The organism is Peribacillus frigoritolerans (genome assembly GCF_030676415.1).
GTDB classification, from domain to species: Bacteria; Bacillota; Bacilli; order Bacillales; family DSM-1321; genus Peribacillus; species Peribacillus frigoritolerans_A.
In genome coordinates this window covers 1-110,472 of record NZ_JAUUTW010000019.1, presented here as the reverse complement: position 1 = coordinate 110,472, position 110,472 = coordinate 1, and the positions used below count along the sequence as shown (strand labels likewise).

The 110,472-nt window shown below is 37.8% G+C and carries 98 protein-coding genes, 1 tRNA gene, 7 pseudogenes and 3 riboswitches; of the genes and pseudogenes, 33 read left to right on the top strand and 73 right to left on the bottom strand.

Features of this window, described 5'->3' with window-relative positions:
• On the top strand, positions 1 to 153 hold a 153-nt coding region (locus tag Q8G36_RS18070; RefSeq protein WP_305162046.1), incomplete at its 5' end, for a transposase.
• Positions 154 to 351: 198 nt separating this feature from the next.
• On the opposite strand, the gene Q8G36_RS18065 is transcribed toward Q8G36_RS18070, so the two are convergent.
• From Q8G36_RS18065 to Q8G36_RS18050, 4 genes are all read right to left on the bottom strand, one after another.
• Positions 352 to 2,178, bottom strand: coding sequence for an APC family permease (locus tag Q8G36_RS18065; RefSeq protein ID WP_305162040.1), 1,827 nt, complete (start codon positions 2,176 to 2,178; stop codon positions 352 to 354).
• Positions 2,179 to 2,316: 138 nt separating this feature from the next.
• Positions 2,317 to 2,462: riboswitch (cyclic di-AMP (ydaO/yuaA leader) on the bottom strand.
• A gap of 364 nt (positions 2,463 to 2,826) precedes the next feature.
• Positions 2,827 to 3,282: a GtrA family protein gene (locus tag Q8G36_RS18060; RefSeq protein ID WP_305162039.1), complete on the bottom strand. Its 456-nt coding sequence runs from the start codon at positions 3,280 to 3,282 to the stop codon at positions 2,827 to 2,829.
• Positions 3,242 to 4,264 carry a glycosyltransferase family 2 protein gene (locus tag Q8G36_RS18055; RefSeq protein ID WP_305162038.1) on the bottom strand — a complete coding sequence of 341 codons (1,023 nt, stop codon included), beginning with the start codon at positions 4,262 to 4,264 and terminating at the stop codon, positions 3,242 to 3,244. The genes Q8G36_RS18060 and Q8G36_RS18055 overlap by 41 nt, the downstream gene beginning before the upstream one ends.
• Before the next feature lie 15 nt (positions 4,265 to 4,279).
• Positions 4,280 to 5,944: a DUF6044 family protein gene (locus Q8G36_RS18050; protein ID WP_305162045.1), complete on the bottom strand. Its 1,665-nt coding sequence runs from the start codon at positions 5,942 to 5,944 to the stop codon at positions 4,280 to 4,282.
• Between the two features lie 178 nt (positions 5,945 to 6,122).
• Here Q8G36_RS18050 and galU point away from each other — a divergent pair, with 178 nt between their 5' ends.
• The 4 genes from galU to Q8G36_RS18030 all read left to right on the top strand — a co-directional run bounded on the left by galU (position 6,123) and on the right by Q8G36_RS18030 (position 9,225).
• Entirely contained in the window at positions 6,123 to 6,983 is an 861-nt protein-coding gene (gene galU / locus Q8G36_RS18045; protein ID WP_305162037.1) for a UTP--glucose-1-phosphate uridylyltransferase GalU, read from the top strand.
• Positions 6,984 to 7,215: 232 nt separating this feature from the next.
• Positions 7,216 to 7,356: a bacitracin ABC transporter ATP-binding protein gene (locus Q8G36_RS18040; RefSeq protein ID WP_305162036.1), complete on the top strand. Its 141-nt coding sequence runs from the start codon at positions 7,216 to 7,218 to the stop codon at positions 7,354 to 7,356.
• A 204-nt stretch (positions 7,357 to 7,560) separates the two neighbouring features.
• Entirely contained in the window at positions 7,561 to 8,955 is a 1,395-nt protein-coding gene (locus tag Q8G36_RS18035) for a cytochrome P450 (RefSeq protein WP_305162035.1), read from the top strand.
• A gap of 96 nt (positions 8,956 to 9,051) precedes the next feature.
• Positions 9,052 to 9,225, top strand: coding sequence for a hypothetical protein (locus Q8G36_RS18030; RefSeq protein WP_305162034.1), 174 nt, complete (start codon positions 9,052 to 9,054; stop codon positions 9,223 to 9,225).
• A gap of 72 nt (positions 9,226 to 9,297) precedes the next feature.
• On the opposite strand, the gene Q8G36_RS18025 is transcribed toward Q8G36_RS18030, so the two are convergent.
• A complete protein-coding gene (locus Q8G36_RS18025) occupies positions 9,298 to 9,426 on the bottom strand; it encodes a sporulation protein YjcZ (RefSeq protein WP_305162033.1) in 129 nt (42 codons plus the stop codon).
• 439 nt (positions 9,427 to 9,865) lie between these two features.
• Between Q8G36_RS18025 and Q8G36_RS18020 the strand changes: the two genes are divergently transcribed.
• The 3 genes from Q8G36_RS18020 to Q8G36_RS18010 all read left to right on the top strand — a co-directional run bounded on the left by Q8G36_RS18020 (position 9,866) and on the right by Q8G36_RS18010 (position 13,725).
• Complete coding sequence (locus Q8G36_RS18020) at positions 9,866 to 11,206, top strand: amino acid permease (protein ID WP_305162032.1); 1,341 nt, start codon at positions 9,866 to 9,868, stop codon at positions 11,204 to 11,206.
• 588 nt (positions 11,207 to 11,794) lie between these two features.
• Positions 11,795 to 12,472 carry a FadR/GntR family transcriptional regulator gene (locus Q8G36_RS18015; RefSeq protein WP_305162031.1) on the top strand — a complete coding sequence of 226 codons (678 nt, stop codon included), beginning with the start codon at positions 11,795 to 11,797 and terminating at the stop codon, positions 12,470 to 12,472.
• Positions 12,473 to 12,486: 14 nt separating this feature from the next.
• Complete coding sequence (locus tag Q8G36_RS18010; protein WP_305162030.1) at positions 12,487 to 13,725, top strand: CynX/NimT family MFS transporter; 1,239 nt, start codon at positions 12,487 to 12,489, stop codon at positions 13,723 to 13,725.
• A gap of 299 nt (positions 13,726 to 14,024) precedes the next feature.
• Here Q8G36_RS18010 and yhbH read toward each other — a convergent pair whose 3' ends face one another.
• Positions 14,025 to 15,194, bottom strand: a complete 1,170-nt coding sequence (gene yhbH / locus Q8G36_RS18005; RefSeq protein ID WP_305162029.1) for a sporulation protein YhbH — start codon at positions 15,192 to 15,194, stop codon at positions 14,025 to 14,027.
• Between the two features lie 515 nt (positions 15,195 to 15,709).
• Complete coding sequence (locus tag Q8G36_RS18000; protein ID WP_063235975.1) at positions 15,710 to 15,889, bottom strand: hypothetical protein; 180 nt, start codon at positions 15,887 to 15,889, stop codon at positions 15,710 to 15,712.
• 118 nt (positions 15,890 to 16,007) lie between these two features.
• On the opposite strand from Q8G36_RS18000, the gene Q8G36_RS17995 reads away from it, so the two are divergent.
• Complete coding sequence (locus Q8G36_RS17995) at positions 16,008 to 16,217, top strand: hypothetical protein (RefSeq protein WP_305162028.1); 210 nt, start codon at positions 16,008 to 16,010, stop codon at positions 16,215 to 16,217.
• Positions 16,218 to 16,454: 237 nt separating this feature from the next.
• Here Q8G36_RS17995 and Q8G36_RS17990 read toward each other — a convergent pair whose 3' ends face one another.
• The 3 genes from Q8G36_RS17990 to Q8G36_RS17980 form a co-directional block, all read right to left on the bottom strand.
• Entirely contained in the window at positions 16,455 to 18,350 is a 1,896-nt protein-coding gene (locus Q8G36_RS17990; RefSeq protein ID WP_305162027.1) for a PrkA family serine protein kinase, read from the bottom strand.
• 507 nt (positions 18,351 to 18,857) lie between these two features.
• Positions 18,858 to 20,492, bottom strand: coding sequence for an APC family permease (locus Q8G36_RS17985; protein WP_305162026.1), 1,635 nt, complete (start codon positions 20,490 to 20,492; stop codon positions 18,858 to 18,860).
• Positions 20,493 to 20,697: 205 nt separating this feature from the next.
• Entirely contained in the window at positions 20,698 to 21,687 is a 990-nt protein-coding gene (locus Q8G36_RS17980; protein ID WP_305162044.1) for a glutaminase, read from the bottom strand.
• A 435-nt stretch (positions 21,688 to 22,122) separates the two neighbouring features.
• On the opposite strand from Q8G36_RS17980, the gene Q8G36_RS17975 reads away from it, so the two are divergent.
• Together Q8G36_RS17975 and Q8G36_RS17970 are read left to right on the top strand one after the other, a co-directional pair.
• The gene (locus Q8G36_RS17975; RefSeq protein WP_305162043.1) at positions 22,123 to 23,385 is read left to right on the top strand and encodes a sensor histidine kinase; all 1,263 of its coding nucleotides are present in this window, start codon (positions 22,123 to 22,125) and stop codon (positions 23,383 to 23,385) included.
• A 4-nt stretch (positions 23,386 to 23,389) separates the two neighbouring features.
• Positions 23,390 to 24,340 carry a response regulator gene (locus Q8G36_RS17970; RefSeq protein ID WP_305162025.1) on the top strand — a complete coding sequence of 317 codons (951 nt, stop codon included), beginning with the start codon at positions 23,390 to 23,392 and terminating at the stop codon, positions 24,338 to 24,340.
• An 82-nt stretch (positions 24,341 to 24,422) separates the two neighbouring features.
• Here the strand turns inward: Q8G36_RS17970 and Q8G36_RS17965 are convergent, their stop codons facing one another.
• From Q8G36_RS17965 to queG, 8 genes are all read right to left on the bottom strand, one after another.
• A complete protein-coding gene (locus Q8G36_RS17965) occupies positions 24,423 to 25,430 on the bottom strand; it encodes a FecCD family ABC transporter permease (protein ID WP_305162024.1) in 1,008 nt (335 codons plus the stop codon).
• Positions 25,427 to 26,437: a FecCD family ABC transporter permease gene (locus Q8G36_RS17960; RefSeq protein ID WP_305162023.1), complete on the bottom strand. Its 1,011-nt coding sequence runs from the start codon at positions 26,435 to 26,437 to the stop codon at positions 25,427 to 25,429. Before Q8G36_RS17960 ends, Q8G36_RS17965 begins: the two co-directional genes overlap by 4 nt.
• A gap of 66 nt (positions 26,438 to 26,503) precedes the next feature.
• Positions 26,504 to 27,424 (bottom strand): iron-hydroxamate ABC transporter substrate-binding protein, encoded by a 921-nt coding sequence (locus tag Q8G36_RS17955; protein ID WP_305162022.1) that lies wholly within the window; start codon positions 27,422 to 27,424, stop codon positions 26,504 to 26,506.
• On the bottom strand, positions 27,375 to 28,223 hold the full coding sequence (locus tag Q8G36_RS17950; RefSeq protein WP_305162021.1) for an ABC transporter ATP-binding protein: 849 nt from the start codon (positions 28,221 to 28,223) through the stop codon (positions 27,375 to 27,377). The genes Q8G36_RS17955 and Q8G36_RS17950 overlap by 50 nt, the downstream gene beginning before the upstream one ends.
• 301 nt (positions 28,224 to 28,524) lie before the next feature.
• The gene (gene nfsA / locus Q8G36_RS17945; RefSeq protein ID WP_305162020.1) at positions 28,525 to 29,274 is read right to left on the bottom strand and encodes an oxygen-insensitive NADPH nitroreductase; all 750 of its coding nucleotides are present in this window, start codon (positions 29,272 to 29,274) and stop codon (positions 28,525 to 28,527) included.
• An 86-nt stretch (positions 29,275 to 29,360) separates the two neighbouring features.
• A complete protein-coding gene (trmL, locus tag Q8G36_RS17940; RefSeq protein ID WP_098370923.1) occupies positions 29,361 to 29,849 on the bottom strand; it encodes a tRNA (uridine(34)/cytosine(34)/5-carboxymethylaminomethyluridine(34)-2'-O)-methyltransferase TrmL in 489 nt (162 codons plus the stop codon).
• Between the two features lie 67 nt (positions 29,850 to 29,916).
• Complete coding sequence (locus Q8G36_RS17935; RefSeq protein ID WP_305162019.1) at positions 29,917 to 30,774, bottom strand: amidase domain-containing protein; 858 nt, start codon at positions 30,772 to 30,774, stop codon at positions 29,917 to 29,919.
• A 197-nt stretch (positions 30,775 to 30,971) separates the two neighbouring features.
• Entirely contained in the window at positions 30,972 to 32,111 is a 1,140-nt protein-coding gene (gene queG / locus Q8G36_RS17930; RefSeq protein WP_305162018.1) for a tRNA epoxyqueuosine(34) reductase QueG, read from the bottom strand.
• 105 nt (positions 32,112 to 32,216) lie between these two features.
• On the opposite strand from queG, the gene Q8G36_RS17925 reads away from it, so the two are divergent.
• Complete coding sequence (locus Q8G36_RS17925) at positions 32,217 to 32,885, top strand: B3/B4 domain-containing protein (protein ID WP_305162017.1); 669 nt, start codon at positions 32,217 to 32,219, stop codon at positions 32,883 to 32,885.
• A 972-nt stretch (positions 32,886 to 33,857) separates the two neighbouring features.
• On the opposite strand, the gene Q8G36_RS17920 is transcribed toward Q8G36_RS17925, so the two are convergent.
• The 5 genes from Q8G36_RS17920 to mgtE all read right to left on the bottom strand — a co-directional run bounded on the left by Q8G36_RS17920 (position 33,858) and on the right by mgtE (position 38,206).
• A tRNA-Gly gene (locus Q8G36_RS17920) sits at positions 33,858 to 33,931 on the bottom strand.
• 189 nt (positions 33,932 to 34,120) lie between these two features.
• Positions 34,121 to 34,534, bottom strand: coding sequence for a YbjN domain-containing protein (locus Q8G36_RS17915; protein ID WP_063235961.1), 414 nt, complete (start codon positions 34,532 to 34,534; stop codon positions 34,121 to 34,123).
• A 166-nt stretch (positions 34,535 to 34,700) separates the two neighbouring features.
• A complete protein-coding gene (locus Q8G36_RS17910) occupies positions 34,701 to 34,856 on the bottom strand; it encodes a hypothetical protein (RefSeq protein ID WP_305162016.1) in 156 nt (51 codons plus the stop codon).
• Positions 34,857 to 35,416: 560 nt separating this feature from the next.
• A complete protein-coding gene (locus Q8G36_RS17905; RefSeq protein ID WP_305162015.1) occupies positions 35,417 to 36,445 on the bottom strand; it encodes an NADP-dependent oxidoreductase in 1,029 nt (342 codons plus the stop codon).
• Between the two features lie 402 nt (positions 36,446 to 36,847).
• Positions 36,848 to 38,206 carry a magnesium transporter gene (gene mgtE, locus Q8G36_RS17900; RefSeq protein WP_305162014.1) on the bottom strand — a complete coding sequence of 453 codons (1,359 nt, stop codon included), beginning with the start codon at positions 38,204 to 38,206 and terminating at the stop codon, positions 36,848 to 36,850.
• A gap of 290 nt (positions 38,207 to 38,496) precedes the next feature.
• A riboswitch (M-box (ykoK) riboswitch) is annotated at positions 38,497 to 38,662 on the bottom strand.
• Between the two features lie 355 nt (positions 38,663 to 39,017).
• Between mgtE and Q8G36_RS17895 the strand changes: the two genes are divergently transcribed.
• Positions 39,018 to 40,361 carry an alpha/beta hydrolase family protein gene (locus Q8G36_RS17895; RefSeq protein ID WP_305162013.1) on the top strand — a complete coding sequence of 448 codons (1,344 nt, stop codon included), beginning with the start codon at positions 39,018 to 39,020 and terminating at the stop codon, positions 40,359 to 40,361.
• Between the two features lie 1,280 nt (positions 40,362 to 41,641).
• Positions 41,642 to 41,770 carry a hypothetical protein gene (locus Q8G36_RS17890; RefSeq protein ID WP_255256698.1) on the top strand — a complete coding sequence of 43 codons (129 nt, stop codon included), beginning with the start codon at positions 41,642 to 41,644 and terminating at the stop codon, positions 41,768 to 41,770.
• Positions 41,771 to 42,265: 495 nt separating this feature from the next.
• Here Q8G36_RS17890 and Q8G36_RS17885 read toward each other — a convergent pair.
• From Q8G36_RS17885 to Q8G36_RS17870, 4 genes and pseudogenes are all read right to left on the bottom strand, one after another.
• Positions 42,266 to 43,195, bottom strand: a pseudogene (locus tag Q8G36_RS17885) (sodium:solute symporter family protein); the annotation flags it as partial.
• 55 nt (positions 43,196 to 43,250) lie between these two features.
• Entirely contained in the window at positions 43,251 to 43,991 is a 741-nt protein-coding gene (locus tag Q8G36_RS17880) for a class I SAM-dependent methyltransferase (RefSeq protein WP_305162012.1), read from the bottom strand.
• A gap of 669 nt (positions 43,992 to 44,660) precedes the next feature.
• Positions 44,661 to 45,242, bottom strand: a complete 582-nt coding sequence (locus Q8G36_RS17875; protein WP_305162011.1) for a TetR/AcrR family transcriptional regulator — start codon at positions 45,240 to 45,242, stop codon at positions 44,661 to 44,663.
• A 44-nt stretch (positions 45,243 to 45,286) separates the two neighbouring features.
• Positions 45,287 to 45,829 carry an ester cyclase gene (locus Q8G36_RS17870; RefSeq protein WP_370694103.1) on the bottom strand — a complete coding sequence of 181 codons (543 nt, stop codon included), beginning with the start codon at positions 45,827 to 45,829 and terminating at the stop codon, positions 45,287 to 45,289.
• Between the two features lie 308 nt (positions 45,830 to 46,137).
• Here Q8G36_RS17870 and Q8G36_RS17865 point away from each other — a divergent pair, with 308 nt between their 5' ends.
• A complete protein-coding gene (locus tag Q8G36_RS17865) occupies positions 46,138 to 47,310 on the top strand; it encodes an MFS transporter (RefSeq protein WP_305162041.1) in 1,173 nt (390 codons plus the stop codon).
• Positions 47,311 to 47,683: 373 nt separating this feature from the next.
• Here the strand turns inward: Q8G36_RS17865 and Q8G36_RS17860 are convergent, their stop codons facing one another.
• Together Q8G36_RS17860 and Q8G36_RS17855 are read right to left on the bottom strand one after the other, a co-directional pair.
• A complete protein-coding gene (locus Q8G36_RS17860) occupies positions 47,684 to 47,848 on the bottom strand; it encodes a hypothetical protein (RefSeq protein ID WP_305162010.1) in 165 nt (54 codons plus the stop codon).
• Positions 47,849 to 48,049: 201 nt separating this feature from the next.
• Entirely contained in the window at positions 48,050 to 48,904 is an 855-nt protein-coding gene (locus Q8G36_RS17855) for a helix-turn-helix transcriptional regulator (RefSeq protein WP_305162009.1), read from the bottom strand.
• A gap of 121 nt (positions 48,905 to 49,025) precedes the next feature.
• Here Q8G36_RS17855 and fabF point away from each other — a divergent pair, with 121 nt between their 5' ends.
• Positions 49,026 to 50,261, top strand: a complete 1,236-nt coding sequence (fabF, locus tag Q8G36_RS17850) for a beta-ketoacyl-ACP synthase II (protein WP_305162008.1) — start codon at positions 49,026 to 49,028, stop codon at positions 50,259 to 50,261.
• 366 nt (positions 50,262 to 50,627) lie between these two features.
• Here fabF and Q8G36_RS17845 read toward each other — a convergent pair.
• The 8 genes and pseudogenes from Q8G36_RS17845 to Q8G36_RS17810 all read right to left on the bottom strand — a co-directional run.
• A pseudogene (locus Q8G36_RS17845) lies at positions 50,628 to 50,825 on the bottom strand (DUF6366 family protein); the annotation flags it as partial.
• A 95-nt stretch (positions 50,826 to 50,920) separates the two neighbouring features.
• Positions 50,921 to 51,382, bottom strand: a complete 462-nt coding sequence (locus tag Q8G36_RS17840; RefSeq protein WP_305162007.1) for an SRPBCC family protein — start codon at positions 51,380 to 51,382, stop codon at positions 50,921 to 50,923.
• Positions 51,383 to 51,389: 7 nt separating this feature from the next.
• On the bottom strand, positions 51,390 to 51,818 hold the full coding sequence (locus Q8G36_RS17835) for an SRPBCC family protein (protein WP_305162006.1): 429 nt from the start codon (positions 51,816 to 51,818) through the stop codon (positions 51,390 to 51,392).
• A 326-nt stretch (positions 51,819 to 52,144) separates the two neighbouring features.
• The gene (locus Q8G36_RS17830; RefSeq protein WP_305162005.1) at positions 52,145 to 52,312 is read right to left on the bottom strand and encodes a hypothetical protein; all 168 of its coding nucleotides are present in this window, start codon (positions 52,310 to 52,312) and stop codon (positions 52,145 to 52,147) included.
• A 934-nt stretch (positions 52,313 to 53,246) separates the two neighbouring features.
• Complete coding sequence (locus tag Q8G36_RS17825; RefSeq protein ID WP_305162004.1) at positions 53,247 to 53,735, bottom strand: hypothetical protein; 489 nt, start codon at positions 53,733 to 53,735, stop codon at positions 53,247 to 53,249.
• A gap of 468 nt (positions 53,736 to 54,203) precedes the next feature.
• Positions 54,204 to 54,644, bottom strand: a complete 441-nt coding sequence (locus Q8G36_RS17820) for a CoxG family protein (protein WP_053347531.1) — start codon at positions 54,642 to 54,644, stop codon at positions 54,204 to 54,206.
• 364 nt (positions 54,645 to 55,008) lie between these two features.
• Complete coding sequence (locus tag Q8G36_RS17815; RefSeq protein WP_305162003.1) at positions 55,009 to 55,287, bottom strand: YesK family protein; 279 nt, start codon at positions 55,285 to 55,287, stop codon at positions 55,009 to 55,011.
• 425 nt (positions 55,288 to 55,712) lie between these two features.
• A complete protein-coding gene (locus tag Q8G36_RS17810; protein ID WP_305162002.1) occupies positions 55,713 to 56,201 on the bottom strand; it encodes a membrane lipoprotein lipid attachment site-containing protein in 489 nt (162 codons plus the stop codon).
• A gap of 210 nt (positions 56,202 to 56,411) precedes the next feature.
• Between Q8G36_RS17810 and Q8G36_RS17805 the strand changes: the two are divergent.
• The 3 genes and pseudogenes from Q8G36_RS17805 to Q8G36_RS17795 form a co-directional block, all read left to right on the top strand.
• Positions 56,412 to 56,540: pseudogene (locus tag Q8G36_RS17805) on the top strand (PLP-dependent transferase); the annotation flags it as partial.
• A gap of 107 nt (positions 56,541 to 56,647) precedes the next feature.
• Positions 56,648 to 56,758: riboswitch (SAM riboswitch) on the top strand.
• Positions 56,759 to 56,861: 103 nt separating this feature from the next.
• Positions 56,862 to 57,095, top strand: a pseudogene (locus tag Q8G36_RS17800) (ABC transporter permease); the annotation flags it as partial.
• A gap of 14 nt (positions 57,096 to 57,109) precedes the next feature.
• Entirely contained in the window at positions 57,110 to 57,949 is an 840-nt protein-coding gene (locus Q8G36_RS17795) for a MetQ/NlpA family ABC transporter substrate-binding protein (RefSeq protein WP_305162001.1), read from the top strand.
• A gap of 360 nt (positions 57,950 to 58,309) precedes the next feature.
• Here Q8G36_RS17795 and Q8G36_RS17790 read toward each other — a convergent pair.
• The 5 genes and pseudogenes from Q8G36_RS17790 to Q8G36_RS17770 form a co-directional block, all read right to left on the bottom strand.
• Positions 58,310 to 59,672: pseudogene (locus Q8G36_RS17790) on the bottom strand (IS3 family transposase).
• A gap of 335 nt (positions 59,673 to 60,007) precedes the next feature.
• The gene (locus Q8G36_RS17785) at positions 60,008 to 60,823 is read right to left on the bottom strand and encodes a lipid II flippase Amj family protein (RefSeq protein ID WP_252210157.1); all 816 of its coding nucleotides are present in this window, start codon (positions 60,821 to 60,823) and stop codon (positions 60,008 to 60,010) included.
• A gap of 187 nt (positions 60,824 to 61,010) precedes the next feature.
• The gene (locus Q8G36_RS17780; RefSeq protein WP_305162000.1) at positions 61,011 to 61,316 is read right to left on the bottom strand and encodes an NIPSNAP family protein; all 306 of its coding nucleotides are present in this window, start codon (positions 61,314 to 61,316) and stop codon (positions 61,011 to 61,013) included.
• A gap of 282 nt (positions 61,317 to 61,598) precedes the next feature.
• Positions 61,599 to 61,778: a hypothetical protein gene (locus tag Q8G36_RS17775; RefSeq protein WP_305161999.1), complete on the bottom strand. Its 180-nt coding sequence runs from the start codon at positions 61,776 to 61,778 to the stop codon at positions 61,599 to 61,601.
• On the bottom strand, positions 61,778 to 62,629 hold the full coding sequence (locus Q8G36_RS17770; RefSeq protein WP_305275134.1) for an SDR family NAD(P)-dependent oxidoreductase: 852 nt from the start codon (positions 62,627 to 62,629) through the stop codon (positions 61,778 to 61,780). The genes Q8G36_RS17775 and Q8G36_RS17770 overlap by 1 nt, the downstream gene beginning before the upstream one ends.
• Before the next feature lie 291 nt (positions 62,630 to 62,920).
• Between Q8G36_RS17770 and Q8G36_RS17765 the strand changes: the two genes are divergently transcribed.
• Together Q8G36_RS17765 and Q8G36_RS17760 are read left to right on the top strand one after the other, a co-directional pair.
• Positions 62,921 to 63,571 (top strand): TetR/AcrR family transcriptional regulator, encoded by a 651-nt coding sequence (locus Q8G36_RS17765; RefSeq protein ID WP_305275130.1) that lies wholly within the window; start codon positions 62,921 to 62,923, stop codon positions 63,569 to 63,571.
• A 1,846-nt stretch (positions 63,572 to 65,417) separates the two neighbouring features.
• A pseudogene (locus Q8G36_RS17760) lies at positions 65,418 to 66,521 on the top strand (ATP-binding protein); the annotation flags it as partial.
• 460 nt (positions 66,522 to 66,981) lie between these two features.
• Here the strand turns inward: Q8G36_RS17760 and Q8G36_RS17755 are convergent.
• Positions 66,982 to 68,172 carry a YhgE/Pip domain-containing protein gene (locus Q8G36_RS17755; protein WP_305162608.1) on the bottom strand — a complete coding sequence of 397 codons (1,191 nt, stop codon included), beginning with the start codon at positions 68,170 to 68,172 and terminating at the stop codon, positions 66,982 to 66,984.
• Between the two features lie 171 nt (positions 68,173 to 68,343).
• Here Q8G36_RS17755 and Q8G36_RS17750 point away from each other — a divergent pair, with 171 nt between their 5' ends.
• Positions 68,344 to 68,961 carry a TetR/AcrR family transcriptional regulator gene (locus tag Q8G36_RS17750; RefSeq protein WP_305162607.1) on the top strand — a complete coding sequence of 206 codons (618 nt, stop codon included), beginning with the start codon at positions 68,344 to 68,346 and terminating at the stop codon, positions 68,959 to 68,961.
• A gap of 777 nt (positions 68,962 to 69,738) precedes the next feature.
• Here Q8G36_RS17750 and Q8G36_RS17745 read toward each other — a convergent pair.
• The 3 genes from Q8G36_RS17745 to Q8G36_RS17735 all read right to left on the bottom strand — a co-directional run bounded on the left by Q8G36_RS17745 (position 69,739) and on the right by Q8G36_RS17735 (position 71,290).
• On the bottom strand, positions 69,739 to 70,104 hold the full coding sequence (locus Q8G36_RS17745) for a cupin domain-containing protein (RefSeq protein ID WP_034304537.1): 366 nt from the start codon (positions 70,102 to 70,104) through the stop codon (positions 69,739 to 69,741).
• A gap of 220 nt (positions 70,105 to 70,324) precedes the next feature.
• On the bottom strand, positions 70,325 to 70,642 hold the full coding sequence (locus tag Q8G36_RS17740) for a hypothetical protein (protein ID WP_137020712.1): 318 nt from the start codon (positions 70,640 to 70,642) through the stop codon (positions 70,325 to 70,327).
• Positions 70,643 to 70,837: 195 nt separating this feature from the next.
• On the bottom strand, positions 70,838 to 71,290 hold the full coding sequence (locus Q8G36_RS17735; RefSeq protein WP_305162605.1) for a GNAT family N-acetyltransferase: 453 nt from the start codon (positions 71,288 to 71,290) through the stop codon (positions 70,838 to 70,840).
• A 367-nt stretch (positions 71,291 to 71,657) separates the two neighbouring features.
• Between Q8G36_RS17735 and Q8G36_RS17730 the strand changes: the two genes are divergently transcribed.
• Positions 71,658 to 72,065, top strand: a complete 408-nt coding sequence (locus Q8G36_RS17730; RefSeq protein ID WP_305162604.1) for a DUF4183 domain-containing protein — start codon at positions 71,658 to 71,660, stop codon at positions 72,063 to 72,065.
• A 94-nt stretch (positions 72,066 to 72,159) separates the two neighbouring features.
• Here Q8G36_RS17730 and Q8G36_RS17725 read toward each other — a convergent pair whose 3' ends face one another.
• Positions 72,160 to 72,444 carry a DUF4183 domain-containing protein gene (locus Q8G36_RS17725; RefSeq protein ID WP_305162603.1) on the bottom strand — a complete coding sequence of 95 codons (285 nt, stop codon included), beginning with the start codon at positions 72,442 to 72,444 and terminating at the stop codon, positions 72,160 to 72,162.
• 282 nt (positions 72,445 to 72,726) lie between these two features.
• Here Q8G36_RS17725 and Q8G36_RS17720 point away from each other — a divergent pair, with 282 nt between their 5' ends.
• Positions 72,727 to 73,098 (top strand): hypothetical protein, encoded by a 372-nt coding sequence (locus Q8G36_RS17720; protein WP_275731176.1) that lies wholly within the window; start codon positions 72,727 to 72,729, stop codon positions 73,096 to 73,098.
• 308 nt (positions 73,099 to 73,406) lie between these two features.
• On the opposite strand, the gene Q8G36_RS17715 is transcribed toward Q8G36_RS17720, so the two are convergent.
• Together Q8G36_RS17715 and Q8G36_RS17710 are read right to left on the bottom strand one after the other, a co-directional pair.
• Positions 73,407 to 73,946, bottom strand: a complete 540-nt coding sequence (locus tag Q8G36_RS17715) for a hypothetical protein (RefSeq protein ID WP_305162602.1) — start codon at positions 73,944 to 73,946, stop codon at positions 73,407 to 73,409.
• A 197-nt stretch (positions 73,947 to 74,143) separates the two neighbouring features.
• Positions 74,144 to 75,505 carry an erythromycin esterase family protein gene (locus Q8G36_RS17710; protein WP_305162601.1) on the bottom strand — a complete coding sequence of 454 codons (1,362 nt, stop codon included), beginning with the start codon at positions 75,503 to 75,505 and terminating at the stop codon, positions 74,144 to 74,146.
• Positions 75,506 to 75,992: 487 nt separating this feature from the next.
• Here Q8G36_RS17710 and Q8G36_RS17705 point away from each other — a divergent pair, with 487 nt between their 5' ends.
• Positions 75,993 to 76,571 carry a sensor domain-containing protein gene (locus tag Q8G36_RS17705; protein ID WP_305162609.1) on the top strand — a complete coding sequence of 193 codons (579 nt, stop codon included), beginning with the start codon at positions 75,993 to 75,995 and terminating at the stop codon, positions 76,569 to 76,571.
• Between the two features lie 162 nt (positions 76,572 to 76,733).
• Positions 76,734 to 78,485, top strand: coding sequence for a response regulator (locus Q8G36_RS17700; RefSeq protein WP_370694124.1), 1,752 nt, complete (start codon positions 76,734 to 76,736; stop codon positions 78,483 to 78,485).
• A 1,010-nt stretch (positions 78,486 to 79,495) separates the two neighbouring features.
• On the opposite strand, the gene Q8G36_RS17695 is transcribed toward Q8G36_RS17700, so the two are convergent.
• The 3 genes from Q8G36_RS17695 to Q8G36_RS17685 all read right to left on the bottom strand — a co-directional run bounded on the left by Q8G36_RS17695 (position 79,496) and on the right by Q8G36_RS17685 (position 82,808).
• Positions 79,496 to 80,320 carry an MBL fold metallo-hydrolase gene (locus Q8G36_RS17695; protein ID WP_305162599.1) on the bottom strand — a complete coding sequence of 275 codons (825 nt, stop codon included), beginning with the start codon at positions 80,318 to 80,320 and terminating at the stop codon, positions 79,496 to 79,498.
• 163 nt (positions 80,321 to 80,483) lie between these two features.
• Complete coding sequence (locus Q8G36_RS17690) at positions 80,484 to 80,894, bottom strand: YjdF family protein (RefSeq protein ID WP_305162598.1); 411 nt, start codon at positions 80,892 to 80,894, stop codon at positions 80,484 to 80,486.
• Between the two features lie 744 nt (positions 80,895 to 81,638).
• Positions 81,639 to 82,808, bottom strand: coding sequence for a serine hydrolase domain-containing protein (locus tag Q8G36_RS17685; protein ID WP_305162597.1), 1,170 nt, complete (start codon positions 82,806 to 82,808; stop codon positions 81,639 to 81,641).
• Positions 82,809 to 83,402: 594 nt separating this feature from the next.
• Here Q8G36_RS17685 and Q8G36_RS17680 point away from each other — a divergent pair.
• Both Q8G36_RS17680 and Q8G36_RS17675 read left to right on the top strand, forming a co-directional pair.
• Entirely contained in the window at positions 83,403 to 84,350 is a 948-nt protein-coding gene (locus tag Q8G36_RS17680) for an IS110 family transposase (RefSeq protein WP_305162596.1), read from the top strand.
• Between the two features lie 5 nt (positions 84,351 to 84,355).
• Positions 84,356 to 84,634: a hypothetical protein gene (locus Q8G36_RS17675; protein ID WP_260287446.1), complete on the top strand. Its 279-nt coding sequence runs from the start codon at positions 84,356 to 84,358 to the stop codon at positions 84,632 to 84,634.
• Between the two features lie 443 nt (positions 84,635 to 85,077).
• Here Q8G36_RS17675 and Q8G36_RS17670 read toward each other — a convergent pair whose 3' ends face one another.
• From Q8G36_RS17670 to Q8G36_RS17645, 7 genes are all read right to left on the bottom strand, one after another.
• Complete coding sequence (locus Q8G36_RS17670) at positions 85,078 to 85,272, bottom strand: hypothetical protein (RefSeq protein ID WP_054399314.1); 195 nt, start codon at positions 85,270 to 85,272, stop codon at positions 85,078 to 85,080.
• Between the two features lie 68 nt (positions 85,273 to 85,340).
• A complete protein-coding gene (locus Q8G36_RS17665) occupies positions 85,341 to 85,547 on the bottom strand; it encodes a DUF5316 family protein (protein WP_034306256.1) in 207 nt (68 codons plus the stop codon).
• Positions 85,548 to 85,696: 149 nt separating this feature from the next.
• Positions 85,697 to 85,870, bottom strand: coding sequence for a hypothetical protein (locus Q8G36_RS17660; RefSeq protein ID WP_061461594.1), 174 nt, complete (start codon positions 85,868 to 85,870; stop codon positions 85,697 to 85,699).
• A gap of 157 nt (positions 85,871 to 86,027) precedes the next feature.
• Entirely contained in the window at positions 86,028 to 86,561 is a 534-nt protein-coding gene (locus Q8G36_RS17655) for a hypothetical protein (protein ID WP_305162595.1), read from the bottom strand.
• A gap of 250 nt (positions 86,562 to 86,811) precedes the next feature.
• Entirely contained in the window at positions 86,812 to 86,988 is a 177-nt protein-coding gene (locus tag Q8G36_RS29335) for a DUF3976 domain-containing protein (protein ID WP_370694123.1), read from the bottom strand.
• A 216-nt stretch (positions 86,989 to 87,204) separates the two neighbouring features.
• Entirely contained in the window at positions 87,205 to 88,113 is a 909-nt protein-coding gene (locus Q8G36_RS17650; RefSeq protein WP_305162594.1) for a PhzF family isomerase, read from the bottom strand.
• 1,076 nt (positions 88,114 to 89,189) lie between these two features.
• A complete protein-coding gene (locus Q8G36_RS17645) occupies positions 89,190 to 90,353 on the bottom strand; it encodes a serine hydrolase domain-containing protein (RefSeq protein WP_305162593.1) in 1,164 nt (387 codons plus the stop codon).
• A 575-nt stretch (positions 90,354 to 90,928) separates the two neighbouring features.
• Between Q8G36_RS17645 and Q8G36_RS17640 the strand changes: the two genes are divergently transcribed.
• Positions 90,929 to 92,962, top strand: coding sequence for a serine hydrolase (locus tag Q8G36_RS17640; protein ID WP_305162592.1), 2,034 nt, complete (start codon positions 90,929 to 90,931; stop codon positions 92,960 to 92,962).
• 432 nt (positions 92,963 to 93,394) lie between these two features.
• Here Q8G36_RS17640 and Q8G36_RS17635 read toward each other — a convergent pair whose 3' ends face one another.
• Both Q8G36_RS17635 and Q8G36_RS17630 read right to left on the bottom strand, forming a co-directional pair.
• Positions 93,395 to 95,575, bottom strand: coding sequence for a serine hydrolase domain-containing protein (locus Q8G36_RS17635; RefSeq protein ID WP_305162590.1), 2,181 nt, complete (start codon positions 95,573 to 95,575; stop codon positions 93,395 to 93,397).
• 18 nt (positions 95,576 to 95,593) lie between these two features.
• The gene (locus Q8G36_RS17630; protein WP_305162589.1) at positions 95,594 to 95,860 is read right to left on the bottom strand and encodes a hypothetical protein; all 267 of its coding nucleotides are present in this window, start codon (positions 95,858 to 95,860) and stop codon (positions 95,594 to 95,596) included.
• 261 nt (positions 95,861 to 96,121) lie between these two features.
• Between Q8G36_RS17630 and Q8G36_RS17625 the strand changes: the two genes are divergently transcribed.
• Together Q8G36_RS17625 and Q8G36_RS17620 are read left to right on the top strand one after the other, a co-directional pair.
• Positions 96,122 to 96,712 (top strand): sensor domain-containing protein, encoded by a 591-nt coding sequence (locus tag Q8G36_RS17625; RefSeq protein WP_305162588.1) that lies wholly within the window; start codon positions 96,122 to 96,124, stop codon positions 96,710 to 96,712.
• Between the two features lie 4 nt (positions 96,713 to 96,716).
• Positions 96,717 to 98,507 carry a hybrid sensor histidine kinase/response regulator transcription factor gene (locus Q8G36_RS17620; RefSeq protein WP_305162587.1) on the top strand — a complete coding sequence of 597 codons (1,791 nt, stop codon included), beginning with the start codon at positions 96,717 to 96,719 and terminating at the stop codon, positions 98,505 to 98,507.
• Positions 98,508 to 98,901: 394 nt separating this feature from the next.
• Here Q8G36_RS17620 and Q8G36_RS17615 read toward each other — a convergent pair whose 3' ends face one another.
• The 3 genes and pseudogenes from Q8G36_RS17615 to Q8G36_RS17605 form a co-directional block, all read right to left on the bottom strand.
• On the bottom strand, positions 98,902 to 99,159 hold the full coding sequence (locus Q8G36_RS17615; RefSeq protein ID WP_305162586.1) for a hypothetical protein: 258 nt from the start codon (positions 99,157 to 99,159) through the stop codon (positions 98,902 to 98,904).
• Positions 99,160 to 99,314: 155 nt separating this feature from the next.
• Positions 99,315 to 99,993: pseudogene (locus Q8G36_RS17610) on the bottom strand (tyrosine-type recombinase/integrase).
• 479 nt (positions 99,994 to 100,472) lie between these two features.
• A complete protein-coding gene (locus Q8G36_RS17605) occupies positions 100,473 to 101,012 on the bottom strand; it encodes a helicase (RefSeq protein WP_305163093.1) in 540 nt (179 codons plus the stop codon).
• A 290-nt stretch (positions 101,013 to 101,302) separates the two neighbouring features.
• Between Q8G36_RS17605 and Q8G36_RS17600 the strand changes: the two genes are divergently transcribed.
• A complete protein-coding gene (locus tag Q8G36_RS17600) occupies positions 101,303 to 101,740 on the top strand; it encodes a hypothetical protein (RefSeq protein WP_305163094.1) in 438 nt (145 codons plus the stop codon).
• Positions 101,741 to 102,005: 265 nt separating this feature from the next.
• On the opposite strand, the gene Q8G36_RS17595 is transcribed toward Q8G36_RS17600, so the two are convergent.
• From Q8G36_RS17595 to Q8G36_RS17570, 6 genes are all read right to left on the bottom strand, one after another.
• Positions 102,006 to 102,443, bottom strand: a complete 438-nt coding sequence (locus Q8G36_RS17595) for a GNAT family N-acetyltransferase (RefSeq protein WP_061466068.1) — start codon at positions 102,441 to 102,443, stop codon at positions 102,006 to 102,008.
• Between the two features lie 135 nt (positions 102,444 to 102,578).
• The gene (locus Q8G36_RS17590) at positions 102,579 to 102,734 is read right to left on the bottom strand and encodes a hypothetical protein (protein WP_305163095.1); all 156 of its coding nucleotides are present in this window, start codon (positions 102,732 to 102,734) and stop codon (positions 102,579 to 102,581) included.
• 158 nt (positions 102,735 to 102,892) lie between these two features.
• Positions 102,893 to 103,075: a hypothetical protein gene (locus tag Q8G36_RS17585; RefSeq protein ID WP_305163096.1), complete on the bottom strand. Its 183-nt coding sequence runs from the start codon at positions 103,073 to 103,075 to the stop codon at positions 102,893 to 102,895.
• Positions 103,076 to 103,544: 469 nt separating this feature from the next.
• Positions 103,545 to 104,819, bottom strand: a complete 1,275-nt coding sequence (locus Q8G36_RS17580; RefSeq protein ID WP_305163097.1) for an IS110 family transposase — start codon at positions 104,817 to 104,819, stop codon at positions 103,545 to 103,547.
• Positions 104,820 to 105,017: 198 nt separating this feature from the next.
• Positions 105,018 to 105,200: a hypothetical protein gene (locus Q8G36_RS17575; RefSeq protein ID WP_336622974.1), complete on the bottom strand. Its 183-nt coding sequence runs from the start codon at positions 105,198 to 105,200 to the stop codon at positions 105,018 to 105,020.
• A gap of 137 nt (positions 105,201 to 105,337) precedes the next feature.
• Positions 105,338 to 105,910, bottom strand: a complete 573-nt coding sequence (locus tag Q8G36_RS17570) for a recombinase family protein (RefSeq protein ID WP_284472129.1) — start codon at positions 105,908 to 105,910, stop codon at positions 105,338 to 105,340.
• 480 nt (positions 105,911 to 106,390) lie between these two features.
• Between Q8G36_RS17570 and Q8G36_RS17565 the strand changes: the two genes are divergently transcribed.
• The gene (locus tag Q8G36_RS17565; RefSeq protein ID WP_305163100.1) at positions 106,391 to 107,329 is read left to right on the top strand and encodes a DNA/RNA non-specific endonuclease; all 939 of its coding nucleotides are present in this window, start codon (positions 106,391 to 106,393) and stop codon (positions 107,327 to 107,329) included.
• Positions 107,330 to 108,085: 756 nt separating this feature from the next.
• Here the strand turns inward: Q8G36_RS17565 and Q8G36_RS17560 are convergent.
• From Q8G36_RS17560 to Q8G36_RS17550, 3 genes are all read right to left on the bottom strand, one after another.
• A complete protein-coding gene (locus Q8G36_RS17560; protein WP_305163101.1) occupies positions 108,086 to 109,255 on the bottom strand; it encodes a serine hydrolase domain-containing protein in 1,170 nt (389 codons plus the stop codon).
• A gap of 337 nt (positions 109,256 to 109,592) precedes the next feature.
• The gene (locus Q8G36_RS17555) at positions 109,593 to 109,922 is read right to left on the bottom strand and encodes a DeoR family transcriptional regulator (protein WP_305163102.1); all 330 of its coding nucleotides are present in this window, start codon (positions 109,920 to 109,922) and stop codon (positions 109,593 to 109,595) included.
• Between the two features lie 126 nt (positions 109,923 to 110,048).
• On the bottom strand, positions 110,049 to 110,472 hold a 424-nt coding region (locus Q8G36_RS17550; RefSeq protein ID WP_305275126.1), incomplete at its 5' end, for a hypothetical protein.

Here is a 110,472-nt window from a genome sequence, read left to right as displayed (position 1 = left end):
CGTGTATTCGCAGATGCAAAAGAAAAGCATGGTATGCGTTGGACTACTTTAAGGGGACTTAAAAAATTGTCGATGCAGGCGATGCTTACTTTCGCTGCCATTAATTTAAAGAAGATGGCCAATTGGAGATGGCGAGGTCCAAAAATGGCCTAACATAGTGGGCTCGTAGAGCCCCAAATCTCTTAACTTTAGGCGAAAATTCAAAGGGAATTTCAAAAGGGGTTCAGAATTTTTTAATTCCGAACCCCTTTTGTCTACAAACTGAAAAGACAGCTGTACTGATGTCTTTTTTTATTAGATTATAAAAAAAGCAAACCTTATGTAGGTTTGCTTCCAGTTATAGTTATGGAACTACTTCTTCAAATGATAGGGTACTGTCGTAATAACCACATTTCTTCTATAAAGCAAGTAGGCGCGAATCAGTAAACTTGATTGGTTATGAAGTATATTGTGCCAGCCCTTCTTCGGAATGAATTGGGGGATGATCACCGTAACTTTATAATTGGATTCACTAGCCTTATGTTCTACTGTATCGACAAATTTAGTTAGTGGCTGAATGATACTTCTGTAATAAGAATTCAATGTAACGAGTCTGACATCCGGCTGCCATTTTTTCCATTTTTCTTCGAATTTTTTTTCATCTTCTCTTTCAAAAGCAACATAAACGGCAATGACCTGATGTGCTGAAAGAGATTTAGCATAATTCAAGGAATTCTCAACTACGTGAGTGATACCAGCCACAGGTACAATGATGATATTCCCTTCTATTGGTAAGATTGGCTCACAAGTTGTAATCCTAAGTTGGTCACCAACTGCATCATAATGCTTTTTAATTCGATGGAAAATTAATATGATGATAGGTAAAAAAATCAATACAGGCCAAACCTGGGTAAATTTCGTTAAAAAGAATATCATCGTGACGATAAAGCTAATTATGGCACCAATTGAATTAATGGTTAATTTCATCATCCAGCCTTTTGGCTTTTCGCGAATCCATTTAACGATCATCCCGGTCTGGGACAACGTAAATGGAATGAATACCCCTACCGCATAAAGCGGAATAAGATTTTCTGTATGTCCTTCAAATGCGATTATTAAGATGATCGATGCAAGTCCCAGTATGATAATTCCATTGGAATACCCTAATCGGTCTCCTCTAATCGTAAACGCCCTTGGTATGAATTTATCTTTTGCAAGATTAACCGCAAGCAGAGGGAAAGCAGAATAGCCAGTGTTGGCAGCAAGGATCAAGATCAATGCAGTCGTACCTTGAATGAAGAAATACATGAAATTCCGTCCAAAGATCTCTTCGGCAATCTGGGAAACGACCGTTACCTCTGCGCTGGGAACAATGCTTAAATAATAGGCTAAGAATACGATTCCCGAAAATAATACAGCTAGTAAGGAACCCATCGCTATTAATGTTTTCGCAGCATTATTCGGTGCTGGATCTTTAAAGTTCGGGATTGCATTGGAAATTGCTTCGACTCCTGTCAATGCAGAGCTTCCTGATGCAAATGCCCTTAGCAGGATAAATAGACTGATACCCGCTACCGGAGTCCCGATTGACGTGTGCAATTCCGGTGAAACCCCACCCGTCAAAATCTTGTAAATTCCAACACCAATCAAGATGAACAAGGCTAAAACGAATAGGTAAACCGGATAGGCCAAAACAGAGGCCGACTCCGTAACCCCCCGAAGGTTCAGGATTGTAAGTAGAATGACGAAAATGATGGCTATGATGACATTATATGAATGCAGGCCGGGAAAAGCGGACGTGATGGCATCCGTACCTGCAGAAACACTTACAGCCACAGTTAATATATAATCGACCAATAAGGATCCTCCAGCTATCAACCCTGGATTGACTCCTAAATTGTTTTTTGAAACCACATAGGCCCCCCCGCCATGGGGATAAGCGAAAATGATTTGTCTATAGGACAAAATCAAAGCCGTTAACAGGATCAATACTCCGATCGCGATAGGGATGGAATACCAAAATGCTGCGGCACCGACCGTGATCAGGACGATCAATATTTGCTCCGGCCCATATGCAACCGAAGACAAAGCATCAGAAGATAATATCGCCAAAGCCTTTGTTTTGTTAAGCTTTTGTTCACCAAGTGCATTTGACTTTAAAGGTCTTCCAATCAAAAACCTCTTTATTGAGGATAACATCAAGAATTCACCACCATGTTTAATTTATAAGTTTATGTTTCCCAGCTGTCGCAAAAAACGAGACCAAATAGAAAAATGCCTACAAGTCATAGCTAAATAGACCTGTAGACATCAATTTTTTTGTCTAACAAGCTCCACCTTCCTTCTCATATAACGCTTACGAGGTTAGCTGTCGGATTCGGACCTAAGAGTAGCCCTACCTTTTAAAGGATTCACCCCTTGGATTGTAAAAACAATCCCAATAACGGGTCCCCCGCACCATAAGGTTTAAGCGATTTAGAAATATGAAACTGTTGATTATCATACTCCCGTGAAATGGAAAAGTAAATGAAAATTTTGCACAGAAATAGAATTATTATTTATAAGCGAGGTTTTATTCTTGACTTATATAACATAAGTCATGCAAACACATGATTCGAAGGTAGGAAAGGAGGCAATTAAACGTCAAAAAGAAGATATTCAAGAAGTCAATGAACAAAAGATAGATTTTCGAAAAGGAAAAATGATCGCCACATGGAAAACGTGAAGGATCAAGTAAAACAGATCTGCCCCAGCTTGGATAGTCATTAATCGGCATTGAATTTCGCTTTCCGAATCCACTTTAATTCCCGTCCAATTTGGGGGCATTATTCCACTGATCCACCCTAATTAGTTCCTTCCTTCTTGAATTGGTCTCAAATTGCTTTTTTTAAAGACAAAGTATTTCTGGCCAAGATAGTTAAGTACTGTATAACAGATTGTTCCTATCAGCACAGCCACATTTTGTTGTATGGATAAAGAAACGGATCCTTCCAGTGATTCTGCAATAGCTTGGCCTATAGAATAAGCGGCGGAATAACAAATCAGGATGACGCAAAAGAAACGGGCAACTCCTCGCCGCCATTCTATATCGCTTTTAAAGGTAAAAGTCCTGTTCAAAAGAAAACTCGTTACAGCTCCCGTACCATTGCCGAAAAAGGTGGAGACCCAGTAAGATAATTCAAGAACATTCATAAGAAAAAGCATGATGGAAAGTCCAACCGCTGTATTGACTATTCCAACCAATAAAAAGCGGATAAAGGAGTTAGTGTGTTTTAGATAGTTTTTCAATACTGTTCCGTTCATTGTCTAGTTGCTCCCGTTTTGTTAAATCGAGCGGATTAAATAAATCCAGATCAACAATATATTTAGGCCGGCGTTTAGATTCATTATAGATTTTACCGATATATTCCCCAATCAAGCCGACAGCAATCAACTGCAGTCCACCGATCAACCATATGGAGGTGATTAATGAGGTCCAACCAGTTTCGGTCTGCCCATAAAATTTTAACCATAAAAAGTAGGAACCAAAGAGTAAGCTAATGAAAAAGGAAAGACATCCCAACCATAATACAAGCCGGATCGGTGTAACTGAAAAGGAAGTAATGCCATCAAGCGCAAAAGAAACCATCTTCTTAAATGGATACTTCGTTTCCCCAGCCAATCTTTCTTTTCGGTCATAATAAACAGAGTCCGTCTTAAACCCAATGAGTGGGACGATTCCCCGTAAAAAAAGGTTCGTTTCATCAAATCGTTCCAACTCCGCGATCGCCCTTTTGCTCATTAGCCTGAAATCGGCATGATTATAGACAAGGTTAACCCCCATCTTGTTCATCAATTTATAAAAACCAGTTGCAGATGTCCGTTTAAAAAATGAATCAAGGTCCCTTTTCTGGCGGACACCATATACGATTTCACATCCTTCATTGAATTTACGAATGAATTCAGGGATGACTTGAATATCATCCTGTAAATCTGCATCAATGGAAATCACACAATCCGAGGCTTCCTTGGCTGTAAACAATCCTGCCAGGAGTGCATTTTGATGTCCTGCATTCCGGGAAAGCTTTAGCCCGCGAACAAATTCATTATTGATCGTTTCCTTATAAATGATCTTCCATGTTTGATCTTTGCTTCCATCATCAACCAATAGGATTTTACTTTGACCAGAAACAACGTTTTCTTCGACTAACCCCCTCACCAATCCACAAAGCTGGGAAATGGTATCCTGCAATACGCTTTCTTCGTTATAACAAGGTACAACAATCGTTAGTATCGGTGAATTCACTCGATTCCCCCCTTTTCACATGACTCTGTACAAATGAATTTTCCATACGCTTCCTTTTTTCGTGAAAATCCTATCTAGTACCAATCCGTTTTCCTTCGCGTTATTGATAGGTATGGCAGAAAATATATACCTGCCACCTAATCCTTTAAACGCATCCATATTAAGGTCCAAATTTTCCAATTCTTTCTTCGCGCCTTTCTTGAACATATAATGCTTCCCAAGCTCATCGGTAAATAGGTAACAACGTCCTCCCCATTCATCAAAGTAGATTCTGATGTTTTTATTCTTTGCCAATTCGTTTTCAATTATTTGACGAAATTGATGTTTGTAAGAAAGCGGATAGAAATTGTTATAGCTATCGAGCGTGTAAAATCCATTAAATTGTGCGATTGCAGGATGCAGCCCAATGCTAGCAATACGATACTCTTCCTGTGGAAGGTCAATATGATCTTTTATCTCCTGAAAAAGGCCTTCTGAATAGAACTCTTTAAATGATGGTTTTTTATTGTAAGTGATTTCTTCATTGAAGCCCATTAAGATCATAATTTGAACGGCGATGAAAATAGAAAGGGTTTTCTTAGCATAATCGCTGTGTTCCCAAATGATTTTTATCGCGAGGGCAAAGCCCAAGTAAATCACCATCGGCCTTAAAAAGTGAAATCTGGCAAAATTAAAAGTATCCAGGGTGTGAAACCTTTCCGTCAGAGGAAGCCAGCCTTTATAAAACCAAAATGCGTACCACGCTGAGAGTACAAAGTTCAATCCTAATAAAAATACATATACCTTTTCCTGTTTCCACAGTTTTTTGGTCAGAATGATATAAAGGGCAAAGACTGTAATCGGCAGGATGATAAGCGCATGTACAGTCATGACATGCGTATGTCCAAGGACGAAATTTTTGAAAGTAAGCTTGATGACCCACTCGAGCGGCAGCCTTGCGTGAAAATATTCATCTCTGCTGTTTGGCTCCGAATCAAAAATGAATGAAGCGACCAAACGATACTCCACCAAACCAAAAATGACGGTCATATACACGATCGAAAGAAGAAACGTTATATTCCACCCTTTTCTCCTGATCACATCCGTTAGCCAAAGAAAGCCCATTGCAACAAGGAAAAAGAAAAAGCCAAGCACGATGCTTGAATAAAGCGGTAAAAGTGTAAGGACCAAATAATTCTTCCAAGAATGGTCCTTGCCGCGAATATTCAAAAAAGCCCAAAGTGCTAGCGGCATCCCAAGTGTACTGAGCATTCCCGATGGCCAAAATGGGGTAAGGGCAAAGGCTAAGGATGTTCCGACCCTAATCCAACCTGAGTGGCTCCCTGTAACCAAATGTTTCCTTAATAAGATATACATACCAAAGAATGCAATAAACCTTGTTAATGCCTGGCTTATTGCATATGCAACCATTGTCGGAAAAAGAGCATAAAGCCACACGATAATACTGAACTCACTGCCAAAAGCATTTCGGGGCAGCCCATTCATAATCTGGGGAATTTTGGCGTCTATTGCACCGAATAACTCACCGCTTTCTGAAAGGACTTTATACCAGGCAAGGTTGGAATCCAAATTATCATGTACGCGAATATGCGCATTTTCTCCAAGGATGAATAAAGGAGAAAGATATAAAACAATGACGAGTAAGGCAAAAAGGATTTGTTTTCTCTCTTGATTTTCAATTGGCAAAATATACACCTCTTGACCAAATTCATATATCCATAATATTTGCTTCAAAGGTAAATCTATTCTTTTTCAGGGATTTAATTTAACCTTTTTTGATATAGGTCAACCAATGACCACATAAAATGAAGGGTAGAACAAAAAGCATATAAAAGAAACTTTAAAAAGGGGCTGGGCTATGATAAAGAAAGCGGTGATTCCAGCAGCCGGTTTAGGAACACGATTTTTACCTGCTACGAAAGCTCAACCTAAGGAAATGCTGCCGATTGTCGATAAGCCGACCATTCAATATATTATCGAGGAAGCGGTACAATCAGGGATTACAGATATTATCATCGTTACGGGTAAAAACAAACGTGCCATCGAAGATCATTTCGATAAATCCATTGAACTTGAAATGCTCCTGCAAATGAAAGGACAAAATGATTTGCTTAAGATTGTGGAGAACATTTCCAACATGGTGGATATTCACTATGTAAGACAAAAGGAACCTCTAGGTCTGGGGCATGCAGTGTTATGTGCCAAAACTTTTATCGGAGACGAACCTTTTGCCGTCCTATTAGGGGATGATATCGTGGATAGCCGGGTTCCAGCTTTAAAGCAGTTAATGGAACGGTATAACAAGGTTCGAGCGAGCATTATCGGATGTAAGGAAGTGTCACCTGCCGATGTCTCCAAGTATGGGATCGTAAATTTCCAAGAACGATATGAGGATTTATTTCTGGTAAGAAACTTAGTGGAAAAACCAAAAGTGGAGGATGCACCATCAACACAGGCTATTATTGGCCGATATATTTTATCACCTGCGATTTTTGAAATCCTTGAAACCGTACAGCCAGATCGTAAGGGGGAGATCCAGCTTACCGAAGCTTTAGACCTTTTGTTAGAAAAGGAACCATTATACTCGTATATCATCGAGGGAAATCGATATGACGTTGGCGATAAATTCGGCTTCCTCCAAGCTTCAATAGATTTCGCCATGAAACGGCCTGAACTTCGTGATCAGCTAATAACATATTTAAGACAGTTGTTTCCTTAATGATGTTAATATAGCCCATGCCCAATTACCAAGAGGTGATTGGGCTATTCCACATCGGTAATATCCACTAACATTTTCCTGTACGATAATCTCTAAGCAAAATATACCTGTGAAATGTAAATGCAAGTGAAAATGATTGGACAGACAAAGAATAATTTATTGTAAGTGAGGTTATGTTGATAACGTATCCTACATTATTGATCCAAACAATGGTATCCAGAAAGGATTGTACATGCATAAAAAAACTAATAATCCAATAATATCCGATGAATTTTTAGATCAAGTGGTTAAGGAAATCAATGCACAATTCGGCGGGCCCATTAATGAAAAAAATGATTGTTTCCAACATGGGGACAATGAAGAAAGAAGTTAAATCCTACATTACATCATTAAATCTAAAGCTTTCATGAAAGACTCTGGCTCTATTTTATCCAGAGTTTTTTTATTGCTAATTTTTGTAGCTTCATTTCTTCCATAGAATTATCCGCCCTTTCTTTAACGACTTGTCCAAACAAATTTAGCTTATCCTCATAGAATGATTACATGTAATTATTTTAAAGAAAGGGGAAAAACTACATTGAGCCACGCTGATGATGTCTTCCGCCCTTCTCCAAAGGTTCCAAAAGGAAGGCTGATTTCCGGACATACAAAGGAGTTTCAAGCAGATCCCATTGGCTTTCTGACCCGATTGGCCAAGGAATATGGAGAAGTCGCTAAATTCCGTTTAGGCCCATTCCAAAATGTTTATCACGTTTTAAATCCTGATTTAATAAAACAAATACTCGTAACAAAACAAAAATCCTTCATCAAATCCAAGGACTTCAATGTTTTAAAACCGCTTATCGGTGAAGGTTTACTTACAAGCGAAAAAGACTTTCATATGCGACAGAGAAGGCTTATCCAACCCTCTTTCAAAAAGACTCATATTAGCCAATACGCCAAGGATATGATTGAAACCACAATGGATTATATATCAACTTGGCAACATGATGATGAACGGATTATGACGAAGGATATGATGAACATCACTCTCGGGATAATCAGTAAGACCATGTTCAGCATGGAATTCAAGGATGGATATGAAATTGTCGGGAAACCGCTGGAAACTGCTTTAAAAATCACAGTCAAAAGGATGAGAAAGATTTTCCGTATGCCATTATGGGTACCAACTAAAATCAACCGTGAATATAAAAAGGCGATAAAAAGACTTGATAAAGTGATTTACGGCATTATTGAAAAACGGAAGAATGACACAGTAAAACATGAAGACATGCTTGGGATCCTGATGAACGCCCGTGATGCCGACGACGGATTAGGTATGACAAGCCATCAGGTCCGTGATGAATTAATGACTATTTTTCTTGCCGGTCATGAAACGACAGCAAATGCTCTTTCCTGGGCATTGTACGCAATTTCGAAGCATCCAGAAATTCAAGCCAAGCTTTTCAATGAAGTGAATAGCATAATCGGTCACCGGACACCCCAGCCTGAAGATTTCATGAAATTACCATACACTCAAAATATCATTCATGAAACACTTCGCATGTACCCGCCACTGTATATCTTATCCCGTGATGTAACGGAGGATGTCGTAATAGGAGGGTATCGCTTTAAAAAAGGCGATATGATTCTAATAAGTTCTTATGTAATACAGCATAATCCAGAGTATTTTGATCAACCGGAATCATTTATTCCTGAGCGATTTGAAAATAACTTTATGAAAAGCCTGCCTGCGTTCGCTTACTTTCCATTTGGCGGAGGGCCGCGGGTTTGCATTGGCAATCATTTTGCCATGATGGAAGCGGTGTTTGTCCTGGCCTGCATTGCCCAAAGATATAGGATAAAGCTTGCACCTGACCATCATGAAGTAACCCCCCTTCCGTCCCTTACACTCAGACCCAGGAATGGACTGCGCATAATGATAGAAGAAAGAGATGCAGAAGCCTTCGAACCTGGAGCATCCAATTTTTGAGGTAATAAGAATGATCTCATATAAACATACCATTCATATTGATTCGATTAACTCCTATAACAGACTGGCCTATTCTTTTAGAAAGGAGGGATAAAAATGTACATGCTCCATTCACCACGGAAGGGAATCATCCACACTGAATTGCACTATTTAGGGATGGCCTCGAAGGTATATACCGGTTATTTGGAATTTCTAAGCGAAATTGAACCGAAACAAGAAACCGAATACCTACAGCCGTCGCCTCTCCCCTTTTTAAAAGAGAACGGATAGTCTCGTTAGCTTTTCCCGCTTCGTACCTTATATTAAAGAAAAACCGACCTTGAAGGGTCGGTTTTTTGTTATTCAGCAGTATGTTCCATAACCCGGAGTGCCGCTGCCGCAAAAGCTGGCTCCAACACTCACTAAAAGGATAAAAAAAGCGATAAAGGCGAAACCTCCGTAAAATCCAAAACCGCCATCACAACCTGACATGTATAAACATCTCTTTATTCAATGGAAGGACTTGAACTTATTACATCATCTAATTCACTACCAAACAAAATGTCAGTAATAATGCAAGTAAACAGAATTTTTTTCTCTCTTTTCAATATGTATTTAATTCAATAGAGTGCAGAATTGCCTTGTACCGATTTGTTAATTTATATTCTATACCATCCCTAAAAAATCACCTATCAGTTTACTTTTCCTCGATTCATTTGATAAAACCCAAATATTTTAAGATAATAAAGACTATTTCCTTCTTTGCTTATCAGGAATCTATACCAGTTCACCTGCCTAAATTGACATTATTCCGATTCATGATATATTAATATAGTTACTTTAGCACATGAAAGCGTTCAATAATAGAAGAACTTTTTAGTTTTACTTATAGACTAATTTATTAAAATAATGAATGAAAGGCATGAATAAAATGGAGAAGACTCATCAAGATTTAAAAAAGGGCCTATTGCCGAGGCATGTCCAGTTCATTGCTTTAGCCGGAATGATAGGAACAGGGATTTTTAAGGGGAGTTCCGATACATTAAATATGGCAGGTCCAAGTGTTGTAATAGCCTATTTGATAGGGGGGCTATTGTTATTTATTGTAATGGCCGCATTAGGAGAGATGGCAATCGCTTTTCCAAATTTGAACGTACAACATCTCATTAACAAAGCTTTTGGGTTTCAACTATCCTTCATAGTCGGATGGCTCTATTGGTTTAACTGGATTATTGTGATAATTGTAGAAATAGTCGCAGCCGGAAGCTTTCTACAATATTGGTTTCCTTCAATACCATTATGGCTGTTAAGCATACTTTGCGCTTCAGTAATTATAGGAATAAATTTGTTTCAAGTAAAATACTATGGTGAACTCGAGTTTTGGTTCGCAGGAATTAAAATAATAACCCTAATTGCCTTTATTATTTTAGGAGCTTTGATCATGCTAGGACTTTTTCCAAGTTCGGCTTCATTTTCTAATTATACGGAACATGGGGGCTTTTTCCCTCAAGGAATTGACGGAATGTTAAGTGCACTTTTAGTGGTAATGTTTTCATATGGGGGTGCAGAATTAATTGGTGTAGCCGTCACGGAAACAAAAGATAGTCAGCGAGTCATACCAAAAATCATTAAAGGAACTGTATGGCGGGTGATTCTTTTCTATGTCTTGCCGATACTTATTATTTGTGGGGTAATACCTTGGAACCAAGTAAGCACTGAAGTAAGTCCTTTCGTTCAGGTTTTCAGCTTATCGGGTCTTCCCGGAGCAGCCGATATTATGAATTTCGTTCTTTTAACCGCTGTCTTATCAGCTGCAAATTCAGGTATATACGCTACATCAAGGACATTGTTCACTCTTTCCCAGAACGGGGAAGCGCCTAAGGCATTTTTAAAAACATCCAAAAAGGGTATCCCGCTTAATGGTATATTTTTAACTACATTATGTATATTGGCTGGGGTGTTTTTATCCTATTTGACTCCCGACCTGATTTTAAGCTACCTTATGGCCATTCCTGGTTTCACAGTTTTATTATTATGGATCAGTATTTGTTCCGCGCAATTGAAGCTGCGTATTCAATACACTCGTAAACCAGGTTTCCGGGTAAAATGGGCCCCATATACAACTATATTAGCCATCACGGCTTTAAGCATTATCTTTTTGGCATTTATCTTTAATAAGCAAAACATCATTGGGACCACCGTATGTCTTGTCACGTTAGTGATACTTATCCTTCTCTCTTTTATTGTCAAACAAAAAAATAAAAATCCCTGAATTTTAATATCAGGGATTTCGGACTGTAGGCAAACTCGATGAAAATCGAGTTTTGCCTACAGTTTTTTTAGTACTAGTACAATTTGAACATTGATTAGGACTCCAGCACACGCTTCCGCGGGCGGTCTCTGTGCCAGCGGGCACTCCCTTGGACGCGCTTTTCCCGCAGGAGTCTCGTACCTTCCGTTTCAATCAACTTTGTATAGAATTATAGATAAAACCCTTTTGTCGACATAAGCGGGTTCGGTATCGTCTATTCCCGAACCATGATTTTAAAAGGACCTGGTTATCCTTCATGTTTTTTTACTTTTTCATTTGGATGAGACTCTCACTGGATTGAAGAAATTTGCGACACTCCTGCCGAATAATTGGCTTGCCGAGACCCCACAGACGCTTGCTTTGATGCGGCTTGGCAGACAGTCGGCGGAAAGGGAGCGGATTTCTGAAATCAACTGGAACTTTTTTTCTTACTTAGAAATTTTGTTTTACAAATACTCCGTATGCAACAACATTCTTATTTATATTTTCAACATACATATGTTAAAATAACCAATGACCCAATCATCCTACAAATTAGAGGTGTGTATATTGACCATATCTAAAACAAATCGCTTATCACTTGTAGAGCAAGTGGTTTCCCAAATCGAATCGTTAATCGAATCAGGTGAATGGAAAATTGGAAATCAAATCCCCCCTGAAATGGATTTGATCCAACAGTTCGATGTAAGCAGAAATACATTAAGAGAAGCTGTACGATCACTTGTTTATGCAGGGCTATTAGTGACGAAACAAGGAAAGGGGACATTCGTAAGGTCATCAAGTGCCTTGGGGGCTGCTTTTGAAAGAAGGATCCAGCAGTCAAGTTTATTAGAAACGTTAGAGGTCCGTCATGCCCTTGAAAGAGAGGGAGCTCAGTTAGCGGCATTAAGACGTAATCAAGAAGATATAGAACGATTGCGGTTTCATATATCAGCATGCAGGAATGCTGCCGAAGCAAAGGACATCAAGGCTTACGAAGAAGCGGATATACAGTTACATAATTCGATTATGGGTTCATCACATAATGATTTATTGATTGATTTGTACGAACATATGGAACACTCCCTGCATGAATCCATCCATCAGTTAGTGGAGATGAGTTCTGATGTGAACTTTCATTTGAACAATCATTGCAATCTTGTAGATGCCATCATCGAACAAGATGTGAACCGGGCAATCGAAACAGTGAATGAATACATTGCACAATTCAAAAAATCTTTAGAGTAAGTAAGGAGGAGATTATGGGCATTCATCAAGCGGCAAATCAACTAGAACAAACAAAAGTGGATATTAAACCCAGAGTTGGACTACTCATCATCGGGATCATTCTTCTTGGGGCAAATCTGAGGGCTCCCTTAACATCGGTTGGCCCCCTTGTCACTTCGATCCGTGATAACTTGGGGATATCCAATGCATTATCAGGTTCATTAACGACATTGCCTTTACTTTCTTTCGCTTTATTATCACCATTTGCACCTAGGATAGCACGGCGTTTTGGAATGGAGCTTACACTTTTCCTTTCCTTGATATTATTAACAATCGGGATTGGGGTACGCTCAGTTGGCGGAGTGCCGACATTGTTCATAGGGACCATTTTAATCGGGTTAGCCATTGCAATCGGCAATGTATTGTTACCCAGTCTGATTAAGCATAACTTTGCCAGGAATATCGGTTTGATGACAGGAACCTATGCTGTTTCCATGAATTTATGTGGCGCAATAGGTTCTGGGATCAGCATTCCCCTTGCTTCTTCATCGGGATGGGGATGGGCTGGTGCCCTTGGATGTTGGGGAATTTTATCACTTATTACAGTTTTCTTATGGATGCCGCAATTAAGACGGCCATTAAAGTCAGGTAAGGATGTACAAACGGCACAAAAGGATAAAAAGATTAACTTATGGCGTTCTGGGTTAGCCTGGCAGATAACATTCTTCATGGGTTTGCAATCGTTTATTTTCTATACAGTCATTACCTGGATGCCGGAAATCCTGGAGCAAAAAGGCCTGAACGCTGATGGAGCTGGCTGGATGCTATCCATCATGCAGCTTGCCGTCATTCCCATAACATTCCTTGTGCCAATTTTAGCTGGACGCCTACAAAGTCAGCGTCTGTTAGTGGTCCCGCCTGTCGTCTTCCTTATTGCAGGGATATTCGGCATATTATATGGAAGCACTCTCTTCATCCCAGTATGCATGATATTGATCGGAATTGGAGTCGGAACCATATTCAGTTTATCCATGATGTTCTTTAGTCTTCGAACACAAAGCACTCATGAGGCGACGGAATTATCAGGAATGGCTCAATCATTCGGGTACCTCTTAGCTGCCATTGGACCAGTATTATTCGGATTGCTTCATGACATTACACACAGCTGGACAGTTCCCTTATTGATGTTGGCCTTAATATCGGCACTTATTTTCATTGTTGGAATGCGTGCAGGAAATAATGAATATGTAACGACTCAAAAAACCCCTTCATGAAATTTTGTAAATCAACCATACTTCCTTATAAGGGTATGGTTGTTTTTTTATCTTTCTTTTGATTTGTTCAACTTATAAATTGTGAATACATTATAAAATTTCAATCGAATGATATAAATATAGTGGATATGAATAGGCCGTTGCTTCTGTTGAGCAACGGCCCATTCATATGTAATTCGACTTTATGTATCTTATCCTTACCCTGACACTGCAAAAAAGAAGATTTGAAAAAAGACGTACAATGTGAATCGCACGCCTTTTTAACCTACAATTATTTTGAACTTTCCACTTTTCCTTTTTTATGCATACTTCTTATTTTCTTCGTCTTTAAAAAAGCTCTTCATCGCATGGAAAACGTCAGACTTTTGCTTAAGAATATAGTACCTGAATTTTTCATTATCAATGTTCTTATAAGCTGTCATCAATGTCGAATGACGATTGTATTGATTGACTTCCCCATACCCGAACATATTGGAAACCTTCATGAGTTCTTCAACAAGCTTAACGCAACGGACGTTATCGGATGTTAGGTTATCCCCATCGGAAAAGTGAAACGGATAGATATTAAACTTCACAGGGTCATATTTATGATCAATAAGTTCTAATGCTTTTCGGTATACGGATGAACAAATCGTACCGCCGCTTTCCCCTTTTGAAAAGAAATCCTCTTCCGGAACAACTTTCGCTTCTGTATGATGGGCAATGAACTCGATTTCCACCGTTTCATATTTTGTCCGCAAGAAACGGTTCATCCAAAAGAAAAAGCTTCGAGCCATATATTTTTCCCATAACCCCATACTTCCGGAAGTATCCATCATTGCCAGTACAACTGCTTTGGAATCGGGTTTCTGAATCTCATTCCAGGTTTTGAATTTAAAGTCTTCCTTATAAATAGGATGAAAACCTGGGTCCCCCCTTAAAGCGTTCCGTTTGAAAGCCGATATCATCGTTTTCTTTTTATCGATATTTCCCATTAGGCCTGTCTTGCGGATATCGTTGAACTCGATGTGTTCAAGCGTGTGCTCCGCGTGTTCTTTCTTCTGGAGATTAGGGAGTTCCAATTGACTGAACAGGGCTTCCTCCAATTCCATCATCGACACTTCGGCTTCATAATAATCCTCGCCGGCCTTGTCACCTGCACCTTGGCCCTTACCGGCTCCTGCATCGGACGGTGAGCCATCCCTTGCGACCACATCGCCCACTTTACTGTCTCCATCCCCTTGCCCTACATGTTTGTTTTTATCATAGTTATAACGAATTTTGTATTCATCCAAGGAGCGAATGGGGATTTTGATAACATCCCGGCCATTGGACATTACGATGCTTTCTTCTGAAATTAGATCAGGCAAATTATTCTTGATCGCTTCCTGCACCTTTTCCTGATGACGTTGTTGATCATCATAACCTTTCCGATGGAGGGACCAATTTTCCTGTGAGATAACATACTGTTGATTACTCTCTTCCGACATTCTCTTCCCCCCTTAAAAATGTTTGCACGCTTTTCATCATTCCTTCATATAATAAATTAGTGTGGGAAAGCCCACATCATTCCGGTTTTCCAATGAAAAATACAGTGCGAAAAAACGGATTAAAAGAAAAGTATTACTCTATCTTATGCAGCGATGCAGGATAATTTACAACAAAATTCAATAATGGATATTTGCCTACGAACTAGACAAGTCCTGATAAGGGCGTTAGAGGCCCTTTAAGGTTTTTTTCTAAATGTTACTGCAAAATAAGTATTTCAAGAAAAAGAACAAATTTGATGATTATCAGGTCTGTTCTTTTTTTTAGCAGGTTTTATTTGTCGGATTATGGGATAATTTGAAATATATTCTTGAACTTAGCCAGAAGTAATTGATCCGCAAAAATAGAGACTTCCAAGGACATATAAAAAAGTAATGAAACACAACAAAAAGGGTGCCCCAGTAGTTTTTCTGGACACCCTTTTACACAGATAGAATGATTCTGGTTGTGATATTCGTCAATCTTTATCTTCCTCTATTTCATGTTGAACAGTACCTGGGCGTTTATCCCACTCTTTCAATTCTTCATTTGTCCTTTGATTTTCCATCTGCTTTCCAAGTTCTTTCATCTCTTCATAATCCTTAGCCATGGAGCTATTTTCCGGAACATGTTCTTTTTTCAATTCCTCTTTACTCATTTGCCATCACCTCTACTTATTGATACCCAATATTTCCAAATCCAAAACGTAACATATCTAATGGAAATATGGGGGATAGATAAGACATTATGAGCAAATGTAAGGAGGTGCAAGAAGCATGCAAACAACTACCCTTTATGTAAAGGAAGCAACGTCAGAAGGCCCGATCTTAAATCTGGAGTCCATACTTTTGAAAACGGAAGGTGTGGAACGTGCGATCATCGATGTTGATGATGGGGAAATTAAAATCGATCATAGCGAAGACAAACTATCACCGAATCAACTTATTACACTTATTGAACAGTTTGGCTTGAATGTAACTAAATAGAAATCAAAAGCACCGGGATCCCTTCGTTTAGAAGGGCCTGGTGCTTTGTTGGTTTATTAATTCTCATTCCTTGTCAAAGCACCCTTTAACTCCTTCAAATGATGCCTGATTTCAATGGAAATTCAGAAGTTAAAGGGTATTGATTGGATTTCCTCTAATCCACTTTTCAAGCATTCCACCTTCCGTAAAAGGATATAAACCCCCGCCCGATCGGGGGCAGGGGCCAAAAAGTATGGATTACCGATTTAACAAGCTGCCCACATAGCGCAGCAAATCATTGGCTGAAGTCGAATTATATCCGTGCTCATCGATAAGTCTCGTGATGACCTCGTTCACTTTCTTCAGTTGCCTTTCGTCTGGTGTCTTCGTTGAAGTAGTGATCTTAACGACATCCTTCAAATCCGCGAATAGCTTTTTCTGGATTGCTTCCCGTAAACGATCATGGGAATTATAATCGAATCGCTTACCTTTACGCGCATATGCAGAAATGCGAATCAATATTTCTTCGCGGAATGCTTTTTTTGCATTCTCGGAAATTCCAATTTGCTCTTCTATCGACCGCATCAATTTTTCATCAGGGTTGATTTCTTCCCCAGTCAATGGATCGCGCAGCCTTGATTTATTGCAGTATGCTTCGACATTATCCAGATAATTATCCATGAGGATCTTCGCCGACTCTTCATATGAATAAACAAATGCCTTTTGCACTTCATTTTTTGCAATGGCATCGTACTCTTTACGTGCCAGTGAAATGAAATTCAAATACCTCTCCCGAAGTTCGTTCGTAATGGACGGATGCTGGTCAAGTCCTGCTTTTAATGACATAAGTACATCCAATGCATTAATGGACGGATTTTCCTTACGAATGATCGTAGAGGAAATTCGGTTAATCACGTAACGCGGATCGATTCCGCTCATGCCTTCGTCCTGATATTCTTTTTTCAATTCATTGATGTCTGCGGAATTAAACCCTTCGACATTTTCCCCATCATAAAGCCTCATCTTTTTCACTAAATCGATATCGCCCTTTTTGGGATCCTTCAGGCGGGTCATGATGCTGAAGATTGCCGCCACCCTTAATGTATGCGGGGCTATATGAACATCCGAGACATCACTTTCACGGATCATTTTTTCATAAATCTTTTCTTCCTCGGTAACCTTCAGATTATATGGAATAGGCATGACAATGATACGGGAATGCAATGCTTCATTTTTCTTGTTGGAAATGAACGCTTTATACTCCGTTTCATTCGTATGAGCCACAATGAGTTCATCTGCACTGATCAATGCAAAACGGCCTGCTTTAAAATTCCCCTCTTGTGTCAATGATAGCAAATGCCATAAGAATTTCTCATCACATTTCAGCATCTCCTGGAACTCCATCATCCCGCGGTTCGCCTTGTTCAGCTCGCCATCAAAGCGATAGGCACGCGGATCTGATTCAGATCCGTATTCGGCAATGGTCGAAAAATCGATGCTGCCCGTCAAATCAGCAATATCCTGTGACTTAGGGTCAGAAGGACTGAATGTTCCAATTCCAACACGCTTATCCTCCGAAAGGAAAATACGCTCTACCATCACATCTTCAATCCTGCTTCCATACTCCTGTTCTAACCTCATTACATTTAGCGGCGATAGGTTTCCTTCAATCCGGATGCCATATTCTTCATAAAAATCATCCCGTAAATACTGCGGAATGAGATGCAGTGGATCTTCATGCATCGGGCATCCTTTTATTGCATAAATCGCACCAGAGTCTTTTAACGAATACTTTTCAAGTCCACGCTTCAGTAAAGAAACGAGTGTGGACTTCCCACCTGACACCGGACCCATGAGAAGCAATATCCTCTTACGGACATCGAGCCGCTTTGCCGCCGGATGGAAATATTCCTCGATGAGCCTTTCCAGTGAATCTTCAAGGCCAAACAGCTGACCGCTGAAAAAATTGTATTTCTTTGTCCCATTTACTTCCTCTATCCCTGCATCTCTGATCATGTTGTATACACGTGAATGAGCAGATTGAGCAACTAAAGGCTTTTCTTTCAATATTTCTAAGTACTCTGCGAAGGTGCCTTCCCACTTCAGCTTCTGTTCATCTTCTCTAAATTTTTCGATTTTCTTTAAAATATCCATTAAGGAACCTCCCCCTGTCACTTTCAGAGAATACTTAAATCTATGCTCCAAATCTGACAAACATGTCAGACTTTAAAAAGTGGCCGGGCATTGTTTCGAATCCCCTTTGACTCTCCATGTATCGAAAAAGGCTTAATCATTGAAGAATTGATGACAAATATGCTGACAAGAAAATTTGTGTGCACTCCTGCTAAAAATTAGGGTATACTAAGCCTATACTTAAGTGGGACAATATGGGTAAAGGGAGGTCACAGCATGGGCACAGTTATTATCATTGGAGTTGCTATTACATTTATAGCCGCTATCTTCACTGCCGGGTATGACGATAAACCAGGTGTAAAATAAAAAATAACAGCCTTTCCTTAAATTCCAAAAAGGGGGACAGCAAATTAAATTTGCCGTCCCCTTTTTTACGTCCTCATCAATATAAATGGAAAGAAGCACTTTCGAAGTCATTCAACGTAATAGCTTATTGGAGCAAGCCAATCAATGAAGTGGCTTCATCATTTATACAGCGTTCTTTTTATCAGTTTGAGATGCAACGTTGTTCTCCATCGATCTCAAGTCATCATTTACTTTTTGTCCTTGTTCCAAATATTCCGTTTGGAAACCACTCTTTATTGCCCAACTATAAAACATTAGTGATAAACATGTAATGATGACCATATCCAAACCAAATGGGATTATGTTTAGTCCACCAAACTTTTCACTGCCTAAGTATGAAATGGTCATCATACAGAGTAAGTAAACAACCATCCAAAGCCCTGCTGAAAAGTTTTGACGGAATCCCTTCCATTTTATTTTTGATTGATAATAGAAATAAACGGGAAGACCAGCCATAATGATAAATAATACTTGACCTGTCAGCGGCCATCTTGCCCAATATAGAACCAATGAAGCAAAAACAAAGCCCAGTGGTGCAATGATGCTTAATCCTTTTAAACGTAATGGTCTGTACAAGTTCTGACCTGTGCGTCTTAATGTCATAACAGTAACTGGACCTGTAATATAAGAGACTAAAGTCGCAACTGAAATAACCTCTGCCAATACGCCCCAGCCTCTAAACATGAATAAAAATAAGAAAGATACGCCTAGATTAAAAAACATGGCTTGACGCGGGATACCATAAAGAGGATGCAGTTTTCCAAACACGCTTGGTAAATATTTATTCTTTTCCATTCCATAAAGCATTCGTGACGTTGTCGCCGTGTATGTTATTCCTGTCCCGGAAGGAGAAATAAAAGCATCTACGTATAGTAAAATAACCAACCAGTTTATGCCTAAAACAATTGCTAAGTCAGCAAACGGTGAATTGAAATTCAAATGTTGCCATCCATTCACAATCATGGACGGATCAACGGCTCCAATAAACGCAACCTGTAATAAAACGTAGATGACCGTTGCAATTAAAATGGAGCCAATGACTGCAATTGGGATCGAACGTCCAGGATTCTTTGCCTCACCTGCCATATTAATTGGACTTTGAAAACCGTTAAATGCAAAGATGATACCAGAAGTGGCTACAGCAGTAAGTACACTTGCCCAACCATTAGGAGCGATACTTCCTGCAGATGTAAAATTGGATGCATGAAACCCGGCAAATAAAAGTGATCCAATCGTAAGTCCAGGAATAATAACCTTAAAGACTGTAATAAATGAATTAGCTTTCGAAAACAAACTGACTGTCCAGTAATTTAATAAAAAGTAGACGATCAGCAATACAGAGGCAATGGCCAAGCCTCCCCCAGTAAGACTTCCATTTTCTACTAAACCATGTGTCCACTGTGCCCATTCCCATGGCCATGAGCTCATATATTGAACAGAAGCAATCGCTTCAACTGGAATTACGGAAACGATTGCAATCCAGTTTGCCCAGCCTGCAATAAACCCTAAAAAAGAACCATGAGAGTACTGCGTGTATTTTACCATTCCCCCAGCTTCAGGAAACATAGACCCTAATTCACTGTAAGATAGTGCGATAAATAAAATAACAACCATCCCGATAATCCAAGAGATAATGGCAGCGGGTCCTGCAATCTGTGCCGCTCTCCAAGCTCCGAATAACCAACCTGAGCCAATAATTGACCCGAGTCCTACCATCATTAACGAAAATGTTCCCATCTTTCGCTGCATATTATTCATATATTTTTCACCATGCTTTCCAAAATTATTCCTTACGTTTAAAAGTAACTGGATTAATGATTTGTGCTAGTGCGTCCAATTACATCTTAAAGTAATTGCTGCATTTACATCACCTCTTGTAAAAGTTTGGAAATTGATGAGGAAATCTTAAGGATGTCCCCTTATTTCTTCTATTAATTACACCGGAACCAAATTTTTCTGCATTTCAGAAAATGCTTAAATCCCATTCTTGTGCCATTTGTTTCAATAACAAACTACCTGCTACGCTATTCCCATATTCATCGATGGATGGTCCATAAATACCAATGCCACATCCATCTTGAAAAGGCATTCCGCTTCTGGCACTTGGAGGAACTAGTGCCATAATCCCGCCAGATACTCCACTTTTGGCCGGCACCCCAATAAAAGCCGCAAATTTCCCCGAAGCATTGTACATACCGCAAGTAAGCATTAATGCTTTGGCCAGCTTAGCCAATTTTTTAGGGATTACTTGTTCTTTACGAACGGGGTGGTAACCATCTTGAGCAAGAATCAGTCCAAGCAGGGCTATGTCTTCTGTGGTTACTTCTATGGAACATTGCATGAGGTAAACCTCTAAAGCTTCCTCTACTTCCGATTCCAAATAATTCGTCTCTTTTAAATAGTGAGCTAAAGCTCTATTTCTATGAGAGGTTTGCCACTCGGATTGATACACTTCCTCATTGATTGTCGGGCGCTTCCCTAACAAATTTTCAAATAGCTCATAGAGAAATCCCAATTTCTTTTGTGAAGAATCCCCTGGGAGAAGCGAAGCTACGGTAATCGCCCCAGCATTTATCATAGGATTAAACGGCTTTCCCGGCTTATGCATTTCTAAACGAATAATTGAATTGAAAGCATCCCCAGTCGGTTCCACATCGACCCTATCTAACACATAAGAAATGCCGCGACCCAAACATGCAGCTATAAAGCTAAGCACTTTTGAAATACTTTGCAGCGTGAAAGGAACTTCCCAATCCCCTGACTTGATCATAGTTCCACCCGGCTCCAGTATGGTAATGCCCAATTGCGATAAATGTGCATTTCTCAATGCCGGTATATAATTAGCGGTTTGTCCTTCAATAGCAAAGGATCTGTAATGTGCTACCCATTCATCTAAGTCGGATTTTCTTTGACTATTAACGTGAATGTCATACTCTTTCGACAATTCTTCAATCACATTCTTCCACCTCTTCAGTTGTTGTATCATTATATTTTCTATATGAACGTTTTACCGAATGCCATCAAGCTTACATGTAATAGATTCGATGAAAAAATAATGAATATTCTAAAAATTGTTAAGCGCTTTCAAAAATTTCTATCTACCGTTAATCTTAAATCGGGAACTACATAATCATACGAAAACCTACAAAATCTAAAAAATAAAAATCCACTAAAAAACGTAATCATCTCACATGTCCCGTTACCATTTTTTGTGGATAGAAAAACAGATTGGTTTTGCCATAATTGATTATAAGCCGTTCTATTCAGGAACAAAGTAAGCGTTGTATTGAAGCCGATGAAACTGTATACTGATTTTTTAAACAAATTAGGAGGTGACGACTTGTATCTCAGTACGTTAATGAAAAAAGAGGTCTATGTCCTTGCTTTAATGTTGTTAACTGTGCCATTAGCAGGCGAATTGAGTTTTTATCCTTTCAATGAAACGTTTCGAGTAAGTTTTGGTGTGCCTGCATTTTTCTTCTTTTTACTATTATTACAAAAAACACCTTCCATATTTTCGGGCATCTTGACAGGAACAATGGTTGTGGTATTTCGCATTCTAATCGACTTTTTCATGCAGGATAATTTCTCCTGGATTTCCGCTTTTCACGCTCATTATCCTAGCTTTTTCTTTTATTTTACCTATTCCGTTCTATTTTATTTTGCGAAAATCAACCGCTTTCAAAACAGATCTTTGATTATTGGATTTATTGGTCTCATTATTGAAATATTGTCCGACTCCGTAGAATTAATCTTTCAATATATTGTATTAGAAACAACGATTACGTTTGGTTCACTAAATGAGATGATCGTGATCGCATTCGGCCACAGTTTTATCGTTTTGAGCTTTTTTAATATGATGAAACTTTATGAAGCACAATCAAGGGAGAGGCAAATCAGAAAACAAAATGAACATATGCTGATGCTCATTTCCAATTTATACGAGGAAACGATTCATTTAAAAAAAACATTAAAAAATGCAGAGAATATTACAAAGAAATCGTATGATTTGTATCGCGAATTAAAAGCACTGGAAAAACGGGAAAAGCAACTTCATGATCTTACAGAGCCATATAGTCAAAAAGCATTGCGCATCGCGGGTGAAATGCATGAAGTCAAGAAAGATAATCAACGAATTTTTGCTGGTCTCTCCAAATTGATCTCCAATGAGAGTTTTAAAGATTATATGAATGCTGCTGAACTTTTTCATTTAATTATCCGAATTAATGAAAAATATGCCTTATCATTAGGAAAGGATATTCAATTTGAATACTCATTAGATGGAAATAACGATTCACCTTATCATGTATATACCGTGTTATCTCTTTTCAATAATTTAGTCGCTAATGCAGTGGAAGCAATTAAAGAAAAGGGAATCGTCCGTTTAAGTTTGTGTGAAATTAGCGACAATGTAGAATTTAAAGTTGCTGATACTGGGCCTGGAATTCCTCAAAAATATCAGACTGTCATATTCAAACCTGGATTCACATCAAAATATGATCAGTTCGGGACACCTTCAACAGGGATTGGACTCTCATATGTTAAAGAAGTCGTGAAAGAACTGGGGGGGGATATCCTGTTTGAGAATAGTTTTAATGGCGCTGTTTTTTCAATAAAGTTACCAATCCAGAAGTTGATTCAGAAAGGGTGATTCCATGCGTTTTTTTATAACAGATGATGATTGTGCCATACGTTCAAACCTAAGCCAAATTATAGAGAACGAAGATTTAGGAGAAGTGGTGGAGGAAGCGGAAGATGGCAGTCTATTAGAAGGACATATTTTGAATTTAAAACAAATTGATATATTATTTATTGATTTATTAATGCCCATCCGGGATGGCATTGAGACACTTCGTCATATAAAAAGTACATTTAACGGGAAAATAATAATGATTTCGCAGGTTGAATCCAAGGAGTTGATTGGTGAGGCATACTCGCTCGGAATCGATTATTATATTACTAAACCAATCAATCGTATTGAAATATTAACAGTCATTCGAAAAGTTATGGAACGCATTCATTTAGAAAGATCGATCACTAATATCCAAGCCTCTTTAAATAGTGTATTGAATTTTGAGCAGCCAAAAGTTGTTGATAAATCAAATAATTTTAATGAAAAAAGTATAAGGGAGGTGGGCGAATTCCTTTTATCGGAATTAGGGATCGTGGGAGAAAATGGGGCAAAAGATTTAATCGAAATGCTTCAATATTTATTTATGTATGAACAGACTTTTACTTTTGGACAGCATTTCCCTACCCTTAAAGAGATCTTTGTAGAAATCACCAAAAAAAAGCTCGGAACATCAGCTTTGCCGGTTGATATCAATCGGGAAATAAAAGCTGCCGAACAGAGAATACGCAGAACGATTAACCATTCGTTAAATCATTTTGCTTCGCTCGGTTTAACGGATTTTTCGAATCCGAAGTTTGAAAATTACGCTTCTAAATTTTTTGATTTCACAGTCGTTCGCCAAAAGATGAAAGAACTGCAAAATGATTCAAAAATAGTTCTTACACCTACCCGGGTAAATACAAAAAAGTTTATTCAAGTATTTTATTTCGAAGCAAAACGATTGAATCCTGATGAAATAAATAGATATAGATAATACATGATTTAAAACAAAAAATTACGGAAGAACCAAAAAACATAAAATCCCCTGAATGATTTCAAGGGATTTTAACAATATCTTATTTTTTCAACAATAAATACATGAAATAAGGTGCACCGATCAATGCAACTATGATACCTGCAGGAATCCCCTCGGGTTCAACTATATTACGGCCTATCGTATCGGCAAGTAACAATAGCCATCCACCGATTAAAATGGCAACCGGAATGAATAGTTGATTTCGAGGTCCTACCATAGATTTAGCTATATGCGGGGACATGAGTCCAATGAATGCAATTCCGCCTGTAACAGAAACGGCAGCCGCGGCCAGTGCTACAGCTGTGATTAGCAATACGATCCGCTCTTTTTCAATCGATACACCGACCCCGATTGCGACCGGTTCACTTAAACCAAGCAGATTCAAACGATTTGCTTTATATAAAGTGAATGGGATGAGGATGATTAACCATGGAAGAACTGCCCAAATGAAGGGCCAATCCGTGCCCCATATATTTCCCGCCAACCATTTTGCGATGAAATCGACTTTTGCTCGTTCCGCTGATGAAATGAGGACAATCATCAGGCCTGAAAGTGCCATTGAAAAACCAACCCCAATCAACACTAACCGAACGGGTTCAAGGCCACTCCTTCTCTTAAATGAGAGGATATATATTATACAGGCCGTCAATAACGCCCCTATAAAACCGACAAGCGGGATCATATAAACAAACGAACCTGCATCAATTGGGGAAAACAGAAAGAAAGCGGCAATGGCAACACCTGCTCCTGAGTTGATTCCGATGATTCCGGGATCGGCTAAATCATTACGTGTGATTCCCTGTAGAATGGCTCCCGATAGTGCAAGGGCCATGCCTGCTAAAAGGGTAATGATGATTCGTGGCAATCGGACGGAAAATAATATGAATTCCTCTTTAAACGTCCCTTGCCCGAAAAGCGTTGGAATCAGTCGCCCTAAAGAAAGATTCGAATATCCCGAACACGTTCCAATAATGATCGTAATGATAATGAGTGCGGATAATGCACCTAATATCCATCGCTGTTTTTTGACTAAAGCTGACTGGATCATGAAAATGCTTTACCTCCTTTACGCACGATTAGGAGGAAGAAAGGTAAACCTATCATCGCAACAACCGCTACTACAGGTGTTTCATATGGTGAATTGATGGTACGGCCGATCGTATCGGCAAGTAGCATGAAAGTGGCTCCCAAAATCGCGGACATAGGCAGGATGAAACGATAATCCGTACCCACGATAGCCCGAACAATATGGGGGACCATCAACCCGATGAATACCATATTCCCAACAAGCGCAACGGCAGCGCCGGCTAGGAGAATGATGACTACAAAGAGAACCGCTTTTATTTGTGTTGTCTTTTGACCTAATCCTACCGCCACCTCTTCACTTAAGCTAAGTATGGTGAGCTGTCTGGAAAAGATAAGGGAGATCAGGATGCCAATTAATATGAACGGGACAATTACACGAAGCTGCCCCCATGATGTTCCGATATTCCCGCCAGCAGTCCACATCGATACATCTTTTGATACTTTGAAATAAATGCCGACCCCTTGCGAAACGGCAAATAGGAATGCAGAGACTGCAGCACCAGCCAATACGATCCGTAAAGGAGAAAATCCTCCCTTTTTCATCGCACCGATCCCGAAAACCATGGTTGCCCCCACAGCGGAACCTATAAAACACGCAATCATGATCCCTAAATTATTAGCATTCGGAATAAAGGCCAAAGTAATGGCGAGACCTGCATTGGCTCCTGCCGTCAATCCAAGTAACCCCGGATCAGCAAGTGGATTCCTAGTCATTCCCTGCATGATGGCACCAGAAACGGCAAGCGCTGCACCAACAAAAATCGCCCCCACTTCACGAGGGAATCGGATTTCCCTAATGATTGAAATCTTTTCACCGGCAGCATTTGATGTCAGTGCTTGCCAGACATCTTTTACGGTAACATCAGCCGCACCAAATGCCATTGAAATAATGAACATGCCTATGAATGCAGCAATCCCTATGATCAGTTTATATATAAATGGGATGAAACGTTGATTTTCATTAGTCATCTGTCTCTCTCATCTCTTTTTTATAGAATAAAAGGAGAGGAATTGGAATCCCTCTCCCTCGCTTTATTATTTTCCAAGAAAACTCTTGGAAAAGAAGTCTAATTGGTAATCTAATGTTATTGGGTCATTGAAGAAGAATTCTTTCGCATTTACTTCAAATAGTTTATTGTTTTTAACAGCAGGAATGTTTTTATACGTATCTGTTTGTTGGAATGAACTGTCCTCGTCTTTATTATTACTCAAAATTACATAATCACCGGCATAGTCTGCCAGGACTTCTAAGGATAAAGCAAAGTAACCATCTTTCAACGCCACTTCTTTTACTTTTTCAGGCATGGCCAACTTCATTTCTTGATAAAGGATTTCCGTTCCACGACCCCAATTATCGCCAAATACATAGAACTGTTTGTCAAACTTTTCGAATACGGAAACGGTTGTATCTTCACCGATTTTGGCTTTAATATCTTCACCGGTTGCTTTTGCCCGTTTTTTGAAATCATCCACCCAAGCTTGGGCTTCTTTTTCTTTATTCAAAAGCTTACCAATTTCTACGTGCTGTGTTAAATAGTCCACTTTTCCGTATGTATACGTTACTGTTGGAGCAATTTCACTTAATTTATCAACATTTTTAATCGTGGATAAACCAATGATTAAATCCGGATCCAACTCGATGATCTTTTCAAGGTTTTCGTCCGTCACTTCTTCGACATCTTTTAATTCTTTAAAGTTAGGGTTCATTTTAGACCAGGAATCGACACCTACAAGGTTAACATCTAAAGCCATTACGTTACCCGCGAAAGTAGATAGTACTAAAACACGCTGAGGATCTGCCGGAACTTCAACAGGACCATTTTCAGATTGATAGGTGATGGTACCTGATTTTTCCTTTTTTGAAGCTGAGCTTTTTTCTTTTTCGGTTGACTCGTTACCACAAGCACTAATAATTAACACTAACAGCAGTATAAACGGGATCATAATCTTTTTCATTTGTTGTCAAATCTCCTTTTAATAAATTGTATGTGCTGCACATTGGTTTGTTCGTTCGTTGATCTCGTCCGATTACCGCATCAATATGGAATACTTCCTTAAGCACTTCATGTGTGATGACTTCTTCACAATCCCCCGCTTTGACTATTTCCCCGTCCTTTAAGGCAATGATATAGTCGGCAAAGCGAGCAGCTTGGTTTAAATCATGAAGAACCATGACAATTGTACGTCCCTGTTCTACATTCAGCCTCTGTAATAATTCTAGAACTTCCAGTTGATGCGCCATATCCAAATAGGTGGTCGGCTCATCAAGGAAGATGATTTCCGTTTCCTGGGCAAGGGCCATGGCAATCCAAACACGCTGGCGCTGACCTCCTGAAAGAGCATCCACCGGACGGAACTTGAAGTCTTTCGTGCCGGTCACTTCAAGTGCCCAATCAATCACATCATAGTCTTTTTGGGTCAGGCGCCCAAAACCTTTTTGATAGGGAAAACGCCCATATGATACGAGCTCCCCAACTGTCAACCCGCTTGCACTCTCGGGTGTCTGCGGAAGTATGGCCATTTTTCTTGCAAGGATCTTAGTGCTTTCTTTTGAGATATTCACCCCATCTAAAACAACCGTACCTGATTGATTTGGAATGATCCTGGTGATCGCTTTCAAAAGTGTGGATTTTCCACATCCATTTGAACCGATGATCGTTGTGATTTTTTTATCTGGAATTTCCACACTGAGATCTTTTACAATTAAACGTTCACCATAACCAATATTTAAATTCTCTGTATATAGGCGAACCATTTTTTAACCTCCATTTACTTAAAAAATAGGTAAGTAAAAACTCAAATGAAAATGATTATCATTATCTATTACTTAATTACTATAATTCTATCTAAATATATTGTCAATGGTAATTTCATGGGGATATAAGAAGAAATTCTGCCAGGATTTTTTGAGCCGAACTGTATATACCTACTGACAAATGAATGCAGTAAAGATCCCGGAAACATTTCCGGGATCTTTACTGCTTGGCCCTTACTCAGGACTTTGAAAGATGTCCTTTATGGGAAGGCAAGAATATTATTCCTAATAGGGCATTTCATCAATGTTTCTTAAATCCTTGTTTCTCAACGTAATCTTTCATGTACAACCTGCTTTTCTTACCAAGCATTCCAGCCATTTGCTCGGTCCAGGTGTCTTTTCGTTTACCTTTAGTCCGTCGCTCATAATAACTGGAAATCGTTTCGTTATACTCTTCAAGTTGTCCGATGAACTGTTGCTTATCCTCCTGATATCCATTTTCATGATAGATATTGGAAAGCGGCAAACGCGGCTTTTTATCCGACCGGTTTTTCGGATATCCGACCACTAGAGCGAATAATGGTATAACGCGATGCGGTATATTCAAAATCGCTGACACTTCCGGGAGATTATTGCGGATCCCGCCTATATAGCAAATGCCAAGATCCATCGATTCTGCTGCCAATGCTGCATTTTGAGCCGCGAGAGCAGCGTCAATACAGGCAACCATGAATTTCTCCGTACTTTCAATCGATTCGGAAAGGTCCGTGTTTTCCATTTCGGAAACCATATCCTGACGATATAAATCGGCGCAAAAGACGAATAGATGCCCATTCTTCTCTACATAAGATTGTGGTCCGGCAAGTTCAGCAAGCTTGGCTTTCTTTTCCGGATCGGTTACCCCTATGATTGAATACGCTTGAATATAACTGGAAGTCGATGCCGCTTGGGCACATTCCACAATCGTATTGATTTGCTCCTCAGACAATAACCTGTCCTCAAAAGAACGAATGGAACGATGATCTAAAATCTTCTCAATAATATTATTCAATGAACCCACCCCTAAAGAATATGTAAAGTAAAGGATCCATCATCGGGGCTGAAATGCCCCCGATGACAGTATGACATCGATGAAACTCAACCTTTTGTTTTCAAATCCAATTCACGGTAATTTTGCTGTCTCAGTGCTTCATAAACCAAGATGGCAGCCGTGTTCGACAGATTAAGGGAACGTACTTTATCCGTCATTGGAATCCGCAGGCACCGATCCATATTTTCTTGGATCAGCTCTTTCGGAAGACCCGTCGTTTCACGGCCAAAAATAAAGTATATCTCACTGTCTTGATCACTGTAATCGAAGCTGGAATGCGGCTGCTCTCCGAATTTCGTTAAGTAATAAAATTCACCGCCGGCATTTCTTTCATAAAACTCTTCTAACGAATCATAATAATGGATCTTTACATTCTCCCAGTAATCGAGCCCGGCCCGTTTGAGCTGTTTGTCATCCGTTGAGAAACCGAGCGGGCGAATGAGATGTAAAGACGTATCCGTCCCTGCACACGTTCTTGCGATATTTCCTGTATTTGCTGGAATCTGTGGTTGATATAAAACTACATGTATTGACACTTCATTTTCACCTCTAGTTTGAACTTCACCTTAATTATAGCATTAAACAAAAAAGACTAAAAACCAATCACCCTCCATCCAAAATCACAAAAAATTTATAAACGATGTTCGGTGTATACCTGGTTGAATCCTCATACGTCCAATATCGGTGACGGCTGTTCATCGTATGGGCATTCACAAGCGGCATCCCTTCCTGATCCTTCGCCGTTACGATCAAGTTATGATCAAACCGTCCGTTCCCTTCGAAATCTATGCAGAGGATATCACCCAAATTCAATTCCTTGGCCGACTCCACCTGCTTTGTCCTGATGGCATTCCCGGCTTTAAGCAGATGATATAAAGAATGGGCCGTCGTCCATGTGTAACTCCAGCTTTTCCCTCTTATCCACCAGCCCTTATTTTTGTTTGGCGCCCCCCACATCGGTATTCCTCCCGCATGTAAACATTGTGAAATGTAATTCGTACAATCATCAGTGAATTTATAATAAGCCGGATTGAATTCATTCCACCAACGCTCGGCATATTGGACGGCCTTCATTCGATCATACTTATATGCGAGACGATTTGCGCCTGGATCACATTTTGGCGCTGCCTCTTCGGTTTCAAAGCTGGGAAACAGCTCACGTTCATCCACTATATACCCATTTCGAAACCGAGCCTCCCTTTCTTCCATTTCTTCTTCTATATAAAATGAATCCTCCTGTTTCAATAAATATTGCAGGTGCACATGATATGTCAGAACTGTATCACTGTCTTCCTTTCTCTTCGAATGTACCTTGCCTGCAGCATTCACCCGAACAATTTCCGCAGCACGGTTCCTCATCATTTCCTTCTTCAAATGTAACTTCCTTTCACCCCGATCCAGATCATCGGAAGTATAAAACTCCACTCTTTCTTGTAAAAGGCGTTGCAATTGTTCCCTCAAGTTCATGCCCTCCTTCTTACCATCTATGCTAATGTGTATGTATAAGGGCATGGACAAAAACACAACTTCATAAATCGGGAGTTTCAATCCTATAACTATAATGAAACTTTTTTTAAAGGTTTTCCTTAAAGGTACCGGAATATCTTAAGCAAAAAAGCCGCCCCGTTTATATTTACGAGGCGGCTGCATTTTAGTTATCATTTTGTTTCCAAGGTAAACTGCAGTCCTTTCTCAATTTCCGCCAGTACCTCTTCATCCGTTTCCTTCATTCGTGCTTCTTCCAGAATGGGAACGGCCTGCTCCCGGCCAATTTTCCCAACTGCCCAGGCCGCCGTCCCCCGGATGACGGGTCGCGGATCATCCCTCATGACCTGGATCAATTGGGGCAATGCCGTTTCATCTTTGAAGTGGGCCAATGCTAAAATGGCATTTCGTTGGATTGGTTTTTTACCGCGCCAAGAGCCAGATACATGGCCGTATGTTTCTTTGAAGTCCCGATTTGAAATCGTAAGCAGGGGTTTCAACAGCGGTTTCGCCAGCTCGGGGTCGGGTTCCATTTCTTCATGAAAATGAAAATCCATTCCTTTGTTTTTCGGACAAACGGTCTGACATGTATCACACCCATACAAACGATTACCTATTTTCGTCCTGAACTCATCCGGAAGGAAACCTTTTGTCTGCGTTAAGAACGCAATGCAACGCTTGGAATTTAGCTGCCCGCCTTGAACGAGCGCACCAGTCGGGCAAACATCGACACATTTATTGCATGTCCCGCATTGATCTTCCATGGGTTGATCCGGTTCAAATGGCAGGTTGGTAATCATGTCTCCCAAATATACATAAGACCCGAATTCCGGAGTGATGATCATACTGTTTTTTGCACTCCAGCCAATTCCTGCACGCTCAGCCACTGCCCTATCTGATAATTCGCCCGTATCAACCATGGATTTCGTCACTGCCCCTGGTACTTTATCTTTAATAAAATCCTCAAGCAGCTGCAATTTATTACGAAGAACGGTATGATAATCCGTTCCCCAAGAAGCCCGGCAAAAGATCCCGCGGCGCTCACTTTTTTTACTTTGCGGAGCATCCTTCAATTTCGAAGGATAAGCAAGCGCAATCGAAATGATGGATTGCGGTTTATCGAATATCAATTCAGGCCTTACCCTTTTTTCTATATCGGCTTCTTCAAACCCTGACTGATAATCCAGTTCCTGTTGACGTATCAGCCGCCCTTTCAATTCGGTAAAAGCCGTAGCCGTTGTAAAGCCGATTTTATCGATGCCGATTTCCTTACTATATAAAATCACTTCTTGCTTGAATAAGTTCATATCCATATTTATCACCTACGTTCATTCAGTATTCCCATTGAAGCTTGAATCCATTTCAAACCATTGCTATCTATGATAAACTAATTGCAATCATTTTTGGAGGTGAAACGGTTGGAAATTACCGTATCAGCTAATCTTAGCAGTAAAATCCCTGAATTCAAAGTTGGGATCATTACATACGAAAACATCGAAGTAGGTCCCTCCCCGCAAATGGTGAAAGGAAGACTTCAACTATTTCAGGAAGCTCTTTTCTTCGACCTTGAAGAAAAGGAATTGACCGACTTTTCCGGCATTAAAGTGTGGCGGGAGATTTTCAAGGCTGCAGGAACAAACCCGTCACGGTATCGCCCCTCCGTGGAAGCCCTTTACCGCCGCGTAAAAAAACAGAATTACTTGACACCTATCCATTCAGCCATCGATTTGAATAACTTCTTCTCGCTATTATATGAAGTTCCGATCGGCATTTATGATGCGGAAAAATTATCAGGAGACATCTCGATTAAGATCGGCGAGGGGTCAGATGGTTATGACGGTTTAAACGGCCGCTTGAATTCCATGGAAAATATGATTACATCAGCCGATCATGATGGTGCATTCGGAAGTCCTTACGTTGATTCAGAACGCACGAAAGTCACCGAAGAAACGAAAAAAGCCATCCAAATCATTTATTTACAACCCAATACTCCAATCACGGAAGCAGATCAGTTAACGAAATCCCTGATGGACATGTTCCTTGAAATCCACGGTGGTGAAGGGACTTACTCGATTGTAGAAGGATAATTAAAGTTGAACGGAAATAAATCCTTTCCACAATCGGAAGGGGTCTTTTTATGATTTTTCCAATTAATAAAAAAAGTGCGCTGGTATCCTTTTATTCAACCGATCGATCCATCCCCTGAAAAAAGGCGATAAAATGATTCCTGGAATTTAAGAGCATGAAGGATATTCAACTCTCTTTATCAATACTACAAGCTTGGGTAAGTGCACATGACAAATAATATTTATAATCACTTTGATTTGTTTCTATTATAAGAAGCGAACTGGTTACAGACTGTAGTCAAATTAATAAAATTAATAAAAGTTGCTTATTTCAGAAATCCGCTCCCTTTCCGCCGACTGTCTGCCAAGCCTCCTCGGCGCAAGCGCCTGTGGGGTCTCGGCTAGCCAGTTATTCGGCAGGAGTGTCGTAAATTTCTTCCATCCATTAAGGATTACAGTAAAAAACATCAAGGATCACCTAGTCCTAAACTTGGTTCGGGATGAGTCCATTCTACAATTTTTTCCCAGAAAAACGTTTCAGCTGATTTCAGCCGGAGCACTTTTTTTCGACCTACACCTCACTATTCGGACTCCCAATCCCTTTTTGTCGCCAAACTGCAACCATAACAATGATTATATAGCCTGGCACGCCTTGCTCTTCCCCATTAACAGTCGCTAAACAGACTTCAACTACACAACTTGCCAGTTTGGACAAAAAAAAAGCACACACTCATTCAAACTGATTCTACTAACGCAGTTAATCACATTGAACAAGTTTGTGCTGCATCGAAATCCCCACTCTTTCGGATGGAGGATAATCAAAAAATAGAAAACTCCGGTTTTTGGTATGATATACGGTATTACCGCTTCAATAAAATGCAGGCAATTTGGACAATAAAAAAATCCCACTGTAAACAGTAGAATTCTTGTAATAATATTTAAACGCAAAGCTTCGTTCTCCAGGTAACGAAACCCTACGTTATGAGTATGTATTGGAGCGGGTGAAGGGAATCGAACCCTCATCATCAGCTTGGAAGGCTGAGGTTTTACCACTAAACTACACCCGCATATTCTTGTAGAAGTTTGTCGAATTACCAATCAACAAAATTAATTATATAGTTTAATGTGAGAAATTGCAATAGTTCTTTTAAAAAAAATTAATAATTAGCCTATTGTAAAGTTAATAGATTCATTTACTCTAGTAAAAATGTTAAAAAGTCCCCTGATTCAGAGAACTTTTCATCCCATATGCTGATTTAAGACCAAATGACTTCCATTAACCGCGGATAAACCTGCTGTGCCGTTTCAAGCAGCATGATTAACTTCCTGAACGCCAGATCCGGTACGATATCCCCCTCAATGGAGTATGAATACCGAATGGAAATGGTCCCATTTTCCTCATACAGCTTGGAATACCTAAAATTAGCATTATATTCATTCAGCAGTGTATGTACATCCTGTTTCTTTTCAGGGTTCTTCAATTCGGCGACATTAAAGCAAAATAAGTCCGCTACATTTTCATCTTGATTGAAAGCAAATACTAAAAGGACCTTCCACCCGTCCTTTAACTTTTGTTCAGCTCTAAAAAAGGTGGTGCCATCTTCATTCAACTCATTCATATAGATTTTCTCACTAGTTAAAAAATCACGAAATTTAGCAACGTTTGACATGGTTCATCACCTTTCTGTTTGTAAGTACATTTTATAATGAAAACCGGCATTTTTACAGACTTTTCTATAATCCTGCCAATTTCACCCTATTAACAGAGGCGATGAAATTACCCAAAAAATGAATGGGAGTCAAATATGAACTCCCTTATTAGAATCAATAGATTGATTAGCCAGTTGCTTCTCCGCAAAACTGAAACGCTTCTTGAAGGTCCAAAATTTCCTGGCGGATTTTTGAATATCCTTCAATTTCAGGCACTTCTTTATTAGTATGTGATCGACCTTTATCTGCCGCTATCGCCATGGTTTTGAATACATACAGCAATGAGCGAGCTTTCTCTCTGATAGGACTGGCCGTTCAGGCAAGCTGGCATTAGATAATAGCCCAACTGTTCTATCGAAAATATAACGGGCCAAAGAGATTCCAATCTAGCCTTGTTTTTGAATATCTCACCAAGGGATGCACTGTAGACGGTTAATAGATTCACCATATTTGTTTGCATTTTGTTCCTTTCGCTGCTTTCATCAATTACAAGGTCATTATCTTTTTTCAGAGAACGCCATCAATAATAACTGCCCCTTGCTACGAATCGTTTTGGCTATCAAATGATTGAGAAGAAAATGGATTCTTTTTTATTTCAAAAGCCTGTTTAAATGTCGTATGTATCGCATCTAATTTCAGAGATTCGGAAGAGGACTGTATAAACCCTTAAAGAACTGTAGACAAACTTCGATTTTCATCGAGTTTGTCTACAGTCTGGGATTATATCTTTTTATGAAAAGGAAAATGGCCTTTCCCCGATTGAATATCGAAAAAAGGCCGCTTTTATAATAAGCTGCATAAAAATCACAACAAAGGACCTTCCTCAGCTTATTCCATAAAACTTATAGTTGAGCAAATTCAGGTTCCGCAACTTTTACAAGTTGTTTACCGAGGTTCGTTCCTTTAAACAACCCTAAAAATGCATCAGGTGTGTTTTCGAACCCTTCAATAATCGTTTCCTCATACTTCAGCTTTCCTTCTTGAAGCCACTTACCTAAATCCATAGCACCCTCTTGGAATCTAGAGGCATAATTTCCTACTGTGAAACCTTTCATTAGTGCACTCGTTTTGATCATCGCCGATTGCAGACGCGGTCCTAGATCTTTTCCTTCTGCATTATACGAGGAAATCGCTCCGCATAATGGTATTCGGGCATTCGCATTCAAAAGTGTGAAAACAGCATCGGACACCTCGCCGCCCACATTATCGAAATAAACATCGACTCCATCGGGAACAGCATTAGCTAAATCTGCCGCAAAACTATCACTTTTATAATTTACGGCTCCATCAAATCCGAGCTCTTTCGTTAAATACTCAAGTTTTTCATCTGAACCAGCGATGCCAACAACCTTCGCACCTTTAATCTTAGCAATTTGTCCGACTACTGAACCAACTGCTCCAGCCGCTCCTGAAACCACTACAGTTTCACCTTCTTGAGGTTTACCAATATCAAGCAAGCCAAAGTAAGCAGTTAAACCGGTCATTCCAAGAATCCCTAAATGAGTTGTGACCGGAGCCACCTTGGGATCAATCACGCGGATTTCCTTTTCGGTCACAACTGTGTATTCTGCCCAGTCGATATTCCCAACAACGACATCCCCTTGTTTAAAGGAATTCGATTTGGACTCAACCACTTCAGCAACAACGCCACCCGTGATAACCTTATTCAATTCAAATGGAGCAATATATGATTTAGTATCTTGCATTCTGCCACGCATGTATGGATCGACAGATAAATAGAGTGTACGTACTAAAATTTCATTATCCTTTGGTGTGGGAACTTCACTCTCAACAAAGTTAAAATCCCCTTTCGAAGGCATACCTTTTGGACGATTTGCCAGGGTGATTATTTGTTGTTTGGTTTGTGTCATCATTGTTCCTCCTTGGTTTTGAATACGTAATTTCGAAAAGAAGCGTATCACTGATGAAGTTCATAGGTCAAAAAATATGATTGGCTATTGCTTCCACAACACTCTTTATGTAGCCTTTCCTGAAAACCCTAAACTTGCTACGACCTATTATGTCCCATATTTTTCATTTCAATATACGGTTCGCTTCCTAGAAAAATTTAACGGCCTTTCCCCGATTGGATACCGGGAAAAGGCCGCAGCTTGAAATGCACTATTTTTATTGGCCTGCTTGGCAGATGATCAAGCTCCGCACTTTCACCGATTTAAAACATCAGCGTGGACAATTTGTACCGCAATCATTAAGACTATGTTCGCCCTTGAAAAAACTTTGCAAACATATGTGAACTTGGTTTAATGGATAGTCTACATCAATTTTGAAATAAACATTGTTGCAATTCCAAAGTAAATAAGTAACGAGAGTATATCATTTAGTGTTGTAATTAGCGGACCAGAAGCAACTGCAGGATCGATGTTGAATTTATATAATATCAAAGGAATAATGGTCCCAGCTAAAGTCCCGATAATTAGGGTCATCACTAACGAACTTCCAACCACTAATCCCAGAACGGGATTTCCCTGCCAAACATAAGCTATGATGGAAATTAATATTCCACAGGTAATACCTATTATCAATCCAACTTTCAGTTCCCGTATAATAAGTCTGGTAACGACTCCTTTATCCGTATCACTAGTGATTAGGCCTCTTACAACAACAGCTAAAGATTGAGTACCTGTATTTCCAGTCATCCCTGCGATCATCGGCATAAAGAAAGCAAGTGCAACAACTTTGGACAATGTTTCTTCAAAACCGCTTATAATAGTTCCAGACACTAATCCGATAAATAAAAGTAAAATAAGCCATGGGAGCCGACGATATGCGGCTACGTGCGCCTTCGTGTCAAAGTCTATAGCTTTACCGGATGCCGATAATTTTTCAATATCTTCATTCGCTTCCTTAATGACAACATCAATAATATCATCAACGGTTACTATTCCTAATAACTCATTATTTTTTTCAACTACAGGAATTGCTAAAAAATCATATCGCTCAATAACACGAGCTACCTCTTCTTGGTCTTCATAAGCAGATACGGAGATAACCCGGCTATACATAATATCTTGAATTTTTTCAGATTCATCATTTATTATTAAATCCCGATATGAGACAACACCTACTAATTTTTTATCATTATCTATGACATAAAGATAGTTGATCGTTTCCGAAAACTCCGCAAAAATTTTCAGTTTTTCAACTGATTCACGAACCGTATAATGTTGGGGGATCCATACAAAACGGTTTGTCATTATTCGCCCGGCCGTTTCAGGGGGATAATTCATGATATTTTGAACGATTTTTGATTCTTCTTGTTTCATGCCTGAAAGAAGTTCTTCGATTTTTCCAGGGGATAGGTCCTCTAATAATGAAGCTAGATCATCATTATCCATTAAATCCATTACATGGCCGGATTTCTCTATTCCTAATTTACTAAGGATTTTTAATTGATGTACTTTTTCAACTTCTTGAATCAGTTCGGCGATTTGTTCTGAATCAAGGAACAACAAGAAGCGTGTATGGTGTTTTTCTGGGAGCCCCTCAAAAATTCGAGCAATGTCATATGGTTGGAGTTCTTCTAATATTGCTTGAAATTCTTTCTTTTTTCCTTCTTTTAAAACTTTTATGATTTGTAAAGTTATTTGATCTTCCGTCAGGACTTTTATCATTTCGTCACTCACTCCTTTTTAGGGGAGCCAAAAAATATTCCCCTTAAATATATAAGAGTAAAAAAAATATTATTATTCCCCTTCCAAAATCATTATGTTCATTCAATTCTCATCAAGCTTCGAGTATGTCGTCGTGAATAGTTATCCACTATCCTCTCACCTCCAGGAAAAAAATAAAAACACCTCCATAACAAAATGAAGGTGTTAAATACGGTAAAATATGCGTACATTGTCTGGATGACAAATACAAAAAGTCGTATACGACTGAATGACAAATACAAGCATAAAATCCAGTTCCTCCATTCGTAGAGCTTTAGCACTGTGTGGCATAGGACAAAGCCAGCTACATTAAAAACCACCTTATGTCGATGGTTTCTGTTGACCCATTGGCGTCTTTCGACATTTTTGGGCAGTAGCGTATCTCCTACACAGGAGCCTCACCTAACGAGGATATTTAATTTACACATCCACTCTAAAAGAGTTTCTTTTAGATGTCAATGTTTGATTCAAATAATTCTAAGGTACCATGAAAACAACACCGACTTAAGCGCTCGCGATTAAGACTGACTGATTGAATGTCTCTTCGATATTTTTTTAAAAACACCCCATCTGTACAGCCTCAATTACCACCATATTTAAAAAGATACAACGGAGAAATAAACGCAACCGTAAGGGAAAATACTGGAATTATATACGAAAAATTACTTATAATGAAGACGGATATGAATGACCGAAACTAAAAAACACGTTACATGTTCTAATAAAAAATATCTTTTTATCTCTAATTATTTAAAGAAAGGAAATTGTTCAAATGAAAAGACCTTTTGCGATTATATGCATTATCGTAAGTGCTTTTTTATTAATGGTAGGCTGCAGAACAAAGGACACGGTACAGGTGGAAGAGAAATCGAAGGAAGTAAGCTCTTTGAAAGCTATTGAAGGCAGGTGGGAGGGGGATATTAAGATTCCAAATCAACCGCTTCCAATCATTGTTCATTTTACGAAGAAAGATGGAACGATTAGTATTCCTGTACAAGGGTTGAACGAATTCCCCTTAACAAGTGTAAAGTTAAGTAAATCAGACTTGTTTTTTGATATGAAAATCCAAAATCAGCAAATAACGTTTGATGGGAAAGTAGATCAGAAAAAGATTTCAGGAACATTTGTTCAAAAAGGGCAAAAGTTCCCCTTTGAATTGGTCAAGAAATCCGATCAGGCAGTTGAAGAAAAAGAATCAGGTGAAATCGTGCAGGCCGACTTAAAGAACGGAACCATTAAAGGCCTTTTAGAAACACCAAAAAATGAAGGGCCTTTTCCGGTGATGATTTTAATTGCGGGTTCCGGTCCGACCGATAAAGATGGTAACACCATTGCAAATCCCGGAAAAAATAATAGTTTGAAAATGTTAGCCGAAAGCCTTGCAGAAAAAGGGATCGCAAGCATTAGGTATGATAAGCGCGGAATTGGTGAAAATATGCAATTGGCAGGAAAAGAAGAGGACCTGAGATTTGAACAGTATATTGATGATGCAGCTGCTTGGGTTCAATTTGCCAAAAAGGATGGCCGTTTTTCCAAAATCGGCATCATCGGCCATAGCGAAGGCTCTTTAATTGGCATGGCAGCAGCAAAGAAAACAGAAACAGACATATTCATATCATTAGCGGGTGCAGGCGAACCTATTGACCAAGTACTCATTAAACAGCTTGAAGGGCAACTGACACCGACGATATTAGCGGAATCCAAAGATATATTGACAAAGCTAAAACAAGGAAAACAAGTCGAGACTGTCAGTGCTGATTTGCAGAGTGTATTCCGCCCTTCTGTTCAACCTTACATGATTTCTTGGATAAAATATAACCCGATAGAATTAGTAAAGGAACTGAATATACCTGTTCTAATCGTAAACGGCAATAGAGACATTCAAGTGCCGGCAACTAACGCAAAAGCGTTACATAAGGAAAAAAGCGATTCTGAATTACTTATACTCGAAAAGATGAATCATGTATTGAAAGATGCCCCAGCAGATCGAAAGGGAAATTTAGCAACCTATACAAATCCTGAACTGCCATTATCTCCTGGATTGGTGAATGGAATTATTAAATTTTTAAACAAAAATGACATTCCAAGTAATGACGGTCATAAAAATGACAATTGAGAATCGTGTCTACCCCGGTTTTGCAAAGATCACTCAAATGATCGTCGTGTCCCCAATTAGGGTGAATAATCTTTTTAAGTTGTATCATCTTAGCCCTGGGTATCCCCTAGGTGTTTGTATTAGAATTCCCAGATAATATCGATGCTATAGAATTGAATAGTTTAATACATGAGTTAAAACCACTTAAATAACTTTATATAACTAGCAAAAGGCAGATGAACAAAAGGCAGAATATTTCTGCCTTTTGTTTTTATTTTTTCCGAGATATGATGTCCCACTTTTGAATATACGCTAATATTCTTTTTTGAAAGAGCATGAAAAATAATAAAGCGCTTATTAAGGAAGAAAAAGCAGCGACCAGAAAAGCACTCTCATGTCGAATTAATGGTACAAATGCTAGTAACTGTGGAGCAAATATTCGATTGAGCCTTCATAAAGTACAAAACAAAATCAGCTTTTGTGATTCCAAAAAAAGTACGTAAAATATATTATATCGAGGTAATTGTCGGAAATATTGTCCACTTAAAATAGCCTTCCTTCATTTACATGAGGATATTCACCAGTTGGAATTGGTGAACGATTCTTTTTCAACAAAATCTCACTTTCAGAAAAACAATGGTAGGTAATCTAACAAAGAGGAAGATTTTGTATAAAATCATTAGTATAATTGATGAAATTACAATAAGAAAGGAAAGATCACTATGAAGGTGTTTATACATGCTTTAAAAAAGAATACCACATGTATCCTTGAAATCATTTATCTGTATATACTGTTCTTTTTTTCAGAGCTACAAACTACTACTGCAAGCATATTAAAAATAAAGTAGGAATTATGTAATTTAAACCTCATGAATGAACTTATGTTAAAAGATCCTCTAGTTCGAAACATTCCCTAACGATATTTTATTTTATCTCCATAATCAGAACTTTCAACAGTCATAACAGCCATTTGGCACGCTTTGTCTGTGTAAAATCTCAAGGCGAAATGACAATTCCCTTTGCTGGCTCCAGATCGATAAACTTGAAGGTCCGTCAAGCATTTTTAGATTTTAACTCACTCCTCTGTGACTCAATTCTAACCAATCTACTTGATATGCAGCTGAGCCCCTTTTTCAACGGGTAATGATTATTCTACCTGTCATCCCTACTGAGCCACCGCTTCCTTGCCGTGAATGAAGGTTTTGAATATCACTTGGATAAAGATGTTCCTTTCAATTGAAAAACATAAGTTCACCAAAAAGGGACAAACTGTATTTGAAAAAAGAAAGGAGATGTGAGACATGACAAAAAAATTTAATAAAGGCAGCCGTAATCAAAATTCACCGCAATTACACGGACAAGCTCCTGTTAGCGGGGACAACAGCAAAGGAAATAAAAGAAATAAAGATCAGAGTTCTAAAACAGAGTAACTCAATGAAACAAACCGGCCATATTCAGACCGGTTTGTTTCATTTGCAGCTAATCTTCTTTGTTATTGGGCAGTAAGCGATCTAAATGAACTATTTTACCTCTCGTTGATGATTAATTTGTTCCCATGGATTATCAAAGACACCATCCCCAATTAGGGTTCAATTGAATTATCATGCACTGGACCAACTTGACAAAAAATACTCAATTTTTAGTGGGTCTATATTATCAGCGACACCGTACTGTAAATAGAGTGCTACAAAACTGGCCCCAGAAAAGTTTAATTGGTGGGCATTCGCTTTTCATAAACATATCGGAAGTTAATCTAAAAATCATCTTGAGTTAGCTATTTGATTCTTTTTGCAAGGACCTTGTGCTCTACTGTTGATATCTCCAAATCATCAGTATCTTGATGAGTATAAGTAATGTTTTTTGTCATCAGGCTGACAACCACCAAGACTGCGACATTAACAAATAGGGCGATAATTCCTACATTCAATTTGATTTTCCGTTGCCGATGGAGTGAATACGCTATATACATTTTTCACAAGCAATGTTGATATAGACATCAACAGCATGGAACTTGGCACTAGAGCGGCTAACACGCCAGTGCCACCAATTAAGCCCACAAACCATGGATCAAAATCCTGTTTAGAAAGCTGCAGCAAGATAAGATCGGCGTCGCTGCCTTTTAATCCAGGCGTCTGTAAGATAGCTGCGAATCCAACAAAAAAGGCAAACAATAAAATCAATTGGTACATTGGCATTAGGATTGCATTCTTTCGCAGGGCTTTCTCGCTAGAGGCAGCATAAATAGGAGAAAACCCGTGCGGCCACATATAAAATCCAATAGAGCTTAATACAACGGTCGATATATACCACGAAACGCTCATTCCCTGATCTGGAAGTATGGTATAGTTCGGCTTTGCCTGTTCAATAGCCTCATACATAGGTTGAATACCGCCATAATAATGAAGCGGGAAATATACTCCTAAAAATACAACGATGCCAAGAATCAGAATATCCTTCAAAATAGCTGTCCTGGCAGAACCGTGAATACCGGAAACCATCACAAAAATGGTAACACCAATTGCTCCAACCCAAATGGCAGCTGTAGAAGAAATGACTCCATAGGATGTTGCTGAAACGATATATCCTAACCCCTTCAATTGCAGGACTAAGTAGCAAGTACAAGCTATAACACCTATTACAGCAACAAGCACACCAAGGTAAGGACTTTGATATTTCTTCACAAAAAAGTCTGATTGGGAAACTAATTGGTGCTTCTTTGCATACCTCCAGATAGCAGGAAATGTCCAATAGGAGATGACTGTGGCCAGACAGCCATATGTCACGATACTAAAGATGGAACCACCTTCCCCATAAGCCGAACCACTTGCACCTAAAAAGGTAAAAGTAGTATACATAAAAAGAAGTCTATTCAAACTTCTTATAAAGGAAAGCATTGTTCTAGATTTAATATTACCAAACTTTCTTTGCCCTAATAATCATAAAAGACGGTTTTCTCATCTCATTAATAATCTTTGGTAAACTATTCAATGCTTTATTATTGGGAATAGGCTCAATTATTTGCTCAATCTGAAAGCCATTCAGGATTAGTCCATTTATTAGAGTTGAAAAAGTACGGTGGTATTTAACAATACCATCTATATACCAATGTTGTTGCCTTTCACCTTCTTCCTGATAATGATCAACTGCGTAATGTGATCTGTTATTTTCTTTATCAACTATCCAATTATCCATATTTCTTCTAGCTGTTACAATCGGATGCTCAATGGAGAAAAGAAAAACCCCCATTTTTTTTAAACTAAAATTAATTTTTTTTATGACAACATCATAGTCCCGTATATAATGTAAAGCTAGTGAACTAACTACAACATCAAATTCATGTTGTTTTAACTGAAGATCTTCTATAGCAATATTTACATAGTTAATACGTTCATGGGAATTTCTTTGCTGAGCAACTTGAATCATTTTCTTCGAAATGTCTATCGCCACGACCTCCCGAGCCTGTTCCTTTACACAATACTTTGCGAAGTCCCCCATACCACAGCCTACATCCAATACAATTTTATTCTTTAATTCAGGTAGCATATCTCTTAGGGTAGGTTGTTCTAGTAAATCATTGTAATTCGATTCAGACTCACGTAGGTTTCGGTAACTCTGGAAGAATTCTGGATGATCATAAATGTTTTGTTTCATGTTCAAAATCGCCTCTTTCTTAAGGGAATTTTTCATTGACACTATCATAATTTTTCCATATTTACCAAAAAAGAAATAGACTTATATTTATGTTTTTGGTAAGATTTAGATTGAGTCATGCCTAAAATAAATATAATGATTTCAATAATAAAAAGGAGAATCCTTATCCAAAGGATTCTCCTTTTTGAATCTCCTAAATAGTGCTTTATTGATCAGAATTAAACACATTATTATTCTTCCACTAAACTCCCCCATTTGCTCCGCTTTAATGAACTAACGCATCAGTTAGTTCATTAAGAAAATCGATTCTTATTAAAGAATCGCGCCCTTTAATTGAAAAATACTTTACTAATATTAGTTAGTATTGCAGTTAACTAATTGCAAAAATATCAGGTGAAAACTCAATGGTATTGTTGCTTTAAATAAAGTTTGATCAAATTGATACTAATAACCTTGATAAACGAAGAAAAAGCGTGTTTTGAAAAAAGATTGATCAAAATACGCTTTTAATATAATTAATGAATCATTCTTTTATTAAAAAAACTTGCCGTAACTTGGTTAATAAAAATTAGCATTACAGCTGCAATCGATTTTATAGATTGGGCTTTATACAAACCCCCTTTATTCACAGAGACTGATATGATTGATAAAACTGGAATTTTGATAAATTTATTTTAATAATGATAATATCATCGCTACAGAATTATCTACAAATGAACGCTCTGGACGAGATTTCATTAACACGGTAAGTCCGATTAATGAAACGACTAGTGTCTGTGCTAAAACTTTAGCATTAAGGCTGCTTTCGAGCTCACCTGAGCGAATACCTCGGACAATCGTTTCTTGAAATATGATCGAAAGATACATCTGATGCTCCCTTGTAAGGATTTCAAATTTTTCATCGTGAGGGGCAAGTTCCACCATTGTATTAATGCAAAAACATCCCTTGTTCGGACTTTCTTTATATTCCTCTTCCACCAAATCTTCAAAAAATGTGTGAAATACTTCCTTTACAGATAGATTGTTTTGAAGTTTTGTTCGAATATGGGAAGCATGTAGCTTTGTATATTTGCGTAATGCAGCCTCAAACAATTTCTCTTTGTCTCCAAAAGCTGAGTATAAGCTTGGTCGTTGTATCCCCATTTTGGCAGTCAAATCGCTTAGCGAAGTAGCTTTGTACCCCTTCTCCCAAAAAAGCAACATAGCATCATCCAACGCTTTTTCCTCATCAAATTCACGTTGTCGAACCATAATAAATCCCTCATTTCAAAAAACAAAATTTCTTCACTAGATAATTAATCTTGTTCTTGATTCTTTTTTATTTGCTCAATGATTCCGAATCTGTCCACTTGAATCCAGTATTCCACTATTTTTCGATCCTCTAATCGGTATACGGCACTACCTATTTCAATAACCTCTTTATTTGTAGGCAGATAATCCTCATACTCTCCAATATGCATTCCTGTCTGCTTCCATCTGACATGAACTTTTTGATTTTGAGAAATTAATTCTTGAATTTCTATTTTAAATTTCCCCCATGAATCTATCATTTCTCTTATATGATCAGCATAATTCTCAGGTGACCTTTTAATGGTCACCATGCTTTCTGAATTCACTTGATGTGCTCTTACCTCTTTCGCCATAAAAAACTTAGCTTGTTCGGGATTGCAACCTGATCTGACAACTTCAAAGAAGCTTTTTATAATCTGTTCGTTTGTCTGTAGGAATTTTGGAGATGGTGAATCGCCCCCAGATATTTCAGTTAATTCGTTATTCCCCGGTAATTGATTCAATTCATCTAATGTCCTCTCCTTATCAATTTGCCGAATTCGAGTCATGGATAATTAATCCTCCTTTTAATTACCAATCGGTATATTATGATTTTATTTAATTAAAGTCCTATTGTCAAATTGTGATGATTCTTTCAAGGACAGCATTCAAATAACTGCATATCTTACTTGACATCAAAACGTTTTGTTGGTTATCCTTATAAGAAATTATTTCATACCGAACGATATATTATACTGTTAAGTACAAAAAGGGGATGTAAGTAATGGTAAAGGTGAAGGTTAAAGAAAAAACAACAATTAAAGTTGAAGATCATGATACGAAAACGGTTCAGTTACAAATAGTATCCGGATCAACCATGACTCGCTATATGGCACTATTGTTTGCAACAGCCTGTGGGATGGCTGTCGCCAACATATACTATGCACAACCGTTGCTAGACTCTCTGGCGACCGAGTTCGGTATCGCCCATTCATCCATCGGCATTGTCATTACCATTACTCAGCTTTGTTACGCGCTAGGACTGCTACTGCTAGTACCGCTCGGTGATCTACTGAATCGACGACGGCTAATCATCGGTCAGATGCTTTTATCCGTGTTGTCTCTGATTGTGGTTGGCATCGCCCCCATCATCACAGTGCTTTTCACGGGGTTAGCTGCGGTCGGACTGCTTGCTGTGGTGGCTCAGGTGGTTGTAGCGTTCGCATCGACTTTGGCTGCCCCAGCCGAGCGTGGACGTATAGTCGGCTTGGTGCAAAGTGGAGTCGTGATCGGCATTCTGCTCGCACGAACATTCGCTGGTGTACTAACCGATCTCGCCGGTTGGCGTTCGGTCTATCTAGTTTCTGCCGCCATGATGCTCATCATGACTGGCGTGTTGTTCCGAGTACTCCCGCGTGATGAAAGCGAAAGAGAGTCACTATCCTATCCGCAGCTGCTTCGTTCGGTGCTCACATTGTTCATGCAAGAACGAATCCTACGCATCCGCGGAGTACTGGCTCTGCTGATTTTTACCGCGTTTAGTACATTGTGGACTTCGTTGGTGCTACCTCTCAGTGCTCCACCATACTCTCTTTCACATACCGCTATTGGAGCGTTTGGTCTTGCTGGAGTTGCCGGAGCATTAGCTGCTGCTCGTGCTGGGGGGCTGGCTGACCGAGGTTTAGGGCAGCGAACAACCTGCATAGCCCTAGTTTTATTGCTAGCATCATGGTTCCTAATCAGCTTTACCGAACACTCACTGATCGCATTAGTTATTGGCGTTATCTTTCTTGACCTGGCTGTGCAAGCAGTACATGTCACCAATCAGAGTATGATTTTCACAGTGCGTCCTGAGGCGAGAAGCCGACTTACTGCTGCTTACATGATTTTTTATTCCATCGGCAGTGCCATGGGTTCAATTGTTTCAACCAATATATACGCAAACTATGGATGGATCGGAGTATGTCTATTTGGTGCCTCTGTCAGCGCTTTGGCCCTTTTGTATTGGGTAATAACCTACCGTCTAACGGAGCAGATTAGAGAGAAATAATACCGATTTTTATGTTGGTTTGAAATTTTCAAGACCTAAAATCATACAAAGTTACAAAAAGGGGTGATACATATTAGTCATGTATAATATGTATCACCCCTTTTACTTCTTGTTCAACAAACGCACGCTTATATACAGAGTTTTTTCAAAGCAGTGCAGCTTTATTTCAAATATACACTTATTCAATTAAATGGCCCAATTGTTGAACAAAGATCAAACAGCACTCTTGAACTAAACTGACCCGTTAGTTCCATAATAAAAAAAGCTGCCTTAGAGACAGCTCCGATCTTCAGCTAACGCATCTGTTAGTGCAACAAGAAAACAGCTTAATAATAAGTTTAGAGTTTTATTTCAAGCACCTATTAGTCAATTATTATTTTTCCCTAAGATGATTTAATAGTGCAATAGCTAATAAAAGTATTGATAAGCCAGTCCCTGAACTATCAGGTCCTACATCGAAGAAAATTGGAGAAACAAAGTGATTTAAAACTGTAATGATTACAGCAAATGTAACCAAAGAAATATTTGTTATCTTCAAAGGAAAAACCCTCCTATAAAATATCGAAAGTAAGTAAAAATTATCCATTTAAATTATAACTCTTAATGAACTATCCTGCCCCTTTAGCTCCATAAGAAAAAGCTGCCTTAAAGACAGCTCTGATCTTAAGCTACGCCCCCGTTAGCTTAATAAGAAAAAAACACCTTAGTTGGCATTTTTCAGTACAGTAAATTTGCTGGTTTATGAACTTTCAATGGAGATTTTCTTCATTAATCGTTTTAATTTATCTTCTGTAGCTGTTCCCTCTACTGGTGTATAGATACTGCACCTTAAGTCCATGTCCCCCTGGACTTGGAGAGAAGTTAAATTAAACAGCATCTTTCCGGCTTTAGCATGTCTAAATTCAATCATCATTTCTGGAGCTTTACTTACTTGACTTTCTTGCCATAAAGATTGAAATTCTGGGTGAGAATTACTCATTTCTTTAATAAATAGGTTATACCATTCATCACCTAAGTAGTGACCATAATAGGCACGAAAAATGGCAAGAAACCCCTTAACAAAATGCTCCCAATTCACAGCTAATGCTTTTAATTCTTTTCTTGTAAATACTAGATCGATCAAATTTCGTTGGTCATCTGGGAGTTGTTCAAAATCTAAAAATACATGAGCAGCAGCATTGTTCCAGCCTACAATATGACAATGCCGATCTGTAATGATAGTAGGGCAATACGTTAACTCAGCTAAAATTCTTTCCAAAGAAGGACTAAGTTTTGGCTGATCCTTCTTTCGATGAATAATGGATGAATTCACTTCTAAAGCTAAATCATATAGATACTCTCGTTCATCATTATTTAATTGTAGAGCAGTAGATATGCAATCCAATACGCTTGTAGAGACCTTTATATCCCGACCTTGCTCTAGCCACGTATACCAAGTAGTACTAACTCCCGCCAAATGTGCAACTTCTTCTCTTCGTAAGCCAGGTGTTCTTCTCCGTGTACCAGCAGGTATACCTATAGATTCAGGCTTTATTTGGGATCGCTTCGTTTTCAAAAATGAAGACAAAGCTTCAAGTCTGGTTTTATCATTCATTTCTAAAACCTCCATCATAACAATTTAACCTAGTAGTTATTATACCAGGATAAACACTCACTTGTAATAGGATAATCCCGAAGTATAATACAACTATACTATTCATTTGGAGTGATAAAAAATGGAAAGAGTCGTTATTACCGGAATGGGAGTAGTCTCTCCTATTGGAAACAACGTAGAAAAATTTTGGAGAAATCTGACTGAAGGGAAATCGGGCATTTCCTCTATTGATACATTTGACGTAAGTAATCATAAAGCAAAAATTGCAGGAATTATTCGTGATTTTAATGCAGATGATACTTTAGGAAAAAATGAAGCACGACGTCTAGATCGCTTTTCTCAATTTGCTTTGGCTGCTGCTGAACAAGCCTGGACTGATTCTAATCTTGATATTGATGATATCAATCTAGAAAGACTTGGCGTATATGTTGGTTCGGGGATAGGAGGAATTGAAACATTGATTGATAATGTGGATACTCTTCGAGAGAAAGGTCCAAGACGAGTTAGTCCAACCCTGGTACCAGCCATGATTTCAAATGCTGCCGCAGCCCAAATTAGTATCAAGTGGAACGCAATGGGACCTACTATGTCACCTGTTTCTGCTTGTGCGATCGGAAATACAGCTATTGGTGAAGCATACAGACTTATTCGCTTTGGAGAAGCAGATGCCGTTTTTGCAGGAGGAGCAGAGGCAGCTATAACAGATTTATCTTTAGCTAGTTTTGGTAATGCTACAGCATTATCAACGAGAAACGATAATCCAACTAAAGCTAGCCGTCCTTTTGATGTAAATCGAGATGGATTTGTCATGTCAGAAGGAGCAGGAATTTTAATCTTGGAATCTTTGTCTCACGCTTTACGTAGAGATGCAAAAATTTATGCAGAAGTCATTGGGTATGGTGCGAGTTCTGATGCCTATCATATGGTAGCTACACACCCAGAAGGTAAAGGAGCCTATCTTGCAATGAAAATGGCTTTGAAAAATGCAAAAATTTCTCCTGAAGAGATTGATGTTATTAGCGCTCATGCAACAAGTACAGAAGTGGGAGATCGATCTGAGACACTGGCCATTAAAAAACTATTTGAATCAAAAGCTTATCAAATCCCAATAACAGCTAATAAATCTATGCTTGGTCACATGTTAGGAGCAGCTGGAGGCGTGGAAGCAATTGCTTTGGCAAAAAGTTTAAAGGAAGGAATTATTCCTCCAACCATCAACTTAGAAAAGCCTGATTCATTATGTGATTTAGATTATGTACCAGGTGTTGCTCGTAAAGTGGAAATAAGTACTGGTCTATCCAATTCATTTGGTTTTGGAGGTCATAATGCAGCTATCGTTTTAAAAAAATACGAGTGAATTAAATTTCGCTCGTATTTTTTTAATTAAAATTAAAGATTCTCAAGAGAACCTTTAGAGCTGTTTCTTTTTTTAAATACAAAGGGAAGTCGTGGTTATAATCATTGCTTCGATTAATGAGTTCACCTTTTATGTAAGTAAGAGTAGGGGAATTCCTAACTTATTCGTTACTTCTTCACTTAGAAATTCATCACCAAATAATCTGAAGTACACCCTAACTTGAGTTTTCTTCATTTGAAATATTGCCTCCATTAGTTCTCATTTATATAGAATGTATTATATACATCTTGTTGAACTAACCTGCCCCGATAGTTGCATAAGAAAAAGAGCTGATCGTCACAACTCTTTAAAGAACTATTGCACCTGTTACTTGAAGAAGAGTGATACAAAAATAAAACCAATTATGATTACAAGAATAAGAATTCCCGTCCCTTTTAAACCTAAGCTGCCAACTAAATCAGCGAGATTTCCCTGTTCCACTCTATTAAAAGCATCGTTCATATTCCCGGTTGGATTGCTTTTCAATTCTTCATGTCTTAATCTCTCTTTTTTGTGTGTTTCCTTTACACAAAACGTCCTTCTTACCTAAGCCCACTGCGAATGCACTTTGAACACCGATCAGCATTAGATAAATGTTTCAATAGATTCTCCTTTTATTATTAAGTTATACTCCTTGGGCTTAGTGATCGTTTCTCTAATATATCTTTTATTTTTTTCAGGTCTTTCTTGTTTGCTCTTTTCATCAATAAAGACATTAACGGAGTAAGCAACTTTGAAAATCCACTTGGAATACCTTTGTTTTGCAGTGTCATTCTTGTTAAATTGTTGTCAATAGTTTCCCATGTGTAGGTTGTTTCCATTGGGAAAGGTCCATTAGCTGTTCTCATTACAAGTTTTTGTTCTGGAATAAATTCTACGATTTCGTAAATATACGCTAGTTGTCGTCCTAAAAATTGTGCTTTGAATGCGATTCGAGAACCGATTGATAAAGGTTTTTGAGTTTGCCATTCTGCCGAATCGATATTTACATACCATTCTGGAGCATTATCAGGGTTTGCAGCATACTCTGCAACTCTGTTACGGGTACATTTTATTTTTATATCCGTTAAAACGTTAACCATATCTTAATTATCCCTGATGCCATGCATCTGGGTTGTTGCCTTCCACATATTGCTTCAGTAAGTACATAAGTGTACCCCAAGTTGTATTAATCATCGCATATGGACCCTCCATAGACTCCAATCCTGAATGATTAAAGTTGACTATCGTCGCCCCGTTTTCATTAGAATTCAACTCGAAACGAATTTTGGTACCTTTCCATCCTGGCATATCATGCTGAGCCGTCCATTCTACCAGCCTACCTGGTACTAGCTGATCAATATGCATTTGGAATACAGCTTGACGATTGTAAAAGCCAAATTCAGCAATGCTTCCTACTTGAGGTTCAGCTTTAGCATCTGTTGTCCACCAACCCTTAAATCCTTCTGTTGTGGTAATAGCTTTGTATACTTTCTCAGGTGACGAGTTGATCATAATTTGATGTGGCATGTTAATCATCATTTAGCCTCTTTTCTTCTTTTAGTTATATAGTTACCTCTAAGATTGAGCTTTATTCCGATCTCTTTGGTGATTATTTACGTATCGATATCTTAGAAGATTCAGGACTGCTAGTTCCTCGCAAAGTGGGACGAAGCCAGTTAAATTATCTTAATGCTGATTAAAAGCCGAATTTCTCACTGAGAAATTCAGCTTTCGTTACTTTACAATTGCGCCCGATTGTTGAAGATTTATAATATTATGGAATGCAACTCAATCCGGCCTACGCTTATTGAACTATAGCACCCGTTAGTTCAACAAGGATTAAATTTTTTATGAAATCCCTTTCAACTTAGAGAAAATATCCATGTTGCTATTATTAATATAAAAAGAATTATAGCAACAATCATCATTTCTAAATTAGTCTCTTTATTATTTTTTTCTTTTCTTATTTTCTTTCTATACTCATGCTGAATTTTAAATGTATCTCTTTTATTTTTTTTGCGTCTATCCATATTTGCACCCACCTATTTGTTCCGATTATTCGGACGGTGTTAAAAATAATTCTTGTTGATCTACAATTTGATTTCATAAAGCGTGTTTGATACTTTTTCTTGTGTAAAAAGCAAACAGAAAAGGAATCAAAGGCAGGAGTGTAACTAGTCTGTACCAACTTTCTCCACCAAGGAAATATAGTGATGGTAGGACAAGTGCAATTCCACTTATTAATAATGCTTTCCAAGATTTTTTCCATAAACCCCATATAAATAGGGACTGTTGGTTCTTCTGCCTATAGCTTTCCTATAGCTTTGAAACAAAGTTTGATTAAATTAATACAAGAAACCTTGATAAATGAATAAATGGAAAGAGCATGTTTTGAAAAAAATTGATCAAAACATGCCCTTATAATATTTTTATTGGATTATTCATTTTTAAAAAAAAATCGATCATTTTTGTGTTCCTTAATGAACTAAAGCACCCGTTAGCCATCCATGAATCGCAAAAATCGGCGATTCACCACAAAGAATGAAAAGGATTAGGAAGTGTCAATACTGATACTGACCTTAATCCAGTCAACCCTAATCCATAGACTAATTAATTAACGCTCTCCTCTTTTTTTAAACGATTGAGCAGGGTCTTCTTAAGTTTTGTCATTTTTCATTTTTAAAGAAACTTATTTTCATGGGAGTTTAAGTACAAACCTTCACAATCTTGCTAACCTGCCTGTAACTTCGGCGTTATTTTGCGCTAATTTTGAGTGCTATTTGCACATCCAACTTCAAAAATAGGTCATCCCCCAAAACAAAAATTGAGCTTATCAGTTACAAGAAAGTCCAAAATTTCGTTCTGGAGGTACTACAAAACATTACCTTGATGGCAATGTGACGTACCCCAAAAATGGCCAGTAACAGAAATACGCTCTGTTACTGGCCATTTACAAAATTATGCTTAATTTAAATTGACAGTAGAAATATATTGAACAGTTCCTTGTTCAGCTACTAAATTTATCTCTAAAATAAATGTTCCCTTCCTATTTGGCAGATGTATGGTGCTATTTTCAATTGTAATCGATTCTTTCTTATTGTTATTCCAAAGCTGTGCTGTAATATCACTTTCTAAAACTGTACCATTTGCAATATATGAAAATCCTATATCCTCTCCAGATGGTAGGTCGATTTTTTTTTCTTTTTGTGCAAAAGTCTTTATATCATCCACCCGTTTTTTTACAAATTCACCATCTTTCACTTCCCAGTTTACATTTCCTTGTTCCATAATTATTCCGGAACCATTAACGTGTAACTCGCCTGTGGGAGGGCTTGTATCATAATCTTCACCTATAAAATTATAGACACCAAATTGTCTGGCAATTAGAGTAATAATAAAAATTGAGATAGCAGCAACTGGGATAAGCAGTAAAAGCTGCAATATTTTTTTCATGGTCTTCCTCCCCTTAGTAACCTGACTTTGACTAATTAATTTTACCACTAATTACCACTAATTCAATATACAACCTTTTAATTGAATTACTTTGATTGAAATTACAGAACAGGTACTTTTCCCTAATGAACTATTTATTACTGAATAATCTATTAATAATATACGTGCAAAATAGCACTTAAAATGAGTGCAAATTATCAACTAAAGTACCACCTGCCCCTTTAGTTGCATAAAGAAAAAGCTGCCTTTTAAAGACAGCTCCGATCCTAAGCTAAAGCACCCGTTAGTTCATTAAGAAAAGCGATTCTGGAATATTGAAAAAAAGAGGCCATCCTTTTTGGACAGCCCCCTTTCCGCTAATTATAAAATTTCTAGTAGAGCTCGATATCATTATATTGGTCACTTCAGAATGTTACTATCTATACTTCAGAGAAGGTATCTCCAAAATGAATTGGCAATCTCTGAAAACTATGAGAATACTGCAATTTTACGTGCGATAGATTCTGTTAAACGAGATGCTACTTTTGGAACAGCCCATTTAATAATTGGTGTTAACACCGCACCAGATAATCCGCCTGCATGGATTTCCACCGTACAAGTCATTATTGTTTTACCATTAACATCTTCTGCAGTAAAGTGACCGCTTCCTGTAAAATTATCTGATAAACCTTTTAGTTCAAACTTAATATTTGAAGGTTCATTCCATTCGGTAATATCTACCTGCGCTTGTATTGTTTTTTTTATACCTTTCACACTACCTTCAAATGTCCAAATAGATTGCTTGTCATTTATGATTTCATGTTCTTTATAGGCTGGTACTGTCGTTGCCCATTTTTCGAGATCACTGACATAATCCCAAACTGCTTGTACATCTACTGGAACTACTACAGTATGCGTTCCCGTTGCCATTATGATCCCCACCTTCACTATGTATGTATTATAACTTTACATTTCTACAAAATAATTATTACATAAAAAGCATAAACTTACATCACTAATTATAAATAGCTTTCCTTCTTCCAATCCCCCAATTATTTGTAGAATCAAAATTTTCCAATCCCCCACAATCCGGCCCTTTAATGGAATAACAGGACTTACGTTTTTAAACGACTTTAATGTCACTTAACAGTATTCCTTGTTGAACTATCCTGCCCCTTTAGTTCAATAAGGCTTATTGTAGATATGACACAAACTAATAAAAAAAGACGGATTTACCGTCTAATGAATTGTATAAGATTTTTTTGATTTCATTACCTGTAGCTATTTTAGGAATTCAGGAATTATTTTTTGTCCTGTAAATAATTAGACTGTTTATAAGTTGTGTAATGGCTCCTAACCCTAAATAAACAAAACCTGATATGGAAACACCCATTCCTTCAAAACCTCCTACAACAAAAGGGCCAGATACGATACTAATAATGCCTAAAAAGATGAAAATAAGTGGACAAACAATTGCTATTCCTTTTTTGTTCTTTCTAAGAGCTATTACAAAAGTTACTAGAAGAATAAAGGTAATCACGTAGCTTGCATAAGGAGAGAATAAAATATCCATAAAACCACCTCGTTCATAACAACAGTTTAAAAACCCATTTTACCATAAAAATCCAATATTTGGGTTTAAATATCATTTTTCTATTCTCATTGTTTAGTATTTATTGTACAGTTCGAATACTATATGCTTGTTGAACTATCTTGCCCCTTTAGTTGCATAAAGAAAAAGCTACCTTAAAGACAGCTCCGATCTTCAGCTAACGCACCCGTTAGCCATCCATGAATCGCAAAAATCGGCGATTCACCACAAAGAATGAAAAGGATTAGGAAGTGTCAATACTGATACTGACCTTAATCCAGTCACCCCTAATCCATAGACTAATTAATTAACGCTCTCCTCTTTTTTTAAACGATTGAGCAGGGTCTTCTTAAGTTTTGTCATTTTTCATTTTTAAAGAAACTTATTTTCATGCTAGTTCAACTAAATTACTTATCCTTATTATGCAGTTCAAATGACTCTTCAAAGCCATCCCATTTTACATTTACTTTTATAACTTCACCTTCACCTACTATTGCTCCATTTTCTGAACCTCCAACAATAGTAAATACTTTTTCGCTAGGTGGTTCAGTGTATGCCTCTGTTTTACTTCCACTTGAAGTGGTTGTTTCATAAGTATATTCAAGGTTTTTAAAAGAGGATAACTCTTCCAAAGACCCCTTGTATGTTAATACAAGTTTATAGTTATCTTTGCTAGAATGAGTTGTTTGTCCGTCATCTTCTCCCCATAATTCGGTTCCTTTATAAGAATATACAGCTTCCCAATGTTCGCTTTCTCCTATAAATTGATAATTATGTTCTGTCGCTTCCGAACTTGTATCTTTTTTAGTGGTTTCCGATTTAGCATCTTTGTTAGTTGTGTCTGAACAAGCTGTTAAAACCATCATTAAAAATAATACAGTAAAAATTTTCTTCAACTTAACTCCTCCTTAATGATAAAATTGCATTCTTTTTCAATTTTACCATTTAAAGGTTTTTGATTGAGTTTCGATTGGGAAATTTTTATTCCATTAACCTGCCCCGATAGTTCCATAAGAAAAAAACTGCCAAAGCACCAGAAGGGAACGCGCTGCATGAGTTTAATTTTTTATCACGCTTCTAGATAGAGATAGCTTCTGCACAATGCTACAAAAGATCTTATACGCTTGTCCGTTGGAATCGAGCATGTCGATGATTTAATTGAGGACCTGGAACAAGCAATCGTAAAGGCTACAGGAATAAAACATTTAATGCAATCATCCGTCAATTCAAATTAATTGAACAGTTTTGTGATTGACACTACCATTTGGTCATGATAAGATCACTCTCGTACTATATTCACGCTGAACTTAAAATATTGCGTTTAATTGAATATAATGTTTGACTCTTATCAAGAGAGGTGGAGGGACTGTGCCCTGTGAAGCCCGGCAACCGTCAGTTAATTAACTGAAATGGTGCCAATTCCTGCAAAGCAATGTGCTTTGGAAGATGAGAGAAAGGATTGTTTAACCAACCTTTCTACTCATGTGTAGAAAGGTTTTTTTGAGGAGAAAAAACTTTCCTTTCCCCTGTATACTTTGGACAAACTAACCTACTAAGAGCTGCTGCCAGCATTAATTTCAGGTCTTACAGTTACAACAATCGCTCTAGTTGGTTATACAGCTATTTCTGGGGTAATTGGTGCAGATGGTTTAGGTAATTTGTTATATCTTGAAGGGTTTCAGCGTGATAATAATGATGTAACATTGGTAGCAACTGTATTAATTTTAGTCATTGTTTTTTTCATTCAATTTATAGGTGATATATTTACAACAAAAATAGATAAACAATAAGGGAGAAATGAATTATGAAAAAGTGGGTATCAACTTTAGCAGTTTCCTCAGCATTAGTATTAGGTTTAGCAGCTTGCGGTACGTCTAACGGCGGATCAGATTCTTCAGACAAAGAAAAGAAAATCCTTGTGGGTGCTTCAAACATTCCGCATGCTGAAATTTTAGAAGAGGCAAAGCCAATATTAAAGGAAAAGGGAATTGATTTAGAAATTAAAACATTCCAAGATTATATTATACCGAACACAGTGTTAGCTGATGAAGAGATTGATGCAAATTATTTCCAACACGTTCCATATCTTAAATCAGTGTTAAAAGAGAATCCAGACTATGACTTTGTAAATGCGGGTGCTATTCATATTGAGCCAATCGGTATTTACTCAAAAAAGTACGATAGCTTAAAAGATCTTCCAAAAAACGGTACAGTTATTATGCGTAATGCTGTAGCTGAACAAGGACGTATTCTATCTATTTTTGAAAAAGAAGGCGTTATTAAGTTAAAAAAAGGCCTCAATAAAACAGAAGCTACTATTAATGATATTGTAGATAATCCTAAAAACTTAACTTTTAATGCAGATATAGAAGGTGGCCTATTACCTCAAATTTATAATAACAACGAAGGTGATGCGGTTGTTATTAATGCTAACTATGCGTTAGATGCAGGGTTAGATCCGCTTAAAGATCCAATCGCTCTTGAATCGGGTGAAGATAATCCATATGGAAACATTATCACTGTACGTAAGGGTGATGAAAATAAAGAGACAGTAAAAGCGTTAGTAGAAGTACTTCACTCTAAAGAAATACAAGACTTCATTACTGAAAAATATAAAGGTGCAGTCATACCTGTATCTAAATAAAAAAACACCCTTTCATGAACTATATCCCGAATAATGGACACTTCGAAAAAGGTCCCTTATTCGGGGTTTTTCTATGTCTATACACTAGAAAAGCAAAAAATCAGTTTACATAAAAGCAGCTTATTGGAAGCTACCAAAAAACTTAACGCGTAAATTCTTAAACATAAATACTTAACTAAACTCAAAGCATAGAACCCATCTTTAAAGATGGGCTCTATGCTTTGTAAAAGTGTCCTTTTACGAACGGTAGCAACAATGCTACCGCCCATTTCGGAAATTTTATACACTAAGAGAATTCCAACCTAAAAAGTCGATCTCCTCTACGTGAACTGACCCCCTAAAGTTAGACAGGTTATATCGTTAGGCAGCCTGTTGGGCATGAGCTCGGTATTGTACCGGGCTCATGCCTTTTAATTTTGCCTTGATTAGTTTGTGATTATAGTATTCTATATATTTTGCTAGTTCTTGTTTAAAGTGTTCCACACTTTCAAATTCTTTTAGATAAAGAAGTTCCGATTTCATGATACCAAAGAAATTTTCCATAACAGCGTTATCGTAACCATTCCCTTTGCAAGACATACTTTGCGTAATGCCACGTTCCCTATGGGCATCACGGAATTGTTTCATTTGATAATGCCAGCCTTGATCTGAATGAATAAGGAGAGTATCGTCGTCTGTTAAGCGTTCAAAAGCTTGATCTAACATCGTTGAAATGAGTGAGTAGGTTGGTCTTGAACCGATTGTATACGTAATGATTTCTCCATTAAATAAGTCCAGTATCGGCGATACATATAGCTTTTCTCCAAATAATTTAAACTCTGTAATATCCGTAACCCATTTCTCATTTGGTTTTTCAGCTTTGAAATTGCAATCTAAAATATTTAGTGCAATCTTGCCCACAGTTCCTTTGTAAGAGCGATATTTTTTCATACGGACCAGACATTTTAGCCCTAGTTCTTTCATGATACGTTGTACCTTTTTGTGGTTTACTTTGTGTCCGCGATTTCTAAGTTCATCACGAATACGTCGGTAACCAAACCGACCTTCATGTTCATCGAAAACAGATTTAATCAATCCTTTCAGTTCTGCATCTGGATCAGGACGACCGAAGTTTTTCACCCAATAGTAATACGTGCCCGCGGAATGTCTGCGAGCTGTATAAGTGCTTTCACCGAGAATGCATTCCTTAATTCATAAACTACTTGTGCTTTGTCTTGTTTGGTGATTTTTCCTTGTTTTGAACTACTAAGGCATTCAACTTTTTTAAATAGGCATTCTCCATACGTAAACGTTCATTCTCCGCCTGTAAAGCCTCTATTGATCCTTCATCGGGTACTTGAGAATTTGATGTCTTATTATTTTTATTTTTCATGGATGGACGCCCCTTTTTCTTTGATTGTAGGGCACCAAATCCTCCTGTTTCATAAGCAATTTTCCATTTTCGAAGTGTTTCATAAGATGGAATATTAAAAATCGCCGCTGTTTCCCTGATAGACGTCCCGTGTTCGTTCATATAATTGAGTACATCTAGTTTAAACTGTGCGGGGTAGGGTGTATAGCGTTTTTCAAAAGCATCCTCACCAAAAAGTTCAAATTGTTTAATCCACTGATGGAGTAAACTCGGATGAACACCAGTAGATTTAGCAATAGTTTTTCCTCCCTTATTACCATCTATATATTGTCTAACTGCCTGTATTTTTTCTTCTAAAGAAAATCTCGCCATAAAAAAGCTGCACCTCCAATTGTTAGTTGCATCTAACAATTGGGGTGCAGTTCAACGTTAAGGAATCGACTTTTTTTACTTTTTCTTATAGAACTAACGCACCCGTTAGCCATCCATGAATCGCAAAAATCAGCGATTCACCACAAAGAATGAAAATGGTTAGGAAGTGTCAATACTGATACTGACCTTAATCCAGTCAACCCTAATCCATAGTCTAATTAATTAACGCTCTCCTCTTTTTTAAAACGATTGAGTAGGGTCGTCTTAAGTATTGTCATTTTTCATTTTTAAAGAAACTTATTTTCATGGTAGTTCTATAAGAAATCAGGTAATTATTAGACAATAAATTTGGTAAACCACGCAATATATCCTGCCCCTGGAATAAAAAATACTTGGGCCAGAATCGTTCCTAATAAACGAGAAGTAACCATCATAAGAGATACACCCTTGAGATTAAGGTAACTTCCCTTCTGATTTATTACGTCATCCGCAAGAATAGATATTTTAGGGTCAATAAAAATTATAAGTAAAATTGTAGCTATTCCATTTATAAGACCCGATGCCATAATAGCTGTTGTTGCTCTTTCTGGAGCTATTAAAGCAGCATATAACGCAGATAACACTCCAATTGTATAGATTGCAGTAATTACCATATTAATTAAGAACAATCTTATGGGAATATCTTTCAATCTAATATCCTTTAAGTAAGAAAACTTTGGTAAATGAATGTGTTTTATCCCACGTTTAATGTATTCGAAAGTTAACCCCTTTTTTATCAAAGATGGTATAGAACCTCTTTCTTCAGATAAATGAACAATAGCCCTTGAAAAAATTGCAATAAAAGTAGGAAGTAAAAGAATACCTATAATTGTTCCTAATGTTGATGAACCAATAATAATTCTATATTGGTTTTCAACAAACTCTAGTGTATTTACTTTTGGAGCATTATCAACCAGGCTCCCTGTAAATGGTTGCTGCATCATATTCGCTAATCGAGAAATCATAACCATCAAGTTAAATAAGGATAGAGCTGAAGCTAACAATCTTACTCTTGCACCAGATAATCTGACTGCATATGCAAGTGTTTCGATAGAATGGATAATAAATATAAATAGAGATATAAGAATTAATTTTTCTGTTAAGAGTTCCAAAACAAATTTACCTACTTTAATATATTTCTTCCCATATTACCACATATATTTCCAATTTGTGTTATGGAACTATCCTGCCCCGTAGTGCCATAAGAAAAAGGCTGCCTCAGCAACCTTCCTTATTGAAGTAAAGCACCTGTTAGCTTAACAAGGTATGTATAGATTATTTTTTTACTTTAATGTATGTTCATTCGAATATAGGACGCATAAAGCTTCTCTCATAACTTAAAATACATTTAGTCTCTTCTACGAATTTATATGCTTCTTGACATTCTGCATCCAATGCCATTTTTACTCGGTACTCTTCATATGCTGCTAAACTTGGGAAAGTGAATAATGCAAAAGCAATATTATTAGCACCCTCATGTGGAAGGAAATAACCCTGATGTGTACCGCCTAATTTATTAACTAATCGAATCCACATCTTACCGTATTCCTCGAACTCATTTAATTTATATGGGTCAATAACATATTTCAAATAGCATGTAACCATTTTAATCCCCCCAAAAAATCTATTTTTTTCCATCATAACATATAATTCGACTAACCTGCCCCGTTAGTACAATTGGTTACTCCATGTACTTCCACCTCTTTATCCTACTAGTAATTCAATCAAACTCCACCCTCTTTCGAGGTGTAGCTTTTAAATAAAGTTTAATCAAAAATATCTCGCAAACCCACATTTTACGATAAATAAAAAGAATCTATTTTGAAAAAAGATTGATCAAAATAGATTACTATCCAGAATATCCCAGCTTATTTTATATAAAATATTTTAATCAATTTCAGTGTATCTAAAGTTTATTCTGCCTTCTCGAATTGAATGTGCCAGCTTTCCATGACTTTCCCGGACGGGCTGATCTCTGAAACAAGCCTGTGCTTCACCGGCGTGTGTTCGGTCCCCGATGGGTTGATGGACAGAAGCATTAGCTGAAATATTTGCCGAATTAGCCATCAGTGCGCCTCCTGGATCATCCATCCTGCAAGATCGGACGGACCGGCCGACTTCTTATTGTTGGCGGAGCCGTCGCGTGGACGAAGCATGCCGCCAACGAGACGAAGTCCCTGTTTCCTCGTCATGAATCGTCCGATCTGCGTACCTATATAATTCTGTGTACCCGGAACGACATACAGCTTCCCGTCCTTCAATGCCCGAAGCGCAACTTCCACGACTCGCTCCGGTGTGTCTTTCTTACCGACGGCGGCTTCTTCCGCTCCTACGACGTTGAAGAAGCCGGTGTCCGTCGCTCCGGGACAAAGCGTGAAAAATTGGACGCCACTGTTGCGGTTTTCCCACCACAAGGCTTGGGTAAACGACAAGACGAAGGCTTTCGTTGCTCCGTATACGGCCATATAGGGAAGGGGCTGAAATCCAGCGGTCGATGCGACATTGATAACGGCCCCGGAGTTTCTACACAACATATCCGGTAAGAACAAGTGCGTCATATCTACAACAGCGGCAACATTGAGCATGACTTCCTCATGCTGGCGCACGCCTGACACTTGTTCAAACAAACCGTGCGTGGCAAAGCCTGCGTTGTTGACCAGCAATTCGATCTCTAAATTCAGAAGTTGACATTGCCGATATAACTCGCCTGGCGCTCCCTCTTTGCCAAGATCGGTTGGAATCACCTCGACCTTGACGCCGTGCTTCTTTCTAAGCTCCGATGCCAGGTTCTCCAGCTTGTTTTTCGATCGGGCTACGAGTACAAGGTCGCCACCCTCTTTGGCCAATTGTCGGGCGAATTGCTCTCCGATGCCGGATGAAGCTCCCGTGACAAGCGCCCAATTTCCTTTTATGTTCATTGTGCAACTCTCCTATCTACTTTTTTATAATTAGGAAACAGTGTTACTTTGTCCTTAAAAATAATTCCTGACTCTCATAAGAGTCAAGAATTGTGATGCGTTCCGGTAACACTGTTTCTAATTGAAATCATTGTAACTAAGCTTTTTAAGAAAGTCAACATCGATATTTGAATCATTTGTTTTTGGCATCCCTCGCAACATTGACAACGGTCCGACAATTATATTAAAATTCCTGTTAAGAGCTGGAAACATTGTTTCTTATCAAAAATGTATTAATTGAGGGTGATAGCGATGACAGACCAAAATAATTCCTTCGATGCAAATACGCAAAAGTTGGAAACGTATCAGGAGGCTCGCTTGAAAAATATTGAAAATCTTCGAAAGCTCGTCGTCGATGCTGCGGCAACGATTTTGTACGATGAGGGTCCTGAAGCTGTGACGGTGCGTAAAGTTGCGCAGAAAATGAATTGCTCTACCAAAATCATATACAACCTGTTTGTCAATAAAGATGGACTGGCTCAGCAGCTTTATCTCGACGGCTGCAAGCTTCTCGCCAACGAATTCGAGGGAACGCCGCGCGCTGACGATCCGATGCAGCAGTTGTTTAATTTAGGCGAAACCTTCTGGCAATTCGGACAGCGTTACTCCGGTTATTACAAGCTGATGTTCGGAGGAGCCTTCGCGGATTTCAAACCAGACGAGGAGAGCATACACGGCACCGTAACAGCCATGCGGCAATTGTTGACGGTAATTGGTAATGCGCAAGAGCAGGGACTGATTACCGGTCCGTATGACACGGAAACCGTCGTCCATATCTTCTGGGCGTCGCTCCACGGTGTTATCCATCTTTACATGTGCGGACATTTTGGTGATGTGCAGTCCGCACATGCCGTTTACGAGCAAACGTTGTCTTTGGTTGTCGGTTCGTTATTTTCGAGTTGAGGCTTCTAGAGAGGGAAAAAAGCACCTTAGGGTGTCTTTTCTTTATTTTTTAAAACGTCGCAAATTTATTTCAAAACGACACGAGGGTATTTTTTTAATACAAGCAACCTTGATAAATGAATAAATAGAAAGGGCATGTTTTGAAAAAGATTAATCAAAACATGCCCTTATACTATTTAATTGGATTATTCTTTTATAAAAAAGATTGAACATTTTTATGTTCCTTAATCAACTAACGCACCCGTTAGCCATCCATGAAGCGCAAAAATCAGCGCTTCACCACAGAGAATGAAAATTGGTCTCTATGTCGATAATGTTTTAATGGCTGGCGAAGAAGGTCGTTGAACTATGGTGCCTTTGAGCCCATCCGTTAGTCTGACTCCGACGTCCACGGTGTACCACCGACTGTCGCGCCCTTTATGGGTAGCACTCATGGGAGATTAATCCTTTTTTGGTCGTCGCGCTAGCCTCTACTTAATTTGCTATAATTGGAGGTTTTTGTTTAACGATTTACCAAACTCAATCAGATCACTCATAAGGCTCAGCCTTTTTTAAAAAAGCATTTTTACTGGGTCTATTTTGTTGTGATTTTTTCTGGATTTTGAGCTTTTTTAATTTTCATGGGAGTTCATTAAAGCATAGTTTATTATTTGTGATTTTTTAATATTCGAACCTCTTCTTCTAGTTTATCTTTGGATTGCATTCGTTTGAAATAAAGGCATATAGTTTCTTAATGAAATCGGGTCTTATGCAGCAATTCCAAATAGTTGATGGGTGAACTTCACTTGATAGAGCTGACATATGGGATTTCTTTAAATAATATGGAAATAAGGAATAAGCGAAAATGCACAGCAATTTTCAATAAATCGTGGTTATGAGCAAGACTAAAGGGGGTTTTTATAGATTTTAAGATACAATGTAAGCTGTTGTATGAACTGGAATAAATTAATTTAAGAAAGGGACCTTGTTACTCCTATTAGGGTACACAAGGTCCCTTACACTATTTCTACTCGATTCATTACTATTTTTCGTCTAATCCTTTCATTGTATTTTAGTCTTTTACAATTTAATATACTTTCAAAGGGGAGAGTCTTATTTTAAAAAAAGAACAAAGGTCAGGAGTATTCTTTAGAAAAGACCGGACTTCTTGATAACCAACGTACATATCATACGTCTTCGCCTTTCGCTACTTCATTGGTATCACCTACTTTTGATTTAGTAAGATGATTGCTCTTGCCTTTTAAGAAATATTTGGTTTGTAAATCCTAATAGTATGTGTTATTCACGAAAAGATCCAACGTACGTATCATACGTCTTCGCCTTTCGCTACTTCATTAGTTATCACCTCCTTTTTGATTTAGTAAGAGTATCATACAAGAAAAACTCTTTGTTGTAAATATTAAAAGTCGGAATTTTCAGAAAAATATCGAAAAAAATAGTTTTATATACTTTTTTCCCACTACATCCCATCAAACACATAGGTTTTTAATCTTGTTTAAAGCGTTTGTAAACATACATCTATTAGGCTTCTGTTGCAAAGACTGTATTCGTTTGAAAGAGGCGTATAGTTTCTTAAGGGAATCAGATCTTATACAGCAATTCCAAATAGTTAAGTGTAGATAGAAAAAGATGGGATCTCATACATGTTGATTTATTTAACAAGATTTATATGGAACCACTTTTTATGCTTCATGAAAAATATGAATAAAATATAAACAAAGATTCTTGCATCAAACCCCTTTCCAATATATAATATTTAGAATATTTTGAAAATTAGTGGTTATATTGAAAGGAGTGAAATTATATATCTATTCAACAATTACAAGAAAGTTATATGTCTATTCTACAATTACGAGAAAATGAGATGAAATACCGTGCTCTATTTGAACATGCAACTGATGCAATTTACCTATTAGAATTGAATGAGGATCGATTCCCAATTCGATTTCTCGACGTAAATCCAGTTGCATGTAAAAGATTAGGTTATAGTAAGAAAAAAATTCTTTCAATATCTGTTATGGAATTTCTTCCTGAAAACATTAAAACTATAAACATTATAAAAGATTTCGAAAAGGGAAAACATTACTTCACTTTCCGAGACGAATATGTTTTTAAAATAGAAGAGAAAATAGATACTGAGTTTATTATCGATATCTTTAGATTAGGTGAAAAAGAAGTTGCTATGGTTATTACTCGAGATATCACTGAACGTTTAAAAACGGAAGAGTTACTGCGAAAATCAGGGAAGCTTGATGTGGTAGGACAATTAGCTACAGCAATAGCTCATGAAATTCGAAATCCACTAGCAACTATTAAAGGATTTATACAACTAATACAATCAATGAAAAATAAAGAAAATCAGTGGTACATAGATGTAATATCATCAGAAATTGAACAAATAGAAGTAATTACAAATAGATTTATGATAGTAGCTAAACCACAAGCAGTAAAGATTCAACTCAATAATTTGAGCATGTTAGCAGAACAAGTTATTACGCTACTTCAACCTCAAGCAATGATGAATAATATACAAATCAGAACAGAGCTTATATCAGAAATTCCCTACATACCTTGTGAAGGAAACCAATTAAAACAAGTGTTTATCAATATCTTAGAAAATGCAATTGAAGCGATGTCAACAGGAGGAGAAATTTTGATTCAAATCGATACACTTGATAGTCATCAAGTAAGTATTTGTTTTATCGATCAAGGATGTGGGATTCCAAGAGAACGTCTCCCCTATCTTGGGGAACCATTTTATAGTATTAAAGAAAAAGGGGTTGGCTTAGGTTTAATGATCTGTTATGAAATAGTGGAAGCACATCAAGGAAAGATAGTTATTGAAAGTGAAATGAATAAAGGAACAACAGTTAATGTTATTCTTCCCATCTATTATCATTCTTATCAAAGGGTTCTTTTAATTTCTTTCATGGGAAAGGCTTTTCATTGATACCAGACGTTTGTGACTGGATATGACTACTTACAAATACTGAGTTTCATTTATATGGGTCCTGCCGTCAAAACGCGAATAATATACGCTAAGAAATTTTTTGGATGTAAAAAAGCGATTTTCCCTATAATAGGGGTGAAATCGCTTCTTTTGGTCCTGTTTTCACTAACGCACCCGTTAGCCCTCTATAAATCGCAAAAATCGGCGATTCACCACAAAGAATGAAAATAGTTAGGAAGTGTCAATACTGATACTGACCTTAATCCATCCAACCCTAATCTATAGACTAATTAATTAACGCTCTCCTCTTTTTTTAAACGATTGAGCAGGGTCTTCTTAAGTACTTTCATTTTTCATTTTTAAAAAAACTTATTTTCATGTAGTTTAAGTACAATATTTCACATACTCCACAAAAAAAAGCCGTTCCTCTTATAGTGAAACGGCTCTATACTTTAGTTATTTATTCAACGTTTGCTTCAGTAGTTTGTTCCTTTACTATAATACTCTTTAAAGCAGTACCTAATATGATTAACATGCTTACTAATCCAATCCAAACAAGAACAGAAACAGGCGTATTCCAGGTTAAGCCTTCCTCAAAGAAGAATAATCCTCGAAGCCCTTCTACCATAAATCGCATTGGCAACCAAGAGTAAATCCAATCCCGATAAAATGGAGACATCATTTCAGGTGCCATTGCCAGTAAAGGGGCACCGAAGAAAAGCATTAAGATAAAAATAGGCATACCTTTAAGCCCCAATAGTGAAAGTACAGCTAATATCATTAGAAAAAAGCTAAAGGATGTAATTGATAAATATAAAGCCGTATCCATGAAATTCGGGATATTTAAACCAACCATACCATCTGCTATCCAGGTTAAGCCAAATCCAATTACCAGAGCTACAACCGCACCCATAAAAATTTGCCCCATCTTTGTGACAAGGTTTTCTTTTCTACTACGGATCGGCATTTTGCTAATGGAAATAAAGATTATCGCAGCACTTGCCAAACTAGCCATCCATAATGGCTGGAATAAGGAAACAGGAGCATTTCCATTCGCACTATTCGTGCCGATTTCATTGACATTTGTGACTTTCTTAGCGATTGGAACTGCAAGGCTTGCTGCCTGTTTTGCAGTCAAGGTTGCTCCTTGTTTTTCAAAACCATCAAGTAGTTGTTTTCGGACAGTGTTGTTCATGTTGTCAACTACTCCATTCAAGACCTGTCCTGCCATCGTTGAAGCAGCCGTATTCATTCCCTGATTAATAAATATTTGTACTTCAGGTGAAGAAGGTGCTGGTGTCCTTAATGATGCCTGATTAGCACTGAAATCTTTCGGAATGACCAATGCTGCATAATATTTTTGTTCATCCATTCCTTTTTGTGCTTCCTCTGCTGTTTTTACTTCAACCCATTTTACAACAGGGTCCTTATCCTTTGTTGATGCTGAAGACTTTTGTATCATTTCAACAATCGTTTGCCCCATGTTCATCTTTGGTTGATAAGGAATTTCCACTCCTTCATCCTCATTTACGATTGCAATCGGCAGATTTTTCGGCTGTGGTTGAACCGATGGAAATAATGTCAGTGAAAAAATAAAAATAACTGCAAATGCGATGATCGGTGAAACCAATACCAGTTTATTTTTGAACATATTTTACTCTCCTTGTTTTGGGTTTATACTAAAGAACAACCTGTTGTTTTATTTACTACATTCAAATTATAATTTGGGGACCAGTTCTGTTTCAATAATCAAAAATGGCACATGTGTTGGTTACGGTACACCTTTTATAAATGTGTTGGATAAAATTAAGGAGGAATTAACTTGCTAGATAGTAATACGGATTTACGAATCATTCGGACAAAAGAGTCCATCCGAAATGCACTAGTAGAATTAATCGATGAAAAAGGTTTCAAAGCAATTACGGTTAAAGATATTACAACCAGGGCAAAAATTAATAGAGGCACATTTTATGCCCACTATCAAGACAAATTTGATTTAATGACGAAATACGAAGAAGAAATCATGCTTGAAATGTCCAGAATTGCAAAACAGAACTTCCCAGCTGTTATTGCCGCACTTGGAACCGACTCCCCGACTTTAGAACCATTTACCCTCGCAGTTTCAATATTTGAGTATTTTAATGAAAATAGTGGATTTATGAAAGCCGTGTTAGGTCCAAAAGGAGATTTATCATTTCAAACAAGACTGAAAGATTTTATGTGGAAAACACTTTTTGGAAATGATCCAAACGCACTTATTAAGGTGGAAAATTTACTTGTTCCAGGACAATATTTAGCCTCTTACGTTGTATCTGCACATATAGGAGTAATTCAACAATGGTTGGATAGTGGCAGGAAGGAATCCCCTCAAGAAATGGCTCGCATCCTATCGACCATTACAGTTAATGGCCCCTTCTTTGCAGCTGGTTTGAAAAAATAAATCACACAAGGATAAAGGGACAATACCATGAAAAATAGGTACTGTCCCTTTATTATTAATATGCTAATACAACTAAACTGCCTCGATAGTTGAATAAGGGGTACTTTTTTAAACTAATTTGAGTACGATAAGTGTAATCATCGTACATTCAAAAGATAAATAAAATACAAATTTTTGTATGAATGTGTATATATGTTAAAATTAAGGTGATATATATTGGATAAGGGGTGAATGCATTTATGAGTAAAAAAGAAGAGGAAAAAATAAAATAAAAAAACTGCCCTAGATAGAGCAGGTCTAAGAGCTTTTATGGGAAATCCTGAGGACTTCGAACTTTCTTTTACGGTGTCTTTATGGCTTGTATCCCAATCATCATATTAGGAACTGTAGTTTGGTACAATTGGTAACTAACCAACTTCTATTTATTAGTGTTTGTTAACTTTAAACTCCATGTACTTCCACCTTCTTATCCTATTAGTAATTCAATCAAACTCCACCCTTATTCGAGGGTATTTTTTTAATACAAGAAACCTTGATAAATGAATAAATAGAAAGGGCATGTTTTGAAAAAAGATTGATCAAAACATGCCCTTATAATATTTAATTGGATTAATCTTTTATAAAAAAGATTAATCATTTTTTTGTGTTCCTTCATCAACTAACGTACCCGTTAGTTCTATAAGAAAAGCGATTCTTATAAAAGAATCGCTCCCGATTGCGGAAAATTTGTAACTTCCTTTTATATGTTGATCCAAAGAGAGTAACTGAATTATTGGTTTAAATCCATATATTATTTTCAGCAGTTAGTTTAAAATTAGTTTCACCAGTGTTGACTACACCTTTAGGCTCTACCAGCATTATATGGCATTCCTTTTCAGCATAAGGCTTATGCTCCACACCTTTTGGTATCACATACATTTCTCCTTTAGAAAGTTTAACCTCTCCATCGCGGAATGCGATGGACATCTCGCCGTCTATCACGATGAATGCCTCATCGGTGTCTTTATGATCGTGCCATACAAAATCCCCCAGAATCTTAACTAACTTAAACTGATAGTCATTCATTTCACCAATGACTTTGGGCGACCAGTGTTCACTGAATTTGGACAGTTTCTCGCTTAGATTAATAGCATTATAATTGATATAAATCCCCCCAGAACTATTATTACCTTTATTTTACAACTTCGATAGATTAATTACTATTTTGATTAAGATCTCAAAAGTTTCTGCTGATCTTCCCACAAAATGGCCCAATTGTTGAACAAAGATCAAACAGCACTCTTGAACTAAACTGCCCGATAGTTGCATAAAAAAAAAGCTGCCTTAAAGACAGCCCTTATCTTCAGCTAACGCACCCGTTAGTTTAATAACTAAACTTAATTTTTTTCTCTTTTTCGAAATAGAAACCTGTCCCATTTTCTTGTGGAACAAACCCTTGTTGAGCTGAACTATTTTCTACCATATTTTGCTCTTCTGCTGTTATTACTGTGGTAACATCTTTTCCTTCAGCTACCATACCTTCTCTACGATCTTGTTCCTCTCTAGTAACAAGTTTATATGTATCTGTTTGTTTTGAGGAAACTTCTGCAGATGCTTCTGTCTTTTGCAAGTCTTTCGCAAAACCGACTGATACTGCTAAAACTCCTGCAAAACCAAGGGTTAAAACTAATTTCCCTTTCATATAAAAACCTCCTAATAATTCCCAACTATTACAATAACATATTTTACCACAACTAAAACTATGTTACTTTTAAATTTATTTCTTCAACTAAACTGCCCCGATAGTTGCATAAGAATAGGAGCTGTTGATCAGCTCCTGGTAATGAAGTAAAGCATCTGTTAGTTGAAGAAGAATTAAAGTTTTTATGTATTTAAATCAAGAAACACTCATTGTCATTAATATTCGAGACTCGTTTGTCACAAAGCCGTTCTTTCTGAAAAACAACTCCGGTTTACCTTTGCCTCTCTCGGTTGATAAATATGCGGCATCGACTTTTCTCTGTGTAAGGATATTCCCTAAATATTTTAGTAAACTCGAACCAACCCCGTTTTGTTGGATATTATTTAGAACGCAGATTTCATTTATGTAAAAGTTCTTGCTATCAGCCCATTGCTCTTCATTTCCGACTAAAAAGCCAATCATTTGATTATGAGAATTAAAATAACCTATTCCTATATAGCCAGGAGTCTTACTTATATCTAACAATCGTTTGTAAGATGTTTGAAAACTCCAAGGTTCGTTCCATGGATTGGAGCTAAAAACATTGGTGAAAATCTTTGATACTTCTTCTAAATCTTTTTCTGACAATACACGAATTGTATTCTGCATTAATAATTCCTCCTTCCAATCAACCCTATCACAAATTTTCGTTTAACATACTAACTAATGAATTAAACTGCCCGTTAGCACCATAAGAAAAAGAGCTGCCAAAACAACTCCCTTGTTGAAGTAAAGCACCCTTAGTTTAAGTACAATCCTTCACAATTTCATCAACCTCATATTTTATAAGTTTTTCAATCTTTATTGGTTTTGGTCTTCTGTACTTACACGGCTTAGCAGTCGGCGGGGGCAGGAGTATCTGTAGAACCCACACTTGAATCAATAGAAATGAATATATAAGTGTAAGGGAGATACAGAACAAATACAGAGATTTTCGGAACATCATTATCCAAAAAGGAGGGTTTAATAGCAAGTTATGACTAAGAAATTAATCGGTTATCATAACCTGAAACAGCAACAAAAGAAAACAGGACTGTATAATAAAAATAGTTGTTTATCACCAAGTCCACCAAGAGGTTGTCCAAACATTTATCCAGTGAGGGAAAACCCAAATCCAATTAACATTTTAAAGGTAAAAACTTTTCAATATACTGCAATCTCTGACGGTATAAAAAGAATTTATACCAATCAAGATAGAGTATTAAAATACGGAAGCTCTGGGATTCTTAATCCAAACAGCGTATCTTATATAAACTTATTTATAAATGGAATATTACAGCCAAATATAAATTACATCGTAGAACAGGGAAAACTTACATTCTCTAACGATTTACCCCTATCTGGGTCCCCTATTATTCTTCAATTTGTAATAATTTATGGATAAAGAAAAATGGAAAGTTCTTACGTATCCAATGAATAAAATGCCGGACAATTACCCTATTGATTACCGGCATTTTATTCATTAGGAAATCAGAGTATTAGTTGACTACGACTTCAACTACAATTGGAGTTGAAGGATCAAGTACATCGCCACCTGGAATAGTTATAGTAGTAGTAGTAAGGGTTGAGGTATCAGCTGTTTGAACCTGAGCATTTATATATAAAACATAATAAGCAAATGAACCTGGAAATGCGGTTGCAGCTGCACCAGCATCATCTGTAAATGTTGTTGCTGCAATTGCAAATGTCGCTCCAGTACCTGTACCATCTCCTATTGTGGCAGTAAACTTTCTGGAAGCGATAAAAGGTTTAATTATTGCCATTTATATCCACCCCCTTCTTTTTTAATGTTCGGGTTTTTTCTAGAAAGTTTTCTTAAGAGGTTGTCCGTCCCCTTGTTAATTATCTTATTCCATACTTCGAATTAGGGAACGACAAATTCCACTTTTCTTATGGAGCTATCCTGCCCCGATAGTTCCATAACAAAAAGCTGCCTTAAAGACAGCTCCGATCTTCAGATAACGCACCCATTTGTTCAATAACAATGAATATTTATACCTATTAACATTTCTACCGAATGATGTAATCTCGTTATAGAAAGGGTGGTGATTTTCATTAATAGGAAAACAACCAAAAAAATAATAATAGTCTGCGGACTTTTACTATTATTAATAGGATTGTCCTCAAACACATCATTTGGAAAAAAGTCAATAGCAGTAGCTAGCATTATACTTACTGATAATGAAATTAAAAAATTTGAGGAAAGGAATGATGAAATTTTATACTTATCCACTGCAAATAATACCCAGCCCTTATTTTCCTTATTAAAGAAAAAAGGTTGGTCCTTTAAAGAACAGATGGGTTCTGGTTATATTTTTAACAAAGATGATTCACTAATTACTGTTGAAAGTGAGAGTTTCACGAAGGAATATACTGTTTGGCATCTCCCAATAAATATTTCAACAAGGTCTAAATAGTGTTTTATCCATTAAGGGTTAAAACAGCAACAATAAATGAAAAAATTATTGCTAATATTGCATCATGTCTCGTAGTTGTTTTTATCAGTGGCATCCAGCTAATCTTACCCGTTAGGCTAACAAGTCTTGCAATAATAAAAAAGATAACAAAATAACTTACAAACGTTATAAACAAAATATCACCTTGCTTCATTTTTCTTTTATTGTAACATTCATCTTCAACTATCCTGCCCCGTTAGTGCCATAAGAAAAAGGCTGCCTTAGCAACCTTCCTTATTGAAGTAAAGCACTTGTTAGACCTTTAAGATTTAATTTAAATCAATTTTTACCGATTCTAATTCAAGTGGTATATTCGCACTTAGTGAGTTTAAATTAACTCTTATTACATAATTGTCTTTACTAAAATCACTAACTGTACCAATATCAAATGTGCTTCGGAATCTTAATTCTTTCTCATCTAATACTTTGATTGAATGTTTCATCGGTTCTTTATAAATAGCTTTTTCAGACTCTTTAACTAACGTTATATCATTACGTGCAAAATCTTTAAAAAACGAAAAATTCCAATTTCTCATATCACCATCGTTAACTTGGAAATCGACGGTGAAATTACCTTTCTTTAATTTCATTTTTTCCACTGTTACGGATAGATTTTGTCGATCAGACTGTATTTCAATAGGAGTTTGCTGTTCCAATGTAACAAACTGATTTTTTTCATGCAATGCTACTTTTGGGTGAATTTCCAAATAACTTGTTTTTTCTTTTAGAGACTGAGGAATTATCGTTCTTCCTTTTACAGTTATATGATTTTCAGATTTATTAGTCTCTAAATCAATGCCATCTGACAACAAGGGAATTTCCTTTCCTTGGTCGTTGTAAACCTCTAATCTGACTTGATCATATTTTCCTTAATTTGGAAATGTCACTGTGTAATTAATTGCGGTTGATGCTTTCCCTTTAATAATCGAATCAAAGTGAACTTTTACGTCTGCAAACAATCCCTCATCCTGGTAACAAGTTAAGGGATTGTCTTTTTTATTTCATATTACTTGATATGCGAAGGGGTCGTTTTTTGAATATGAACCATAATGTCGAATTGCTCTTGAAGGGAAACATCATCATCATATTGCGGTACGTTAGGAATGATCTGTGCACCGCCATCAAAGAATGGCTGCTTTTCTTTTACCCATTGCTGCGCGGCTCCATTCAATTCGCGAAGATCTAACAGGAACTGATCGTAATGAACTTGTCCAAACATATGATTGGAGCTGTTCTCGTTCTTCTGAATGGTATCCGCTGCAATCTTATTTTCACTGAATGATTTAAATGCTGTAAATTTGCCTTCCGTGGTGGTGGAGCCAATTGCTACATATTGATTACCTACACGTTCTTTCAGAAACTCCCCGGCGACTTTAGGATACATCTTCTCAGTGATAACACCTTTAGCTATGTGAATATTGTGCCCCCAAACCATGGTTTTGCCGCCAAATTTTTCTTGAGCCCAAACAGCGTGCTCGGCTAGATACTGATCATGCAGCTTCACCATGCTCGGATAGTCAGCCGGAATCACCATCTTCGTAAAATTCTCTATCACCTTAGTCGTTCCTTTCACCCAAGCTAGCTCGTGTGAATCAGTCTCATTATTCGACTTCGTTTTGTCTTCAAGTAGTTTGACTACTTTTTGCGCATTAGCCATATGCTTTTCTTTCACTTCAGTAGTCAGCTTCATATATTCCTGTAGATTACCTGCCACCGGTGACAACTCGTTGTAGCTTTGCTCGACTTCCGGCAGCAAATCAGGATGATGCTCCTTTACATAGTTGATCACTTTATCGAAGACACTTTGATCCAGCATTTTTAAGTCGAGTCCGATGAATTGAATTTTCTTTTTATTTACAGGATCAGAGTTGTATTCCCGCATCCATTCTACCATAGCGACGATCTCATCAGTTGGGTACAACAGCTTCAAAAACTCCCTAGGGTCGCCTTTTCCCGTTTGGATATACTCGTTCAGCTTTAAACCGTTGCCCCAATCCTCTTCAATCCCAAAATTGGTAAAGCCTAGCTCAGTGACCAAATACTTCACGAGGCGATGCTTCATCATAAAAATCTCCGAGCTTCCGTGAGTAGCCTCTCCTAAACCAACATAATTTGCATTCCCTATCATGTCTTTTAGCGGTTTTAAATCATCCAATGGTTGTTTCGGATCTAACGTCTTCAGTTGCTTCGCCTGCAATTCAAGTGATTTTGCAATACTATTTTGAGATATTTGAGCTGTCTCAACTGGTTGGGTTGTTCCTATTTGATCCGACGTTTCAGCTGGTCTCGTACTGCAACCTGCAGTTAGAATCGCTGCACTTAGCATTACGGCAACTCCACCGTAAATCATTTTCCTTCTTTTGTTCATGGTATTCACCTCATGGATTTTTTTTAAGTACGACTCTTTCTGCATACAAGCATATTGGGTCGTATTCAGTAATCCAATTGTCACTCACTCACTATCATTTAAGCTAGTTACAAATCTTCACTATTTCATGTGACATGCAATGCTCGCTAACGTATTGATCAGCGCCAACATGTCACAAAGAAAATGATGACATGTTGATGACATGTTGTCACTGGTGGAGATGACAGCTGTGCGGTTAGTATGGAGCAGTAGGCAACCGCACCAACCTATTTTTTAAAGAGGAGCTGATTCACCTATAGAAAACCGTAGTCAAATCATTAACAACTTCAGAACAGTGTTTCCGTCTATGGCGTTTACTTTTTTTGCTGAGGTTGAGCAGGTTGGATATATTCCGAAAATGTCACATAACATTTTTACACTGGTGCGGTTGACGGAAGAAGCCAAACCATACAATACCGCTATTACATGGAGAGGAGCGATGAACCTTATGAAATCAGGTTTCATCCAAAATGGTTATTTTTTATTATTAACTTTCGTTACAGGCTTGTTTTACTTTTGCTTTTATATGGTAGCTCTGTCGTTCAGTTTAAGTCTTTCATTTATAGTAATCGGCATTCCACTATTTACACGAGTATTGCGAACTACGACAACCTTCATCCAATTCGAACGTACGCAGACGAAAATTTATACAGATATTACGACAGCACCTTACGACAAAAAAATAACAACGGATGCATCGATTTGGGTTCATGCCAAATTAGAACTTACGGATCGTCGCAATTGGCTCGCCGTCTTTTGGTTAATGCAGAAGTTGGTGATAGGACTCGTCAGTCTCGTCAGTGTAGCCGTTCTCTATTTAACACCGCTTGCATTCCTGCTGGCACCAATTTTGTATCGATACATCGATATGAATGTCATTTTCATGCAAGTAGATACTTTTGCGAAATCACTCCTTATCATGGTTCTGGGAGCGGTGCTTGCCGCAATAAGCGTCAAGTTGGGTGACCGGTTGGCGAAAACATTCGGAGGTTATACGCGAACCATGATTCAACAGCTAGACCGATAGCTATTTTTTTCCGACCTTTATGCAGGTGACGGAGCGTAAACAGCCAATTATACACTGCACAAAGGTTTGGTTTATAATACTATAGGAAACAAACAGATAGCTGCTTAGGGGTTGAAAGAATTGTTGGAAACGGTCAAAAAATTGTTTTGGTATGATTGGATTATGCTTGGGCTCCGCCTTATTACTAGCGTTTCGCTCATTCTCACGACGATCAGATTTCAGGAAGGTCTAGCGCTGCCTTTATGGATCGTTATTTTTTGGGAGATTGCCGCTTTATCCATTCCCTGGGTTTGCTTGCTGCTCAACTACAAATATTATTTATTCACAGAGATACTGCTCTTTGGCGGGCTATGCGTACATTTAACCTCGTTGTTTCCGGAAGCTTTCCCTTCATTTCTTGTATCAGTCTTTCTGATCGCAGCGAATAGCGCTCGTCTGTCTTATCATTGGACGGCACCGGCAACGGTCTTGGTAATACCCGGAATTTTTTATGTTGTTTCGCCAAATAACAGCTATTGGTTCATGGTAATCTACTACGGACTTGCTTATGTGATGGGATTCGCTTTTCATTTATTGACCGTCAATCATCGGCAAAATGAAACGATCCGCAAGCAAAACGCGGTGCTTGAGCAATATATGTCCCAAATCGAGCGTATTACGCTGGCAGAAGAGCGAAACAGGATGTCGAGAGAGCTTCACGATACTGTCGGTCATGCTTATACTTCCATCATCATGGGAATGGAAGCGTTCCGCTCCGAGCTTCCTACTGAAAAGGGTATACAGAGGCTGGATTCCTTGCTTGAGTTGGGCCGCAAAAGTATAGAGGAAGTGAGGCGCTACTTGCATCAAATGGAGTCTCCACAGCAGTCGCTTTCCTTGGTCCAATCTCTGCAAAAGCTTGGAGATGAATTTCAGGAGCATGCCCGGGTCGAGGTAAGCTTTCGTGCGTTCGGAGAGGAGTCCCGACTGTCCCGACAAGCGAAAATGGCGTTCATTCGCTGCTTGCAGGAGTCGCTTACGAATGCGGTTCGTCACGGTCAGGCGACGGATATCACCGTTTCTTTGAAATTTGGGCACCAAGATACAAGATTGGAGGTGCATGACAACGGAAGAGGGATGGAAGAATGGCAGGAGGGCTTCGGCATGAACGCGATGAAGGAGCGGGCCATGAATTTGCAAGGTCAAGTGTTCGTCTATACGAAACCAGGGGCCGGTACGCTTGTCACCTGTACGTTGCCGCGACAAGCGGAAATGGAGAACGACCTTATTCAGCTGTTGATCGTCGACGATCAACCTTTTATTCGGGAAAGTCTGCAGGGGCTGCTCGACAAGTACCAAGACTTGAACGTAGTCGGCTCGGCAGAGGATGGCGAACAAGCCGTCGACCTGTGCGGACGCCTCCAGCCTCACGTAGTGCTAATGGATTTGGATATGCCACGCATGAATGGATCCGAGGCAACCAAAATGATCAAGCAGCAATGGCCGCATATTCGCGTTTTGATTTTCACGACGTTTCAGGATGCGGAGCAAGCGTTGGACTTACTGCGCAGTGGTGCGGACGGCTTCCTGCTAAAATCAGCCGAACCGTTAGAGCTGGCCGATACCATCCGGCTTATTCACAGAGGAGGCACATTAATCGATCGAGGGATGTCCCATAAAATATTCAAGAAGCTCGATAAGAGCGTCGAATCTACGCAATTGAAAGCCACCAACGACTATGATCTGACTAACAGGGAAATAGAAATATTGCAGCTTGTTGCCAAAGGGCTCCGGTACAAGACGATAGCGTCCAAGCTGTATTTGTCGGACGGCACGGTCAGAAACTACGCCTCCTCGGCCTATATTAAGCTAGGAGTACACAACAAGGAAGAAGCCGTCCAGAAAGCATTGGAGATCGGAATCATCGTTAGCTAGAATTCGAAGGACAAAACTGAAAGAACAGGCAACTGATTCTGAGAGAGCCAAACAAACGCGGCAAACCACTTAGGCCGTGCGCATCATAAAATCCAATTCATAGAATAAGGGTTCTGCGAAGTAAGGGGCTGTCCCAAAAGGTCACGTTAAATAGACCTTTTGGGACAGCCCCTTCATCATGAATGGAGTGTAATAAAAATATGGGATCAATAGAACTTTGTGAAGGCGACTTTATTGAATTTCTTGTAGATGGAGAATGGAGTCCTATTCAGTATTCTAAAAATCGCTCGATTACCTTCTTACGCCCGAATCAAAGCCAGAAACCTTAGCGCCGAAGCGGTTTACCCGCCCCCTTCAAGTACGAACCAGCAAAAGGGGGTGTCCCAGCAGCCAAATAAAATAGTGTGCGTTTTCAAATAAGATACACCTCCTGTTAATATTATAATGAAAATTCTTATGCAACTAACCTGCCCCTTTAGTTCCATAATAAAAGAGCTGCCTTAAAGACAGCTCCGATCTTCAGCTAACGCACCCGTTAGCCATCCATGAAGCGCAAAAATCAGCGCTTCACCACAGAGAATGAAAATTGGTCTCTATGTCGATAATGTTTTAATGGCTGGCGAAGAAGGTCGTTGAACTATGGTGCCTTTGAGCCCATCCGTTAGTCTGACTCCGACGTCCACGGTGTACCACCGACTGTCGCGCCCTTTATGGGTAGCACTCATGGGAGATTAATCCTTTTTTGGTCGTCGCGCTAGCCTCTACTTAATTTGCTATAATTGGAGGTTTTTGTTTAACGATTGACCAAACTCAATCAGATCACTCATAAGGCTCAGCCTTTTTTTAAAAAGCATTTTTACTGGGTCTATTTTGTTGTGATTTTTTCTGGATTTTGAGTTTTTTTAATTTTCATGGGAGTTCATTAAGAAAAGCGCCCGATTGCTGAACAAAAAAATCCTGCACATCAACACAGGACCTTTGATAAAACTTTTTTTATAAACGATCAGGCTTTATGTAGTAAACAATGTTCCATTCAGTGCTTTAACGTACCTAGTTGCAGATTTTTGAACTTGGTTATGGGCTTCTTCTTTAATTACTCGGTGAAAAGCGTCATATAACCGACCAAACTTAAATTCATTAACCCGATTTGCGATTCTTTCTACTGTTACACTGGGCATTGGGATGAAGTTTGGATAACTATACATAAAACTTACCCATTGGCGATCAGCAACGATCCGAATGATATCCCCAGTCAGTAATATTCCGTTCTGGCTGAATCCGTTTTTCCATTCTAAAACGGTGCCGCCTTTAAAATGTCCACCAATTCTCTGAAGTATGACACCATGCTGTAATTCAAGCGATTCTCCAGACCAGAAAATGATTTTTTCGCTTGGCCTCGTTACCCAGTCTCTTTCATCTTCATGAATATAAATCGGAGCGTCAAAAGCTTCGGCCCATTCCACTTGACTAGAGAAATAGTGAGGGTGAGATAACGCTATAGCATCGATTCCACCTAAATCTTCAATTTGCGTAATCGTATCTTGATCAATATATGTAATACAGTCCCATAATAAATTAAAATTCTTATCTTTTATTAGATAAGCAGTTTGTCCGATTCCAAAATTCGGAATAGTATTTATGCTATATAACCCCTCTTCGTCAAGATTAATAGAATTTTTAAATATTCCATCTTTATTCATCATTTCTAATGTTGTCCATGTTTGCCCTTTAAGACTAACATATTGTCTTTCTTCCCCGCAAATCAAACATTGATTAGGTACTTCTTTAGAGCCTTCATATTGGACTCCACATGTCTCACAAATATAATTAACCATAACCTTTTTCCCCCATATCTACAAAACATTAACACTAATTATTATATATAAATAAGGTAAAATTTTTAAATTTAATGCTCAATTCCACTTCCTTTATGTTTGGTTATATATAAAAAAATACAAATTCTTTAGTGGTCATTTATTCAACAATTGGGGTGCAGTTTTACCTTCCACGGTGCTTTTTTTTACGCTTTTCTACCTTTAATTGTCTTTTCTTTTCCTTTTCCTCTTCTATTTGTTCACGAGAAAGTACTTTTCGCTTTACTTTTCGATTTTCAAGCTCAAATTTCAATGCTTCTTGAGCTTTGGTAGAGGCGCCTTTTTGTTTCATTTCTTTTCCAACAGCACGTGCTAACCGTTTAGGGTTTAAATGCTGTTCTTTCTTTTGATTAACCTTTACACCTGTTGTAACTCGTTCCAGTAACCTCATCATTATGTGGTTTACAAAGTATAGTACCTCTTCATCTTTTGGTTCTTTTCCAAAGATATGTTTACAAACTCTCAAAAACCCATCTTGATTATCTTCAACAATTCCTACCCAGAACTGGCCATCAAAGTAAAGTGTTAATTTCATCAGAAAACCCCCTCTAATTAAATAACAGAGTGATGGACATCCCGAGGGGGGAAGGCTACTAATATTAGTATGATGCAACTAATACGTCTGGACTACCAACCAAACTGTGATTTTTCACTCTATTAACCATTATATGAAAATATATGTTTTTGTAAAGTATTGGTAATTTGTTCGTTTTAGGAGGCCATTAGAATCTTTGATTCATAAAATTATTTTTATTTCATTAATTTAAAATTTGTTTGTTACTTGTAGCTTTGAAACAAAGTTTGATCAAATTAATCCAAGAAACCTTGATAAATGAATAAATAGAAAGAGCATGTTTTGAAAAAAGATTAATCAAAACATGCCCTTATACTATTTAATTGGATTATTTTTTTATAAAAAAGTTTGATCATTTTTGTGTTCCTTATGCAACTAACGCACCCGTTAGTTTAAGTACAATCTTTCACAAATTGATATCTATCCTTGGAATTTAATACAACAAAAAGGTTCTAGAACCTTTTTGTTGTATTTACCTTTTAAATCCACCTTCTGAATGAATAATCTAACTTGTAATCCAATCTGCTTCATCGCTCATTAGAAATTTAATAGTTCTTGCAACTTTTAATGCATTAACCGTTATTTGAGAAGGAGTTAACTTTTTCTTGCTTAATAGCTAACTGTTTTTAAAAGTTAGTTGGGTCTTTTGAACCATAAAGATATATTTTTAACTATAAAAACTATGACAAAATTTTTCCTTTTTGCCTACTTGCTAAATTCAGCAACTAAAATATTTTTAAAAGGATCAGGACTGTTATCTCTACCCAAACTGTTCAAACTGATGACCAACGTATGCTTGCCTCCAAGTGTACCTCCAGCAAGAGTAGAAAACCCTAGAATGCCACCTGTGTGTCCCCATATCGAGGCACCGTTTGGAAGCTTAGTTTCAAAGATTCCAAGACCATATCCATCAATTCCTGCTATTCCTGTAGGAACTGTAGTAAGCATTTGTTTTAGTTGCTGTTCCTTCAGTAATTTGCCACGGAGCAAGGAAGAGAAGAATTTATTTAAATCGTCAGCAGTAGAAATCATATCTCCAGCCGAGCTACCTACACTTGGGTTATAATAAGTAACGTCTTTTATCTCACTTGCTTCGTCTGGTTGGGAATATCCCCGAGCATGCTTGGTGCCTGGAATAACGCTTGAATTGCCAGGTAGGAATGTATCCGACAATTCAAGCGGTTCAATAATCCGATTTTCAATCTCTTCCGCGTAGCTGTTTCCGGTTACTTTTTCAATAAGAATACTCAGTAATACGTATCCTGTGTTTGAATAAGACCAGCCCTTTCCTGGGACAAAGTCTGGGGGTAGAGAAATCCCCATCTTCACTAGTTCTTCAGCCGTATAAGATTTTTTTGTATCCATAAGATCAACGTCTTTTGACCTTGTGTAATCAGCGATACCACTTGAATGGTTCAATATCTGCCGGATGGTAATCTGTTTACCATTGTATCCGTTTCCTTGAATGACACCAGGCAACCATTTTTCGATGGAGTCGTCTAGATTCAATCGGTTCTCTCCAGCTAATTGAAGTACAACCGTTGCGGTGAACGTCTTCGTCACGCTGCCAATGCGAAAGCGAAAATCTGTTTTCATTGGTTTCTTGGTGCTCAGATTCGCTACCCCAGCGGCATACCCCCACGTTTTTCCATCCTCGGAAGTTTTAGCAAGTATTCCCGGAAATCCAAGTTGCAATGTATCCCGCATTGCTTGCTTGACGGAGTTATGATCTCGTTGAGTGCTTGTTTGTAACGAACTAGATACATTTTGAGTGGGCTCTACTTTTGCAATTGAGGTTGGCGATGTGTATAGCAGGGAACTTCCAGTTATTAATAGGGCCAGACTTGCAAATGTAATTTGACTACGTATTTTCATAAGGCATTCCTCTCCTTCTATTAATATTGTATAGGTGGTTGCTTGTTGTTTCATATGAATCACACAACTATACTTTGCATAAAATGACTATCCTCGTCTTCGTCTTGATACTCATCATTCTCATATTGATTTTCAATGTGCTTTTTTATAAGGAATTGTTCCATTTCTTCTACATATGATTAACAGTTATCTAATTTTACCATAAAAACCCAATAATTAGATTTAAATATCATTTTTCTATTCTCATGGTTTAGTATTTATTGCACAGTTCGAATACAATATGCTTGATGAACTATCCTGCCCCTTTAGTTCCATAAGAAACTCCTATGGCGGCGCTCCTCGCCGCCACCATCTACTACGAAAATCTAATCTCAAAATAGAGTCTAACCCATTAACCCCTTGACGATAATGGAAAATAACAATACAACCAGGCTGAACTTTTTTTGGTGGATCTTAAGGAAGATACCCTGTATAAGAAACTGGTTGTGACAGTATGGAAGAACCATTTATTGTACTGCTAGTACGTATACAAAAATTTTTGTAACAAATCTCCTGTCATATGTATTGTTAATCTTTTTTGAGGTGATTTCTCCTATGGAAGCAATGATTGAACGGTGTGCTGGCCTAGATGTACACCAAGAAACAGTAGTAGCCTGTGTATTATTTGGTCCATTAGATAAAAAGCCAAAGACCTCTATTGAAACTTTTTCAACTACAACAACGGGACTCTTGGCTTTAAGTGATTGGCTCGCTACCCTTCAGGTATCCGATGTTGTGATGGAAAGTACCGGAGTCTACTGGAAACCAATATGGAATATACTCGAAGGTTCTTTTCACCTTGTTCTTGCCAATGCCAGACATGTCAAAAATGTTCCAGGGCGTAAAACTGATGTGAAAGATGCCGAATGGCTTGCCAAGCTTCTAAGATGCGGACTTATTGAAAACAATTTTGTCCCACCAGAGGATATTCGTGATTTACGAGATCTTACTCGTTATCGAAAAAAATTGATTCATCATCGCACATCAGAGCAGAATCGCATTCACAAAATCCTTCAAGATGCTAATATCAAGCTAACATCCGTTCTATCAGACATTTTTGGTGTATCGGGACGCCGTATCCTTGAAGCGATTCTAAACGGTGAAAAAATAGAGACCGATGGTCTTCGAAAAATGGTGGATTGGCGAACAAAAGCAAGTATTACTGACATTGCCAGTGCAATTAATGGTCGTATTCGCCGTCATCATCGTGATATGTTGCGTTACCATTGGGATCATATGGGTTATTTAGAACAAACCATAGAAGAATTGGAAAAACAAATCGATCAACTCCTGTCCCCCTATCGTAAGGAAGTAGAATTATTGGATGGTATACCTGGTGTGAACAAAGCTGCCGCAGCCACTTTTATTGCGGAGATGGGCGTGGATATGTCCGTATTTAAGTCAGCTAAACATCTTGCCTCTTGGGCTGGTGTGAGTCCTGGAAATTACGAAAGTGCTGGTAAAAAAAAACGAGTAAAACCACACAAGGAAATAAAGCTTTAAAAACGATGGCCGTAGAGTGTGTATTAGCAACATCAAGGCAAAATAATCGAATTGCTTCACATCGAAAAAGGATTACTAAACGACAGGGGAAAATGAAGGGACGAATCGCTTCTGCCCATTTACTATTAACGATTACTTACAACATCTTAAAAACAGGGGAACCTTATCATGAACTAGGCTCAAATTACCTTGAAGAAAAACAAAATAACAAAGAATTAAAAATGATCGAATACCTAAAAAAGAAAGGCTATACAATCGCTCCATCTGAACAACAAACTGCATAACCAGTTAAATAACGACATAGTACATTTACCCCCATCAAAAAAATGAGAATATGGAGGGTTTATTTTAGCATGGCTTTTTTACTATTGTGTTTTCATACAAAAAAGCTGCCTTAAAGACAGCTCCGATCTTGCTGATATTTCAACATGGTCTAAATAGTGTTTTATTCATTAAGTAAAACAGACAATTAATGAAAAGATTATGGCTAATATTGCATCTTGTCTCGTAGTTGTTCTTATCAGTGGCATCCAGCTTATCTTACCCATTTGGCTAACAAGCCTTGCTATAATAAAAAAGATAACAAAAAAACTTAAAAACGTTCCAACCATAATATCACCTTGCTTCATTTTTCTTTTATTGTAATATTCATATTCAACTATACTGCCCCGTTAGTGTCATAAGAAAAAGGCTGCCTCAGAAACCTCTCTTATTATAGTGAAAAACTCTAATCCTTTTTACTTTCTATATTATGTAATTGAGCGACTATAAACAAAAGTAATACAACAATCATACCAACCATAGCCGCAATACCAGCGTGATATCCGGAAAAAATTTCATTTCCTTCAAAAAGGCTAACTATGCCAATGCCACCTATCCCTCCAATGAGTAACAAGAACAACATCACTGTAAATTTCCACACATCAAATTCCCCAAAAAATACACAATTACAATTTTAAGCTAACACGTTTAGTTGAAGAAAAATATTGCTTATAGAAAATATATTAATCCAGTAATACCCAAAGAGATTACACCTATGAGGCCTGAGAAGAATGCTATTTTCGTTCTAAAATTCCTATGCCCTTCTGATTCAGAATGAAAATTAGCTCTTTGCTGTTGCCCACCCGTCCATGCTCCAATAAAAATACCAGAAATAATAATGCCAACTACTCCGATTATAAGAAAAAACTTAAACATGAATAAATCCCCTTTTTTTCATTTTTATTACATAATATACCATGAATTTCATTGCATTTCTTGGTGAACTAACCTGCCCCGTTAGTGCCATAAGAAAAAGCTGCCTTAAAGACAGCTTCGATCTTCAGCACCTGTTAGTTGAATAGTATTTAGTAGGATTTATTATTAAAACAGTCTTCACAAATGAATTTACCTTCGTTTCTAAAATATGCTTTTATTTCAGTAAAACCTTTTCGCTTTGGATAACGCATTTTCACAAAAACAACGTCATCTCCCTTAATCTCTTTATCACAAATAGTACATTTGGGTTTATCCCATAACACGACTAAATCACCTCTATGTAATGTTAATTCCTCTTCATATCTTTACGAATAACTTTTATAAAAGTTTCTACTACTCTCCTGCCCCTTTTGCTCCATAAGAATATCTTCAAGTTCCCTACCATATTCGTTTCAACTTTTTCAAGATGGATAGAAAATTTTACCTTTCTTTTTTTGGAAACAAGGTATAACTAAAACTGATGATAAAATCAATAACCAAGATCAATGTCCATAATTTTAAAGTATTAAGCAATGCTTGAGTTTGAGAAGGATTATTAATCGAAAAGATCATCACTGCTAAAAGAGCTCCTCCTATTAACCAAGAAACAAAATGCCGGAACCATCCAATACGCTCCTGTCTAGCATGTTCCCTTCCGAATTTTTTCTTTTTTATAGGTTTTTCACCATTTCCATATTTATAAGCGAAATGCGCATCCGCCCATTTGATCATCTGATGCCCAAACGCTACACTTACCCCTATATAAATGGCAGAAAGTCCATGTACGGTGGTTGCAATAGCCCCATTTTTTAAATCTAAAACAGTAGCAATGAGTAAAATGATATCGACGATTGGCGTACAAATAAGCAACAATGTACCAAGCTTCTTTTTCTTTAAAATATATCTAACTAATAATCCTGCTAAAACAAACACCCAAAATCCAATCTCACAGAAAATAATTAACCAACCAACCAATCAATTCAACACCCCTTTATTTAATACAACTGTATTATTATAACAATTATTTCCAAAATAAGTGTGAATTCTTAGTGAACTAAACTGCCTCGATAGTGCATAAGAAAAAGCTGCCTTAAAGACAGCTCTGATCTAAAGCTAACGCACCCGTTTGTTTAAGTGTATTAAATCACAAACTTAGCTGGTTTTGTTTAATAAGAAGGCTATGTTAATGAATATTATTGATATTTACGCCTTTAGTGGAAGAAGGTCAATTATTTGAAAGGACAACAAATGTAGTTACTAAAATAAAAACTACAACCATAGATACAATTAGTTTAAAAACTCCCTTTTTTGTCAGTGAATTGTTCTTGTTAGTGTCTTTTCTTATTAACAAGTAGATCGCTAGAAATCCAAATAAAAAAATAAATGAAAAAAACCATTGCATTTATATGTACCTCCTTCAATGTTTTAATAAAACTCAGATAAAATAACCCAAGATATAAAGACTGTTATAATAGACTGTTCAACTTTAACATAAAAACTAGTAATTGGATTAACCTTCCACTGTTCTTAATGAACTATCCTGCCCCGTTAGTGCCATAAGAAAAAGGCTGCCTTAAGACAAGACAGCTTCGATCTTAAGCTAACGCACGTTGAATGGCTATTCAAGTAATAACTCGGACTTAAATACGATTACAGCATTTCCTGCAATTCTTACTTCCTCTGGCTCCTGATTACAAATTTTCACTTGAACATCAATAATACCCGCCCGTTTTATAGCTTCGCCCTGCACTGCTTTAAAACTAAATAAAGTATTATCATGTTTGACAAGTCTGTGATGTATCAAGTATGCGCCTAAAGGACCGTTCGCATTACCTGTAACAGGGTCTTCGTTAATACCAATTGCAGGAGCAAACATTCTTCCATGAATTAAAATATCAGAGTCGGGAGCATTCATCGTAAAAACATAGAAACCATTGCAATTAATTAATACACTGACTTTTGTGAGTAAATCCATATTAGGGTTTAATCGGTGAAGAAGTTCCGAATTTTTAATTCCAATCATCACCTTAGAATGCCCGGTAGAAACAATTTGTACTGGACAATCTTCTAATAAATCATTTTCACTAATATTGAAAGCTGTAAATATGTTCTCTAAAGCTACACCTTCAATCACAGTTTCAAAACTTATACTACCCTGCGTCATAATAATTTTGTAATCATTATCTTCATTAATCACATCGACTGGTAAAATGCCGGCACCAGTTTTATGATAAACTTTAACTGTATTTAAACTATTTTCAACTGCACGAGCATAGTGGGCAGCGATCGTCGCATGTCCACAGATAGGAACCTCATGAGTAGGCGTAAAAAAACGAATATATACATCAAATTTGCTATTGTCTGATTTAAAGATAAATGCCGTTTCCGAATTGTTAAGCTCTCTAGCAATCCTCTGCATCTCACCCGAAGATAAACCATCTGCATTTGTTATTACACCAGCCGGATTACCTGATAATTTTTCTTTCGTAAATGAATCAATTTGATATAATCGGTACTTTCTTGCCATGTCATTTTCCACCTTTAATATATTGAATTTCTGGTCCTTTATACTATATTTTATTAAAGTTCCCCCGTTGCTTCTATAAGGAGCTTGGTGGGTTCACATAAAAATGTAGCAACAATTACATCGGAATGTACCCTTTTGTTAGATAAACAAATATCAAAATAGGAATAAAACTAAAGACCATAATTAAATTGCTTAAAGCTATGAATCTGTTGTTTGATAAATAACCTAAAAACAATCCAATTGGGTTAAGAACTAATGTTAACATCCCATAAGATTCTTGGATGTTAAAGACCAAATAAGGAATCCAAGAAAAAATCCCACAGAGCAAAAGGATAACAGATAGTCCAAAGTATATCTTTGTTTTTGAGGTGACTCGACTCAATCATTCCAACACCTTTCATATTGATAAACAACCAAATTTTAACACAGATTCCAAATTAAGTTATTACACTAAACTGCCCCTATAGTTCCATAAGGCGAAGCATTTGTAGAATCAGCTAAAGCGATAATTGAAGCATACACAAACCCGGAAGCAGCAGGGAACAAAATCATTACAGCAACAGTGGTACAATATCAAGAGAATTCTGGTGGAGAAAGATGTTCCGCAAAAGATTGCACACTTGTAGTTAAGGCTGTAATTGCTGGCTACTGTTATTTTATCCATGAAACGAATCCAAATTTAGCTTATTTTTTAATGGGAATGGCCATAACCGATGCTATACCAGCTGCTTGTAGGATTGCGTGTAAGGAGAAAGAACCGGAATAAATTTTTAAAAATCTCCGGAGGGCTTTATTCTCCGGGGTTTTGTGTTGCTATGGGCCATTTCAAGAAAATTTATTTATCTATTAAGGGGTATCGCCACACATCGATCAACTTAAGAAATTGCTTTACCCCCAAGTGTAAAAAAACGCTATCCTTTCCTATGATTCTAGAGAAAGAATAACGTTTTTTTCATGTTACTTTGTTTTATTAGCTTAATACCATTTACCACCTTAATTCTTTTTAAAAGTAAGTTGTTTTCTGAACCAGAAAGGTATATTAACTATAACAAAATTTGCCTGACTTTCCTTTTTGCCTACTTGCTAAATTCAGCAAGTAAAATATTTTTAAAAGGATCAGAACCACCATTAGATTTATGGCCATTCAAATTGATGGCCAATGTATGCTTGCCTCCAAGTGTGCCTCCAGCAAAAGTAGAAAACCCTGGAACACCGCCTGCGTGTCCCCATATCGAGACGTGGTTTGGAAGCTTAGTTTCATAGATTCCAAGACCATATCCATCGATCCCTTCCATTCCAGTAGGAACCGTAGTAAGCATTTGTTTTAGTTGCTGTTCCTTCAGTAATTTGCCACTGAGTAAGTAAGAGAAGAATTTGTTTAAGTCGTCAGCAGTAGAAATCAAATCTCCATCCGAGCTACCTGGGTTAGAATAAGTAACGTCTTTTAGCTCACTTTCTCCGTCATATCTTTCATATCCACGGGCATGCATGGTACCTGGAATAACCGTTGAATTGCCAGGCAGGAATGTATTCGACAATTCAAGCGGTTCAATAATCCGATTTTCAACCTCTTCCGCATAGCTGTTTCCAGTCACTTTTTCAATAAGGATGCCCAGTAATACGTATCCTGTGTTTGAATAAGACCAGCCCTTTCCTGGAGCAAAGTCTGGGGGAAGAGAAACCCCCATCTTTACGAATTCTTCAGCTGTATACGATTTTTTTGTATCTTTAATATCAAAGTCTTTTGACTTTATGTAGTCAGCTATACCACTTGTGTGATTCAATATCTGCCGGATAGTAATCTGGTTACTATCATATCCGTTTCCTTGAATGACACCAGGCAACCATTTTTCAATGGAGTCGTCTAGATTCAAGCGGTTCTCTCCAGCTAATTGGAGTAAAACCGTCGCGATGTACGTCTTCGTCACACTGCCAATGCGAAAGCGAAATTCTGTTTTCATTGGTTTCTTGGTTCTCAGATCCGCTACCCCTGCGGCATAACCCCACGTTTTTCCACCCTCAGCAGTTTTAGCAAGTATCCCAGGGTATCCAAGTTGCAGTGTATCCCGCATTGCTTGCTTAACAGAAGTACGTTCTCGTTGGGTACTTGTTTGTAAGGAACTAGATACATTTTGAGTGGGCTCTGCTTTTATAATTGAGGTTGGTGTTGTGTATAACAGAGAACTTCCAGTTATTAAAAGGGCAAGACTTGCAAATGTAATTTTGCTACGTGTTTTCATAAGGTATTCCTCTTCTCTATTTATCTTGTATAGTTTGTTGTTTGCTGTTTCGTATTAACCACACAGCTATTATCTCCACCAATGACAAAAGGTCAAAATCGAATTCGTAATCATATTCATAATTATTATTTTTACAATCGCCATTCTGCCCTAAGTAAATTCCTCTTTTTTCCACATGTATGTTAACCCTAGAAATTACTTCTTTTCCTTAAAAGACTCTTGTTACTGGTTTGTTTTTCATAAATAGGTCATACCTGTTTCCCCTTTCACGCCTCTTTATATTTTTATCATGCACAATGAAAATCACCCCTCCTCCTTTATTGTTAATGCGTTAAGAACTGCTCTTTGATTCTATGTGTTTTTCTGTCACATACGGTAGTGTCAAAATGTCATAGTTTCTATGACATAGCTATTAATACAGCCGTATCCCACTCAATTTTTGTTGTTCTTTATGAATATGACAAAAGTTCACTATCGACTATGACTCGCCGCTTGCTACACTTTGTTCATACGCTAACGAGCCGCTAACTCGTTGTGCTAACAAAAAATTTCAATCAAATAAAGGAGCGTACAAAATGAAAAAAGCAATTAACAAACTGGGGATCGCTGCAATTCTTCTTACTTCTTCAACCATGATTTCTGCGTGTTCCCAACAATCGTTAGAAGCAGAAAAATCAAAACCATCGGAATCCACGGCTAATACCCAGATGACGAAAGGACCTAATAATAAAAAAGAAATAGAATCTTTTGCTGATCCGTTATTTGAAGAAAAAATGAAGAAGTTCAATGTGAACGGTTCTAGTTTTGTCGTCGTTCATGATGGAAAGGTCGTTGTCAATAAAGGGTATGGATATGCCGATAAAGAAAAGAAAATCCCCGTCACTAAGGACACGGTCTTTCAAATCGGTTCAGTCACGAAAACTTTTACTGCTTTGGCTGTGATGCAGCAAGTCGATAAAGGAAAGCTTAAACTAGATCAAGACGTACAAAAATATTTTGGTGGATTACAAATACCTAATCAAACTGGGAAACCTCTTACCCTGTTTGATATGCTCACTTATACCAGCGGGGTGGATTTTCCCGATCTTACAAACATAACTGGACCTGAATATATTAATAATAATAATAGTATACCGATGAAAGAATTTTTCTCTAAACAAATGCCAACTGTGGTACGGCCACCAGGAGAGGTTTATACGTATGACAACGTCGGATTTGCGCTCGCAGGGTTTGCAGTGGAGAATGCTACCAACACCCCTTTCTCGAAATATATGGAAAAGAATATTTTCAAACCATTAGATATGAAATCTACAAGCATGAGCTTTACGCCTGATCTTCTCGAAAAAATGGCTACACCTTATGGTCCCACTGGCGATCCGATTCCAGCAAGCGGGAGCGGTTTAAGGGATACACCACAAGGAGGCATTTTATCTACTGCGGAAGACATGTCAAAATACATGATTATGCAACTACAGAAAGGAAAGTTTAAAGACAAGGAAATTGTAAGTAAAAAAAGCTTGGATATGATGCATGCCTATCAAGTTTTTGATGATAAGACGATTCCTGTTGCGACAATTGGATTTGAAACGCCTTTTAATGAATTTGCTAACGGTCAACATGTTGTAATAAAAGGGGGAAGCATGCCTGGACATCAATCACTGCTGATTTTAGTGCCTGAACAAAAAACAGCATTCTTCATGTCTTACAATAATGATTCAATGATGAGTGTAGACATATATGAAACTCTCATGGATCACTATTTCCCTGCTAAGAAGAATGAAGGAAAAACAAGTTATCTCCCGTTAGAGGAAAAAGAAGCTCATAAATACTTGGGCTTATTCCAAAATACGCGTTTCGCTGCACTTCGCACTCATTTTACTTATGAAAATGGGAACTTGGTCATGGAGGGTGGAACTGGAAAACAAGTTCTCAAAATGATTCATCCGTTGTTATTTGAAGATTCGGAAGGCAGCAAAGTTGCTTTCAAAAAGAATTCAGCTGGAGAAATCGCATATTTTCACTACAACTCTCCTAAAAGTCTTGATTTTGTAGCAGATGCCCAGAAAATTAACAACAAACCGCCTTTTGATGACGTTCCACAAAAGAGTAACTATAGAAGTCACATTGATAATCTTCATGCTCTAAATATCATGGGTGCTAAAACAGGTAATCTATTCAAACCGATGGACATCATGACACAAGGAGAGTTTGCGGATACGTTGTTACTTGCTTATGGATGGAACGGTTTTCCAGACGACTCCAAGGAGGCAAGGGAAAAAGTTATGAAAGGAATTCCAGGGTATGACCGTGCTACTCCGATTACCCGACAGGTCGCAGCAACCATGATTCAAAACTTAAAGCAAATTCATGATTTGAAACCGATTCAACCTGACAAAGCTATTAAAGTTAAATTACTTGATGCTGCGGATGACTGGGCATTTCAATCGATTCAGGCACTTGCCTCCCAAGGAATTCTAGACCCTGATACTTCCATCAATGCTGACGGATCCATTACCTTCCGTCCGAAGGATTTGTTACTGCGTCAAGAAGCAAGTGCTTTGCTGGATTTAGCTTTTGGCTATTATGCACTACCTAACAAACAGCAGTAGATATTTTATTCATAGATTGAATCATGAAAAAATTGGATGCTGATGAGAAACCAACATCCAGCTAAAATAATACAAAAAATTCGACTTTGTAAGATCTTTATGAAAACGGAAACGATTCTAAAGATAATGCGATACATCTTAAGTTTTTGCATTTAAAGAAGGAACCTATTATGAAATATGATAGGTTCCTATTTTGTTATATAGGGGGGAATCATACTTACCCATCAACTTAAGAAATTAATTGTTCCCAAAAACGAAAAAATGAGCCAAAATCTCATAAATAACTGTGGAGGAGTAAACTTTTCGTTATGGGGGTAATTAAAAATCTTAGCTTGATGGGCATGTGGCAGTACCCCTTACATGAAGAGACTGCAATCTCAGCAAGAAAACCGACACCGCCCTCGAATAAAGGGCACGATGTCGGCTTTAAACTTAACGGCCAAACTCCTTATTGAATATTTTATCGCGAGCCGCCGAGACTTCCGGGGCCACCGAGTTGATGGCCGTTACCAAAATATGCTTCCCGCCTATAGGTCCGCCAACTCTCGTTTCAAATCCGAAAGTACCGCCGGCATGCCCCCAATAGGATTGCCCGTCCGGTGTTTTTCCTTCATAAATTCCTAGTCCGACTTTACCCATAGGTGAATCTACTGCTGTGAGCATCTGGTCCATCATCTCTTGATTTAGAAGCTTTCCACCCAACAGCGCACTGAAGAAGGTGGTCAGATCATTGACTGTTGAAACCATATCTCCGGCTGCATTTGCCCATGATTGATTCACTTCTGTCAAATCATACAAATGACCCGATTTGTCCATATTATATCCTGTGGCATGCTCACCTGGAATATAGGAACTATTCCCCATCACGAATGTCCCTGTCAGCCCGAGCGGTTCGATGAACCTTTTCCTGATCTGCTCCGCATACGTATCTCCTGTTACCTTCTGAATAATTTGACCGGCTAGTACTGTATTGATGTTGGAATAATTCCATCCCTCCCCTGGTGCAAATACAGGTGGCTTTGCAAGTGCCAAACTGATAAGCTCGTCGGCGGTATAATAACGGAATGGATTTTGAGGTAAGGTAATATCTCGCATATTCGAATCAGTATAGCTCGCAAGCCCGCTTGTATGGTTTAATAACTGACGAATCGTAATTTTTTTACCGTCATACCCGTTACCCTTTATGACCCCCGGCAGCCATTTTTCGACCGAATCATTCAGGTTCAATTGTTTCTCCTCAGCCAACTGCAATATAACGGAAGCGGTGAACGTCTTCGTGATGCTTCCAATACGGAATGAAAAGTTCGGCTCCACCGGGCGTGGTACTTCGTAGCTGGCTGTACCTGTAGCGTGGGACCAGCGTTTCCCGTCCTTTAGCCCGCCAGCCACGACACTTGGGACTCTTTTGTTGGTTATAACTTCATCCATGACGCATTTGACTTCTTCCCGATGCTTGCTTTTCTTTTCCTCCTCCTTGAGTTCTTTTTTGGCTTCTCTTGCGAATTCCGACGCTAAAATATCGTTGATATGTTTATCCGCATTTCCTAGTACATTGATATTTATAGAGATGACATGATGACCGTCTTCCGTTCCGCCTGCAAAGTTGGTAAATCCGGGAATACCGCCGCCATGTCCCCATACGATGGTGCCGTCCGGTAGCTTTGTTCCGTGTATGCCAAGTCCATACTTTCCATATGGGGAGTCGGCTGTGCTGGTCATCATTTCCTTCTGTATCTCTGGTTTCAACAGCTTTCCGCCTAATAAAGCGCGGAAAAACGTCGTCAAGTCTTCCCCTGTCGAGATCATTTCCCCGCCGGCGTTAGCGAATGATGGGTTAAGCACAGTAATATCTACTAATTTACCTCCAATGTTCAAGTAGCCGCGTGCATTTTTTTTCGGAATATCTACCGAGCTGCCAGGGAGGAACGTTTCTTTAAGTTGAAGCGGTTCAATAATTCGTTTCTTAATCTGTTCGGCATATGTTTCCCCGGTGACCTTCTGGATAATGAGCCCCATAATAGCCGCATTCGTGTTCGAGTATGCCCACCCCGTTACCGGCTCTAGCTCCAAGGCCCGGGCAATTAACTGTTCCGGTGTATAATTTTTGCCTGGATTTTCGATTAATTTAGTCTTGAGCTCTGGAGTCAAATAGTCTGGAAGTCCGCTTGTATGATTTAACAATTGACGAATCTTAATGTGATTGCCGTCGTAACCATTGCCCTGCACAAGCCCCGGCAGCCATTTCTCCACCGTATCATCGAGACTTAGCTTCTTCTCGCCAGCAAGCTGCAAGGCAACCGTAGCGGCAAACGACTTCGTTGTACTTCCGATCCGGAAAGCGGAGTCGGCGTGGATGGTAGTATCAGGGTCTACGATTCCTTGTGAGGCAAGTGCTTGAATGGCTTGGACCGCCCAGTCATCCGCAGCATCAAGCAATTTTACTTGATTGGCTTGTTCAGGCTGAATCTGCTTTAAGTTTTGAATCATGGTTGCTGCGACTTGTCTGGTAATCGGAGTCGCACGGTCATACTCTGGTATACCAGTTATAAATTGCTTCTTGGCCTCTTTGGTTGTCTGGGAAATTGCTCCATCCATGTGCAAGCAACAAGGCATCAGCAAATTCTCCTTGTGTCATGGTGCCCATCGAATCGAATCGAATAGATTGCCTGCTTTAGCATCCATGATGTTTAAAGCATGAAGATTATCGATGTGGCTTCTATAATTACTCTTTTGCGGGATATCAGCAAAGGCCGGTTTGATGTTGATTTTCTGGGAGTGAGCGATAAAGCCTACCCCTTTAGGGTTGGTGTAATAAAAATATGCGATTTCCCCAGCCATATTTTTTTTGAAAGCAACCTTATTTCCTTCCGAATCCTCAAACAACAACGGATGAATCATTTTGAGGACATGTTTTCCACAACGAGTAGTCAGCTCGTCCGTGTATAAAACGAGTGTAGCAAGCGGAAAGTCATAGTAGCTAGTGACCTTTCGTCATCTTCATGCATGACATAAAAAATAGAGCGTAATACGGGTAGTTTTATAGTCATGACCTATAAATCATGACACTTTGACACTACCATATGTGACAGGCGAAAAGTTAGGATCGAAGAGCGGCTCATAACGTATTAGTATAGAAAAGAAAAAGGAGGAGAAATTCTAATGACGAAAGAAGCAGCTCAAAAAAGTTTGCAAGATTTCTACTTTTTGTTGTTTACCTTCGGATCTGGATTGTTTTACTTTTGCTTCTATTTGGCCAGCATTACATTTGCACTAGTGATGACAGTTATCTTCGTAGGTATTCCCTTGTTAGCGAGTGTGTTGCGGACAACTCACACGTTTGTCCAGTATGAACGTATTCAGACGAAGGTTTATACGGATATATCGATAGAGCCAATCCTACCAAGGACAAAAAGTGGAGGGGATAAATGGATTGAAGCGAAAGAAGTAATTCTTAATAGTAACAATTGGAGGGCTATTTTTTGGCTCATGCAGAAATTTCTTATTGGGGTAATTAGCCTCATATGTGCCGTTATATTGTACGTAGCTCCGCTTGTATTTATCGTTGCACCGTTACTTTTTCTATATCTTGAGATATATTTATTAGGAATAACTGTGAATTCATGGAAGGAAGCTATATGTTTCATGATCGCTGGGGGTATTCTCTCTTGGATACGTACTTATATTGGAAACAGTTTAGTTCAAATGATTGGAAAGTACACGATTTCCATGTTCAAATCTATTAAGGGGTGATAATTTGTTTGGGATTTTGAAACAATGGTTTTGGTATGACTGGGTATTACTTTGTATACGTTTTGTCATCTGGCTCTCAATGATGTTAACTACTATCCAACACCAAGACCATTTGACTGTACCACTTTGGATCATCATTCTTTGGGAAGTAGCCTCATTTTCAGTACCTTGGATTTGTTTAATGTTCAGTTATCGCTATTATCTGTTTGCTGAGATAGTTTTGTTTGGTGGAGTTTGCTTCTACTTAATCTTATTATTTCCAGCGGCTTATCTTGCTTTTTTAATGCCGACTTTCATGATCGCGGCAAATAGTGCCCATAAATCATACCGTTGGTCGGGTTCTATCACAATTGTTTTGTTTCCGTTTCTCATTGCAATATTTTCCCGTGAAATAGATGTATGGGTGATTATCCTACAAATGGGTCTGGCTTTTGCAATGGGATTTTCCTTTCGTTTACTCGTTGTTAATTACCGTAACAATGAAATTATTCGCAACCAGAATCATGTATTGGAACAGTATTTATCCCAGATTGAACGAATTACTTTGCTAGAGGAGCGTGATAGACTCTCAAAAGATTTGCACGATACGATGGGACATTCCTATACCTCAATCATTATGGGGATGGAAACATTACGTACGGAATTAAAGACAAAAGATGGGGAACAAAAGCTTGACTCATTATTGAAATTGGCCCGTAACAGTATGGCAGAAGTGAGAACGTATTTACATCAAATGGATTCACAACAAGAATCACTTCCGCTAATTGTTACCTTGAAACAATTAGCGGAAGAGTTCCAGAAACATGCAAAAGTAAATGTACGCACTCGAATAATAGGGGAAGAATACACGGTCCCCAAACAAGTGAAAATGACACTGTATCGGAGCTTGCAGGAAGCACTGACTAATGCTGTGCGACACGGACAATCTACCGAAATCATTGTGTCACTGCATTTTGAGCCGCAACAGACGAGATTGGATGTGCAAGATAATGGCTTCGGAGTGGAGGAATGGAAAGATGGCTTCGGGTTAACTGCGATGAAAGAACGTGCGGCACAATTACAAGGTAGAGTCACTATATACTCCGAAAAAGGCGAGGGGACGCTCATCTCATGTGCGTTACCTAGACTGGAACAATTATCCAATGAACGAATCCGCTTGTGTATCGTCGATGATCATTCGTTTATTCGAGAAAGTCTCTATACAATCTTGGATGAACAGAAGGACTTGCAGGTAGTGGGCATGGCTGAAGATGGAGAGCAAGCTGTAGAATTGTGTGGAAGCCTGAATCCAGATTTGGTATTAATGGATTTGGAGATGCCTAATCTGGATGGGATTCGTGCCACCAAAATAATCAAGGAGAAATGGCCTGACATTCGTGTCCTCATCCTGTCAACGTTTCAGGATATAGAAAGGGCGAAGGAAATCATTCGAAGCGGCGCTGACGGCTATCTGCTAAAATCCATAGAGTCACGTGAACTAACTGAATCGATTCGCCTCGTCTATCGGGGAGCCACTATGATTGACCAAGATTTGTTTCATAGAATGTGGGATGGAAATGATGAGGCTGAGCCAGCCGGATTGAAGTTAGATGGAAAAGAGTATGGCTTAACGAAACGCGAACTAGAGGTTTTGAATCTTTTGTCTCAAGGAATTCGTTATAAAACAATTGCTTCGAAACTTTACTTATCAAACGGCACTGTAAGAAATTACGCTTCCACTCTCTATGATAAATTGGGAGTCAAAAATCGAGAAGAAGCCGTGCAAAAGGCAAGAGATACAGGATTACTTTCATAAGAGGATTCCTTTCATCTGCTAGGGGTGTGTGAACATTCAAGGTTTCAGGGGACCACATGTCAAAAATATGTGTTATAGGCGATTTTATAGCTTCTATAAATAATGTTTTGTTTTTGTTATAAGTTTTTAAGTAGCTCATGTTTAATTTTCAATGAAATTATATAAAGACAATCATATAAAACCCAACATAATCGATCTTATTTTGGGTTTTATAATGAACATTAGCATAAGAAAAAGCGATCCTTCTTAATAAAGAATTGCACACATTTGAATTAAGTATTTGGATTACGGTCATAAACTCCTCGATTCATCTGCTTTTATAGATCAGGTCGAACTAATCCTCTTCTGAAAGGGAACCTTTGGTTCTCCACTTTTGCATTACTTTATAGTGAACTTACAAAATAGTTTTCCAAATCCCTTCTGGGAAACCCTGTTTCTTTGCCATTTCAGCAATAGAAAGACCTTCTTTCCAGTATTGGTCATATTCCTTCTGATTAACTTTTAGCAAATTATAGATTGATTTATAATCATAGTGGATTTGATAAACTACTTTCCCTTCTTTTTTATAATTTTCTTCCGTTTGAACACTTTGTGATAAAGTTAGACACATTGCAAATAAAAGAAGTACACTTTTCAAGGTTACCTTCAACACCGATATAAAACCTTCCCTTATATAGTTCATTTTTATTGTGTCGGGTTCTAAGTAAATTTTATGTCCCTTATTTTAAAAAGCTGAATAGAATAGCTTTCTGCAACTAACCTGCCCCGATAGTTTATTAAGAACAAAATAAAAAGGACCTTGGTCCCTTAAAAATACTTTCTATACAAGTCTCTCCGCATTGCACCACTTAGATATGCATATATTTTTGTGGTTTCACTTTTTTCATGACCCATTAAATTTTGAATCACTTCTAGAGGCGCTCCATTATTCAATAAATTTGTGGCATAACTATGTCTAAGCTGGTGGGGATGAATGCTCTTTTTAATGTCCGTTCTCTTTGCTACCAGTTTTATAATGTTTCTCGCTTGAGAAATACTCATTCGATGGGGTGCGCGTGTTGTCACAAATAGTGCTTCCTCATGATCTTTTCGCTCACTTAAATATCGCTTCAACCATATTTCACAACGAGTATTGAAATATACTTCTCGTTCTTTACGCCCTTTACCTAAAACGATTGCTGATTGATTAGAGAAATTGATTGAGGCCCTATCTAGAGTTATTGCCTTCACCAATTCTGCATCCTGTTGAATACATAAACTCAAATAAAGCATTTTCGAATGTTGTATGACAAGCTTCCCGCAAATGTTCAATTTCCTCTTCAGACAAGTATTTTGGTACCCTTAATTCTAATTTTGGTTCCTTGATTTTGGAAGCAGGATTTCCATTAATTAAATGTTCATCCTGAGCCCATCTAAATAAAGATTTAATAAATCGAATTCTGTGACCCAGACTGGATGGCTTAAGCTTTTCAGCTGCTTTTCCCAGATAAACTTAAAGAGAATTAGTTGAAAGTTCTTGAATGGATATATTTCCAAAACTATTCACCAACAAGTTAAATTGGACATAATAGGCCTTTAATGTTTGTGGAGAATAACCTTGGATTTGCTTATCTGCCTTATATAAACCCCATACATCAGTTAAGATCCTATTTGTTTCTCTCCAATCTATACCATATTAATTGACAGTATAGACAAAAGAAGAACTATTATACTAGATTAGTAGATTTTTATATTAAGTAATAACACCTGTTAGCTAAAGAAGAAAAACTGCCTTAAAACAGGCTTCAATCTTCAGCTAACGCACCCGTTAGTTGAACAAAAGTGGGTCAGAACATAGCTTAGAAGGTAACGCTCTGCTAGTTACGAAAAGGTGATAAGGTAGAAAATTGTTAGAGAAAGTTTTTCGTAAAATGACTTAGGCTGGTTTGTCTTGTTAGCTGTCGTTTTTTCGACTCTAATATTTCCTCACTTCTTCAAGGTCTTTTTTGTTTGACAAAAGATAAAATGATCATCAGGATTCCAAACGTGCAGATGATCAGCACGGTATCCTCGCAGCCACAACACGCCGTTAATTCGTCTAAGATAAAATCCTCTCGGAAAATCATCGTCTTCAGTTAGTATCTCCGACGCTATTGTGATGGAACCTGATGGAGCTTGATGTCGCTGTAAAGGATTCCCCAAATAACCTTCAGGCTGATCCCGATACCCCAGTCTTAGGTGAGGTCCCAGCTCAAGGGGACACAATTCCAAACCAAGTTCGCTCGCTTTTGTAAAGATCTGAGCCGTAGTAGCTCCATCAGGAAACCCAAGGTCGCCTACGGTTAGTTCAACGGTCTGAAGGCTGTACTTTGTATCAGAAGTCGTAAATTTATCATCAGCTAATAGCCTCTCTCCATACTCATTCATCAAGATAGAGTATTGTTGTAATTTCTGGATAAGCTGCGATTTCGTAAGTCCGCCAACCTCTACTGTTCTGATGATAACTGGACAATCAGGGTATAGCAATCGTAATCACTCCTAACATATTGGGTACATAGACTGAAAAACCGATATAATGGACTGCATTTTAATATTCTACAATTCCCCATAAATTTCCTTGTTTAACTAAAACCTGCCCCTTTAGTTCCGTAAGAAAAAGACTGCATTAGCAACCTTTCTTATTGAAGAAAAGGCCTGTAGTTGAAGAAGGGAATTAACTCAATTAAATTCAGGGTCCGAATCAATGAAGTGATGGATATAATTCAACTTACAAAGGAAACATAATAATAGAACAGTTTCAATAAGAAGGAGTTATAATGAAACAATTTTATTTAGTTCCAATAAAATATTTTGTAGTATGCTTAGTTGCTGGGTTACTTTTTTTCTTTAATGAGTCATTTGTTCAAGCACAAGAAAAAAATCCAAATGATAAAATCGTTAAGCTAAAAGACGGAGAAACTCTCAATGTAGCTCATCCAGAATTACTAAAAAAGAGAGATGAAGTATGGGAAAAGATTACTAAATCTAATTTTATTGATGAGGTTGAACAGAAACTTACTGAAAATGGATACAAAAAACGCACTATGACAGGCGAATTTGACATCAATTTTCAAATAGTGGATTTGGAAGTAGATGAAAAGCCTGGTGAAAGTAGAGTTGAGACAATTAACAATATCGACAAAATTGTTAGAGAATTAGCAAAAGAAAATAAAGTAGTTCCAACTATTACAAAAGTAACATTTCACAAACAATAGTTTTTAGCTGTTGAAGGGTTCCTAAACCAACAAAAACAGTACCAGAAATGGTACTTTCTTTGATCGTTAATGAACCCTTCTGCAACTAACCTGCCCCGTTAGTGCCATAAGAAAAAGGCTTCCTCAGCAACTAATTTCCTTATTGAAGTAACGCGATAGATAGTAATAAAAAAAGAACTGATTACTCAGCTCTTGTATACTAAATAAGCACCGTATTTTTAAAAAAAGTAATGATTCTCTAAACGAAGCGTATCCCTATTTTTAATCACAACGTTTTTCTAAATGAATAGCACCATTTATCATAATCTAATTTCTCTTCATAAAAACGGTGAGCATTGTTTCGCTGAATTCCAGATTCTAATGCCACATATGCAGCTCCATTTTCTTTTGCCCAGTTATGTATATAACTTAATAGTTTCTCTCCAAACCCAAATGAACGGTAAGCAGTATCTGTTACCAGATCATAAATAAAAACGTGACGTTTATTATAAAAGTTAACTCTCCAACTTAAACCAGCTAAGGATACAATCCGATTATCCTTATATAAAGCATACAAAGAATACCCATCTTTCCTCATTTCTTCAAGTAACTCCAGGTATGTCTTTTGAGTTAACTCTGTACGTAACTGATTCATAATTGGAAAGGCTTCTAACCATTGTTCTTTATCTGTTAATTCTTGTATTGTTTCTACCGTAGAATTCACATTAACACTCCTAAAAAGTTTTATTAATATTAAATTCAATTTTGAACACCGTAATTCCTTCTTCAACTAAACTGCCCCGATAGTTCCATAAAGAAATAGCTGCCTTAAAGACAGCTCTGATCTGTTAGCTTAATATTAAAAGGTTTTAAAAATTGAATTTAAAACAATGAATAGAAAAATGATAATAGCAACTACGATTGCTTCAAATGTGAATTTTTTTTTCTGTTTCTTTTGCTGTAATTTCTCCCTGTATTCCATTTGAATCTTTTTCTTTTTATCATCTAATTTCATATTGCAGGTAGACTCCTTAATGAAAATAATTAAGTTTATATTACCATAAAAAACCATATTTGTTCTTAAGCTATCCTGCCCCTTTAGTTGCATAACAAAAAGGTTGCTTCAGCAACCTCCCTTATTGATGTAAAGCACACGTTAGCTTAACAAACAATTTAATGATGTGAATTATTTACCTTGTTCCTTTTTCCAAGCGAAAACCCAGCAGCTAATAAAGATACTGTCGCTAAACCAACTCCAATAATCATAGAATAGTCGAAATAATTTTTAAGTGCCATACCACTAGAAATAGCTACAATAAACAAAAGTAAAAAGAAAACCGTATAATTCTTACTCATAATTCCTCACCACCCTTTAATTATATTACCAAAAAAAGCAAATAAATTGTTGAACTCCCTCAGTTTGATGCGAATATCTCTCGAATGCTCACTTATTCGCAGGATTTCATAACCCTTTTAATTAAACTTACGGGTAAATGAAATGAGTTCAGATCAGTTAGGCTTCGTGAAGGCATAGTTAAATAAAGGAGTCAGCTATCACTCCATATTTTACCATATAATGCACATCTCCACGCCGCCCCTGGAGGCTTTCCCTCCCATGTCTCAACGGGTCAATTGCCCTCTCATTCCTTCGTCATGCCTATCCAAGGGGTGGAGGCCAGTTATGCTAACCTGATGGGTCACAGTGCCCTTTTGTTCAAGAAACCTGGTACTCCGTACATATTTGAAATCCTACGAATAAGACAACATTCAAAATTAAAGTTGACTATTATAAAATGATACTTTTTATATAACTAATGTTTTATTTCTATGCTGCTAAAGGGATTGATACTTGGACTTTTTTTGGACAATAAGACTCGTTTCGTCGTGCTATTCCTACAAAAATCCTTGCTAGTTTACCTATCAGTTTCATGATTGATTTCATTTTCTTTATCTTCTTTACCTTCACATTATGGGAATGGACGGCTTTAAACTCAGGGTTATTCATCACAAGGCTCATAGTTGCTAAGTAGAGGAATCGTCGTAGTCTTGACCTTCCACGCTTTGAAATGACAATCTGACCTTTCCATTTGCCTGAACTTGCTTCAGCTAGATGTAATCCCGCATGCCGTAATAGAGAGTTCCCGTGAGAGAAACCACTTAGATCTCCTGATTCACCCAGTATCCCAGCTAATGAAATTTCACTTATTCCTTTAATTATAAGTAGTTTTTTTGCAAATGGTATTTTGTAGAGAACTTCTTTAACATTTTGTTCAACTCTTTCGAGTTGCTTTACAGCGAGGTCATATTCCTCTAATAATTGTTCTAAATGGAATTTATAAGCATCAAGAGCTTGTCCGGTCCCAATAGAGGATTTGGCTAGATTGATTAGTAATTGAGCCTTCTTGGGTCCTGGTTGTCGTTTCATTAAAGACTTCCAGCCCCTCATGACATCTAGTGTTTCTAGTGAAGATATTTCATCCGGTGTAGGAAATAAACGAAGGGTGGCGATCGCCCCTTTGCACGTTACATCTTTAAACACTTGTCTGAGTTCAGGAAAGACCACATCCACCCATCGATTTACTTGATTAATAGACATCACGAGACGTTTAACAATTACATCACGGTTAGAAATTAGAACTCTAAGTTTCTCAAATGATTCGGATGTGGGACGAACAAAGGAATAATAGCCGTTTTTGACCATATCCGCAATAACGAGGGCATCTTTTTTATCACTTTTCGATTGAGTATTGTCACGATTCTCTTTATTCCTTTTTACTAAGTGGGGATTCACAGTGACTACCTCAATGTTTTGTTTATCCAGCCATTTTGATAGGTTAATCCAGTAATGTCCTGTAGGTTCCATACCCACTATTGTGGAATCTAAGTTTTTTAGTTTTAGTAAGTTTTGAATCCAACTTAATAGTTTTACGAACCCCTCTTCATTATTTTCAAATGTAAGAGGATCTCCAACTACAATTCCACGAAAGTTAACAGCTCGAGCAACGTGTAATTGTTGGGCTATATCCACACCTACAATTAGATGTGTATCGGAAATTCTTTCTATTAGTTGATTTTGTTTGTCTTGCATTTTAAAATTCATAGTAGGGCTTCCTCCTTAAGACTTTGAGTTAGATTGGACTCTATACTCGTATCTTACTGAGGGGCTCTATTTTTTTCAAACCTGATATTTAACGATCTACAGGAATGCTAACCTGCCCCGTTAGTGCCATAAGAAAAGAGCTACCTTAATGACAGCTCCGATCTTAAGCTAACGCACTCGTTAGCTTAAATATCCAATTTATTTATCATTATCTAAATCATCATCAAGAAAAGACTTTTTATCTTCTTTAACTCCATACTTATTTTCAAGAAATTGACCAATTATCGAGCTGTTTATTCCTTTCCTTACTGCTGTTTCGATAACTATATATAGAATAAATAACCCAACAATATAAAAAACAATAGCTATGAAAACCTCCACCAAAAAGCCCCCAAACAAATAACAATTATTAACTTTATTTTACCATAAAACGCAAAATTTCTTATGGAACTAACCTGCCCCTTTAGTTCATTAAGCAAAAAGGCCACCCAATGGCAGCCCCGGATTCAGTTTAAGAATCATTTAATCTTTGCATATAACGTGGAACGTGGAACTCCTGTAGTTTTTACAATGTCCTTTACACTCATTCCGTTTGTTTCACGTTCATTATATAGCTTAATAGCACGTTTTAAAGTCTTTTCATCTTGCCCTGGTCTTCCCATATGTTTCCCTTGCCTCTTAGCTCTCTCCCGACCTTCTGTAGTTCTTTCTACAATAAGATCACGTTCAAATTGTGCGAATGAACCTAAAATATTAAAAAGCAGTGTTTGTAAGCTGTTTCCTTCGTTTGAACCATCAAACTTCATATCTTCTTTTACAAATCTTACATTAACCCCTTTTTCAGCTAGTTCATGAACTATCTTATTCAAGTCCATAATAGAACGAGCTAAACGATCTATTTTAGTTACTACTAATGTATCTCCTTCTCGTGCAAATTCAATAGCTTCATAAAGTTGGGCTCTTTGTTTTGTACTTGTTCCGGTTACTTTTTCAACAAAAAGCTTTTTACACCCTTCACTTTCCAAAATTTCCTTTTGTGTTTCTAAATCTTGGCCAGTAGTTGAAACCCTCGCATAACCAATTAACAATATGTATCATCCTTTGTCTATAAGTCTAAGAACTTTTATACATTTAATTATAGACTAACTTTTAGACAGTAAACAAGGATAAATTAACAAATATGTTACTTTAGGTGATAATTTGCACTTATTTTAAGTGCTATTTTGCACGTATATTTACTTTTCATTTTTATTGTGGTTTTTTGTTGATTTGAAATAAAGTCTGATAATTTATAAAAAAGATTGATATTTTAAAACAAAGTTTGATAAAACCCTTTATTAAATATAGGGTTTTTCTTTTCCCCCTAAATCCCAGCTGCATTATTCGAGTTGCAATTTGAAACTGTACAAGCCTTTATTGAAATTTAATACTGCACACTTCGAACAAATTATCTACTGTAATAAAGTTAATCTTGGAATATACTATTATCAATAGGTTAACAATGTTAATCTATGTTAAATTCCGAGATTTTTAGAATGAACAGTATGAAACTATTATAGGAGAGTCCTAAAATGAAAAAGAAAATGAACTATTTAATCTTACTTTTAACGACCATCTTTATGGTTGGTTGTACCAACGTAGAAGATGCATCCGTTACAGATGGAGAAACAGATCCACAAGAAGTAACCACAGTGGAAACAAATAAAAATAGCGAAAAAGAAGAAACTATCACTACGGTTGTTGATGAACCAGTAGTAGAGGAAACACCAACCCAACCAAATAATGAACTCTTCTCAGGATACAAACTTACTGAAGTTGATGGTGGTGATTTGTCTGGATATCGTGAACCTAACGTCGTCGTTGACATTGGTTATGGGGACCGTGAATATTGGGCATTTACTAATGAATACGGGCAACTAGTACGTGTCATTGCTGACGAAATCATTATACAAGATGACAGTAATGAACCTGTATTATCGTCTGGCAGATACTATTCTGATGAGGCAAAGGTTCCTGGTGTCGAAAGTGACGTTTTAGATGAAGGACATATCATTGCTGATTCTCTCGGAGGGGTATCGAATGCTTATAATATTACCCCACAAGATAGTACGCTTAACCGACATGGTGATCAAGCTTATATGGAAGACGTGATCCGTAACGCAGGTGGAGCTACTAATTTTGAAGCAATTATTACATATCCGAATACGGAAACGCAGATTCCTTCAAGTTATCAGTATACCTATACTTTAATGGGTAGAGAAATCGTTGATACATTTGACAATGTGAACCCTGATGAAGTAAACTCATCACTCGGTTTAACAGGCAGTGAGCCTTCTGATTCAACTAGTTCAAACACAAACGGTGATATTTCTAGTGTTGATACTAACGGTAATGGACAGGTGACGATTAAAGAAGCAAAAGCAGCAGGTTTTAGTATGCCAATAACGAGTGATCATTGGTTATACCCATATATGCAAGATAATGATAAGGACGGTATGGTAGGTGAGTAAGCCCCTAGAACTTTGAGGCAAAATAAATGAACGAAAGAACTGTTTCCTCGTTGGACGATTTATAACAATTTGTAAACGGATGACTTTAGTTCAATAACAATCTTCAACTATCGGGCGCTTTAATGGAGGAAAGACCATAGTAATATAATCAAATTTTTTTATAAAAGGGTGATTCAATTGAATATAGAAAAAGCGTGTTTTGATCAATTTTTTTTTCAAAACACGCTTTTTCTCTTGCTCTTTTATCAAGGTTTATAGGGTTAATTTAATCAAACTTTATTTCAAAGCTACATTTTTTTATCATCGAAAAAAGACGTATGGAAGGGGTATCACCAAACCTCGGTATTTTGTACGTTAAGCAAATCCCAGCAAAAAAAGCCGTTTCCTGTACGTTAGGAAATGACTTTCTTTAGTGTTCCTTAATCAACTAACGCACCCGTTAGTTTAAGTACAATCTTTCACAAATTGATATCTATCCTTGGAATTTAATACAACAAAAAGGTTCTAGAACCTTTTTGTTGTATTTACCTTTTAAATCCACCTTCTGAATGAATAATCTAACTTGTAATCCAATCTGCTTCATCGCTCATTAGAAATTTAATAGTTCTTGCAACTTTTAATGCATTAACCGTTATTTGAGAAGGAGTTAACTTTTTCTTGCTTAATAGCTAACTGTTTTTAAAAGTAAGTTGGGTCTTTTGAATCAGATAGGTATATTTTTAACTATAAAAACCATAACAAAATTTTCCTTTTTGCCTACTTGCTAAATTCAGCAACTAAAATATTTTTAAAAGGATCAGGACTGTTATCTCTACCCAAACTGTTCAAACTGATGACCAACGTATGCTTGCCTCCAAGTGTACCTCCAGCAAGAGTAGAAAACCCTGGAATGTTACCTCCGTGTCCCCATATCGAGGCACCGTTTGGAAGCTTAGTTTCAAAGATTCCAAGACCATATCCATCAATTCCTGCTATTCCTGTAGGAACTGTAGTAAGCATTTGTTTTAGTTGCTGTTCCTTCAGTAATTTGCCACGGAGCAAGGAAGAGAAGAATTTATTTAAGTCGTCAGCAGTAGAAATCATATCTCCAGCCGAGCTACCCATACTTGGGTTATAATAAGTAACGTCTTTTATCTCACTTGCTTCGTCTGGTTGGGAATATCCCCGAGCATGCTTGGTGCCTGGAATAACGCTTGAATTGCCAGGCAGGAATGTATCCGACAATTCAAGTGGTTCAATAATCCGATCTTCAATCTCTTCCGCGTAGCTGTTTCCGGTTACTTTTTCAATAAGAATACCCAGTAATACGTATCCTGTGTTTGAATAAGACCAGCCCTTTCCTGGGACAAAGTCTGGGGGCAGAGAAATCCCCATCTTCACTAGTTCTTCAGCCGTATACGATTTTTTTGTATCCATAAAATCAGCGTCTTTTGACCTTGAGTATTCAGCGATACCACTTGTATGGTTCAATATCTGCCGGATGGTAATCTGTTTACCATTATATCCGTTTCCTTGAATGACACCGGGCAACCATTTTTCGATGGAGTCGTCTAGATTCAATCGGTTCTCTCCAGCTAATTGAAGTACAACCGTTGCGGTGAACGTCTTCGTCACGCTGCCAATGCGAAAGCGAAAATCTGTTTTCATTGGTTTCTTGGTGCTCAGATTCGCTACCCCAGTGGCATACCCCCACGTTTTTCCTCCCTCAGAAGTTTTAGCAAGTATCCCCGGGTATCCAAGTTGCAATGTATCCCGCATTGCTTGCTTGACGGAATTATGATCTCGTTGAGTGCTTGTTTGTAACGTACTGGATACATTTTGAGTGGGCTCTACTTTTGCAATTGAGGTTGGCGATGTGTATAGCAGGGAACTTCCAGTTATTACTAGGGCCAGACTTGCAAATGTAATTTGACTACGTATTTTCATAAGGCATTCCTCTCCTCTATTAATATTGTATAGGTGGTTCCTTTTTGTTCCATATAAATCACACAGCTATACTTTGCATAAAATGACTATCCTTGTCTTCGTCTGCTTCGTCTTGATACTCATCCTGAAAAAGAAAACCCCTTTGTGGACAAGAGGTTTTCTCATCTTCGAAATTATTGTTTATGCACATTTTTATATATCGTTGATAATCCCAAGTTAGACAAATGTTTGTAAATGGTAAGGGAGTGCTAAAAAAGCACACTATATTATTAAAGACGTAGCTACTAAAATTAGTATATATTAGTCTCTCATTTCTTATTTAAGTAATTGTTAACTATTAAAAAACAGCATATACACTTACAGTAAATGGTTCAGAAGCATTACTAGGATTTGCAATATAAAGTAATCTTTTTGATACTACATTTGTACGATTTCCACTTAGTACACCAGTAAAAAGAACTGGATCTACTGCTGCAGATCTGTCTTCCATTACATTGAAACTAATTAAGTCTGGATTTCCTCCGCCTTCGATTTCCCATTTTAAATATTGTGTTCCTGATGGAAGACTTTCAGTGCTAAAATTTCCACTTGAACGGTTATTCTGCCCTTCTAAAGGACTAGGTTGTGATAATACAGTTGCTACTAATTGTTGTGATTTTGTTTCCATTTTTATTCCCCTTTACATAATAAAATATGTTTCATTAGGTTATGAATATAACCAACTAAATTATAACACTTATGGTTATAATAGGAAATTAATAGGATTTTATTCCATTTAATAGCCTGTCGCTATTTAGAACATATAATAGAAATGAAGAAACCCAACTAATCTTCTCATCTGAGGTAGCTGGGACCATGAAACAAAATGCCGGAACCATCCAATACGCTCCTGTCTAGCATGTTCCCTTCCGAATTTTTTCTTTTTTATAGGTTTTTCACCATTTCCATATTTATAAGCGAAATGCGCATCCGCCCATTTGATCATCTGATGCCCAAACGCTACACTTACCCCTATATAAATGGCAGAAAGTCCATGTACGGTGGTTGCAATAGCCCCATTTTTTAAATCTAAAACAGTAGCAATGAGTAAAATGATATCGACGATTGGCGTACAAATAAGCAACAATGTACCAAGCTTCTTTTTCTTTAAAATATATCTAACTAATAATCCTGCTAAAACAAACACCCAAAATCCAATCTCACAGAAAATAATTAAC

Excerpts from the sequence above, each read along its gene's own strand:
- Q8G36_RS17970 (WP_305162025.1), top strand. The coding sequence starts at position 23,390 with ATGCGTTTTTTTATAACAGATGATGATTGTGCCATACGTTCAAACCTA.
- Q8G36_RS17590 (WP_305163095.1), bottom strand. The coding sequence starts at position 102,734 with ATGAAATTAGATGATAAAAAGAAAAAGATTCAAATGGAATACAGGGAG.
- Q8G36_RS18025 (WP_305162033.1), bottom strand. The coding sequence starts at position 9,426 with ATGTCAGGTTGTGATGGCGGTTTTGGATTTTACGGAGGTTTCGCCTTT.
- Q8G36_RS17685 (WP_305162597.1), bottom strand. The coding sequence starts at position 82,808 with ATGAAAATACGTAGTCAAATTACATTTGCAAGTCTGGCCCTATTAATA.
- Q8G36_RS29335 (WP_370694123.1), bottom strand. The coding sequence starts at position 86,988 with ATGCAATGGTTTTTTTCATTTATTTTTTTATTTGGATTTCTAGCGATC.
- Q8G36_RS17995 (WP_305162028.1), top strand. The coding sequence starts at position 16,008 with ATGCAAACAACTACCCTTTATGTAAAGGAAGCAACGTCAGAAGGCCCG.
- Q8G36_RS17905 (WP_305162015.1), bottom strand. The coding sequence starts at position 36,445 with ATGACACAAACCAAACAACAAATAATCACCCTGGCAAATCGTCCAAAA.
- queG (WP_305162018.1), bottom strand. The coding sequence starts at position 32,111 with ATGGATATGAACTTATTCAAGCAAGAAGTGATTTTATATAGTAAGGAA.
- Q8G36_RS18040 (WP_305162036.1), top strand. The coding sequence starts at position 7,216 with ATGCATAAAAAAACTAATAATCCAATAATATCCGATGAATTTTTAGAT.
- yhbH (WP_305162029.1), bottom strand. The coding sequence starts at position 15,194 with ATGTCGGAAGAGAGTAATCAACAGTATGTTATCTCACAGGAAAATTGG.
- Q8G36_RS17725 (WP_305162603.1), bottom strand. The coding sequence starts at position 72,444 with ATGGCAATAATTAAACCTTTTATCGCTTCCAGAAAGTTTACTGCCACA.
- Q8G36_RS17560 (WP_305163101.1), bottom strand. The coding sequence starts at position 109,255 with ATGAAAATACGTAGTCAAATTACATTTGCAAGTCTGGCCCTAGTAATA.
- Q8G36_RS17585 (WP_305163096.1), bottom strand. The coding sequence starts at position 103,075 with ATGAGTAAGAATTATACGGTTTTCTTTTTACTTTTGTTTATTGTAGCT.
- Q8G36_RS18010 (WP_305162030.1), top strand. The coding sequence starts at position 12,487 with ATGGGCATTCATCAAGCGGCAAATCAACTAGAACAAACAAAAGTGGAT.
- Q8G36_RS17690 (WP_305162598.1), bottom strand. The coding sequence starts at position 80,894 with ATGAAATTAACACTTTACTTTGATGGCCAGTTCTGGGTAGGAATTGTT.
- Q8G36_RS17875 (WP_305162011.1), bottom strand. The coding sequence starts at position 45,242 with ATGGTTCGACAACGTGAATTTGATGAGGAAAAAGCGTTGGATGATGCT.
- Q8G36_RS17770 (WP_305275134.1), bottom strand. The coding sequence starts at position 62,629 with ATGAACATAAAAGGAAATTGGGCGCTTGTCACGGGAGCTTCATCCGGC.
- Q8G36_RS17965 (WP_305162024.1), bottom strand. The coding sequence starts at position 25,430 with ATGATCCAGTCAGCTTTAGTCAAAAAACAGCGATGGATATTAGGTGCA.
- Q8G36_RS18000 (WP_063235975.1), bottom strand. The coding sequence starts at position 15,889 with ATGAGTAAAGAGGAATTGAAAAAAGAACATGTTCCGGAAAATAGCTCC.
- Q8G36_RS17650 (WP_305162594.1), bottom strand. The coding sequence starts at position 88,113 with ATGGCAAGAAAGTACCGATTATATCAAATTGATTCATTTACGAAAGAA.
- Q8G36_RS17630 (WP_305162589.1), bottom strand. The coding sequence starts at position 95,860 with ATGATTCATCCGTTGTTGTTTGAGGATTCGGAAGGAAATAAGGTTGCT.
- Q8G36_RS17830 (WP_305162005.1), bottom strand. The coding sequence starts at position 52,312 with ATGGATAGACGCAAAAAAAATAAAAGAGATACATTTAAAATTCAGCAT.
- Q8G36_RS17675 (WP_260287446.1), top strand. The coding sequence starts at position 84,356 with ATGGCCGTAGAGTGTGTATTAGCAACATCAAGGCAAAATAATCGAATT.
- Q8G36_RS17735 (WP_305162605.1), bottom strand. The coding sequence starts at position 71,290 with ATGCAGAATACAATTCGTGTATTGTCAGAAAAAGATTTAGAAGAAGTA.
- Q8G36_RS18020 (WP_305162032.1), top strand. The coding sequence starts at position 9,866 with ATGGAGAAGACTCATCAAGATTTAAAAAAGGGCCTATTGCCGAGGCAT.
- Q8G36_RS17865 (WP_305162041.1), top strand. The coding sequence starts at position 46,138 with ATGACTCGCTATATGGCACTATTGTTTGCAACAGCCTGTGGGATGGCT.
- Q8G36_RS17640 (WP_305162592.1), top strand. The coding sequence starts at position 90,929 with ATGAAAAAAGCAATTAACAAACTGGGGATCGCTGCAATTCTTCTTACT.
- Q8G36_RS17775 (WP_305161999.1), bottom strand. The coding sequence starts at position 61,778 with ATGGCTAATTCGGCAAATATTTCAGCTAATGCTTCTGTCCATCAACCC.
- Q8G36_RS17700 (WP_370694124.1), top strand. The coding sequence starts at position 76,734 with ATGCTTGGGCTCCGCCTTATTACTAGCGTTTCGCTCATTCTCACGACG.
- Q8G36_RS17835 (WP_305162006.1), bottom strand. The coding sequence starts at position 51,818 with ATGATTAACATGCCACATCAAATTATGATCAACTCGTCACCTGAGAAA.
- Q8G36_RS17855 (WP_305162009.1), bottom strand. The coding sequence starts at position 48,904 with ATGAATGATAAAACCAGACTTGAAGCTTTGTCTTCATTTTTGAAAACG.
- Q8G36_RS17985 (WP_305162026.1), bottom strand. The coding sequence starts at position 20,492 with ATGAATAATATGCAGCGAAAGATGGGAACATTTTCGTTAATGATGGTA.
- fabF (WP_305162008.1), top strand. The coding sequence starts at position 49,026 with ATGGAAAGAGTCGTTATTACCGGAATGGGAGTAGTCTCTCCTATTGGA.
- Q8G36_RS17815 (WP_305162003.1), bottom strand. The coding sequence starts at position 55,287 with ATGGATATTTTATTCTCTCCTTATGCAAGCTACGTGATTACCTTTATT.
- Q8G36_RS17665 (WP_034306256.1), bottom strand. The coding sequence starts at position 85,547 with ATGTTTAAGTTTTTTCTTATAATCGGAGTAGTTGGCATTATTATTTCT.
- Q8G36_RS17755 (WP_305162608.1), bottom strand. The coding sequence starts at position 68,172 with ATGTTCAAAAATAAACTGGTATTGGTTTCACCGATCATCGCATTTGCA.
- Q8G36_RS17730 (WP_305162604.1), top strand. The coding sequence starts at position 71,658 with ATGACTAAGAAATTAATCGGTTATCATAACCTGAAACAGCAACAAAAG.
- Q8G36_RS17915 (WP_063235961.1), bottom strand. The coding sequence starts at position 34,534 with ATGTCAAACGTTGCTAAATTTCGTGATTTTTTAACTAGTGAGAAAATC.
- Q8G36_RS18060 (WP_305162039.1), bottom strand. The coding sequence starts at position 3,282 with ATGAACGGAACAGTATTGAAAAACTATCTAAAACACACTAACTCCTTT.
- Q8G36_RS18030 (WP_305162034.1), top strand. The coding sequence starts at position 9,052 with ATGTACATGCTCCATTCACCACGGAAGGGAATCATCCACACTGAATTG.
- Q8G36_RS17565 (WP_305163100.1), top strand. The coding sequence starts at position 106,391 with ATGAAAAAGAAAATGAACTATTTAATCTTACTTTTAACGACCATCTTT.
- Q8G36_RS17705 (WP_305162609.1), top strand. The coding sequence starts at position 75,993 with ATGAAATCAGGTTTCATCCAAAATGGTTATTTTTTATTATTAACTTTC.
- Q8G36_RS17580 (WP_305163097.1), bottom strand. The coding sequence starts at position 104,819 with ATGAATTTTAAAATGCAAGACAAACAAAATCAACTAATAGAAAGAATT.
- Q8G36_RS17990 (WP_305162027.1), bottom strand. The coding sequence starts at position 18,350 with ATGGATATTTTAAAGAAAATCGAAAAATTTAGAGAAGATGAACAGAAG.
- Q8G36_RS17695 (WP_305162599.1), bottom strand. The coding sequence starts at position 80,320 with ATGGTTAATTATATTTGTGAGACATGTGGAGTCCAATATGAAGGCTCT.
- Q8G36_RS17890 (WP_255256698.1), top strand. The coding sequence starts at position 41,642 with ATGACAAAAAAATTTAATAAAGGCAGCCGTAATCAAAATTCACCGCAA.
- mgtE (WP_305162014.1), bottom strand. The coding sequence starts at position 38,206 with ATGATAAAAGTCCTGACGGAAGATCAAATAACTTTACAAATCATAAAA.
- Q8G36_RS17765 (WP_305275130.1), top strand. The coding sequence starts at position 62,921 with ATGACAGACCAAAATAATTCCTTCGATGCAAATACGCAAAAGTTGGAA.
- Q8G36_RS17975 (WP_305162043.1), top strand. The coding sequence starts at position 22,123 with ATGTTGTTAACTGTGCCATTAGCAGGCGAATTGAGTTTTTATCCTTTC.
- Q8G36_RS17635 (WP_305162590.1), bottom strand. The coding sequence starts at position 95,575 with ATGCCTTGTTGCTTGCACATGGATGGAGCAATTTCCCAGACAACCAAA.
- Q8G36_RS17820 (WP_053347531.1), bottom strand. The coding sequence starts at position 54,644 with ATGGCAACGGGAACGCATACTGTAGTAGTTCCAGTAGATGTACAAGCA.
- Q8G36_RS17895 (WP_305162013.1), top strand. The coding sequence starts at position 39,018 with ATGAAAAGACCTTTTGCGATTATATGCATTATCGTAAGTGCTTTTTTA.
- Q8G36_RS17955 (WP_305162022.1), bottom strand. The coding sequence starts at position 27,424 with ATGAAAAAGATTATGATCCCGTTTATACTGCTGTTAGTGTTAATTATT.
- Q8G36_RS17950 (WP_305162021.1), bottom strand. The coding sequence starts at position 28,223 with ATGGTTCGCCTATATACAGAGAATTTAAATATTGGTTATGGTGAACGT.
- Q8G36_RS17870 (WP_370694103.1), bottom strand. The coding sequence starts at position 45,829 with ATGACTCGAATTCGGCAAATTGATAAGGAGAGGACATTAGATGAATTG.
- Q8G36_RS17795 (WP_305162001.1), top strand. The coding sequence starts at position 57,110 with ATGAAAAAGTGGGTATCAACTTTAGCAGTTTCCTCAGCATTAGTATTA.
- galU (WP_305162037.1), top strand. The coding sequence starts at position 6,123 with ATGATAAAGAAAGCGGTGATTCCAGCAGCCGGTTTAGGAACACGATTT.
- Q8G36_RS17710 (WP_305162601.1), bottom strand. The coding sequence starts at position 75,505 with ATGAACAAAAGAAGGAAAATGATTTACGGTGGAGTTGCCGTAATGCTA.
- Q8G36_RS17825 (WP_305162004.1), bottom strand. The coding sequence starts at position 53,735 with ATGAAAAAAATATTGCAGCTTTTACTGCTTATCCCAGTTGCTGCTATC.
- Q8G36_RS17960 (WP_305162023.1), bottom strand. The coding sequence starts at position 26,437 with ATGACTAATGAAAATCAACGTTTCATCCCATTTATATATAAACTGATC.
- Q8G36_RS17840 (WP_305162007.1), bottom strand. The coding sequence starts at position 51,382 with ATGGTTAACGTTTTAACGGATATAAAAATAAAATGTACCCGTAACAGA.
- Q8G36_RS17680 (WP_305162596.1), top strand. The coding sequence starts at position 83,403 with ATGGAAGCAATGATTGAACGGTGTGCTGGCCTAGATGTACACCAAGAA.
- Q8G36_RS17740 (WP_137020712.1), bottom strand. The coding sequence starts at position 70,642 with ATGAAAGGGAAATTAGTTTTAACCCTTGGTTTTGCAGGAGTTTTAGCA.
- Q8G36_RS17780 (WP_305162000.1), bottom strand. The coding sequence starts at position 61,316 with ATGGTTACATGCTATTTGAAATATGTTATTGACCCATATAAATTAAAT.
- Q8G36_RS17880 (WP_305162012.1), bottom strand. The coding sequence starts at position 43,991 with ATGAAACAAAACATTTATGATCATCCAGAATTCTTCCAGAGTTACCGA.
- Q8G36_RS17645 (WP_305162593.1), bottom strand. The coding sequence starts at position 90,353 with ATGAAAACACGTAGCAAAATTACATTTGCAAGTCTTGCCCTTTTAATA.
- Q8G36_RS17600 (WP_305163094.1), top strand. The coding sequence starts at position 101,303 with ATGAAACAATTTTATTTAGTTCCAATAAAATATTTTGTAGTATGCTTA.
- Q8G36_RS17555 (WP_305163102.1), bottom strand. The coding sequence starts at position 109,922 with ATGGAAACAAAATCACAACAATTAGTAGCAACTGTATTATCACAACCT.
- Q8G36_RS18065 (WP_305162040.1), bottom strand. The coding sequence starts at position 2,178 with ATGTTATCCTCAATAAAGAGGTTTTTGATTGGAAGACCTTTAAAGTCA.
- Q8G36_RS17625 (WP_305162588.1), top strand. The coding sequence starts at position 96,122 with ATGACGAAAGAAGCAGCTCAAAAAAGTTTGCAAGATTTCTACTTTTTG.